The organism is Leptospira soteropolitanensis (genome assembly GCF_026151655.1).
Taxonomy (GTDB): domain Bacteria; phylum Spirochaetota; class Leptospiria; order Leptospirales; family Leptospiraceae; genus Leptospira_A; species Leptospira_A soteropolitanensis.
The window spans coordinates 748782-864124 of the sequence record NZ_JAMQPN010000001.1 but is presented as its reverse complement, the minus strand read 5'-3'; the positions used below and the strand labels follow the sequence as shown (position 1 = coordinate 864124).

The window sequence follows — 115343 nt, the reverse complement described above, 5'->3', positions numbered from 1 at the left end:
AACCAATTCCAACTAACACTGCAACAAGTGGTGCTGGCAATTTTTTAAATAACTGGTTTTTGACCTTAGAAAGGATAGCAATGATCAATATGGCAGAGATTCCTATAATAGCTACCTCTGGATTCACAAAAGAAAAACTAAATGGTATTTCTAAAAGCAATCCTCCGATTGTTTTTGCTTTAGGGGTAATTCCAAGAGCTACATAAAACTGTTTAGAAATAATAATGATTCCAATGGCCGCCATCATCCCATGAACGACGGAGATCGGAAAATATACGGTTAAATTACCCGCCTTCACAAGTCCTAAAACTACCTGGATAGCACCTGCAATCACAATGGCCGCAAGTGTCAGTTCAAATCCAAGTTTTGGATCCCCACCTCCAAGAACCATAATCGAATTCAAAACCACTGCTATGAGTCCAGCAGCAGGACCATTGATTGTTAAATGGGATCCACTTAGTAAGGACGCAATGATCCCACCTACAATACCGGAAAAGATTCCTGCCATCGGAGGAGCACCAGATGCTAGCGAAATTCCCAAACAAAGTGGCAAAGCAATCAAAAACACGATAAAACCGGACACAATGTCCGATTTCCAATTTTCCTTTAATCCCGGTAACCAATCTTTTGGTTTATTTTCGTTGTTCATAGCGAACATCCTCTCAATCTAACTATCTTTATTTAAATGGCCTTTTGTTTTTCGAAATTGATTCGGGTTCACCCCGGATTGTTTTTTAAATTCCAGATAAAAAGCAGACCGAGATCCGAATCCAGAAAGTCTACCAACTTCTGCAATATTGAGTTCTGGTTTCTCATTCAGCAAAACCATAGCTTCTTTGATTCGATACTGGTTTAACAGAGAAGGAAAATTGAAGTTATATTCTGAATTGATTAGTTCGCTGAGTTGGTGGTAAGAAAGACCCATTTTAGAAGCAATTAGTTCTTCATTACAATTTGGATCTAGATATACTTTTTCATCACCTAACAATAACTCTAATTTGTTACGAAATTCTGTTTTATCTAATTTTGTTGTTAACGATCTGTATCTTGTCTTTGATTTGTCCTTTTTCTCGTAATTCCGTAAAAATAAAAAAGATCCTGCAGTTAAAAATGGAAGATAAAACACAGATGCATAAATGAAAAATGGCTGATACGGATAAAAATCAAAATGAAACAATGTCTTTAAAAAGACAGAAAAAAGAAAAAAGAACCAACCGAATACATATGCTCTATCTTCACTTTCTTGTTTTGATAACAATGTTTCATGAGTTTTATATAAATGATAAGCAGCAGTTCCAAAGATTGATAGAACTAGAAAAATTCTAAATTCATACACCCTTGGAAAAAGTGGTACAAGCAAATACAAAAATCCAGCAACCCCTGAAATCCAAAACCGAAAGTTCTTAGAAAGTCGATTGCCGATAAACTGGTCGAAGGTTGCCAAGTAAACGAAGAATACAAAATGGTTAATGGATAAAAAAAGATAATAGGAATGCCTAACTAAGTTATTCGTATTTCCAAATACCGATGCAAACTCCTTCCCATGAACCGAATACACAAGAAGGAAAAACATAAGAAAATGGATTAGGATCGAAAGATAAACCCTCTCCTTGGATTTAAAATATTCAGAGAACGCCCATCCAAAAGAAACAATCCCAACCATTGAGAAAAACAAAAATGTCAAAAACCGGAACAGGACAATAGATCGGTAACCTGATTGAGACACCGTACGGATCGGGAAGTTTAAATCTTCGTTAGAAATTAAATATACAAAAAAGTAACGACTTTCTTTTGGTAGAAGTGTCACATTAAAATGCGGAAATGGGGATAAGATTCCCAACCAATCTTCCCAAACATACCCGCTATAGGAATCGATCACATTTCCTTCGGGTCCCTCAGAACAAAGTTCCACAAAAGGTATGTTAATCCATTGGATTAACACACTGAATTGACTGTCCATTTCAAGATCATTGGTCAACTGAAATCTGACCCACTGGCCTCCCTCTTCTCGTTTGCCCCGCATCGCATCCGCGCTGCGGTTGTCGATCCAGACCCTATTTCGCAAAGATTGAATCGATTCGTGGCTACAGTTCTTCGGAATTTCTGTCTTTTGGGGTACCAAAAATTGGACATCACGGCTGATGTTTCGCCCATAGAAACTTTCAGGTTTCCACAAACACCCATCCAATCCGGCAAAGATCGCCAATAGGAGAGTGATTCGGACCATTTGTTTCATCTGAATCACCAGTTTTCGCGAAATCTATGCCTAAGAAAGCGATTTCGAAGTTTGGATAAATTTGAAATGGATTATTTTTTGTCCAATTTTATGATTTTGGACAAAATGCATGTCTAAAATGATGACAAACTGAGGGATGAAATTATGGATTTCCACGCAGCACTGAACAACATCTTAAACCCACCGGTACTCTTTTTCTTTTTAGGAATGGGTGTCGTTTTCTTCAAATCGGATCTAAGGATTACCGAAGGAGTATCTAAATTCCTTTCTTTATATCTTTTATTCTCCATCGGTTTCAAAGGAGGCCATGAATTATTCAAATCTCCTTTCGCAGAAGAACATCTACTAACACTCATTGCCTGTATGTTTATGGCATGTTTTGTTCCGATTTATTCTTACTTCATTTTTAAAGCGAAGTTGGATCATGCAAATTCAGCAGCACTAGCAGGTAGTTTTGGATCCATCAGCGCCGTGACCTTTGTTACCGCAGGTGCTTTTTTACATAGTTATGGTTATGAATACCAAGGCTTTATCGTAGCAGGAATGGCTCTTATGGAATCACCTGCGATTGTGCTTGCTGTGATTCTAGACCGATTAGGTAAAAAGAAAAACCACGAAAACATAAACGAAAAAATCCATTGGAAACAATTACTCCATGAAGCTTTCTTTAGTTCTTCCGTTTATATTTTGATTGGGGCATTAATTGTTGGATATTTGTCTGGTGAATCCGGTTGGAACACAACAAAACCATTCACAGAAGATATTTTCAAAGGACTACTCGCCTTCTTCTTGTTGGATAAAGGAATCGATGCTGCCAAACAAATGCGTGAATTAAAAAAAGTGGGATTTTTCCTCGTGGGTTCGGCTCTCCTCATTATGGTTATCAACGTAGTGATCGCCATTCTGCTAACTAAAATCATACAGATGCCTATCGGTGATGCATTAATGTTTGTTGTACTATGTGCATCTGCATCTTATATAGCAGTACCTGCGGCGATGAAAGAATCCATACCAGAAGCAAATCCAAGTATCTACTTAACCGTTGCCTTATCGATTGTATTCCCAATCAATATCATTATTGGAATTCCTCTCTACTTTTATATCCTAAAAGTAATCACTGGAGTAAATTAATCAGAGGAAATTTCACAAAAAGAAAAGGAGAAATATCATGAATATTTCTAAAGGTTATTTCTATTTTCTATTGTTAGCGGTTTTATTACCGCTAACAATACCAAAAGCAGAGCCGACAGAACCACAAAATTCCGAAGGAACTGTTAAAACACCCAAACCTTATGTTTCTACAATGAAAGAAAAAGGGATCGATCCTGAATACAATCGACATATGTTTGTTGAACCAGAATTGTCCAAACATTCTGCAAACTCTCAACAATTTTGGTTAAACGACGTATTACGTTTTGGATTGTATCTTAGGCCAAGACAAGAATCCAGATACAACTTAGATTTTAATGCATCTGACAAAGGTTATATTGACAGGACCCTACAAACGTCTTCGATTTATTTTATTTTTGATCCGAGCCCTTATGTCCAAGCAAAGGTGACACTTCAAGACGCTCGAGTTTGGGGAGGGGAATCCCCTGCTTCCTCTGGCGATATACGAGCCAATTTCTTTAGTAATACAGCCGATCTCTATTCAAAAAATCAAACAAACGCAGTGTCGTTAAATCAAACTGGTATCAGAGAAGCATTCGTAACCATCAACCAACTGCCCTTACAATCTAAATTACAGTTAGGAAGACAAATTTGGGCATACGGTGACCAACGAATCATTGGTGGAGGGAACTGGACAGTCAACGGCCTATCCTTTGACGGAGCAAGGCTTATGTTCAATTACGACCAATTAAAAATTCACTTTTTGATGGCCAGACCTTACTGGACACAAAGTGGAACGAATGGTGTCGTTTCTGCAAACGACCCTAAACTCAATTCGGCAGCTACTGGTACAGACACTACTTTAGTCGGAACCTATAATAGTTTTACGATCCCTGACTGGGTGACTTTGGACCTTTATAGTTTAGGAGTGGTTCGGAAATGGAAAAAAAATCCAACCAATCCGATCACAGGTTTACCAGCATCATCCAACGATGATCCTCTTGCCGCCAATAGAAGTAGGCAAAACCAAAATTTAATTACTTCTGGATTCCGTCTGACCAATCGAACCAAAGGAAATTTTCTCCCTGAAGAAAAGTCTTGGGATTTTACTTGGGAATCTGCCTTCCAAATGGGAACAAGTGGAAGGAGAATCCAAGATCCATATCTAAAAGAATATCTTCCCAATGAATATGACAATGTAAGAACCGAAAGGGAAAAGTATACAGGGCAAATGCACGTCTTCCAAACTGGATATACTTTCTTCAAGAAACTTCGATTAGGTGGGCAAGTGTTATATGCTTCTGGTGATAAAAATAGAGCAGATGCATCTATATCTACCTTCCAGACTTTAGCCAATCCAAGATTCGGGGTGATTCCTTATTTTAATAGTGTCGCTGGGATCTCCGAAAATATCAACGCACAGAATCTCTACTCAAAATCTGTTAGTATCAGTTATAAAACCGACTCCTTTGGAGAATTCCAAGTCACCTATTTTCAAAATGATAAGGCAGAAAAACAAGATGCTTGGTATGCGATCAGTGGTGCCGCCAATTCCACAAGTTCCTTAGGAGAAAAAAATCCATACCCTGTATCCTCTGACAAAGGTAGTACAGAAAATTATTCTAATAATTCTTACTCCTCGCCTTATGCTCTGGGAAAACGAATTTATACAGAGGTAGATTTGACTTGGCACGGACAAATTAATGATTTTGTTTCTTTGTGGATGGGTTTTGGGTATTTAAATGCCGGAGATTCAGTTCGTAATTATCGAAACAGTAAACTCCAATACAATGCCACTACACAGTCTTTCGAGTGGAACCAAAACTACTTACAAGGTAAAAACCAATTGGCTCGTGACGCCTACATTGCCTATGCCCAAATCAACGCTGCTTTTTAAGAAAAACGTTCGATTTTTAGCTGGATTTGAATATTATGGAGGTCAGACCGATTCAAATCCATGTTGGAAGCTTCAAACAAACAAAGACGGATTCGCAATAGCCTCTCTCGTGAGGAAATTAGGAACGTATCCCTTCTGATTTTAAAAGAAGAAGGACTGGATGGTCTCTCTATGCGAAAGATTGCCAACCGACTTGGTTGCAGTGTCGCCAGTCCATATTCCTACTATGAAAGCCAAATTGACCTTGTACAAGACTTAATTAGGTCGGGTGAGGACGAACTCCTCTCCATGTTAAAAAAAGCAAGTGCGGAAGTAGATTCTAATTCTGCATTCCAACAACTGGCTGCCATTGCCCGCGCTTATTTCAACTTCGCAAGTAACAACCGAGAATTACACAAAGTTATGTTTGTAACTGACTACGGTGGTGTACATCGAAAGGCTTTTCCGCAATTACCGAAAAGTTATCGTTTCTTTTTAGAAACAGTTCGTATTGGATTTGAATCTGGAGAAATTCCTTACCCAAAAAACGAATACCCAGCCATTGCCAGAATGATGTGGAGTTGGATGTACGGAGTGATTGTTTTGGACATGACAGGAATGCTTAGAAAAAGGAAAGGCTCAGGAAATCCCATTGAGGAAGGGATTTCCTATTTTCAAAAACTTTTGAGCAAAAAAGCAAGCTAACTTACGCTTGGTGAGATTTCCAATCCATCATTTTCATCGTCTAAAATTTTTTCTGCTTCGTTCGTAACTAGTATAGAAGTCCCTTTGTCTTTTAATCGAATCAGTTCACTTCGAATGTAATTGATTGTTTCAGGTGCATCGGTCACTTCCCAAATTGGATTCCCAACTGACATTCGAATGGGTTTATTCATATTGTATGCATCCAAATACAAAGGAACAATTGGTAAATTATAACGTTTGCTAAGAACAACCATACCGGGATAAAGTTTACGACTTTTTCTAAATCCACGATACCAAGAACCTTCAGGAAAAATTCCAATTCCTAAATTCCCACGACCAATTCTACGTTTAAAATCTTTAATGGTAACAGGATCCGATTCACTTCGATTGAGTGGAATTAAATCAATAGATTTAACAATTCCTTTTACCATTTGTTCTTTTCTATACAACCATTTCCTTTTTTTTCCTTTATTGGGAATTCCAGAATCATAACTTGTAAGTGCTGTTGTATAAATTCCATATCGTTTGAGAACACCACGAATTACAAAAGCATCGTAAGGCATTGTAATTACTTTCAAAAATTTGTTTCTTGGTTTAATATGATTAGAAATAAAGATTATGGATTTTCCGTTTAACTTACGCAAGACATGGTCATTTTGAATTTCAACTTTTTTATTTCCATACTTCAATCGCATTGGTTTGACCACTATCCACATAAGCATAAATCCGATGGATCTTCCCACATAATAGAACATAACTTTTCCTCTTAATTGGTATGTGCCCCAAATCCAGATTTGGTTGCAAAAGTTTACCGAGGATTTTCGCTACAATTTCAAGTCATTTCTGTTTCAATTTCCTATCCATGTTTCTAAAAATAATGGCTTTAAAAATTTGACATTTCCTCGGTAAACGAAACTCTGGAAATTACCTTCTGGGAGGAAACAGGTGTAATTCCTGTGCTGACCCGCAACTGTAATCCAAATCAAAGTTTGGTGAGCCAGATCTTCCCCGTAAAGTCTACCTCGTGGTTATGGAACTTTACACACTGATTTCAAATGTCCTCCATTTGGATACAGGGGCCCCGAAGGCATCGGGGCACCCGAAACAATCAAAACAATATTTATGTTTTAGGATTCCACCGCACAGGACCTAACAGCTATTTGTTGATTATTGAATCGGAGTTCCCCTAAATTTTTACCCATTAGGAGACTTCTATGAATCGTACACTTAAAACCACTGCCCTTTCCCTGATTTTACTCGCACAAATCATTGCATGCCAAACAGAAAAACAAGTATCAGAATCAGATGCTAATAACAAATTATTACTTGGTCTTGCTGTTGGAAGTGCCCTCTCTACCTCTTTTTTATTGGATTATAACGGACAGTGGAACGCAGGTTATACTTATAATTCCAGTGGACAATTAACGGGAACACCAACTGGCCGACTCATCATTGCAACAAACGCTGATGGGTCTGGAAGTATCATTTCCGGATTTGACACGACCCCAACCTACGGTGCTGGTGGAGGAGATACAACTTATCGAATTCTTTCTTTTGACAAAGCCACTCGCAGACTTTATTACCAAAATACTCCAGGCAATAATAACTGGACCAAATCTTCTTTTGGAAGAATTGATTATACCCCGGTCACTACTTCTGGATGTGAACTTGGTGCCGCAAAATGTTTTTATTTTTGCGAATTGATTTCAGGAAAAGCAACACTGGCAGAAGTGCAAGCAAGTACGGTTACTAGTAATCCAACAAATTATGCCACCAATGGTTGTGGTGGGTATACTTTCAGTAGAGCACTTTCAAGAACTGAAAACTCAACTTGGACTGGACTTTAAGAATTAGTTTCGAATATTGGGGGATGTGATGCAATTACTTACAAGATTTAAAATTTCTGGTTATTTATTTCTTTGGGTTCTTGCGTATTTCTCCCATTGCAAAAATTCTTCCTCTTCGGGCGAGAACCTAGCCGCTTTATTACCTTTACTGAATTTAACATCCGATTTGAATTTCTGTCCAAAATCCCCACTTCCTTCTGAAATCCAAATTGCAACAACAGTCGTTAGTGCGAGTGCCAATGTCTCTGGTTTTTCGGACAAAAACAAAGCAATCAATGGAATTTGTGGCTCCGGAGATCTTGTAGGCTCTTTGGATGTTTATGCATTAGACATCACAGGACCAGGCGCCTCCATCGTTCTTAGTTGGGGAGGAAAAACGGTAAAAAATGTTACGGGTGACGACTTCATCGTTTATGACAATAGTTTTCGAATTTCGGACGAGTCCAATACCTATGCAATGGATCCTTCTGTGATCCAAGTGTCGATTGATAATACAAATTTTTGTGGATTTAATCCAAGTTATACGGGCGGTGGAGTCAATATAATGAATAGTTGGAACCGGTTTGGAGGATTACGACCTGTTTATTATAATATGAGTACAAAACCATTCACGAATTTAGAACTATTTACCAAAACCAATGGTTCCTTTTTGTTAGGTGGCGGTGATGGATTCGATTTGGAAGATTTAGATCCAAATGATCCGAATGATACAGGTTGTGACTCAAACTTAGTAGACACGATCAGGGCCAGTGGTTTCAAATTTCTGAAAATTACTTCAGCAGCAGAAGTGAATAACCCAAACACAGGGAGTAAATTCCCTTGGCCTCCAGGCAGTTACAATGGAAGTGATATCGACGGAGTTGTCGCTCGCGAACTCCAATGACGAATAAACGCATGGTCATTATGTCGGATCCATTCTAGTTTCGAAGGTCTACTGAAAAAAACATCAAAAAGAGACCCGTATTTCAGTTGACCGATCTAAAAAAAAGGTATCTTTATTTAGAACCACTTCTGGCGCGTATTCACTTTGAGCGAAAACCTATACACACAAAAAATATCCATCCAGGATGAGATGCCAAGATTGTCTGCCCAGGCAAACCTCCTAAAACTCCTCCTTGATCCTTTTTTGGATTCCATTTCCTTTGAAAAGGAATCTGGCCTAGCTTTGGATGCGGGAGCAGGCCCTGGTGTACTCACTAGTTTCCTGATGAAAAAAAATCCAAACCTCCGGTGGTCTGCCTGCGATATTTCGGAAGAGATGGTGCAATATTGTAAATTGGGTTATCCAAAAGTAGACTGGAAGGTCTCCGATGTAAGAGCTTTGGATTATCCAGACAATCATTTTGATTTTATTTTTAATTCTATGGTTCTCATCCATATCAAAGAACCAGAAAAGGCTTTAAAGGAATTCTACCGAGTTTTAAAACCGGGAGGAAAGGTCCTCATCCACTGCCCAAACGATAAATCCTTTACAGGCCCCCAAGTGCTTTTGGATATGGTAGCCAAACATGCGACCATCCACCCTGCGGACAGGTATGTTATGGAAAAGGTTCCCAACATTATGGAAAAAATGGGCTTTCGATTGGTCACAAGAACCGATTTTGTGGCTTCGAATGATGGTAACGATGACAAACCACTTGTGGATTACCCAAAAATTCATTTAGGGATGATGACAGGTTGGTCTATGATGTCCTTTATGGGACATCCAGAGGGAATGCAGGAATTATATTCCAGGCTCCAATCGGAGTATATGTCCAATCGAGTGAAATTCACTATCAATTTAGAAACGCATTTATACCAAAAATAAACGGAGGCAAAATTGAATCAAAAGTCACCCATCATTATCGGGGAATATCACATCATTCCAGAAAATTTGCCTGCTGATGGCCAACTTCGATTGATCTTTCAACCAATCGATATGACTACGTATTGGAGACGATGCGGACTCACAGCAAACTTTGTTGCAGGATTTTATTCCTACTGCTACGAAGCAAGTGAAACCAAAGCCAACTCCCTCTCTACGATCATTAACGAACTTCTTGAAAATGCTTCTAAATTTTCGAAAGCTAGAGAAGGAAGAATCAACGTAGAATTAAAACAATACGGAAATCTTTTAAGAATTGATGTTTTAAATGTGGCGTCAAAAACCTTACGAGATAGTTTTGAGCTTTTTGTAAATAAACTCTTGTCGGAGAACGTGGAGGAGATGTATTTTTCTACACTCGAAACCAAAGAAGACGGCGATACCAAATCTGGTTTAGGATTACTCATGATGCTAAAAGACTATCCAGTACGTTTTGGTTATAGTTTCAATGAGATCGATGCCGATACTCATGAAATCACGGTAAGAGCAATTATCAACGTAGAAGAGATATAATAGGCGAAGCTTCATGGAAATCAAAGACTTAGATTACAATATACAATACGACGAAGCCACCAAAACTGTCAAATTTGCAGGCTCCATCCGATTGCAGAACTTACCCGCTTATGAACCTATTAAATTATTTTTAAGAGATGTTGCGAAACTTTGCCAAGGTTCTTCCTTAACGATGGACTTCAGAGATTTACAGTTTGTAAACAGTTCGGGAATCACTACCCTCTCTATGTTCATTATTGATTCAAGGAAAAGTGCAGCGTACCAAATCAAAATCCAAGGATCTTTAAATATTTCTTGGCAATCAAAATCCCTTTCTAATTTCAAAAAGCTTTGGGATCAGGTAGTTTTGGATATAAACTAATAATTGATTTTTACTAGGAAACATTTCCGCCCATCTCGTACAACCTCCTAAATTCGAGCATGCGGCGGGACATTTCATTAAATCTCTCTGCTAAAATTACAAACAAATTGGTGAGAAGTTTCATAGCTAGTGTTGGACTCTGGATTTCTAATTTTTGAAATTCATTCGGAGTCAAAATTAGTAATTTAGCATGATCTCGAACAATAATATCCGCATTCCTGTTTGACTTAGCCACAAAACCCAATTCTCCAAATATCTCTCCTTGGTTTAGAATTGATATTGTGGAGCGAACTCCATCGTCTCGATTGACAACCACTTCCACACTCCCTTCTAAAACACAAAAGAGACCTTGGCTTTCTTGGTTCTGTTGGAACACAATGTCTCCATCTTCATAGTCAATCAAATCCAACATGGATAATAATTTCTTTGATTCCTCTTCCGTGAATCCTCTTAAAAAAGAGAGAAACTGACTTGGAGGAAGCATCATATCATGAACAATATTTTGCCAAACCTCATCCCCATCCATAGAGAAGAGAGGACGGATGTCCTTGTAATCGGTGAAATTTGTTTCAAATAAATGGGCAAGTTCAGTCCCTGTAGGAAAACGCTTCGCTAAACGTAGGAAAGGTGAATGAATTTGTTTTAAATATTCATTATCATCCAGTAAAAAAACCATAGGAATCACAATTCCGTATTCAGGATGATGAATGTTTTTTTTGTACATCCGATAACCCACCTGGTTGTACAAGCGAACCAAATGAGGGTTAGTATCAATAAAATCGATTAGGATTCCATTTTCTCTGGCATGTTCATAAATTTTCATACAAAGCATACTGGCTGCGGCCGTATGCCTATATTCACTTTTCACCATGAGTTTGGTAGACATGGAAACTTTGTCAGGATAATAGGGACGGAAAAGTTCCATTTCATATAATTCTTCGCATTCTAAACTCCCATCCTTTCGGAAGTTAATACGAACCGTACCAATGCACTCTCCCTCTTCCGTTTCCGCGAGAAAAAGGTGGCCTGTTTCGTCGAAGGGCTCCTTAATCATTTTCGCCTCATGATCGGCGTAAACTTGGACTCTGTTCATTTCTTGAACGTATATATCATATCGCAAGCGGAAGATTTTGTTACGATCCTCCTCTGTTGTGGCCAAATGGACTTTGATCTGACTCATCCTAGTCGTCTCCCTCAAAAAAATGAAAAATCATTTGCAATTTATGCAAAATGTATGACGTTATAAGCTAATTTTCCGCATTCTCCTGAACGAAATATAAAGAAAGAAACCTTTACTCTATGCCGCAATCTCCTTCCAACGAAAATCGATTCGTCCTTTCGGACTATTACAAGAAACAACTAAAAGAGATTGCTTACCAGGGAGAATTCCGGGCCGAAACCTTTGCGACCAAGTTTCGATTCTTCTTCCTGGGATTTTTGGTTATCTTCGCTACTCTCGGTCTTCTATCAGGCCGGCCACCTATTGAGTTCTATTACCAAATTTCTGCGATCTTAGTACTTCTCTGTTACAATTTTGTTGTTCTATACTCTTTAAAGAAGTCGGGAAAGTATCTCAACATCTTTAAATTTCTGTCTTCCTTTTTAGAAATCACTCTACTGACATTTGTTACAGGGTATACGGCATACTCCCAAAAAAACCCGAGCCTTGTGTATGCGGCTCCAATGATTTATGTTTTCTTCATTCTCATTGCCCTCGCTTCGATCCGTAACAATACTAAGACCATCATTTTTGCCGTCATTGTCCTCTTAGTAGAGTATGCATCTTTAACGATCTATTTTTATCCAGAGATGAATGATTTGAACGCAAAGCTCATGAATTTGTCTCAGTATCTCAAACCAGACTTCTTAGAGATGAACAGCTCTTTCTTTTTAGTTAGTGCTGTTCCTATGGGAATTTTTCTCATCCTGCTCTATATGGTTGTTACGGGTGGTTTGATATTATATGCGATTCTTAATACTTCACGAACTACTCAAGAACAAGCTGACTTAATTTTTAATACTGAAAAACAAGCCATCTTAGAAGAGAATATGCGACTAGGAATGGAACTGGATGTTGCAAGGCAAATCCAAGCGATGGTATTACCTCGTAATGAAGAATTAAAAGAAATCCAAGAACTAGAAATATCTGCACGTATGGATTCTGCCAATGAAGTGGGTGGAGATTATTATGATGTAGTACACCATGAAGATGGAACCGTTTATATTGGCATTGGTGACGTAACAGACCACGGTTTAGCTTCGGGCGTTGTGATGCTTATGACTCAGTCTGCATTTATCACAACTTTACGTTCAAAAGTAATTTCTCTACGAGAATCTCTTCGTTCGATTAACTCGATTTTGTTTTCGAATATACATGTTAGAATGAACGATATTCGTAACCTTACTTTATCATTATTTTCTTACAAAAATGGCGTGTTTACCACTGCAGGACAACACGAAACCATTATGGTGTATCGCCACGCATTGAAAAAAACAGAAATCATTGATACTGTCGATAATGGTATGTTAGTTGGACTTACTGAATCGATCGATGAATTTATTCATGAAAAGCCAATCCCACTCCAAGCAAAAGATATCATTCTTTTGTATACGGATGGCGCCACAGAAGCAGAAAATCCGAAAAGAGAACAATTTGGTTCCCATAGATTGATAGAGTCTTTAGAACGTCATGCTGAGCTTGGATCCACTGATGCAATTTTAGATGCCATCTTTAAAGATATTTATGTTTTTATCGACGGTATGGATGTTTATGACGATATCACAATCATGATCATGAGAAAAAGAGGATAAAAGGTATAATATGGACAATGAATCAATTTTGGAGGAAGAACGAGCCAAATATGCAGAGTTGGAAGTCCTTTACCAAAACATCATTGATCATTCGACAGAGATCGAAAACGAACTTTTAGAAAATAATAAAAAGATCCAGTTGTATTTGGATCGAATGCGACGTTATCTCTCGCCACAACTCTATGAAATGATTGCTGGTTCTGAGGTGGAAACTTCCATTTCTCATCAGAGACGAAAACTTACTATTTTCTTTTCTGACATTGTTGGGTTCACAACCATTACAGACTCAATAGAACCAGAAATTCTTTCGGATTGTTTAAATAAATATTTAGATGTCATGTCGAGTATTGCGATCAAATACGGTGGAACCATCGACAAATTCATCGGAGATGCCATCATGATTTTTTTTGGTGCTCCCACTTTCGACAATGACAAAGTCCATGCATTGAATTGTGTGAAGATGGCCATTGAAATGCGGGACAGCTTACCGGCACTGGCTGAGTATTGGAGAAAATCTGGAATCAACCACAACCTCACTTGTCGTATCGGCATTAATACTGGCTACGTGACCGTTGGAAATTTTGGAACCAATGAAAGGATGGATTATACCATCATTGGTGGACCTGTCAATGTAGCTTCGCGATTAGAAAATGCCTCTGATGCTGGGGAAATCCTTATATCCAACGCCACCAAATCTCTCATAGACGAGTTCATCGATACAAAACCAAAGGGTGAAATCGTAGTAAAAGGGGTGCACACGCCAATTGAAACATTTCAAGTGATCGGTTTAAAAAACGAACAAGAGAAAAAAGAAAATCCGTTCCTCAAATTCGATGCTGATGGATTCCTCCTCAAACCACTGCATTTTGATAAACTGAGCACAAATCCCGAAGAACGCAGATTAATGCAATATGCATTAGAAAAAGCGCTTGCGGCATTGAAATAAATAGTCTAAATTCCTTAGTTGAACTACGACTATGCGAAAGTACGGCAATTTCAAATCCGCAAATCAAATTAACGAAGAACCAGATTCTAAAATTCAAATCCATTTAAAACCATTGGATTTAATGCGTTATTGGCGCCGCATAGGTATCCTTTCTGATTTTATTGGATATTTTTATGGTTTTTCTTTTTTACCCAATGTTCCAACCGAATCAATGGATATGAAGAATTCAGAAATCGTAAATTCCATCTCCACTGTGTTTAACGAACTATTGGAAAATGCAGCTAAATATTCTTATGACAAAAAAGCAGATATAGATATCTCATTAATCCATCGAGGGACTACATTTGAAATGTTAGTTCGTAATAAAACAAACGATTCAAATGTTGTGGCTTATGAAGCAAGTTTAAAAGAAATTTTTTCTGCGAAAGACCTAGATAGTTTGTATATTGAAAAATTAGAGACCAACGAAAATGATCCTCATCATTCTGGCATTGGACTGATTATGGTCTTAAAAGATTATCCTGTGGAAATGGAAGTGACTCTTGAAACAGAAGGAGAATATACTATGATTACCAGTCGGGTTATCTATTTCACAAACGGGTTCCCTCGATCATAATATCCAAAATTTGGTCTACCTCTTTTCGGAATTTAACCTCTTCTTCTTGCGATTTGATTTGTTTCCATTTTCGTTCATTGAGTACAGCAAAACCATGAACACCACTCCAAAAACTCATCATCAGAGTATCAGTAGGTATAGTATTTTTTAACTTCTGTAGTTTTTGACCATATTCCACAATCCGAAACATTCCCATATATGCCGCCTTACCAAATTCACTTAACTCATCTGAAATAGGATCTCCAGAAACATAAATCTCTCCACCAAACATTAGTTCAGTTCTTCTTGGGTTTTTCAGTAAAAGAAAAATATATTCTACACCAGCCTTCTTTATTTTTTCCAACGGATCTTCTGAAGCCTCCCAAGCTCTTTTCATACCTTCACTTAATTCCAAAAAACCTTCGGCGACGAGGGCTTGGAGAAGGTCCATTTTTTTCGGAAAATGTCTGTAGGGGGCAGTATGGCTCACACCTAAATCGGTTGCAATGTCTCGAAGGCTCAATGAAGAGACACCCTTCGATTCCAATACCTTCCTCGAATGCTCAAGCACCTCTTCTCGAAGATTTCCGTGGTGGTAGGCATTCGATTTTGGCGAACTGAAAGAATTTGACTTTGGCTGAGATTGTTTTTTTTTGGCTGGTTTCATTTTACAAAAATGTTTACAATGTATACTTCCATGTTGACAGAGTATACATATATATTTACACTGTCTACATTATGGAATTTGATGACTACAGAAAACAACCACTTTTTTGGAACGGGATCGCTATGGCAGTACTCACAGTTGCCATCCTTCCTCTCTTATTTCTAGACACAAGAACCCTTTTGGGGGCCAATGTCTGGATCAAACCTCTAAAATTTTCCCTGTCCCTGGGATTGTACTCAATGACCACAGTTTGGGTCATGGTAAAATTTCTGAAAGATTGGAAATTCAACCGGCGGATCCAAATCGCGTTAACCATCACTGCTCTTATCGAAATTGTTCTCATCACCTTTCAAGCAAGCCGCGCAGAGTTGAGTCATTTTAATGTAACGAATATATGGAACCAAATTGTTTATTCTGTTATGGGAACCAGTATCTCTATCTTTTGGGCCTTTCATCTTTGGATGGGTTATTCTATCTTTCGAAAAGAATCTATAACAAAATCTGTGAAAGAAAGTCTGGTTTGGGGAATGTTTATTGCCGGGTTCGGAATGATCATTGGTTTTTTTATGACGACACCTCGTCCAGACCAGCTCGAAGCCATGAAACAAGGAATCTTTGCTACAAGTGGTTCTCATCAATTTGGTAGCGGAGATCCTGGAGAGGGAATTTTATTTTTCGGTTGGAGTACAAAACTAGGAGATATGAGAGTTCCTCACTTTTTCGGAATGCACGTGATGCAGCTTTTTGTTTTTTTGGCAGCTTATTTAATAAATAAAAAGGATTCTATTTTGAACCAAACAATGGTTCGAATAATGGGAGTCTTATTCTTAACTATCAATATATTTATGGTAATTCAAACATTAAATGGAGAATCAATTTTTCATTTCAATGCCTTCTATTCAAGTGTTTATGGAATCTTTTTCCTACTCATTGCAGTATGTTTCTGTAAATTAATATTAAAATCGAATGTAATAAGAAATGAGGTAACTGTATGAATCCATCTCTAATATTTAAAATTGCCAATGGTATTACTGTATTATCGTGGTTAGTATTGATTTTTTCACCAAATCAAAGTAAGGTGATTCGTCCATTAAGAGTTTTTGTTTCAGGGCTTTTACTCGGAGGGGTGTATGTTTTTTCTATTTTCATTGGAAACGGCCAGGCAGAAGGAAACTTTTCTAGCCTGGATTCAGTCCGATTACTTTTTGCCAATGATTACTTTTTACTCGCAGGTTGGATCCATTATTTAGCGTTTGATTTGTTTTTAGGAACTTGGGAAACAGAAGATGGAATCAAAGAAGGAATCAATCGATGGATCTTAGTCCCCATTTTGGCACTAACATTTTACTTCGGCCCAGCAGGATGGCTTTTGTATTTGGTTTTAAGATTTATACATCAAAAAATAACAAAAAGGTAAAAGCCACCTAACCACCGTAGACATCAAGAAGGGAAAGAACTCGCTTATAACGGTTCTTTTTCTCTTCATCACCTTCTAATTCAGCAATTTCTAAATTTTCAAAAGCAAGATCTCTGCCGGTTTTCTCATCTAAAGTTTTACTATTTGATTTAGCTCCCGATTCCAAAAGTAACGCAAGAACGGCAGAATTTCCAAACTTACATGCTTCATGCAGTGCTGTACTACCATGATTATCAGCAATATGAATATCGATTCCAGCCTGAATCAATCTTTTGGCCATACTAGGTTCTCCAAAAACGGAGCACCAATGCAATGGAGTCATTCCATTTATTGATTGAAGGTTTACTTTAGCACCTCTTCGGATGAGTTCATCCATAAGTGTTGTTTTTTGTTGTAACCGAAGCGTACTATCTTGGCAAAGTTTAAATATGGCAGTTTCTCCATTAACATCGAATTGGTTTGGATCTGCTCCTCGTTCCAAAAGCCTCATACAGGATTTATATTTTGCGCGAACGAAACATTCTTGTAAAAGGGAAAAGCCAAGAGGATTTCGAATTGGATCTTGTACTACATAGTCAAGAGATCCCACTGTTCGAACAAAAGAATCCAAAAGATAGATATCATCCGCTTCCAACCAATCTAAAGTTTTGTCTTCGTTGGTAGATTCCAAATTTTCGCCTAAATGAGTTTGGTAACTATCAGGGAATTTATGTTTTAGAATTGGAATAAATAAAGGCTCAGATTCGGAATGACAAACGACATCATGAAAAAGTGCCCAGTGTTTTTGAGTGGGGACCACTTGGTTCGAAAAAAGAAAAATCAAAGTCTCATTCAATTTTCTTTGAGTCAGCTGGAATGCAACCAACAGATTCCCTTCTTTGAAATGTACCTCTGAAATCGTAGATTGATTTTCGGGCCAATGATACATAACAAGAGTTAATAGCTCATCTTTTGATTGTTGGTCTAAGAGTAAAAAAACTTCCTGCAGTGCTAATATATTGCCTGACAATGCAAAAATTTTTGCTGATAATTCGTTTGGTATAAATTCGGGAAGTTTTTTATCCGAATCGCCATGTTCATCAAATTTGATTTTATATATACGTGTAGCAGTAAAACTTCCATGTAAAAAAGTGTTCCAATCATCTGCGATAGCTAAATACAATTTTCCAGATACAAAACGTTCATCTAACATATCAACAGTGACCGAAAGCCTGAATGGTGAATCATTTACATTTTGATTGATGATGATTTTTAAATTTTTTGAAGGTGTCTCAGTAGTGATATCAAAAAGTAAATTTTTCAATTTAACGATTTCTGGTAAACCCGAGATAGAAATTCGTAAATCGTTCTCAGTACCCTCTTCATCTTTTAAAAATACTAATTCCTCGTTAGACCAATCTGATATAAAATCGGTCGTATACCTGCCTAAAATTTGTCCTTGGAGTCTGTGTTCAGGAATTTGGTCTTTAAAATTTAGATCAAATAACACAAGTGAGTCGGAAGAAGCCTTTTCAGGTTCTTTGCGATAATCAAAATGGTTCCAAGAACCACATTTTTTACAGCGATACTTCCCTTTTTTTCCTTCTACTTTAAAAGTGGAAATGGAGTGACCGCTAAAACAATTAGAGCAGGATAAAATCGTTTTCATATTTCGCTTGTTCCGATAAATAAAACAGGAGAGTTTTGACGGATCAATCGAAAATTAAAATCTTCTAACGATTCAGGTAGGATTTCATGAAGCAAAGTCAATATTTGGTCATCGGTGGATCCGGGGAAGCTGGGCAAAGTGCCATTACCTGCTTAAAAGCGAAGGATCCTTCTGCCTTTATCATAACAACGACTACAACAAACGAACCAGTGTCGAATGCAGATCTTACACTTTTCGGTAAAACAGCTACAACGGGCCTTTCCGAAAAAATTCAAGAAGACCTTCAAAATCATAATATTTCGCCCAATTTCAGAGCCATTATTTATACGCCAGCACTCGGGGAAGTAGGATTTCCTATCATTGAAAGTTCTCCCAATCAAATCGAAGAAACGTTAGGAATCTGTTTGTATCCCCTTCTCGATTTAGAAGAGTCAATAAAACCTGAGCTTACAATCGCCTATTCAGCGTTTTATTGGCTAAGTCATACTTTGTCATTTTATGGGTCTATGGGAGTTGCTAAATACAAAGCTGATAAATGGGCCTTGGAAAATCCCCAAAAAAGAAAGATCATAAGAGCAGGAACTTTTTATTCCAAAAGTGTTCGCGGAATATCGATTGTCCTCCAACGTACAATGAAAAAAACCAATAATCCAGATCTCCTAACATTAAAAAGGCGTTATGAAGAGTCCGATCAAAAGTTTATGGATTTTTTCCTTTCTTATGCATGGGAACATGAAAAGGAAGCTTTCCAATCACAATGGGAAACTCCCTATCGTCCTACGGAGCGAAGAGATTTAAGCCGTGGATTAGAATATGCTTTGGATGCTAACGAACCCATAGTTACCGTGCTTGGCGATTGGACCTGGAAAGAAACAAAACTTCCCGTTCTCCCCGATTGGTTTAAACAATTCTAGTTGTAACTTTTAATGGGGTTCAACTTAATAGACCAATCGGTATACATGAGGTATTTATGCGTCGATTGGTGTTTCGTAAAAAAGGGATCTTAGAGTGGGAGGAAACAATTCCACTTACGATCACAGGAGAAAACCAAGCCATAGTGGAACCCATCTCCATCGCAAGATGTGATTTGGATTTACCCATTCTCAAAGGGGATACTTTATTCCGTTCACCATTCCCAGTAGGTCACGAGTTTGTTGGTAAAATCAAATCCCTCTCCGAAGACTTGGCAAATATATACTCCGTCGGAATGACAGTCGCTGTACCTTTCCAAATTTCCTGCGGATCTTGCCCGTCTTGTTTAAACCATCATACTAATTCTTGCGAATCCGTTCCTTATACATCAGGTTATGGAATGCCACCAGGAGCTCATTCTTTTGGTGGAGCCATTGCAGATGAAATCAAAATACCATTCGCCAAACAAATGCTATTTGAAATAGATAAAAAAATAGATCCAGTAGGAATCGCTAGTTTCAGTGATAATATTGCAGAAGTCTGGAAATTGGCTGGAAGATTTTTAAATCACAAAAAAGATTTAAAGGTTTTGGTAGTAGGAGGTCATGCAGGAAGTATCGGATTATATACCGCTCTTTTTCTCCACCAAACAAAAAAAGCCGAAGTTTTGTATGTAGATACAGATATTAAAAAAATCGAATTAGCTTCGTCTTTAGGAATCCCTGTGGAACATTTTTCACAGTTTCCCAAACCTACCAAAAAATACGATTTAGTTTGTGATGCCTCGGCCAACAAACAAGGTTGGGATTTTGCCGTTCGTTCCCTTGGCCGAAATGCTATTTTTAGTTCCGCTTCTATTTTTTGGACCAATCAATGGGAAATTCCCTATTTAGAAATGTACAACCAAGGTGTAGAAATTCATTTGGGACGTGTGGGGTCCAAAGAAGCGATGGAAGCACTTTATCCATATATTCTATCTGGGACATTTACGCCGGAAAAGATAGTTACAAAAACAGCTTCCTTTATTGATGCGAAAGAAGCTTGGTTAGAAGAATCCATTAAACTAGTGATTACAAAATGAAAAAACAGGAAGGCAAATCCAAAGACTCTAAAATTTATTTTATCATAAAACTTTTGGCGATTACGGTTCACTTTCCCTCACTTTTTTTGCAAAGTTTATATGCAGAATCGATTCAAGATCGTTTTCCACCTCCCAACGGATTCAAAAGAGTGGATTACCAAAACAATAGTTTTGCGACCTACTTACAAAACTTTCCCTTAAAACCCAAAGGAAGTTCTGTTTCTCTCTATAACGGAAAACTTAAAACGAACCAAGTCCATGTTGCCGTTTTAGATTTTCCCCTGCTAAAAGATGATTTAATCCAATGCGCTGATGCTATTATAAAACTAAGAGCCGAATACTTATATTCACAAAAAAAATACGAACAGATTCATTTTAAAATCAGCAATGGTATGAATGTAGAATTCTCTAGATTTATAAAAGGCGAAAGGGTGCAAGTGAATGGAAACAAAACCCATTGGAAAAAAGGAAAGTTCAAACAAGGAACCGGCCGTGATGTATTCGAAGAATATTTACGATTTATTTACATATATGCCGGAACCATCTCCTTAAAATCCGAATTAAAGAAAAAAACAATTGGTGATTTAAAACCAGGTAATATTTGGATTGAAGCGGGTTCGCCAGGTCACGCAGTTTTAGTCGTAGACAAATTAACAGGAAAAGACGGGCAAACTCTTTTTCTTTTGGCACAAAGTTATATGCCTTCCCAAGAAATGCATATCTTAAAATCCCAAAGTATCGATTCTCCTTGGTTTAAAATTCCTCAAAGTGATTTCTTTCAAACTCCAGAATGGGAATTCCCAACAAAAGAAATTTATGAATTTACAGATTGAAGAATGGATTTCTTTTGTTAACCTGATTAAGAAATGAAAGCACTTAAAAATTTCGCCGTTTATTGTGGTTCTTCCCCTGGCCTAGACCCTTATTACACGACCGCCGCATACGAATTAGGCGAATATCTAGGGACCCAACAAATAGGATTGGTTTACGGTGGAGCTAGTGTCGGTCTGATGGGAGCTGTAGCCAACGGTTGTTTATCAAAAAACGGATCAGTTACAGGTGTACTACCTAAATTTTTAAAGAAAAAAGAAATCGAACATAGTGGACTCCGAAAACTAATCCTTGTTGATACCATGCATGAGAGAAAACGAGTTATGTTCGACCTATCTGATGCATTCATTGTTTTACCGGGTGGATTGGGAACGATGGAAGAATTTTTTGAAATAATCACCTGGTCTCAGTTAGGTTTACACAATAAACCAATTATTATCCTTAATTGGCTTGGATTTTACAATCCTCTCCTCGCACTCATACAAAATATGGTAAGTTCTGGTTTTTTAAAAAAAGAAAATGCAGCCTTAGTGCAATTCCTTGAAAATTCCAAAGATCTCCTCGTAACCCTTCAAAACTATTCACCGTCTAAGACGGAGAAATGGTTGTCCGAAGGCACAGTCTAAGATTCCATTACCAATAGGAAATTCAACATGAGTCATCTGTTAAGTGGTTGTCTACGTTTCGTCCTCGCTGCATTTGTTTTTATCAACTTAGGTATCCTAGCAAATCCAAAAAATGATCGACAAGGATACCAAGAAACACGTCTCACTCCGCTACGCCAACTGACTCCCGAGGCCAACCAAATTCTGAATGCTCCACCAGAAGTCCAACACCAAGTCACTACTTTCGAAAGCCGAGTGATTGACCGCACCGCCTATCCATACATTCAAACTACAATTAACTTTGTCAAAGGCCATCATTCCTATAAGGCATTTTTATCCGATGGACAAGAAATTTCCTACTCCACTCGCGGAGAACATATTTGGCATTCTCAATGTTATGGCGACCTATGCATTTTGGTGACACAGAAAAATTTGTTAGGTGTTAGTAATTCAAGTTCCGAATGGGAAAAGGGACATCATTTTGGTGAAGAACGTTACCAAGTCGCGATGGGATACAAAGCCGCCTTGGTCATGAGCGATAGAAAGTTATATTTATATAATAGTTATACCAACCATTGGGAAACCATCAGTCTTGAGCAGGAAATCATTCGTTCCTTTGCCAATCTTTATGACAAAGTTGCGATTACAACAACACGCCGAATGATTGTCATTGATTTACCATCGGAAACTAAATTTGAAGAAAATTTACTACTCCGAGGTATCTATCAATTCGAAATGCGAGATGGCTTTATCAATTTTTATTCTGGGGATAAACTCTGGATGTTTCGCCACCAAACGGAAAACTTTGAAGAGGTAGATTTAACTGATTAAAATAACTTTTCAAATAATTTAAAAATATTTGAGCGCTTAGAATCTGTTAGTGGATTATCATTCCATCCCATCACGACCGCGTTTTACGCTACATTCTTTTCTGCGGAAAGGATCCATAATTAGTTAGATCTGTAAGTGTTGTTAGCGACAGTTTGTTTTTTAGAAACTGGAAAGTCTTTTCCGTTTCATTAGAATAGAGAAGGAAATGGTCAAAATTTGAAATCATTGTATGTCTTTTTTTTATTATATCTCAAAGGCTTTCGCTAATCTAATTTTGATTCCATGCAACCACTTTTACCCCTGGTGAATAATGCAATAAGGTAGGTTGGTTGAAGTCTATATATTGATCAAACTTGTTATAGCTGATCTCTATTTTTTTTAAATCAATCTCAAATAATTCCCAAGGTTTATGATGAATCTCTAAAGGCCTTTGATTTTTTGGATCATCTTTATACAGGCAATACCTTTCTGTTAACCATAAGTCTATATTTTTAGGACTTTCATTTTTCTTTGTTATTTGAAAATCGATCTCTAACTTGCTTCTATCTCCGGACAATAAATATAAATGAGGATACCTTTTTATATTTGAATGTTCATAAGGCAACCCAGAAAACAATTTTGCCATAACTGTTGGAATCCATTTTTCTGCTTCAATACTTAAGAAATAAACACCCGGTTTATCCTTTTTCCTTACATAGGTTCTTAAGTTCACTTCATGAAAATTGGAAAAGTATTGTATTGGAAATGAGTTTCTCGTTTGAATTTGATTCATTGTAAAAGCTACTACTGATACCCAATAAGATCCATCTATAGAATCCAATTCTAAAAAATCGGGAACGAAATTCCTAAGTATTTCCTCTTTTACTTGATAATGTAAAAAAATAACGTCATTCCATTCCTGGTACCAAAACCATTTTTTGTTAGGCATTTCCCAAGGCCTATGGTCGGTAGATTTTAAGATGTCATGAAATTCTTTTTCCATTTTGTGTTCTTACATTCATCCTTCATTCAAGAAGGAATATTTTTTTTACCTGTTGCGGTAAAAAAATAAGGAATTTTTCTTCAGCGCAATCTTCTTTATTTTTATACATCAAGGCGACCCTATAAAAATAAGTGCCTGAATTGTTTATTGCACTTTTAACTTTTTTTTCATTTCCGTTAGAATGAAATTCCGATTCAATTGGAGAAAACAATTCGTTATTTGCAATTTGCACTACATAATTTTGGAATTTCCCTGTAACATACCTTCTTAATTCACTTAAATCTTGAGTAATGCCGCAATCGATTTCATTATCATAAACTGATGGCTCAGTGACTCCAAAATAATTTTTATATGTCCATTGAAAGTCTATCATTTCGGATTTATGAAAGGAATCTCCGTCTTTCGGAGTTATAGAAATTATTTGGTCATTCATATCACCAAGTAACAAAAAAAACGCAATTCTACTAAAATCTGTTTCTAAATTTCCGACAGCAGAAGTATTGATCAAAGCAAAACTTACTAAAATTGGAGTTAAATATTTTAATATGTAAATACTTTTTCCAGACTGCCTCTTTTTAAATTTATAGAACAACAGAAGCAATGGAATATAAACGATTAGACAGTACATATCCGTTTGGTCAGCAGTACCTTTCGAAGGAATAAAAAACCATAATTTATTCGTCAATAGATCGTTAGTTTTTTGATTCAAGTTTAATAGAATAAACATAAGAGCTACAAAAAACATACTAACAAATAGAATTTTTGATTCACTAACGTTATATTTTTTAAAATTACAAAAATATAAGGCCAAAGCCGTTAGCATTAACGGCGTAAAAAACAAACCAATAATATCACTTATTTTTCCAGTAACAAAGTTATGAAATTGGGATTTAAAAATGGCGTCGTTCAAAATCCAAATAACAATTGCTAACAAAGAATACTTGGTTGAAAGAATTTTTAGTGAAATACAATTCGAAATTTTCATTATATTTCTCCCTTGAATGGTTCAAAAATTTTCCAGTTTTCTAACGGACGAAAAGTACATGATTGGTATCGCGTAAAGATGAGTGTGGCCAAATATTCCTGATCACCTTCATATGTTTTTATATCTTTGGTAGGGCAGGGCATTGCAGACAATGATCTCAAACAATGGCTTAATGCCTTTATATCGTAAAAAATTCTGCTGCTATTGGAACCACCACCAATCTGTACCCAAGGATAAGGTTCTTCTTCTTCATTTCCTAATTCTGAAATTGCATATGCGCGTCCTGCGCTATAACCACAACTAATTGTTTTTAATAAAATTATCTTTGAGATTTCTCTTTCTGCTTCACTTTTTCTGATCGTATCCTGACCCTTTAGAATCACGAGACAATTTATAAAATTTAAGAAAATCAACACATAGATTCTAGTCATATACTCCGAAAAAATGATTTAACATTACCATCTAACACCAAGTTACCTTATCGCATTCCAAAAGATAAAGCACAAAAACCGATTCCTAACCGTCTAACCTCCAATGTTTCCAGAAAAACCTGTTTGGATTTGGAAGGGAGATCCAGAATATGCCTTACTAGAATTAATCCTACTCGTACTATTTTTTTACCTTAGCTTTCGGATCAGCGCCTACTTCACACATAGGTTCGAACTTGTCTGGATGCATAGCAAACGATTGGACAGGTTGGCCTTTCGGGCTGGCTGCAACCGTGAAGAGCGAGACCTCCTCCAATCATTCTACTCCCAACTAGACCGCCGCCATCGAGTCTTACTGGCACACAACCATGCTAAAGAATACCTCCGCCAACATTTGCTCCATTATATAGCAACCTTGGATTCAAAGGATTTTCCAGGATTCCTTTCCTTGGTCTCGAAATTTTTGGGAACAGCCAATGATCCGAGACCCATTTTTTCCCTTCGTGAATTTGCCATTGTGCAAGCGGGGACAAAAACTTATTTCGCACAAGTTGTTGATCCAGGATTCGGGGAAGTCCGACTGAAATTGGGATGGAATGGAAGTCGCCCTCCCACGCCGGGAAATGTCCGGGTCACCGTTTTCCGAAACCCGAAAGGACTCCAGACCATTCGAGGCGAAGCCCGGTGGGACGGACCGGCATCTCTCTACTTCCTACCTGAGTCCCTGTAGTGAAAAATTGGCCAAAATTGATTCTCGCTTGAAAGATTCTTTCCGATAAAATTAATGTGACATAAGTCCATGAAGTGGAATCGTATCAATCAAAATGACGAATTGTTTTCCCTACTCTTCGTATTCCTGTTTTCTTTTACTTCCCTAATTTGGAACGGCAACTTCATGGTAAGAGGGATTGCCAGCTTTCAGGGTGTAGGCGACTTTTTTTCTGGGTCCTTTGATTCCTTTGGATCCCTAATCAAAAGTAGTTATAATAAACTCGAATCTTTCGAACGAGTCAGAGAAGAGCGTGATTCTTGTTTGAACGTCATGGAAGAATACCGCCAACTTTCCAAAGATGTAGAAAGATTGAAGGCAGAAAATGCCATCCTTAGACAAGAGCTAAACTTTCCCCTGCATTTAGATTATCCTTCTGTTAGAGCAGAAGTTTTGAGTGTTCGTTTGAATGCAATTTATAGAACCATCATCATCAACAAAGGCTCAGAAGAAGGAATCAAACCTTATATGCCGGTTGTGGCTCGCGCTTTGGATGAAAAAGGAAAATTTACAGAAGCATTAGTTGGTAAAATTATTGCTGTTTCCAAAGGATCTTCGGTCATCCAACCCATCATTAATTCCAACTTTTCTATGGGAGTTTCTATACCCGGTACAAATCTTTGGGCATCACTCAATGGAAACAGTGGCCGCGGTACGGATGTTTTGTTAGATTACATTGATGCAGGAATTGTGATAGATCCAAAAGCTATCGGTAATTTTCCTATGGGTCCGAATCCCCCGCCGACTTCTTCGAACACTATGTTTACAGAGGGGTTTAGTAAAATTGGAAAAGCAGTATTTAGTTCTGGTGGATCAGGAGTATTCCCCCAGGGAATCCCTGTAGGAACGATTATCGAAGAAGGACCAAGGAATGGATCATTTAAAACTGCCATCTTACGTCCGTTTGTTGAATTTGATAAACTCTTACATGTAATTGTTTTGAAAAAACAACCTGAAAAATGGAGAGAAGAGTGGCCGGCTGAAAAAACAATCCAAATTGACGGTCCTTATTTTGGTGAAATTGATTTTCCAAAAGAAAAAGATTATAACAAAAAAGGAAAAGAACCTGAAAAAAGACAAGGTAACTTTCCTTCTACTTTCGGAACTCCTCAATATACAAAACCTTCTGTGAATACTAATACACCTGAATCGACGCCCATAACTCCATCCGCTCCTTCTGCCCAAGAAGGACCAAAGGAGGTGACACCATGATTTTAGATAAACTTTTTATCGTCATAGGATTGTTACTCTCCCATTTCTTAAATGGTTCCAACCTATTTGAATTAGGAAATGCGATTCGACCAGACTTTATGGTCATCTTTGTTGTCTTTTTTGCTTTAAGGAAAGGTCCTTTGTATGGACTCTGGCTTGGCTTTTTTGGTGGATTACTTACTGATACAGCACTCGGTGGTGAAATAGGTGGAGATGATATTGTTTATTATAAAATAGGTCTTCATTCTTTTTCCTATGCAATCATCGGTTACTTTGTTGGGAAAATAATGCGAAGCTCATACACTGAGAACTATATTTCGATTACAATTTATATTCTTGGAATTACCTTTTTATCCAGACTTATCACTTATCTTTTATTTTTGATGTTCTTCCATTCAAACCAAAGTTATTCCTTTTTATACGTATCAATGTACAATGCATTTATTGGACCTGCCTTGTTCTTTTTATTCTCTTGGGCATTTCGATTGGATGCTGACGAGGTTAGACAATGAGCCAGTCGGCATCTGAGTTTCGATTAGAAGCAAGTTTCCGTAAACGATTGTATTTCTTTACGGGAATGATTGTATTTACACTCACTGCCTACATTCTCCAGTTGTTTAATTTACAAATTGTTCAAGGAAGTGAAAATTCATTAAAGGCAGAACGTTTTGTTCGCAGAAGTGAATCCATTCCCGCAGATCGAGGCAATATTTTCGATCGAAACTTTCTCACTCCAGAAACTAGCCAACCTTTAGTTTCAAACTCTGCGTCGCTTGATGTGATTCTCAATACAAGTTTGTTAAAGAACGATCCGAGAAAGGTAAAAGATTTCATTTATAAATTTTGTGAAGCCCTTTCAATCCCCATCGTTTATTATGAAAAAGAACTTCAAGACTCTAGATTAATCAAAAAAATTCGTTCGCGTGAACCTTTTGTGCTTTTAGAGGGAATTTCACGTGAACAACAAGAAAGAATTCTTGTTTTAGATAATATCAACAGATATGTGTATTTAGTTTCTTCGCCAGCGCGAGTTTACCACATGGGCCCCGCACTTTCACATGTCACAGGTTATGTGGGAAAACCAACAACTAGTGATTTACAAGAAAAAGAAATCAAAACCTATCAACTGGTCGGGAAAGGTGGAATCGAATCTTTATATGACACAACCCTTCGTGGTCAAGACGGATTTCGCATCCAAAAAAGAAATACAGAAGGCAATATTGAAGAAGAACGTGTCATCGAACATTCTGTTCCTGGTAATAATTTAGTTTTAACGATTGATCGCGACATGCAAATTGCCGCCTATCGTGCGCTAAAAGGTGTAAGAGGAACGGTACTTGCAATCAAAGCTACTACTGGCGAAGTTTTGGCAATGGCATCAAACCCGGCATACGATCCAAACATCCTCTCTGGAAAAAACAAGTTAGATCGTTCCAACCACTTTACACGTGTTACCAATAATGGTGGTTTTTTGAATCTAGCAATCCAATCCAGGTTTCCTCCTGCATCGACCTTTAAAACACTTGTTGGGCTTGCGGCAATGGAAAGTGAACATAAAATCAATTTTGATCCGAAACAAACTTTTTCTTGTCCGGCAAGTTTTACCCTTAAATCAACCTTTAAAGGTGTACCCGACCAAGTCTTTTATAACTGGGACAAAAAAAATCATGGAGAATTGAATTTAGCGCAAGCCCTAGAAAAATCTAACTCTGTGTATTTTTATCAATTAGGTTATAAGCTTGGTGCTGAACCAATCCTCGCCTACTCCAGGTTATTTGGTTTAGACAAAAAAACAGGAATAGACTTACCGGGGGAAGCCACTGGTTTTATACCAAGTTCGGATTGGAAAAAAAGAACTTATGGCAATAAGTGGTTTGATGGAGATACAGTTAACCTGTCTATCGGACAAGGTTTTATTTCTGTGACTCCTATTGAAATGGCCTTGTTCTATATGGCAGTTGTTAACAATGGAAAAATTTACAAACCATACATCGTATCTGAAATTAGAAGCCCACTCGATAACTCACTTATACAAAAAACAGAACCTACTATTTTAAGAGATATTCCACTTAAACGTTCCACAGTGGAAGCCCTCAAAGAAGGTTTATATTTAGTAGGATATTCTGGAACAGCTTCTGGTGTTCTTAACTCACCAACACTACCAGAAATTGCAGGAAAAACAGGAACAGCGCAAACTAGAAGGAGAGGAGCTTCTTCATCCAACCACGCATGGTTCATTGGGTATGCACCTGTAAACGCACCTCCCGAAAAACAAATATTAGTTGCTGCTTTCGTTGAATACGGAGTAGGTGGTGCGGCCTCTGCAGCTCCTGCAGCTCGTGAAGTCTTCAAAGCTGCTTTCCCTCCAGGTTCTTTCCCAAGAACAGATAGGTCACGTGCTAAAACAATGGAAGAAGAAGCACCAGTAGAACAAGAGGCATTTTAATGGCTGATCGCAATACAGAAAAACTAGATTTTTTTCTCATTTTCTCCGTTGTCCTTGTGGCAATGGCCGGAGTCCTAACTTTATACACACAAGAAGCAAACACCGCCGATGGACTCGGACGATGGTATAAACAGTTCACTTTTGTTTTTGTAGGACTGATTTCCATGTGGTTTATGTCGAGGATCAATTACCAGTTAATTGGTTCTTATGCGCTCTTCATCTATATCTTCTCGATTGTTTTACTTGTTCTAACGCTAATTCCTGGAATTGGGTATCTTCCTTCTGGCCGTGGAGCACGTTCCTGGTTAAAACTAGGTCCTATCACTCTACAAGCATCCGAGTTTTCTAAATTAGCAACAGTGATTCTACTAGGCCAATATTTGGTTTTAAAAGAAAAAGAAATGCATAAGATAACAGTGCTAATTGTACCATTTATTATCTGTTTGGTACCAATGTTATTTATCATTTTACAACCTGACTTTGGAACTGCAGTTTCATTTTTACCAATGCTTTTCACCATGTTATACTTAGGTGGTGCTGACATCCTACATATTGGGTCACTACTTACCTTTGGTGGAATTTCACTAATGGTTCCTATGTATCTTGCATACTCACAATTAACACTCATCCAACCACTCATTGACTTACTCCGAAAAGATAACAAAGTAGAACTTGTATCTATCGTAAACCAACTCCAAGGTAAAATTTGGTTAATTTTAGATGGTAAAAAAGTATCTGGTCTGACTCTACCTGGAATTGAAAATCCTAAGAACCTACAAATGATTAGGGAAGCATCAGAAATTGTTAAAGATGAATACGCGAGTTTAGGATATAAGATTCTATCAAACGAAGCATTTATGTTTAGTTTAGGAGGAACCCTTGCCCTCATTAGTTTGGTAATGATTTTTATTCGAATTGCTCGTGGTTCCAAAAATTTACGAAACTACTACATTACAATTGGAATTTTAGGACTATCTATCTTATCTGCCATTGCGGTTCATAAATCCATTCCCTTCCGCGAAAACCAAGTCATTCGTCTTACAGCTTTTTTAAATCCTGACCAATTCAAACAAGGTGCAGGTTACCAACTCCGTGCTTCCAAACCAGCTGTTGGTTCTGGGAAAGTTTTTGGTAAGGGACTGTTTCATGGAGAAATGACAGAAGGACGTGTTCCTCATGTTCCCGAATCGGGAACAGATTTTATCTTTGCTTCCTGGGCAGAACAAACTGGATTTTTCGGTAGTGTCCTTCTATTATTTTTCTTAATGTCAATCCCACTCAGAGGACTCCAAATTAGTTTTGAAAGTAAGGACAGGTTTGGATCCCTTCTTGCCGCAGGAATTGTAGCCATGATTTTTTTCCATATAGCCATCAACGTGGGAATTGTAATTGGACTACTTCCTGTAACAGGCGTTCCACTCACTTTTATGAGTTATGGTGGATCGCATTTGGTGATGGCAATGACAGCCGTGGGAATTATCTTATCGATTAAAAAACGTAAGTTTGCAAACTAAGATTCATCATGAAACCAACCAAAAAAATATTGGGAGCAGAAGGATTCTTTCAGACCAAAATCAAATTAGAAAATGAATTGATTAGGCTGGAAGAACTGGAAAGGGATGCAAAAGTTCGCATCAACTCAATGATTGATTTGTCGGAAGAAATGATCCAACTTTCAAAGAACAATGAATCCCCTTACTTTTTACAAAGAAGCAAACGTTTAAACGCAGAAATTATAAAATTTAAAATCAAAAACGAATACAAACAAAAAGAATTTGATTCACTTTTCCATATATTGGAGAAAATAAAATCAGAAGACAAAATTGAATTTTTAGATTCGGCTTTAAAGAATCGAATTAATCGCATTGCCAATCATCTCATCGAAAAAAAAATTTCCTCACCACAAAAACTCAATGGTAAACTTGTTTTTATTTGTTACATGTTAGAAGGTGTGCATTTTCTAATCCCAAAAAAGAGTTATCGTATACTCCGCGACATTCCTGCTTTTAAAAAACAATTACGTATTAAAGATAAATTAGTTCCACTATTCCCTGGGCCAGGTTTTGTTTTAATGGAAGAAGGGGAAAAAAAACAAAAGAATGTAATTCTACTGAAGGACTCTTCCAAGAAGGAACATGGATTTTATTTTGACGAACTAAAAGAAGATTGGGCCGTATCAAAAACTTCTCTCGAAGAAATGTTAGAAAAGGATTCTACAAATGGCCAAATTCTGGGAAAGATCAAACGAAAAGGAAAATTATACCACTTAGTCAAAATCTAAGATATGAATGCTCTCTTCTTTATCTTTTGTTAGTTGGTTTTTTAATTCTTCTAGACCACTAAACTTTTTTTCATCTCTAATTTTATGAACAATTTCTAATTCCACTTCTTTTCCGTACAAATCACCATCAAAATTAAAAACGTTCACTTCCACATGAAGGCCTATTCCATCAAAGGTGGGATTGTGGCCAATGTTAACCATTCCCTTGTGGTCTCGGCCATCAAACTTTGCAAAACAAGCATAAACGCCTATAGAAGGTAAAAGTTTGTCTTCGGGAATTTTTATATTTGCCGTTGGAAAGCCAATGGTTCTCCCTCTTTTAGCACCTTCAAACACAACGCCAGTTATATGGTAATTTCTTCCTAGAAGGATTTTTGCTTCTTCCATTTCCCCTTTTTCCAAAAATCCGCGAATGAGTGAGGATGAGATTTTGCTATCCTTTTTTAGAACGGCTTCTTTTAATTCAACCGCATAACCATATTTAGTTTTATTGGAATCAAGTAATGTAAAATCACCGCGACGTTCTGCACCAAAAAAATGATTATATCCTATGACGATATGTTTTGCATTCAAAGTTTGGATCATTATCTTTTCTAAAAAATCTTCGGCAGACATTTTGGAAAGTTCTAAGGTAAAATCCAAAACAACTAAATAGTCGATCCCAAACCCACGGATGAGTTCTTCTTTTTCTGTTTCCGAAGATAAATATTTGAAATTTGGTTTTTTTCCAAGAACTACGGATGGATTGGGAAAGTAGGTAACAACAACGGAAGGAAGGCCTAAATCCTTAGCTTTCTCCACAGTTCGCAATAATAAGGTCTGATGTCCCACATGGATTCCATCAAAGTTGCCGAGTGTCAAAGAAGAGCCATTTTGAAACTCGTTTTGGATCGATTCTAAAGAGCGAATAATTTTCAAAGGGGGACTTGTCTCGTTTTCCGATACTTGTTACTAGGTGCTTCCATTGAAACTACGAATCCTTCTCCTTACGGCAATCTTTTTATCAAACTTTGCTTCGATGTTCGCATCAGACTCTCTCATACCCAAAAAAGATTTTGGAATCGAAGAAGGTCAATTACCTGAAGACATTGCCACCTTTCCAGAACTAAAAACATGGGCCATCTACCAATCCTATGAGTTAGAACCAGATGCACCTCACATAGGTCTCCAGGATTACATTTGTCGAATGGTTCCAGAAACAGGATTCCAATTCTTATTGGAAAAACAGGTTGTCTCGAAATCTACAGTCTTTCTTTACCTGGATCTCACTCGGTATCGTACACTGAAAGGTTCCAAGTTCAAACCAAGGAAACTCAATATTCTTGTGAATGGTAGGCCCAAAATTTCTGTGTATGTAGACAAAAACCAAAGTTTTACGAATCCTGTGGAAATCCCCTTAGAACCATCAGAATACCCAAATGGGAAGATTTACGTTGATTTAGTGCCTAGTCACAACTCACTGGGGCGGTTTTGGGGAATTTGGGATGCTTTTGTCTTAGAAAATCGTCTGGAAGCGCGAGACTAAAAGAAAAAACTAAACAGCGTATTTCTCGCGGTATTCGTCTTCGCCAATGGTTTGGAAGTAACTGGTGAGCCCTGCCACTTTAAACACCTTTTCAATGGCCGGTTTCATATTGGCAATGGAAAACTTCCCCTTCAACTCTTGGACATAATTCAACTGCTTGATGAGCATACCAATCCCGGAGGAATCAATATAATTGAGTTTCTCTAAATTGATGATGACATGAAGGTTTTCTGTTGGCTGAGATGGGACATTGGTTTCCAGGAAGTTTTTAAAATCCAGGGAAGTGTAAATGTCCAAACTTCCGGAAATGCTGATCACATAGGCATCGGCATTTTTTTTTAGATTTATTTCCATAGAAGACCTTCCGCTAGAGTCGGGTTTTTGCGTTTTTTATCAACCTTATTTTTAACAAATTAATGATTTCATTTCAAAAGTCGAAAATATATATAGAGTCTACTACTTGGGAGTTCGTATGCGTATCTCGTTTGTCCTAATTTTATCCTTCCTACTCACCGTTGGCCTTTTTGCCGCGGATGAAAAAAATGAACCTGTAAGCCAAGCAGATTCTAAAAAGTTAAATCCAGATGGAAGTATCGCTCTCATCCCGTACAATGCCAAACAACAACAAAAGATCGAGAGAATTGCTAAAGAAGTGGATGATTACCACGCTGTGATCAATGAGAAGGTAAAGTTCCTTAGTTTCGAAAAGAAAATTAAAGATAGTCGCTATGGTCAAGTGACGAATGCTAGGGAAATTCACCTTCCTTTTGAACCACGTTATGTATTACACAGCCGTTTTGTGATGAAGTTGAAAGGTGGCGGTGGAGCCGAAGGCGGTGGATTCTCGTTAGATGAGATTTCTTTTTGGTCAAGGAAATCACTTAGTGAAAAAGGAAAAGATCCTGTCACTACTTACCGTGAATTAAAAAATAATACAAGCGGTGGAGTCAAAGGACTGACCCTCTCCGTTCGTACAGTTACTAATGCAGACGATAATACTTTAAATTTTGAGTTAGAAAAAATCCAAAGTCCTTGGGAACGTTTACGATTGGCAACCGCATACCGCGATAGACTCCGTGAAGTAGCAAGAACCATTGACAGATACATCCAAGCAAAAGGAAGTTTAGAAACAAGAATGGTTTCTGAGTCTGTTATGGAAGTTTCGGTCAGCGGGGATTTTCAAGAACCATAATCCAATGAGGGTGGAATGAGTTTATCCATACCACCAGAACCTTCCAACCTTTACGAAGTCCTAGAGATTCCTTTTGGAGCCACGACGGAAGAGATTAAATCCTCTTTCCGTCATTTGGTAAAACAATTCCATCCAGACAATCCAATCACAGGGTCTTATTCTAAATTCCAAAACCTCTATTTTGCTTACCAAACCTTAACCGGCGAAGGACGGAAACGTTACGATGAAGAATTTAGGAAAAACTATGCTAGAGAATTCGTAAAACGCAAATTAGAAGAACATCCCATTGTTCTTCCAGTTTCTCGTGTTCGATTCACCACGGGAATTTTAGAGCTCGCCAAACGTGGATTAATGAGGAAAGGCTTCCGCAACAAAGATAGACGTAAAGTCACAGGAATCGATTACGATTTGATCATTGATTTAAAAGAATCGGAAATCATTCGTCCAGTGATTGCAGTCATCCCCTTAACGGTAAGAATTGTTTGTAGGGATTGTATGGGTAGCGACCCACATTGTCCTGCTTGCAATGGCAGAGGTAGCTATAAAGGTTCGAGAAATCTCAAAGTAGAATTTCCCAAATCGGCACTAGTCCAAGGAAAGGTTTTTGAGTTTGACTTATCAAAATTCCGTCCCGATTCCTTTACCCATTTTAAGAAAAAATTCCTACGTGTGAAACTCTTAATACATAAAAATATCCCTTTACGAGCAAAGAGTACTGTTTAAAAAGGAAATCGATGGAAAAGATTCCTAAAGTTCTATTTGTAACCCCCTTATATAAGGAAAAAATCTGGGGAGGACGAAAACTCAAAACATCTCTCGGCCGTAAAATTCCAGAAGGATCCATTGGGGAATCTTGGGAAGTTTCGGTTTACGGATCAGACATTTCTCCCATTAAAAACAAAGAACTTGAAAACATTCCACTGACAGAACTGATTCGAAAAGCACCAGAATCTGTCCTTGGAAAACCATTTGAAAAATCTGGATTGCCATTACTTGTAAAACTCATAGACGCCAAAGAAAAACTTTCGGTCCAAGTACATCCCGATGACAATTATGCACTCAAATATGATCCAAAATCCAATGGCAAAAAAGAATGTTGGTATGTATTAAGTGCCGATCCCGGTGCGGAACTCGTTGTTGGTTTTGATGCCCATACAAATAGAGAAGAATATGAAACATTAGTAAAACAAAATTTAGGAGAGACAGTTCTACGCAAATGGAAAGTAAAACCAGGAGATGTCTTTCTTTTAAACCCTGGAACAATCCATGCAATTGGTGGCGGAGTTTTACTGTTAGAAGTGCAACAATCTTCTGATTCAACGTACAGAGTGTACGATTATGGACGATTGGGTGATGATGGAAATCCGAGAGAGCTGCATTTAGAAAAAGCACTCGCTGTTCTAAATTTTCAAAAATCAGATGGTTCCGAAAAACAAACAAAACAACTCATCACATACCATCCTTTTCCAAGATATCTTTTTACTTCAAATGACAAATTTAGATTGGAATCTTGGGATTTTAATCAAGCGCAAAATTTCACCTTTTCGAAATTAGGGGACCCTGTTACCTTCGGAATTTTTTATACTGTCTCTGGATCTATTTACTTTCCTGAATTCCAAAAACTAGTTGGACCGAATGAAACGTTCATTGTCACGGCCTCTGGGTTTTCTGAAACCATCTCTGCTTTTGCTGAAACTGGTACCAAGTTAGCTTTTATGTCTGCTGGTTCTGATTCCGTAAAATATCAATAGTCTGCACTATTGACATTTTAATAGAATCGGTATAATAGTCACGAGAGAGGTATCTATGAAAAAAATAATTTCCCTATTACTTGTGTTAGCATCTACATCTGTGTTTGCTTTGTCTGACTTGGAAAACTTGATGATTAAAGAGGCAAATTCTCCAGAAAGTAAACAAGCTGCGCGTTCTTATCTCAATGCAATGGCAAAAGAGAAAGAAGCAAGTGCCAAAAGACACGAAAAAATGGCGGGCAACAAAGGTGGAAAGGCAATCAGCGAAGCAAAGTTTAAAGAACATTGCTTAAACCTTGCAAAAGAATTTCGTACAGAAGCAGAAGAATACAAAAAAGCTGCGGATGATTTGAAATAAATTTCTAACTTTAACTTTTAATTGGGCAAAGGAATTCTATCTATTTCTTTTGGAACTTTCGGAAATTCATCTTTTGCCCATCTTTCCTTTGCTCTTTCAATGGTTTCTTGTTTGGTAGAAACAAAATTCCAAAATAGATGTCTTTTTTCCGTAAGCGGTTCCCCACCAAGTAAAATTAAACGACTATTTTGTTTGGCCTTGAATGAAACAGAAGTTCCCTTTTCAAATAAAACCATAGATCCTACTGCATAAGATTCGCCATTGGATTCGATCGCACCACGTGACACATATAGTCCCGCCTCTTCCTTATCAGAAAGGTCCCAATGAACTGCATCGGCACTTTGTTTGATTTCAATATCTGCATAAATTAAAGGCGAATGGACAGTGGCAGGTGACTTTAATCCTAAAAAACTACCACCTAACAATCTGAAAACCAATCCTTCTTTGGTAAGAACAGGGATTTCTTTTTCGGAAAAATGTTCAAAACTCGGATCGATTTCTTCTTTATCTTTCGGTAAAGCAATCCATGTTTGGATGCCTTCTAAAATTTCATATTTAGGATCAAATTTGGAGCGTTCACTGTGAACGATTCCAGACCCTGCCACCATCCAATTGGTTTCATGTGGACGAATGTCCATTTCAACTTTCAAACTATCACGATGGGTGATGACCCCATCATATAAAAAAGTAATGGTAGCAAGGCCAATGTGTGGATGTGCTCGAACCACAAGCTCTTCTCCAGTAACCACCGGTACAGGACCAAAGTGATCAAAAAAAACAAAGGGACCAACAGAACGTTTTTCCATCGCAGGAAGAACGCGACGAATCACGAAGTTGTCTCCTAAATCTTTTGAGTGTCCAACTAGAGATTTTGTCATTTGCGTTTAGACTTCTTAACCTTCGGTTTTGGTTGGGATATTTTCTTTTTTACAGTTTGTTTTGGTTTTTTGATTTGTTTGGTGGATTTAGTTCCAGATGTTTTTGATTCTTCGACCTTACCTACAAAAAGGCCAATGGCTTCCTTACCTTGGGTCCAATGAGCTTTGTTTCTAGCATTAAAATAGAGGATAAAGATTTTTTCTTTTTCCGAATATTTCACATCACAAGCATATACATGGCTTGCTTTCCAACCTCTTCCCGTGGGGCCAAGGATGGGAGTATGGTTAATGCGTTCAAAATTAATTCCATCTTCACTTTGTAAAAAGAGAATGGCCGAACAAGATTCCTTCCTAACAGGATTCCAAAAAATCCCATTTTGAAATCCTAAGTAACGACCTTTCCATTCAATTACTTTGATGGAACCTGCACCCAAGTTACAAAACGGATCCATTTCATTTGGGGAAAGAATAGGATCAGAAAAATAGGAAAACGGCCCCAGTGGGGAACTTGCTTCGGCAACGGTAATATGTTTTGGTTCGCAAAATCCGCAGTCAGGGATAAAAACGAGAGAAGAAGAAAAGTACATTCTGTATTTCTCCCCAAACTTCACCAAACAGGGATTACTCACCGAATCTCCATATTTAGAATCTTTATGAAATGGGAATTTAGGTGTAATGACAGTTTTAGGGGAAGACCATGATTTTAAATCTTTGCTGGTTCTAACTTCGATCTGCGATTTCCACTTACGATAAGGAAACCAAGAAATAAGGACATGAAGGAATTTGTACTTTTCGTAATATAAATAATAAGTTCCTTCTTCCAAAAAGATAAAAGGGCGCATGGCATTCCAAACCACAGTTTTTCTTTTTTTCCAATGGATTCCGTCTTCAGAAAGGAACTCTTGCACTCCAAATATATTGTGAGCAAAGAGATGCCAAAGGCCATCTGGACAATTTTCGGGGAATAAAAAACTCGGATCCGCCAAAATAGGGGATGGGAATCCGGGTTTTAGAATCGGATCATCTTGGTAAAGTTGCCAATAGATATTTTGTTTGTTCAATCGAAATGAATTTCCTTACTTTTCTAAAACAACTTTCAGGTTAGATAGTCCCTCTTCAAAGTCTTTTCCGATCATTTCTTCAAAATTCATAAAAAGTAACATCAAATTGGATGGATAAGGAATCGATCCATCAAACCCCCAAATGACTTTGGATTTTTTTTGATCCAAAGAAGAAACTTTCATATAACTACGTTCCGTACCTTCAAATGGTTCAAAAAATCTCAGCTCTGTTTCCATCTCTAATGCATCCGCATTAACCATTTTGATTTCTTGTTCCCCAGTTCCGACTTCTTTGTCTAAACTTTCCCAACGAGAAACAAAACCTACCGTTCCATCTTGGCCTTTATAAATCTTTTTCATATTGGGATCTTTTTTGGCCCATACACTATATTGATCTTGATTTTTTAACATTCGAATGTATGAAAATACATCTGAAGCCGATTTGTTAATGTCGATGGAACGTTCTACCTGATATTCAGTAGGTAGGAAGATTGCCACAACTAACGGGATCGCTATGATACCGATGATTCCTATAGAAATTTTTCTGCCGAGTGTCATAAGTTAATGATTCTTCCTTTCGCTTTAAATTTAGTCAATTTATTTACCCACGTGGCCGCAAATTCCAACTGAAAACAAGAAGGAAGATAGCAATCAAAGTGGAAACAAGAATTGCATATAGTGCCACGTCCCAAGAGTAGTTTGTGGCAAGGATGGCAAGACCTTTGCCTTGCGCTGTCCTTCCCAAAGAACCAAAAAGCCCGATAAAACCAGCGGCAGTTCCCACGGCCTTTTTCGATGTAAAATCCATACCTGCTACACCTAACAACATAACAGGTGGATAAATAAAGAGTCCAATCAATCCAAAAAGTGCATAATCAATCCAAATAGATCCAGGAGGGTTCCATAAAATTCCAAGAAAGGCAAAGAAAATAGGAATGATACAAAGTAAACTCACCATTCCCCTTCTACCATCAAACCGATCCGATACCCAACCCATGAGAATGGTCGATCCAATCCCTCCAAATTCCAAAATAAGTGTAGAATATCCTCCTCCCAAAAGGTCTGCTCCCTTAGTTTCTTTTAAATAGGTAGGGCCCCAGTCAATCAAACTGTAACGAATGATATAGACAAAAAAATTAATGATAGCAAACAACCAAATGTATTTGTTCATTAAAACTTGTTCAACAATCAATTGTTTGGTGGTAAGTTCTTTTTCGTGGTCTTCTTTTTCTTCCGGCGGATAGTCATTTCGATAGACTTCAATGGGAGGAAGCCCTTCGGACTGAGGAGTGTCTACAAGTCGTAGATATAAATATATAGATCCAACAATTGCGATGACTCCTGGTACAAAGAAGGCATATTGCCAACCAAACTGGGCCGCAGAATGAGAAGCGACCACTCCAACGATGCCGCCTCCAATATTATGTGCAATATTCCAAAATGCAAACGTAGTACCTCGTTCTCCTACAGAATACCAATGTCCCAAGGAACGGCCGCATGGTGGCCAACCCATGCCCTGCACAAGACCATTAGCACCCCATAAAAAAAGATGAATCCAATAATGATTCGCAAATCCAAATGAAAAATTCAAAATGGCAGTAAGAAACAAACCAACAGCCATAAACTTTCTTGGATTGGAACGATCGGAGAGTGCTCCCATTAAAAATTTTCCAATCCCATAAGTGATGGCAGTGACTGCGAGGATGTCACCTATATCAGCTTTCGAATAAGACAAAGCTTCCCCAATTTCTTTGGAAACTGGTGAGAAGTTATTTCGAGTTAAGTAATAGGTCGTATAACCAAGAAAAGTCGATTCCAAAACGCGAAACCGAAATTTCGGATAAAGGGTTTGGATTTCTTTTTCAGATTTTTTTGGTATGGACGGAGCGGGAGCGAACCATAGGCGAATGGTTTGTAACATAGACTAGGAAGATGAAAGCCTAAAGAGAAGGAGTCAAGTCGATTCTCATGAAAACAAATATACGAAACGGTTTTATTGATACTGTGGGAAACACCCCGCTCATCCGCATTCATTCTTTAAGCGAAGAAACAGGATGTGAAATTTTAGGTAAGGCAGAGTTTTTAAATCCTGGTGGCTCTGTCAAAGATAGAGCCGCCTTATACATCATCGAAGATGCTGAAAAAAAAGGACTCTTAAAACCCGGCGGCACTGTCGTGGAAGGGACCGCAGGCAATACCGGAATTGGCCTCACCCATATTTGTAATGCAAAAGGTTACAAATCAGTGATTGTCATTCCAGAAACACAATCCAAAGAAAAAATCGAAATGCTACGCACATTAGGTGCTGATGTGACCCTCGTCCCTGCGGTTCCTTATTCTGATCCAGGAAATTATGTACGAGTTTCAGAACGGATGGCTCATGAGACTCCCAATTCTGTATGGGCCAACCAATTTGATAATTTAGCCAACAGAAATGCCCATTTCGAAACCACTGGCCCCGAAATTTGGGAACAGACAAACGGGAAAATAGATGTTTGGACCACTTCCCTTGGAACTGGAGGGACCTACGCAGGAACAGGGCTATTTTTTAAATCCAAAAATCCGAATATCAAATGCATTGTGGCTGATCCTTATGGATCTGGAATTTATTCTTTTGTCAAAACAGGACAGATCACCATCGAAGGATCTTCTATTACCGAAGGGATTGGCCAAGGTCGGATTACCAAAAATATGGAAGGAATGCCTGCCGATGACGCCATTCGTATCCATGACAAAGAAGCACTCCGCATTTTGAATTTAGTTTTGAAAAAAGATGGTTTGTTTATGGGGGGAAGTGTAGGGATCAATTTGGCAGCTGCTTATCAAATTGCCAAAGACCTAGGTCCTGGACACACCATAGTCACTGTGTTATGTGACAGCGGAGCCAAATACCAATCAAAAATTTATAACGACGATTTTTTGATTTCAAAAGGACTGAAATAAACCAAACAAACCTGGGTGGTCATAGGTAAAGTTAGATAAAATCGCAACTATTTTAAAATAATTTGTAATAAAATCCTCTATGATTTGTATAACTTAACTTTTAAATTGGAAAGAAATTATCTGGACTTTATGGATTCCTGAATTTTACTTTTCGATAATAGAAAGAGTCTTTAAGAAAATGCGGAACCTATTTCAGATCGGTGTTATTTTATGAATTTTCTCCAAAAAATCTTGGTCTACACAGTCGCATTGCCTCTGTTTGCATGTCAATTTCCAAACATCAATAGATCATTTTTGGAAACCTTTTCTACGATTCGTTTTTTACAAACAAACACTCTTTCTTACACTGTCTCTTTTCGAGTTTCGGGTCTTTTGGGATCAGGACTTCAAATCGAAAATAATGGGGATGTTGTCAATGTATCTGCCAACCAAACTTATACATTTTCAAAAAAAATTCCTTCCGGTTCCGCTTACAACGTCATAGTTAAAACCCAACCCACTTCTCCCATACAAAAATGTATTGTATCTTCTGGATCAGGAACCGTACTCAATGGAAACATTGAAGGCATTCAAATTGTTTGTGGCGATGCACTCTATCTCATTTACGGATCGGTAACTGGTCTATTGGGGAATGGACTCCAGATTCAAAACACTACTGGGTCGGGAACAGAAGTGACCAATGTAAACTCTAGTAGTTTTTCGTTACCACCCATTCCTTCAGGAGAAACGTATAATTTCAGTATCATTAGCCAGCCGACAAATCCAAGCCAAACTTGCTCGATTACTTCACCGGGAGTTACATCGGGAACGATGGCCGCAGCCCATTTGCCAGTAGCGATTAATTGTGTCACCAATTCATTCGCTGTAAATGCACAAGTGACAGGGATCCTTGGAACACTCGGTGCCGGAAATGAACTCAAACTAACGTTAGATGGTTCGAATACAATTAATGTTACTGCTGATGGGACATTTGTTTTTCCTGGAACTTATTTAAGTGGTGGAACATTTTCTATTACTGTTGATAATCCTGGTGGAATCATTCCTACAGGTGTATGTACATTAAGCTCTGGGACGATCACTGTTGCCAATGGTACCTATACCATTCCTGTCAATTGTAGTAATGCATTTCTCATAAGTGGAACCGTTTCTAGTCCAGGGGGAACCACAACGAGTGTCCTTAGTGGTACTGTTACTTTAGATTTGGTCAATACTGGCGGGACACCATTTGTAACACAACAAGTCGTTGTTTATGCAGGCATTTCTAACTTTTCTTTCCCTGCTACCATTCCTGGTGGTTCCGATTATGAAATTGTAGTTTCGAGTTCCGCACCTGATCAGGTTTGTACGATGACAGCAGGAGCCACTCACACAGGAACAACGTCTGACCAAGGTAATGCGATCTTAAATTGTAGTTTACCAACACCTAACTTTACTCCAGCCACGGGGACTGTTTTTAATGATGATGCGACGGTCACACTATCTGCTTTGATCCCTGGCTCGGAATATCGTTATACATTAGGAAATGGTGGCCAAGCTTCTCCTACCTGTTCCACAGGATCAATGACAACTAACACAGTGTCATTAGCTGATACTAACCAAGCAGTGATAAAAGCCATCCATTGTAAAACAGGATGGGTTGAATCTGCAGTTGTAACTTCAACTTATACATTGAAAGTAGCTACTCCAACACCTAGTTTAGCGACAGGCTCTTTGCTGAATTCAGGGGATACGATTAGTTTTTCTACAACAACAACGGGAACTACTTGGGTTTGTAAAGAGAGTGCCGCAGGAACACCTACTGATCCAGTTTGCGGATCAACAGCAAATACTTGTTCTTCGGGGACAGCTGGCAATTTCGTATTCCCAACTCCTGGTTCTTCGCAAAATGTAAAAGCGCGAATGTGTAAGGAGAACTATGTTGGGAGCGACATTTTAAGTTTAAATTACCAACCCAATGTTTATACAGTTGGTGGAACGATTAGTACGTTAACACTTCCTTTTGGGGTCAATACCTTTGTTTTACAAAACAATGCGGGCGATGATTTAATCATTGCTGGAAACGGGACTTTTACCTTCAACACTGCCATACCCACCGGAAGTAATTATGCGGTGACAGTTCTGTCTGGCCCACAAAACCCTTGGCAAACTTGCAATATAACCAATGGAACAGGTACTATTGCTGCGGCTGCTATCACCAATATTGCGATAACCTGTTCGGTAAACAACTATTCGATGAGTGGAAACATCACAAGCACAGTTCCACTACCGGCAGGACTCACAGTCACAAACGGAATCGATTCCATCAATGTGCCTGGTGGAGCGACAACCACACCAATATCTTTTGCCACACCGATTGCCAGTGGAACGAATTATGATATCTCCATCACCGCAGAACCACCAGGATATGTCTGTGCCATCCAATCCAATTATTCAGGAACAGTACTCGGAACTAACATTACGAATGTGGCTGTCAACTGCGTGGTTGGATATAGATATGCCAATACGATTACTGCCAAAAAACCAGCACCATTGCAAATACATTATTATCGAGGTTTAGTAGGTACTGCCGCTGGGCAAGTAGGATCTGGATCGGCAGATGCTACAGGGACTTCTGCCTCCTTCTCTAACATTCGTGGTATTACTTATGATGGTACGAAAGGTTACATTGTTGATTACGGAAATCATAAAATTCGAGTTTTTAATCCTACCACAAGTGCCGTTACAACTCTTGTTGGAAATGGTATCATTGGAAATACACCAGGTTCTGGTTCTGTAAGCGCACTCAATGGTCCAAGAGGAATCACAACAGATGGAACCTATCTCTATGTCACAGAAATAGACGGAAACCGGATCAAAAGAATCCTTATTAGCACCGGTTATGCGGAAACTTTTGCGGGAGATAACACAACAGTAACTCCATCAAATGGAAATGTGGATTCAACAGATCCACTTCTTGCAAGATTTGCAAATCCTGCCGGGATTGTAATCGATGATGATAAGTTATATATTGCAGAACGAGGAAATTCGTCCATTCGAGTCATGAAATTGAGAACGAAGGAAGTTTCCACACTTAGCATTGGTGGTAATCTAGACCAACCAGAAGGTCTCACTGTTGTAGGTGATTACATTTATGCAGTGAACATTGGCACTCATAATATTACAAAAACGCATAAAGTCACAGGGGCCACCACAATTTTTGCCGGAAGTTCATCCGTTGGTTTTGTCGATGGTCTGGGTACAAGTGCTAGTTTTAATATGCCTCATGGCATTACTCATGACGGTACTTTTTTATATGTTGCCGATTATGGTAATCTTCGCATAAGACGTGTTCACATAACAACGGGCGAAGTCATCACAATTGCAGGTTCTGGTGGATCTAGTCTTACAGATGGAGAAGGAGTGAATGCATCACTCAATGCTCCTATGTATATTTCCAATATTGGTAACATACTAGTTGTCGGAACCACTCATGCACTCAGAACCATAAATTCTTCTGGTCTTACCGCATACTTTCCGCTAAATGGTTCTACCTCTAATTTACTAAATAACCAAACCCTTACAGCAGTAGGAAGTCCTGGATTTGGATTGGGTCGTTATGGGGAAACCAATGGTGCTGCCAATCTTTCAATAGGCAATGCGGCAACTGCCCCTTCTCCTTCTGCATCCACAACCGACATCACCATGTCTGCTTGGATACATTGGGATGGAACCAGTACAAGCCTTGCTAAAATGATAGCCTATAATGGATCACCCGGTACGGATGGATACGGAATCTTTATCTCATCGGAAAGCCAACTAGGAATCTTACGGGGAGGGTATACCCCAGATCCGATTCATATCAACATCATTCCAAGCAAATGGACCCATGTTGCCATGACAGTCGATAGTAATAATGTATATCGTATTTATATGAACGGAAACCTCGCGTTTCAGAAACAAATGTTAACAAACTCACCTACCGGTGATTTATCTATTGGAGTGGCCTCTCTTGCAAATTATTTCCCAGGAAGGATTGCCGACTTTCGTTTTTACTCAAGAGTCCTAAATGAAGCAGAAATTAATGATTTAGCTCGTTCTGCGGATAGTACCCTTGTTGGCAATTCTTATGCTTCCCGTCCCATCGAACTCCTGATGCAATATGAATTTAATGGGAATTTAAACCCTTCAGGACCCTTGGGAAATACTTTAGTCTTATATGGCGGACTCTCTGGTCTCGCTCCAGGACGAGACCGAAGTGCAAACACAAGCATACGTTTAGTTGCAGATAATTTAGGTTATGCGAATGGTATAGAAACAGGTTTACCAATGGGACAAAGCCCGAGAAGCGTTTGCGTCTGGATACATCCAGAAAGGTATCCGGTCAATGCAAACCAAAACTCTCCCATTTTTTCCTATGGGGCTGCAGGAGGAAATACTGAATTGATTCTTTCCTTATTTAAAAATTCCGGTGGCTCCAACCTCGTTCGTTTTGGAGGTTTAGGAAGTGGAGAAGTATTTAGTTCCTATTCAGTTCCACTCAACCAGTGGTCCCATATTTGCGGAACCTTTGATGGATCTGTTGGAACCATTTACATCAATGGAACGGTGATCGCAGGCCCATCCGTGATAGGAGGTGGAGTCAATACTACTCCTGGTAGTGGAATTTATGCTGGGAAAATGGTTTCTGATGGTTCTTATTTTGCCGGCAAAATGGCGGATTTACGTATTTATTCCAAAGCCTTAGATCCGAAAGAAGTTAGGTTAATGTCTGCCCAAATCCCTGTAGGTCTTGTTGCCCGTTTTGATTTTAATGGTAGCCTCCAAGACGCCAGTGGAATGGGAAACCAAGTTAGCAACATGGGCGTTGGTTTCTCAACTGATCGTTTCGGGAATGCAGCCAGTGCCATTAGTACCAACGGAACGAATTACTTGTCCGTATCCACCACCGATACTCAGTTACCAAATTCGAATAAACCAAGGACTATTTGCGTACACTACAAATCACAGCTGACCAATCCAGGAACCATTGTTAGTTACGGAATGGCAAGTGTAGATCGATTAACGTCACTCGGATCAGGAAGTGCCGGCAGTAAATATTTATTTGGCGGATTTGGAAATGATGTTGAAGGCCTTTATTATAATCATGAAAACACCTGGCACCAACTTTGTGGGGTTTTTCATGGACCAGCTAACGGAAATCTCGCGATGTTATATGACAACGGTGTTTTACTCCAAACAAATGTCAAAAGTGCTTGGGACACACTTCCGCTTGCATTCACCATTGGAACAAGAACTGATTTCGCCACAAGTTTCACCGGATCCATTGATGAGCTTTTAATTTACAATAGAGCCTTGAGTACAAATGAAATACAGGCACTATCCGGATATGATCCGAGACAAGTACCATCATGGTCACCAACTTTAGGACTTAGTAGCTTAGTTCTCCACCTAAGTGCCGATAGTTTGTCTAACCAAGGGAACGGGACAGATGTAACGACTTGGCACGATCGAAGTGGATATGATGCTTCGTTTTTTAATGGGACTGTACCACCGACGTTCAACAATGTTGGATACAATGGAAAACCTTCTGTTAATTTTAATGCCGCAAGCTCGCAGTATCTTATTAGAAGCCCTGCTACAGACATCCCGTCAAACGACTCTAGCTTCTTTTTGGCCTTTAGTCGAACCAATAACGTAGATGCCCCAATTTTGGAATCTGCCTCAGTAGGAGTATCTTATCATTTACAAAGCAATCGAATTCATATGTCCAAACCTGGCTTTGGAGATGTAGGATATTCTAATCCTGTTTTTACAGGAACACTCGTTCCTTACCTGGTTTATTTCAACCAAAGCAATGGTGTTTCTTTTCAATTTAGTTCCAACATGTACAATAGTGGAATTACAGTTAATCCTGCACAAACATATTCACAAAACAATCTCTATTTGGGAACCAATGAATCTGCCTCGAATTTTTTCTCAGGACATATTAGTGAAGTAATTTATTATAAAACTAGTTTAAACGCTACGGGAAAGGCGATTGTATTTTGTTATTTATCGCAAAAGTATAATGTTGATTTAGTAATTCCCGCAATCACTTGTGATTGATTCTAATGAATCTGCATTTTAAATATGAAATTTCAGATTGTTATCAATATAAAATGAAGAACCTTTTACCACTTATATTTTTAATCGTTCTTTCATTCAGCCCCAGTTGTACTTCGGAAGACGAAACACCGAAAAAAGAACCGCCACCACCACCAGCAGTCACTGTTCCCTTTCCAGAAGCAATGTACGTACAAAATGGTTGTGCTTCCTGTCATGGCATCGCAGGGAATGGAAGAGGAACAAGGACTCAAGTTTTATCTACTTCGCGGATCCCAAATTTCCAAGATAAATCTACCTACATCTATGGATCTTCTAAAGAAGCCATTGCCAAAAGCATCAAAAATGGAATTCCAGGAACCTATATGAAAGCATATTCGCATATGCGAAAGTCAGAGATTGATGCTGTGGCTGAATACATCCAAAAAATGCAAAAATAAGCAATTGAGAATACCGTTAGAATCCTTATACGGCAAGTTCTGCTAAATTCTTAAAATATTCGAGCGAATGAGGATTCGCTAAAGCATTTTTATTTTTAACTTCTAGTCCAGCTACAGTTTGTTTTACGGCAATTTCCACTTTTTTTCCATTTACCGTATAAGGTATTTCGGGAACAGAAAGGATTAAAGACGGTACATGCCTCGGCGATGTTTCTTGTTTGATCCGTTCTTTAATTTTTTTAATCAGACTTTCATCAAGAATTATCCCGTCTGCTGTAACAACAAACAAAACCACTCTAACATCGTCCTTATATTCTTGACCAATGATCACACTGTCTTTCACTTCTGGGATCGTAGAGACTACGGAATAAATATCCGCAGTACCAATCCTAACCCCTCCTGGGTTTAAAGTGGCGTCGGACCGACCATAAATCACCAAACCATTTTCAGGTGTGATCGATGCAAAATCTCCGTGACACCAAATATTATCATAAGTTTCAAAATATGCAGATTTGTATTTTACACCTGTCTCATCATTCCAAAAGAAAAGAGGCATGGACGGGAATGGTGTGGGGCAAACCAACTCCCCTTTTTGGTTCAAGACAGACTTTCCCATATCATCAAACACCTGTACATCCATTCCAAGGCCTTTACATTGGATTTGACCTTCATACACCGGTAAGTTGGGATTTCCTAAAGCAAAACATCCGTTTAAGTCTGTTCCGCCAGAGATGGAAGACAACTGTACATCTTTCTTTATATTCTCATAAACATAACGAAATCCTGAGTTTGGTAATGGAGAACCTGTTGAAAGGATAACTTCCAGAGAAGGCAAAGGGTATTTGGATTCTATAGAAACCTTATCTTCCTCTAAAACGGAAAGATATTTAGCGCTTGTTCCAAAAACTTTAATGGATTCTTTCTCAGCCATAGACCAAAGAATCTCCCAATTTGGATGAAAAGGATTACCATCAAATTGATAAAGTGTTGCGCCCAATGCCAAAGCAGACTGTGACCAATTCCACATCATCCATCCACAAGTTGTATAATAAAAAAATCTATCTAACTTGGATAAGTTACAATGTAACGAAAGTTCTTTGGTATGATTTAGTAACACTCCCCCACCTTGAACAATACATTTTGGAAGACCAGTTGTCCCGGAAGAAAACATAATATATACTGGATCGGAAAATGATATGGAAGTATAAGTCATTTGATCAGAAGAATTCGGAGGATTAATCTCGGAATATCTGTGAGGTAACTGTATTTTTCCAAAGTCTTTTACTCGTTCAACAAAATCATAAATCAATGTCTGTTTAAACTCTGAGTTTTTGGTATTTTTTAATTGAATAGAAACTTCTTCCAGTTTATCGGTGATCGAAATCTTTTTACCCTTAAACAAATAAGATTCTACAGAAATGAGAACCTTCGGATTTATCTGTTCGAACCGGTCCAAAATTCCCCGAACACCAAAGTCAGGGGAAGCACTTGACCATATAGCACCTAACGAAGTTGTTGCCAACATTCCAATCGTGGATATTGGTGCATTCGGAACAAGACCAACAACTCGATCTCCCTTTTTTATTCCAAGCGAAATCAAATGTTTTTGCAATTTCAAAACTTCATTTTTCATTTCCAGATAAGTTAACTTCTGAATATTACCATCCTCGGAATAAAACACCAAAGCCATATCTTGTGGTTTTCCAACTTCTAATAAATTCTCTGCAAAATTAAATAAAGCACCGGGAAACCAATTTGACTTTGAAAAATGATGGCCGAGCTCTATCGTTTTTTCTGGTTCTTTATGTAATTTGAATCCAGAGTATGACAACCACTCTTTCCAAAATAATTGATATTCATCCACAGAAAATTTATGAAAAGAAACATAATCTAAAAACGTCTTCCCTAACTTAGTTTCTAGATGGCCAAAAAAACGAGAAAGGTTGGTTTCTTTTGAATGAGGTGTCCAAAGTATATTTTGAGTCGCCATGAAGACTGATCTTCCTGAGTTTGATTTTTGAGGCAAGTATGATTGTGTAAAATGACTGGTAGAAAAAAATATCGCAGAAATTCTAGGGAAAATGCTGTTCAACTCCATTGACTATTTTCTATTTTTTGTAGGTTGTTATACTATCTATTGGATGGCTCCCGGAAGGTTCAGAAAGTACATTCTGATTTTTTTCTCCTTAGTATTTTATGGATATTGGAGCCTTTCTTTTTTATCTCACTTTTTACTTTTCATCCTCATCACTCATTTTTTCGTTTTAGGAATCTTAAAAACTAGAAAGAAAATCTTTTTAGTTTTAGGTGTAGTAATCAACTTACTGAACCTTTGTTTCTTCAAATATATACTGACTTATTTACAATTTTTAAGTAAAGAAGGCGAAATATCAATACCCTTTATCCAATCATTAAGTCAATTTGCTCTTCCCCTGGCGATCAGCTTCTATACTTTTCAAATGATTGCCTATCTCGTTGATGCTTGGAGAGGCAAATTCACCGAATCTCCATTTACCAATTTTCTACTTTTTATTTTATTTTTCCCACAACTCATCGCAGGTCCCATCATGCGTCATGATGATTTTTATGAACAAATCGATCATGCTAAACTCAATTGGGATTTCGTACACCGAGGCATTCTACATATACTCTCAGGTATTATTAAAAAAGTTTTAATTGCAGATCAAATTGCAAAGTCCATCAATCCAGTTTTTGCTGATCCGGCCGGATACGATGGGCTAAGTATCTTTATTTCTACTATGGCTTTCTCATTACAGGTTTATGGAGATTTTTCTGGTTATACAGATCTTGCGCGAGGCTCTGCATTTTTACTTGGGTATGAAATTCCAGAAAACTTTCGTTCTCCATTTTTATCGGTTAGTTTTTCTGAATTTTGGTCCAGGTGGCACATTACTTTATCAACATGGATCAGAGACTATCTTTATATCCCGTTAGGTGGGAATAGAGTATCCGAGTCGCGTTTTATGTTCAATACTGTCACCGTTATGGCTTTGGCAGGATTATGGCATGGAAATACATATACATTTTTTATTTGGGGGTTTTTACACGGCATCTTCCTTGCTATTGAACGATTTACTTTCGGCAAAATGAACAGAAAGGACATGAATACCAAACAAAAAGTAATTGGATTTATCTATGTATTTATCGGATTCAATTTAGTCAGCCCTTTCTTTCGGATAGATTCCTTACAAGGAATTTATAAATTTTGGTCAGCATCCACTTCCACGGCGAAAAATTTTATTTATAAACCAGATTTTTGGTTATTAATATTTGCTTGTTACGTCTTTCAGTTTGTTGAATACAAAAACTATTTTAAAGAAAAACTGCAACCATACGTGCATTGGTTGGTTCCAATATTTTCCTTACTCGTTTTCTTCGCATTAGTCAAAATTGAAAACCCAGTGGAAACATTTATCTATTTCCAATTCTGAGAGAACTTATGAACCAAAAACGAATTTATTTATATCCTTTTTTCATCATCTTCATTGTCTTTCTGGTTGATAAAATGGTTTGTATACCGGAGTTAAGAGAAGCTGGTCGAAGAGCTTACAAATCTGGACAAAACGTACTAGTTGGTTTACCAAAAGTTTGGGAGGAAGATAAAAAACTCCAATCAGAAAATACTAAAGTAGTTGTTGTTACTGGCACTTCTCGTTCTGATATTTTTCACGAATGGGATAAAATTCCTGTAAACCAATCTACTTATGATGGACCAATTTATTTCGAAACTAGATCTTCCATAAAAGCATCCGAATATTTTTTATTTTATTTAATGATCCAATCGATGACCAAGTCAGGTTTTAAACCTGATTTGTTGTTTTTGGAATTTTCTGAAGAAATGTTAAATGAAAACAATGTGTTTTCTTACAAATCCAAATGGCAAGAGTTAATGTTGCATGAGGATGAGTTAATCGACATTTACCCAACTTTCAATTTTAAATACCAACGGGAAATCTTATCAAAATTGTTTTTCCTTTCTTATAACTACCATTTTAGCCCAACACAAGGAGTATCTAATTGGATCAAAGGTAAAACCGCTAATGATGATACTTACTTCATTGCACTTGCCTCTTACTTAAATAAAAAAAGACCTTTTGATCCTAATAAAATTGGGATCAACTTAGATAATTTCACACCACAAGAATTCAAAGATCGGATCGTAGATTATAGTGAATCTCAACGTGAACTGTTACTTACAAATTATACCTTTTCTGAAACGGAATATGGCTTTCTAAAGAAAATCATCCAACATGCTGAGGAACATAATATTCCGACCGTGCTCTGGGAACCACAAGTCCACCCATACTACAGCCAACTCCGAAAATCGATCACGGGTGGAAATTTAATGGAAACTTTTGGTAGACCTTTGGTGGATCCAAATTCAAAAAATATTCGTCTGATATCTTTGAACAAAGGGAATACAAATTGTAAAACTTTTGTCGATAGTAGCCATGTTTCCCCTATTTGTGTGCCAGAAATTGCAGATAAGTTATTGCAAATTGCAAAGGGGATACCAAACTTTAAGTAGGGTGATGAAGCTAAATCTGAAAAAACTAAGATTCTGGAAGAAAGTTTTTTTGTTTAGCTTTATATTTTTATTTTCCACTCATTTTATTTACCAACGCATTGTTGACAATGAAGTCAATTGCGGACTTATCGGTATCCCAGAAAGTGGATGTCCTTACGCTTTTTTGGATCATGCTTTCGGATTAAATCCTGGTCATGATTTACAAGAAGACGGTGAACATACAGACCATGTCTGTTTTTCTTGTCCTTGCAATTTGATTATGTCCTGCTCTTGGGACTTACATCTTTCTCATGTACTCATACAACTTCATAAAATTTATATCAAACAACCTGACATTCTTATCCCAAAACTGGTTACTTTAAATAATTTTTTCCGTCCACCTAAACAGAACCTCTCTTAGTTGATTTGCAATTTCATTGCATGAACACTTTTAGGAGGTTTTATGTACTTTAATCTTTTACCCAAACAACTTAAAGTAATGGCTTATTGTTTGGTTTACATATACTTTACAGCAAATCCGGTTCATCCGGATTCAAATGAATCTTATGACGTAAGCTGTAAAAAAAATAATACCATAGCGGAACTGAGTCATTGCATCGTCATTAAACATCCCGACTTCCGGGTTGAAGAAATCAAACTCAAGGAGATCTCTGGTAGAAAAAAAATTGCTTCTTACTACTTTCCATCGAATCCAATTTTTAGCAGTTATGTGGCAACTAGAAGAGAAGAATCTTCGGGTACCACATTTCTATCGGGACCTAACGCAGCGAATAACTTTCAAGTAATGGTAAACCAAGAAATTTTTACCAATGGAAAACGAGAAATCGGAGTTCAAATTGCTGATGAAGAATTTAAAGCACAAGTCTTCCGTTTAGAAACAGTAAGAAGATCTCTAGAGTTTGATGCTTTAAAAAAGATGACAAGGTATCGTTATCTACTTCTAGAAGAAGAAAATAGTTTCAATAGCTTAAACCTTGTCAAAGAACTAAGGAAAGTTTCGAAAGCAAGAGTTAACGAAGGTTTATCTCCAGGTGTAGACGAATCTCTCTCAGAATCAGAAGAAATTCGAATCTTTAAAATTTGGAACCAAACACATCGTTTGTCTGAAAATGCAAAATCGGAACTCGAAATATTACTTGGTTTACCTCTTGAAATTGACACAATCCCGAATCATAACTGGACTTTGCCTAAAGAGTTACCAAATGAAAAAGTGGATTTAATTCAAATGGCAATGAGAATGCGCCCTGAACTATCATTGTCAGAAAAGGAAATTGAATTATCAATTTTACGACAAAATGAAGTTAGGCGACAGAAAATCCCAAACGTCACTTTGGGAGCATTTGCACAAAATGATGGATTTAACGAGAAGGTAGTTGGAGGAATGTTAAGTTTACCCTTGACAGTCTGGCGAGATTACGAAGGTGAAACCATTATTGCAACGTCAAAAGTCGACAGTAACAAAGAACTTAAAGAATCGGTGTCTAGGAATATCAAACAGGAAGTTCTTTTTGCACTTACTAATTTTATAAACCTTTCCGAAGAAATCAAACTCTATGATAAAAACAAAATGGAACGTGCTGAATCGGATTTAAAAAATCTACAGGAAGCAATTCAATTCGGTAAAATGAAAATTATCGATGCCATCAACCTACAAAGAATTCTTTTACAAACGAAATTAAATTACCTGAACACAAAATCTGAATTTGAATTATCCCAAATTGAACTTGTCCGTGTTCTCGGTCTACCTAGCGACTCATTTGAGGTCAAACCATGAAAAAACAAACTATAATACTTCTTAGCTCAATCCTTTTCGTTGCCATTTCTATTTACTTCTGGAAATTTAGAGAACCGAATACGATTTCAGAAAGTACTGAAGAATCCAAAGATGTTGTAAAAATCTTGGAGGAGAACAGAAAAAACTTATCCTTAGAAATTGAAATTGCTAAAACAGAACCTATTGGAACAAAAATTGAACTCATTGGTGAAACAGAAGCAGTCCCAGATGCGATCATTGACGTACCAGCAAGGATCTCTGGACGAATTACCTCGGTTTCATTTGTGGAAGGTGATTCCATAAAAAAAGGACAAAAACTAGCAACCATCGACTCCCCAGAGTTAGCGAAACTAAGATCGGCTTATTTGGTAGCAAAATCAAAATACACGGCGGCCGAACAAAACTTAAATAGGATTAGTTCATTAGTAAAAATGAATTTAGCCGCCAAACAAGAGCTTATTGATGCAGAATCAAATCTTAAAGTGATTGAATCCGAAAAAATTTCCGCAGAAGAAAACTTACGTGCGAACGGACTTGCCATTGATAATTCTGCATCAGGTGTCTACACCGTTTTTTCTCCGAGATCTGGACTTGCCTTGTCAAGAAATGCCATCCCGGGATCGATCGTTTTGGGTAATCAAATCCTAACGACAATTGCCGAATTGTCAAAACTTTGGTTCCAAGCAAAGATTTTTGAAAACGATTTAAAATATCTCTCTGAAGGGATTCCCGGAAAAATTATCCTAAATGCTTATCCTGATTTTGAATTTGAAGGAATTTTAGAACATATCGGAGAAAAAGTAGATCCAGAATCTAGAACTGTTCATGCGAGACTTGTTTTTAAAAATAAAGGTCGAAAAGCAAAGATAGGATTGTTTGGCAAAGCAATTTTGAATGTCAACGGTAGAAAAGGAATTCAAATCTCTGAAGAAGCTATCCAATCTTATCAAAATAAAAAATTTATATTTATAGAATCTAAAAGTAACGAATTTAAATGGAATGAAATTACAACAGGAATCACAACTGATGGGAAAACAGAAGTCATTTCTGGAATTACCGAAGGTGATCGAGTCGTAACTAAAGGAGCCTTTGAACTCAAGGCAATTCTCTTCAAATCAACATTTGGCGGAGAATAACATGGAATTCTTAACAAAAATTGTTCAAGTATCATTACATAATCGGTTATTGGTTTTAATCCTTACCGCATTACTTATATTTGGTGGATTTTATTCTCTAAAACATTTAAAAGTAGATGCTGTCCCTGATATTACAAATGTTCAAGTTCAGGTCATCACTACTTCACCGGCGTTATCTACTTTAGAAATTGAGCAATATATTACTCTACCAGTAGAAAGAGCCATCACAGGAATTCCTAATTTAATTGAAGTCCGATCTGTTTCTCGTTACGGTTTTTCTCTTGTTACTGCAGTATTTGCGGATGGTACAGATTTGTGGAAGAGCAGACAGTTGGTTAGCGAAAAACTAACCGAAGCCTCAGAAAATATTCCCACAATTTTTGGAAAACCAGTGATTGGTCCCATCACCACAGGTCTTGGTGAGGTTTTTCAATTTACCTTAGAGAGCGAATTTCATAGTCAAATGGAACTCACTACCTATTTAAATTGGTATATCAATCCAACACTCAAAACAGTTCCAGGAATTGTAGAAGTTAATAGTTTTGGAGGAAAAACAAAACAATACCAAGTTATTGTAGATCCTTTTAAAGCAGCTTCTCTTGGTGTTTCTTTAAATCAAATTGTAAACGCCGTACAAAGTAACAATCTTTCTACCGGTAGTGGATATATAGAAAAATCAGGTGAACAACTGATCGTTGGTAGCGATGGATTATTAAAAACAACAACTGATTTTGAAAAGATCCAAGTTGGAAAAATGGGAGATGGTTTTCCCATTTATTTAAGTAGTCTTGCTACCATTGTGGAAGGTCCTAGGTTAAGAAAAGGAGCCGCCACCGCCTCTGGAAAATCTGAGGTTGTAGGTGCCGTAACACTAATGTTACTCGGAGAAAACTCTTTAGAAGTAACAACCGCGGTAAAAGATAAAATTTCGCAAATCGAAAAAACTCTACCAACTGGTATGAAAATTAAACCTTACTATGATCGTTCGATTATGGTAAAAAATACCTTAAAAACAATTGTTTGGAATCTCTCTGAAGGAGCCATTCTCGTAATCATAATTTTGTTTTTGATGATTGGAGATTTTCGGTCAGGTCTTGTGATTGCTTCGGTCATTCCTCTTGCTATGTTATTTGCAATTACACTTATGTTTTTGCGCGACCTTCCGGCAAATTTAATGTCTATGGGAGCAATCGATTTTGGACTCATTGTAGATGGCGCGGTCATTTTGATTGAAAACTCTCATAGGCGCTTAGGATTAAAAAGAAAAGAATTAAAACGAGATCTTACTGATGAGGAACAAAAAGAAACTATTTTAACAGCCACCATTGAAGTCCGGAAAGCTACTATTTATGGAGAAATTATTATAGGAATTGTTTACATCCCAATCCTTACCTTAAGTGGAACAGAAGGAAAAATGTTTATTCCAATGGCGACAACCGTACTTTTTGCACTACTCGGTGCTTTCTTTTTAACACTGACATTAATACCAGTACTAGCATCTTACTTTTTAAAAGGAGGTCATATCGCTGAAGGAGAAACAAAGTTTTTTCAAAAAATTCACAACTGGTATACTCCAAAACTAGAATATTGTTTGAGAGAATCTAAAAAGGTCACCTATTCTTCAATCGGAATCCTCATCCTATCTATTGTTTTATTTTTTCGATTAGGAGGAGAATTCCTTCCCAAACTAGATGAAGGAAATTTATTAATCGAAATTAGTCGATACCCATCAACAACTTTAACCGAATCTTTACAATCTTCCATGAAAATAGAGAAAGCTATTCTTAAAGAAATTCCTGAAATCACAGAAGTAGTTTCCAGAACTGGATCTCCCGAATTGGCAATAGAACCAATGGGGGTCGAAAAAACAGATATGTATTTAGATATGAAACCTAGATCTGAATGGAATCTCACCAAACAAGAAATTGAAGCCAAGTTACAAGAAATCATCGAAAGAGTAACACCTCAAGTTGCCTACGGACTATCGCAACCAATTGAAATGCGAAATAATGAAATCATGGCAGGCATTCGAGCCGATGTGGGAATCAAAATATTTGGCGACGATCTAATCCAATTAAAATCAATAGCAGAAGAAATCTCCACGAAGATCAAACACGTTCCTGGTGTCGTCGATTTACGAATCGAACAATTGTACGGGTTAGAATACCTTCGCATCAAACCGAACAGAGAAAAGTTGGCACGATATGACCAATCCATACTTGATGTCAACCGAGTCACGGAATCTATTTCCTCTGGAGTACCAGCAGGTATCGTTTATGAAGGCATGAAACGATTCGATATAGCAGTTAAAACCGATGTTGGCCCAAACCCAGAACAAATCAAAAATATACCGGTAAAGGTCGGGAATAAAACCTTTGCGCCTTTACACGAACTATCTGAAATTCAAATCGAAGATGGACCAGTGCAGATTTATCATCAAAATCAAAACCGGTATGCTTTGGTTCAATTCAATATTCGCGGAAGTGATATGGTGAGCACAGTGAATGCTGTACAAAGAGTCTTACAAAAAGAAATCAAATTTCCTCCAGGTTATCATTATACAACTGGCGGAGAATTTGAAAAATTTGAATCTGCAACAAAAACACTATATGTTGTTGTACCGATTACTCTTATTATCATTTTTTTAATACTCTATTTTGCATTTAACGAGGTTTCTGCGGCAATTATCATTTTCCTAAACGTTCCATTTGCAATCACTGGTGGAATTTTTGCTTTGTATCTCCGTAGTTTACCGTTTAGTATTTCTGCGGGAGTGGGTTTTATTGCTCTCTTTGGAATTGCGGTTCTCAACGGACTTGTATTGATTAGCTTTATCCGCAGCTTAGAACAATCTGGAATGAAAAAAGAAGATGCAGTAAAAGAAGCTGCGGTTTCAAGACTACGTCCAGTCCTGACAACAGCTTTTCTTGCATCAATTGGATTCATACCGATGGCGATCAGCACATCACCCGGGGCCGAAGTTCAAAGACCCCTTGCCACCGTAGTGATTGGAGGGTTAGTCTCTGCAAGTGCACTAACCCTTTTTGTTCTTCCTCTCGTTTATTTGAAGTTTGCGGCAAAGAAAGTTTTCATGCTATCAAAAGATGCATAATCAGCTTTTTCATTATACGCTAGACCAGGTAAGCCCTGTTTTTCGGAACCAGGTCTAGTGAATCCATGCACTGCCCCCGGATGTGAAATAAAAGTCACCGGAGCTTTAGCATCTGTCACTGTTTTAATAAAAGTTTCCACGGAAGATTTAGGAACAAAAGGATCATCGGCCCCATGATGTACTAAGACCTTACTTTTGATTTTTTTAGCTCCTGTTGTCAAATTTTTGCTACCAAAAAAACCATGAAAGGAAACTACACCACCCTTCAAATCAGCGCCATCTAATGCTAGTTCGATGACACCACCTCCACCAAAACAATATCCAATGGCTCCAATTTTACTAACATCAACATTTGAATTTGATTTTAGGATATCGATTGCTTTGTAGATTTTTTTGAGTATGACTTTGGGATCTCCGTTGGCACCAGATAGTTTCCCTGCTTCCACGTGGTCTTTGGCAATAATTCCTTTTCCGTAAACATCCATTACAAAGGCAACATAACCTAAATCCGCTAACTGTCTTGCCCTTTGCTTAGGATATTCATTTAATCCCCACCATTCATGAATCACAAGAACACCAGGACGTTTTCCAGTCATTGAGGAATCAGTGGCAAGATACCCTTCATACAATTTCCCATCCAATTTGTATTCTACCGGCGTTCCAGTGATCGTTGATTTTACGGGCAGTTGCGCCGTTGGCACGCTTGCACATTGAATGGCCAAAACGAGTGTAAATATAGAAATGAGTTGTTTCATACCTCTCCTTTTCCGCCAGATCAAAGGGAAATCCAATCATTTGGCGACGATAGATTTAGAATCTTAATAAGGAAAACTAAAAAAGAAAACTAAATTTCTCCGCAAATTCTCAAGATTTATGGAGGATTGGGAAATTTTGTTACTATGTTCGCTTTTGTTTCTGACCATTACGTCAAAAAGGAGACCGAACGGTTCACCATTTTTCCGTAACTTCAATTTTTTTTGTTATACGATTTTTTTTAATCGCCTCACAATTATAAAATTTATCTTCTAATCCAAAAGGAAATTATATGATCCAAAGCAATTACTTTCAAACAAACGAAGATTTAAAAGAACACTTTTACGAATTAATCGATTGGAATGAGATCGTTCCCCTTTACGAAAATAATTTTTCAGACTCCAAACTATATACAGAAAATAATAATCCAAGATTGGAATATGCGCCAACTAATGTTGGTGAGGCGAAATCATTTTACGAAGAAATTCTAAAATCATGTGGAGAAATTAGTGGCATGTATGTTTCTCAAGTCGCCGGAGTGGTGGATTCCAAAGGATTAAAATTCGAAAATGGAAATGTGATCCATCCACAAGAAATGGTTGATGTAGTCAAAATGTATCATGATGCCGGACTTGGACCCGCTGCTTTCAAAAGAAAATACGGTGGACTCGGTACACCTAGCATCATCAAGGCGATTATAGCCGAGCTAATGTATAGGTCGGATAGTTCTATCACAATTGCTGTAGGAAGTATGGGGCTTGCTGCAATTTTAGAAGTTTGTGCCTCGGAAGAAATGAAAGAAGAATGGATTCCAAAATTAATCTCAGGAAATTATACAGTCACAATGGGTCTTTCTGAACCTGACTTTGGATCTGATCTACCCAATATTACGACAAAAGCCATTAAAAAAGATGATAAATGGTTTCTAAATGGAACGAAACGATTTCAAACTGTTGCTTGTGGAATTAATGGTAGTCCAGGAATTACACTCACACTTGCAAGAACAGGAACACAGGAAAGTGGAGCCAGAGGACTGTCTTTCTTCATAGTAGAAAATAAAAATTACACAGTCCAAGGAATTGAAAAAAAACTCGGAATTAAAGCATCGGCAACTTGCGAGACTGTTTTTGAAAATAGTGAGGGTCATTTAGTTGGCAAAGAAGGATTCGGACTGGTAAAATATGTGATGGGAATGCTAAACGGAGCCCGTCTTAGTGTCTCTTCACAAGGAACAGGAATTGTTACTGCAGCTTATGAAGAAGCTCTCAAATACGCAAAAGAGAGAATTCAATTTGGAAAACCCATTTATGAAATTCCTGCCGTACGTCGGATCTTGGATCGAATGGAAAGGGAACTAGCTGGAATGCGTTGCCTTATGGTAGAAGCCGCTTACTCTGTTGATAAATACTACTGGTATGAAGACGGAAGGACAACCACTTCAGAAGAATCTAAAATTGGAAAATTTTGGGAAAAAGTTGCAAACACACTTACACCTATTTCCAAATACTATAACTCCGAAATGTGTAATGATTTAGTTTATGACGGATTACAAGTATTAGGTGGTGCAGGATATACTGAAGATTACGATCTCTCTAGACTTTATAGAGATGCAAGAATCACAAATATCTACGATGGTACCACACAAATCCAGGTCAATGCTGCCATTGGTGGAATTACTTCGGGTATGAGTGCGACAGGTACGTTCCGAGCTTATTTAGATCATTTGGCAAATGGTTCAGAAGCAAACTCCAAACTTGGGGAAATTCGAAATCTTTTTGAATCCATTGTGGAAATATATAAATCAATAGAAGACCAACAAAGAAAAGAAGCACATAGTTTTGAAGTAGTAGAGTCAGCTGCAAGAGTTGTTGTTGGATACCTAATGGAAAGAGCAAAAAATAAATCAGTTAAAAGAAAGGAATTACGCAGCCAGTGGTGTAAAGATTTTCATACTGATAGTTTAGCAATTCTATCCGCTAACAAAATCAGACTAAGTTAAAAAAAAGGGTCCTCGTTTTGAGGACCCAAAAGAAAGGAAAGGGATGGATTTTCCACAATGCGCCAGTGGAAAATCCAAAATTGTTCAGGTTAAGTAAGAGTTACTGATTTCTCTTCCATTGGAAGGGAAACTTGAAAACTAGGTTGTGAAAGTAAACCAGTTGGTTCTAAGTATTTCTTTTTATTTCCCATTATTTTCCCAGCAACGGAATCAGGAAATGAATAAGCAATGATTCGTTTCCAAACAGAAGCAAACTGTTTCACAAAACTTCCTGTATTATAGTGTTGGCCGTATTTTGCACAAATTTCTTTCAAACGAGGTGCCACTTCACGGTAACGTTTTGCAGGCATACCAGGGAACATATGGTGTTCGATCTGGTGACTTAAATGTCCGGTCATCGTATAAAAGAATTTACTGCCATCCAAGTTAGAAGAACCTTTAAGTTGTCTTAGATACCACTGACCTTTAGTTTCACCAACAATTTCTTCTGCAGAAAACGATTCCGCATTTTCGGTAAAGTGACCACAGAAAATTACAGCATAAGTCCAAAGGTTTCTGACTAAGTTTGCAATCATGTTCCCTAATAGAACTTTTGGAAAATTAAGACCTGCAAGGAGTGGAAACAGTAAGTAATCCTTTACAACCTGTAGTTCAATTTTCTTAAAGAACACTTTCTTAAAATCTTTTAAGGATCTTTTATTTCTTTGTTTTTTAGGAATTTCTAAGTGTTCAACACGAAATCCATGTGCACCAATTCCCCATTGAAAGGTCATAGCAAGGAACAAATTGGTAAAAGGTTGTGTTAGGTTTATGGGTTTCCATTTTTGTCCTTCGGTCAAACGTGTAAAATTATAACCATAGTCATGGTCTTTGTTTAACACATTTGTGTATGTATGATGCATATAATTATGATAAAATTTCCATTGGTGGGCATCGCAAACAATGTCCCATTCAAAAGTACGAGAATTAAATCTAGGATCGTTCATCCAATCATACTGCCCATGTAGGACATTATGACCAAGTTCCATATTATTGATAATTTTTGAAATGGAAAGTAACGTTGTACCTGCGATAAATGAGATTGGTTCGAAACTAAAGTGAATTAAGCCACGACCTAAAACTTCTGTATACCGATAGGCTTTATAGATGAATCGAATATGATCTGCATCTTCTTTCCCTACTTTGGACATAACTTCTTCGCGAAGGGCATCTATTTCTTTTCCAAAGGATTCAATTTCTTCTTTATTTAATTTTTTACTAATCGTTCTCATTATTTTTTCCTATGATTATTCCTTTTACTTCAATCTCTTTAGTATCGATAGTTCCAATTCTAAAGTTCCAATTCTAAATTTGATTCGGCACGAGAAATACAAATCTGGATGTTTTGTTCACCTAAACCCGATACTTCGCCCTTTGCTAAATCCGTGACAGAGCCAGCAGATTTTTTGCAAACACAAGTATGGCAAATTCCCATCCTGCATCCACTTTGCGGATAAATTCCTTGGTCTTCTAATTCTTCTAGTAAAGATCTTTCCCCTTTCACTTGAATGGTTTTGTGACTTAACGAAAGGAATACATCCACTGTACCTGTTTTTTTCACTTTTAATGAAGATTGACCAGGTAACATAAATAACTCTGACTTTACTTCATTTCCTTCTAAAAGAGAAAGTGCTTTGGTTTGCATCGGTGCAGGACCACATACATAAACAAAATAGGATTTTAAATCATCTGTATACTTCTGTAAAATTTCCTTAGTTAAAAAACCCGAGTCATAACCCTCTTTAGGAACATCAGAAAAAATATAACGAATCTCCAACCAACCTGCTTCTTTTTCGATTTCCTCTAGAGAAGAACGTAAAATGATATCGTCAATAGATCTTACAAAGTAAAGGAGTGTAGCTTTTCCATTGTATTTCATTGATTGAAGTTGTTTAAGAATAGAATGGATTGGAGTAATTCCACTTCCACCGGCTAAAAATAAAAATTTAGAAGGTAATGTTTTCGGCAAAACAAACTCACCTTGCGGTTCACCGAGCTCCAACAAATCACCTTTTTTTATATTTTGATTGATAAAATTGGAAACAAGTCCACCTGACTGACGTTTTACGGTGATTGAGACATACTTGCTTCCTTTTGCAGAGGATAATGAATAAAACCGTGTAACTCTTCTGCCGGCAATTTCCAGAGTGACGGGAACATGTTGGCCCGAAACAAATCCTTTCCAAAGCCAGTTTGGTTTTAATACAAACGTTTTGGAATCTGCAGTTTCTTCACGGACAGAGATTACTTTTGCTTTAATGGTAGTGACTGAATATCTCGGATTGATTTCTCCCAGAAGGAAATCGGCCCAGTCCTTCCATTGGAGTGATCCCAGAAATTCTTTGGGTTCGTTGTAGATAAAAGGAAATGTTTTCATTTTCGCCTCGTATTTCGCATTTAAGTGAACATATGTTCACAGAGATAACTAATAGTGTTAATTTACATCGTTAAGTAAGTCAATCCCAAAATGGAGTTTTAATCCTTGCTTTTTGAAAAAAAGTGAACAATCGTTTACTGAATTCAACCTATGAAACTCAACAAACGATACGCCCAAAAGCTACGCACTCACAGCAACCTGCTAGAAGGCGCTTTGCGGCTTATGGGTGAAGAAAAAGGTTTGGGTGACCTAAGTCTTCGTGAAGTGGCGGGAGAAGCAGGGATTGTTCCGGCGGCTTTTTACCGTCATTTTAAAAATATGGAGGAACTTGGATTGTCTCTCGTAGACGATTGCGGAGAAAAAATCCAGGCAATTGTCGGGGATGCCAGGAACAAAGGGGCCTATAAATCCGCCTTAAGACTCACCATTGGGTTTTTCTTTGACTACGTTGCCAATAACCGCTCTCTTTTTCGTTTTATCGCTAGGGAAAGAACCGGTGGTAACCTAAAGATTCGAGAAAAAATCAGGGAATCCATGAAGTCCATTGCAACTGAATTAGCAAAGGATATGAGAATGCCAAAGATGATTCCGGTGGACGATATCCAATTTGCTTCTGAATTGATAGTGAGCCTCTGCTTTCAAATGGCTTCCGATTTTTTGGATCTTTCCACTGATGCACATTCTGAGATGAGAAAATTAAAACTCCAAACGATCAAACAAGTGCGACTGGTTTTTATTGGAACGATACGAGGGAGAAAACGAAGATAAAGAGTATACACTCAAACGACTTAGATATTTTAATCTTTGCTCTTCTGAGGAAAAGAGATCATGATATTCAATCCTTCTCCTTTTTTAGAAACAGAAGAAAATACCCCTTTGAGTTGGGAAGTCAAACTTCGAATCAACTCATAACCGAAATGGTTTCCTTTTTCAATATTCACAGAATCCGGTAGTCCTACACCATCATCGCCTACGGATAAAATAATACTCTCATTGGAACTAGACAAATGAACACGAATGTCACCGCCATTTTCATTCGGATATGCATACTTCAATGCATTGGTCAATAATTCGTTTAAAATCAATCCGAGAGGTAAAGTTCGTTTTAAATCCAATCGAATATCTTCCAACTTTACATCGAAGCGTATCTTCGTGGGATTAAGTACAAAAATATCATGAAGACTAAATACCAAGTCTTCAATATATTTTCGTAAATCAACGGACTCTAAATCCTCTGATTGATACAGGTTTTCATAAACCTTCGACATAGACATGATACGAGATTGGGCATTTAAAAATGATTGTTTGGCGACTTCATTCTCAACTTTAAAAGATTCTAAATTCAAAAGTCCGGAAATAATGGCTAGGGTATTTTTAACACGATGTTGTAATTCTTTTAGGAGGACATCTTTTTCTTCTAAAGATTTTGCTAATCTGTTTTCCATATCCAAAATCTTAGTGACATCTAAGTTAATCCACAATACGAAACGTTCACCTGCAATTTCAAATGCCTGGCTAAACACAAGTACTTCAAACTTGGTTCCGTCAGAATGTTCCACTGACATCCTTTCGCCGGACATTCTACCTTTTTCTTTAAAGATATTACTGAGCCTTTCGTTTTGTTCTGCATTGCTCCAGGCTTTAAATTCGTTGGTTTTTTTGCCTACCACCTTTGATTTATCAAATTGAAAGATAGTCTCCATTGCGGAATTCAAATCCAAATATGTTCCATCTTTTACTGTAGAAATTGCCATTGCGATGGGACTCAGTTGAAAAACTTTTGCATAAAGACTTTCACCATCTTTCGGGGGAACCAAAACCGGAGCATTTGGTGTTTCTCTAAATACAATCACGATACCATTTAGTTTTTTTTCGGCATCTAAAATAGGAGATATAGTTTCAGTAACATGTGTTTCACGACCAGTGCGAGAAACAATTATCAAATCATTGCGACGTTCTGTCTGAATAAATTCTACATTTGAGTTTAAAAAAGGATAGGAAACCCTTGTTCTTGCATCTGCTTGTACCAAAAATAAAAATGAGTTAAGATCTTTTTCAATTACGTCTGATTTGCTATAACCTAACATATCCAAAGCCTTATGGTTGATCTCTCGAATCAATCCTTCCGGTGAAAGAACAATGACTCCATCACCCATAGCTTCAAAAGTAATACGAAGTTCATTTTCTCTAAATGCTAATGTCTGCTCTGCCCTATAAAGTTGCAGTGCTGATCGAATCATACATTCAACTATATCGGGACTTGATACTTTAGGAACATAACCGTAGTGTTTTATTTTACAAACTCTATCCAATATTTTATTATCAGAATAACCACTTACAAAAAGGATAGGAATCTCACGATAGGATAAAATCTTTTCAGCTAGTTGGATCCCATCCATACCATCAGAAAGGTTAATGTCCATTAGGATTAAATCGACTTTTTCACCTGCAGTAATGTAATCGTAAGCATCAGCGGAATTGGAAACATAGTGAACGGAATACCCTTTGTTTTTCAAAAATTCCGACTGGGAGATAGCAAGTATCGCTTCATCTTCCACCAGAAGGATATGACCTAAACTTTGTTTGAGTTCCGTAAGTGGCATAGAGGGTTCTATCGATTTTCATAAGTACCCGATAGAAATGCAATCGATAATGAAGCCAAAATTCGATGAAAAAAAACAAAAAGATCTGCAATAAAAATGAAAGGTAAATGTTGAACGAATGTCAGCTCTCAATTTCTAAAAACCGGAGAAACTTTAGATTATGTCGATTTTGAGGCACAAACTACTGTTCGTTGACATAAAAAATCCGTAAGGTTACAAACTACGAATCTTTTTATACCAAACGTTCTTTTTTAAAATGGTGTAAATACAACCTAAATTCATTTCAACGCAATCGACAGAAGCCAATGCAGGTTAGAATGGTAAGTCAAAAATTAAAAAATCATAAGCTGCTGAAGTGTAGGAAAATAAATAAGGGATAGTACCTAACTTATGTTATTAGGCAAGCAGAATTAAGGTACAATCAAGGTTCAAAGAACGCAAGATTTTCTGGACCCTCGTGAATCACAATCCTTCTGATTCGGCCATCAGAAGATTTTACATCTTCTTTCAATCCAGAATAAAACCAACGAGCTACATTTTCAGAGGTAGGGTTAATTCCTTTGAAGTCTGGGTGGTCGTTGATGAGAATGTGGTCAATAGAGTGAACTAGTTCCAACAGTTTGGTGCGTGCGCTTAAAAAATCGTATGAGATCCCATCGGGGCGGATGTTCGTATTTCCCTCTAAAAACACCTCTACCTTCCAGGAATGGCCGTGGATCGGCTCATCGGAGCCATCGGCAAAGTACTGGTAGAGGAAATGGGCCGATTCAAACCGCCCCTCAATCCGGACATAAAATTTCCCGTTTTCTTGGGTAAACATTCCATTGACGAATAGAGCACAGTCCAATATTTGTATAGTAATTTCCTTCCTCGGGGTTCTTAAGATGACTGAAACAACAAAACCGCGCTTTTTTAAAGAAATGACTGTGGGTGAAGCAATTGCGATCCATCCAGAAGCAGGACTTGTTTTCTCCAGCTACCATTTAGGTGGATGTTCACACTGCTCTATTAATGAAGTAGAAACAATAGAACAAGTTTGTATGGGTTATGGTGTGGAAGTAGATACCCTCATCGATTCACTCAACAACCTTTTCTCTGAAGAATAAGTTCCAAGTACTTCACTTCATACTACAAGGGCCGCCAAACCGGCCCCTGAGTCTTCTTCCCCACCTCAATCTTAAATTCGTAGGTCTACGATGGCAAAAAATTTTGTACGCTTTCAATATAAAAACCAAATTGATTGGGGAATGATCGCAAATGAAGAAATCCTTCCTTTACATATCGGTGATTTAACAACCAAGGACTTGTTAGTTGGTCTTCAAAAAAAAAGAATCAAAACTCCAACAAACAATACAACGCAGAAAACAATTTCCAAAAACAAAATTACTATTTTGTCACCCATCACGGCCCCTTGCCAAGTGATTTGCCAAGGTGCTAACTACAAAAAACATTCGTTAGAAGCAGGATTAAATCCTAAATCAAAAACATATAATTTATTTTTTACAAAATCTGATGTAGCCATTACCACTGCCATTGGCGATGTGATCCGACCGAAACATGTTGAACTATTAGATTATGAAATTGAACTAGGAATTATATTTGGGAAAGAAATCAACGAAGATCTTGATCTCCATTCTTACAACCCTAAAGATTATATAACCGCTCTTTTTATTGCTAATGATATTTCTGCAAGAGATATTCAACTTCCCCAATTGCAATGGTATAAAGGAAAATCTTACAGAACTTTTTTTCCTGCAGGTCCTATTCTTGCTGTATTAGAACCAAATGATTTTGATCAAATGGATTTATTGGAACTAAACCTCACCGTCAATGGACAGGTGAGACAATCGGCAAAAGCAAACCAAATGGTATATCCACCGAAAGAAACCATTGCTGAACTTTCCAGGTTCGCTCGTATTCAAGTAGGAGATGTTTTATTAACAGGAACACCTTCTGGTTGTGCGCTACAAGCTCCAGGAAAACTAAAACAAATATTCGCAAGTTTTCTACCGGAACATAAAAAATGGGAAGTTTTTATTAAAGGGCAGAAAAAGAGAAAAGAATATTTACAACCAGGTGACAAAATCAAAGCAACAATCCGCACTTCCGATGGAATGTTGGATTTAGGGGAACAAATTCTTTTGGTCAAACAGGGTTAATTTCATTGGACAACCTAACATATAGTATACCAGGACTTTTATTTCCTGCGATTTCCTTACTAATGCTCGCTTATACCAATCGTTTTTTTGGACTGGCAAAACTTTCGAGACAACTCCTCAGTGAATATGAAACGTCCAAATCTGAGTTTTTGGAAAAACAAATCCACAACCTACGTTTTCGCATTTCTCTTATTTTATATTCTCAAAGTGCAGGTATCTTTAGTTTGATTCTTTGCACTTGTTCTATGGGTATGATTCCATTTTATAATATAGTGGCTTGGGTTTTGTTTGTTTCTTCGCTTTTGTTTATGGTGATCTCACTTGTCTTGGCACTAATTGAAATACACTTATCGGTGATTGCCTTAGACATTGAAAGAAATTCAATAATGGATTCTATATCTAAATAGAAAAGTCGCCCCCTCTATACATAGATATCATTCAAAAATATAAAACGAAATTCTTATCTTTTAAATACGAATCACTATTTTCCCAAAATGAGATCCAGATCGTAAATATCGAATGGCATCAGCAGATTCTTCTAGTGTAAAAACTCTATCCACTATAGGTCTTAATCCGGAGGCCTCAATGGCCTGGTTCATTTCAATGAATGCTTTTCTACCACCTACAACTAACCCTTGGATTTTTAAATTGTTCATCACTGCCGGAAGTAAATTGAGTTCACCAGATTTACCCGCAAGAATCCCAATTAAATGAATTACACCAAATGGACGACAGGCGGCAATCGACTGTTCTAAAGTCCCAGCTCCACCCACTTCGATGATATGATCGGCACCTACTTTTTCGGTAATTCTGCGTACTTCCTTTCCCCACTCTGGTGTTTCTTTATAATTGATTAAGTAATCAGCACCTAATTCCTTTCCTCGTTCTAATTTTTCACTGCTAGAGGAAGTAAGAATGACTTTAGCACCGACCAATTTTGCAAACTGTAGAGCAAAAATTGATACTCCACCTGTTCCTTGTACGACGACAAATTCACCTGGTTTTAATTGACTAAACTGAAATAAACCAGACCAAGCGGTTAGAGCCGCACAAGGTAATGTGGCCGCCTCTTCAAATGATAAATGAGAAGGAATTCGAACAAGTCCCGTTTCAGGAACCAAAGCAAACTCGCGTAAGGTGCCAGGAAGTGGACCTCCAATGGTATGCCGCATTTCGGCATGGGTTGCTTCTTTTGAAATCCATTTGGGAGCAAAGGTGAGAAGCACCCGGTCTCCGACTTTCCATTCGCTAACCTCAGAACCAATAGCAACTACCTCACCTGCACCATCGCTACAAGGAACCAATGGAAGTGGAAACTTAGGATTGTATTTTCCTTCGACAACCAAAGAATCACGATAGTTTAATGAAGCCGCGCGCAAACGAACCAGAACTTCCGTTGGATTTGGATTTTTTGGCTCCGAAACCTCTACAATTTTTAAATGATCTAATCCAAAATGACTGATCTGTGTTTGTTTCATAGTTGTCCTTAAAAACCTTTTCGAAATAAAAAATATGGAGGATAGAATTTATTTGCTAAGTATGATCTCGCCTTTTTCGTTCAAAGGAAAAAAAGGATTATACGCTACTTCGAAAATATGACCATCAAAATCCTTAAAATAAGCACTATAACCTCCCCAAAATACTTTTTGAGGTTCTTTAAGAATTTTTGCGCCTAACGAGCGCACCTTGTTTATCACTGCATCAACTTCTGCTTCGCTAGTTTGATTTTGTGCCAAAGTAATTCCAGAAAACTCTTGACGTTTTTGAAAAGGAATTCCGATATCTTCTGCCAATGCTTCCTCACCAAACAAAGCAAATACGACAGCTCCTAATTGGAAAAAAGCTACGCTGTCATTACTTTCCTCGGAGCGTTTCCAACCCAAACCTTTTTCATAGAAGTCAACGGAACGTTGCAAATTAGAAACTCCAAGGGTGATTAAATTGATCCGAGGATGCATAAGCGAACTCCTTTTGTTAAAACATGAACTTTGTAGAAATAAAAATTGCGATTGAGGAAATTAGATTCACAAAACGGAAGTTTCATGGTAAATGGAGCCATTGGGTGGCGGGTGGATAACCCCACCCAGTCTCGATTGGGCGGGGACATGTACCTAAATACTCACCACTCAGAAAGAATTACTTCTTTCCAAGTCCTGTAGTTTTTGCGCCAACAAGGATTGACATGTTTCCTGCTGGGTGTTTGTTTTCACGCATCAATTGGTGGCATTCACCAGTCTGATCAAAAGTAAAAGTTTGTGCCAAAACTGGATCCACTTTTTTATCGATCACTAATTGGTTGAGGTCACGACAGTTGTCGTCGTTTGCGAAGTGAGAACCTTGCAGACGTTTTTGTCTCATCCACAGATAACGAAGGTCCGCTGTTGCATTGAAACCAGTCGTTCCAGCACAGATGACAACCATACCGCCTGTTTCACAAACAAATACAGAAGTAGGAAGTGTAGTTTCACCAGGATGTTCAAATACGATTTGTGGGTTTTTGCCTTTACCAGCAATGTCCCAAATCGCTTTTCCAAATTCACGTGCTTGTTTAGTCCACTCCACAAAAGCTTCTGGTTTGTTGATATCAGAAGTGAGCCCACCCCAGTGTTTGAACTTGTTACGGTTGATCACACCAGCAGCGCCTAAGTTTTTACAAAAATCAATTTTATCATCTGAAGATACAACAGCAATTGGAATTCCACCAGCTGCTTTTACGATTTGGATCGCCATAGCACCAAGTCCACCGGCTCCACCCCAGATAAGAACCACGTCACCAGGTTTTACATCATTAGGTTTCCAATGGTGTAACATTCTATAGGCGGTTGCAGCAACTAACATATAAGCTGCGGATGCTTCCCAGGTTAAGTGTTGCGGACGAGGAAGGCATTGGTGGTCTTGTACTTTGCAAAATTGTGCAAAGGAACCCCAGTTGGATTCGTATCCCCAAATGATTTGCGAAGGCGCATACATTGGATCTTTTCCGGAAAGAACCCACGGATCTTTTGGATCCCACATGGCACAATGAACAACAACTTCATCACCCACTTTTACGTTTTTAACTTCAGACCCAACTTTATAGACAATTCCAGAAGCATCTGATCCACCAATGTGGAATTTTTCAGGTTCGCCTTTTTTGTTCCGAGCTGCAATTACATCAACTGGATAGCCAAGTGCCGCCCAAACGTTGTTATAGTTTACGCCGGCTGCCATGGTCGCAACGAGAACTTCGTTCGGACCGATCTCCGGAACATCAATGACTTCTGATTGGAAAGAAGTTTTCGGCTCGCCGTAACGTTCCGGGCGAATGACCTGCGCGTGCATTTTTTTGGGCACAACTCCAATAGGAGGAAGTTCCCCTATTGGTACGATTTCTACGTTGCTCATAGATTACCTTTTACGAATCAAATTTATAGAGTTTCTTAGAACGTTTTAAAAAAGGCGTCAGTTGTCAATCGCTTCCCCACTCCATTGAGAAGGCAAATGTCCAAGCAGATTGATAGAGCCGATACTCACGATCTCTCTGCAAAGGGTATCGATATGCTAAACTCATATTGTATTTCTCTGAAAAATTCCAAGAAAATCCCGCACTCGCTTCAGTAAAATAGGATGGATTTGCTTTATCTTTTGCTTTCGAATAATCCACTCCATTGTATGGATTCCGATACAAAAGACCGGTAAAGATTGAAATTTCTGGCATCAAATAATACGTCACATAACCTGAAATGAGGGTCGTTTTTTTGAACTCATACTCTGGCTCTGGAGGAGAAGCAGAAAGTTTTCTAAAATAATAGGGGATACCGTCATTGTCTTGTAAGTTATTTGGCTGTGGTCGAGAGAGAGGATTTAAACCACCGATCTTAGTTACAAAGGACCACTTTTCATACAAGTAACCAAGTTTAATAAATCCAGATCCCGTATAATAATTTCCTCCAGTAAACCGATCTGTATCAGGACCACTAGGAAAACCAACTGATCCTTCAATCACAAAAAAATACGGTTTATCCAAATCAAAGAAAGGTTGGTATTTAAAACCAAGATAGGTTTTACCAATCCTTGCTGCATCCTCTCTTCCTCTCTGTTGGTAATAATTCCAAGGAACCGAAGCATTCAGGGCAAACCGTCCATCAAAAAAATTCATCTCAGCAAATGCTGTCGTTGTAAAAAGATGACTATTTTCGCGAGTGGATTGGTAATAATCTTGGGTCATTACCAAATAGTTAGTTGGTTTTTCTCGTTTTCCAGTAAAGGGATCCACAAATCTTGCAGTTGCATTGGGACTGTCCGACGAACCAGTGTGATGCGAATCAATCGAATGAAAGGAAATTAAAAAAAGAATGAAGACTAAAAAATTTTGTTTCATCGTTCCACTCCAGGGAAACAACCAGGAAAGCTAAAAACAATATCTTCTGCTTGGAGATTCTGAAGAAGGATATTATAAAGATCAACATTGGATACTTTAGAAATGACAACTGGATCTGCCTTCCCACTCAAAGTATCTAAAAATCGAATTGGTGTTCCTGAAACTGACCTATCTTGAAAAAAACCAGACAAGGAAACTAAAATCTCAATATTACCACTTCGACCATTTTTAACGGGAATCTTACATTTCGGCGTGATTTGTTTATTCCCTTGAGACAGTAAAATGGTTACTGATTTTGTAGTTCCACCAGTAACATCCATACGAATGTAAATTTCTTCCCAACTTACATTTGCAACCGCCACCACTCCCATCGGTATATTTGAAAGTCTAGTGTTTGGAAAAAGAAAACTAGCTCCCGTTTCCATTGTGCTATTGTACTGAGTGATGTTGGATACTGTGGAGGCAGATAAAAATGAATAAGACTTTCCGTACAAATCATCCGCAGGTAAATCCAATGGTACAGTATATGGGGTATGTGTTTTTGCTATTGCATTAGAACTTTTTTCGGAACCAGAAGTAGACACACCCAATGTTTGGTTTGGTGGATTGATGCGATAAGTCCCCGTTTCCCAATTGATAAAACTACCACTTTGGACTGTGATATTGTAAACAACAGCATTACTCGTCAAACTAAACTGATTTAGATTATCATCGGCTTGGTCATCATAACTTCGAAGATTGGTTCCAATAGGAATGGTTTGGTTGTTGTTAAAAAAAATTAAATTCTGCAAGATTGCGAGTTTGTCTTTGTTGCTATCACCCACAGAACCAAAGGTACAGTGAGTGAAGAAAGCTAAAAAACCGAAAATAAAAGTGTAACGAAGTACCAGATGTTTCATTAGAAAGGGCTCGCAAATTTAGGATTCTTTAAAAACTCTTCATCGGTAAGTGCGAGTAGAAAATTCACCATATTAGCTCTTTCTGCAGATGTGAGAGTGAAAACACGAATAAGATTTGAATCTTTTCCGCTATGGTTCTGACCACCTGACTCATAATGTTGAATGACTTTTGTCAAAGCATCTCTGGCACAATCTGTCCTTGTTTTTCCCGCACCAGCAGGTTTATCTGGATTGTTTGCATCATCACACATAAAAGATCCATCATGCATATAAGGATAGGTAACACCAATATTACGTAAAGATGGGGCACGGAATTTTCCCTTATCAGAAGTAACACCTGTCAAATCATATAAACCTTGTTTGTTGCTCGGTAAACCTGCATAATAGGCATCATCATGAATCCCATTGCTATGATAAAAAAATTCCTCTTTTGCCCCTCCATGAAAAGAAGTATCTGTAAAATTAAATCCTCCATGACAGTGAAAGCATTCGGCTTTTTCTCCATTAAATAAATTAAGTCCGCTAATTTCTGAAGCATTTAAAGCTGATTTGTTATTTCTAAAAGTATATTGGTCGTACCGAGAGTTTCCTGAAATCATAGTTCTCTGAAAACTTGCAAGCGCATACCGTACATTTTGTTCGTTAATTCCTGAACCGCCAAAAGCGCGTTCAAACATCGGCTGATAAATCGAATTAGAGGACAATGCACCTAAAAAATTATTATTCTGTAATCCAAGTTCCACAGGAGATTCACCAAACATAGGCGCGCGGGCTTGGATCTCCAAACTTGTCATCTTAGGATTACTCCAAGTAAGTCTAGGCATATAGGCTACATTGGAGAGGTGTTGGGCATTTCTCGGATGGGCTTGGTTTGTAATCCCACTGGGAAAATCTTTGCCATCCGCAAATGCCAAAGATTGAAAATGGCAACTGCTACAGGCCATCGTCCCATCACCCGACAATTTCTTTTCATAAAACAAATGTCTACCGAGTTCCACTTTAGCCTTGGACATTGGATTGTCCGCAGGAACATTTGGTACAGGAAAACCGGGAGGTAAATCCCAAACCCAATCGGAAGCATTGGCTAAAATTCCGAGAGCAAATAACAGCATATCATCGTTTTTTTCTTTTTTCTGAAATGGGAGGATGTTACAGCTCAAGAAAAAACTAAATAAACCAAACAATGAAAAATGAAATAACTTCATAAACGTATCCTATAGCAAACGACAAGGTTGGCATTCATAATGGCGGCCAACCTTGCAGTAATATATTTTTATTTGAGACTAAATACTCGTTGTGTAATGGATTTATCTACTGCCCCACCATTCGATAAACCGAATGCTTGTATCAAAGGATAACAAGGTGCTGGATCATCACCATTCATAGGAACAGGCATACATGATGCATTCGCCGCACCTGGAGTGTGACCTTGAATCAGTTTATCCACATCAAAGGATATCTTTTGTCCCACTGGATTGTATTGCCCCGTTAGTTGAATGGAAGCCCTGTATTTTGCTGTGCAATTACCGTAGTTAGGAGCACCAGTACAACCTGTCGATCCTAAATGTAGTTTGGTAAAATTAGTTCCTGCGTTAACACTGAACTCAATATTTGCATGTTTATATCCACCAGTCCAAGACCAATACATAGAACCGATATTAAGCGGTGCCAATTGGACATTTTTATCCAAATGGTTTAATGCTTCAGGAACTCCGACAGAAAATTGGACTCCTGTATAAGTCCCAGGTGCTACACCACCTGAGACCTTTGTATTTGTTTCTTGCGTTTGCGTAGTTTCCAAATCTACAAGAGCCACTCCATTAGATTGCCAAACATTGTCAGCAGACAAAGATACGTCTGCTGTTGAACCATCCGCCCTTATCAATTTTACTTCCGAAATGTAGAGACGAAAATCGCGAAACTGGACGGTTCGAGCATCTGCAGAAGTAAAATTTGAACCAGTAACTAACTTCTGCCCATTTGCCAATGCTTCGAATTCTAAATTCACTGGTTGTGGCCATGCCAAAGCTAAAAGAGTTAAAGTTTCTGTGTCATCAGACTTGGATTTCGGAGTGCAGGAGGCTAATCCTATCACCGAAATGGAAAATATAATTTTTATAAATATATTCATAAATACCTAATATTCTAAAATACTGTTGTTATTTTTATTTAGCAGATATAAAAAATCTGCCACGGAATTGGTTTTCAGTATAGAACTTAGATACGAGGGGGTCTTAGCAAAGTAGGGATTTTTCCATCTAAAAGAGTGGAAGGAGATTCAGTCATTGTATAGATGATTACAGAAGGTGGAACCAATCTTATTGCAAGGCTTGGCCTGTCCATAGTTTGGTGGTGTGTTCGCAAAGAGACGGCATCTTTCTTTTGTTTTTTACAAGAACAGAGGTGAGCTTCCCCAGATTTTGCGTCATGACAACTTGGTTTGATTGATTCTTCCGATTTGTTTTGGTGGTCATGAGAAGAGGTGACTACAATGGTCTCCTCTCGATCTTCCGAAAAAAGCTGGTCCTCAGTGTTCCCATGTTTTTCTTTTTTGGATCCATGATTGCACTGACAAATTTTTGATGCAGACTCCACACAATAGCCAAGCAGCCCACTACCCAAAAAAAGGAATTGGGTACAGAGGAATATAGCCAAACTACCGGCGATCCACCGTCTAAAGTACATCTACCCCATCTTTGGTCACCCAACCCAAAAATCGAGCCATTTTTGGACAAATTTAGTGTCCCCCCTCCCGGCCTTTGAAAACATGGTATTGGAACCAATGCAAACGAGCTAGAGGTCATCAGATGAAACGCACGGAACTAGAACGCAGGGAAAGAGAACTGCGAAAGGCAGAAAAGAAAAAAATCCTACCTGGCCAAAAAGAAGCTATGAGTGTAGGTGATTATATTGATGCCCTATTTGGAATGTTTCGTTATGATTCGGATGAGATTTTTAATGCATCCGATGACGAAAACATTTTAGAACTTCTGGAAAACATGAAAATGGAACACCCGGAAAAACAGTGGGACGTAATCATACGCAAGGCTGTGAACAAAACTAAAGTAGAACAAAAAGAAAAGGCTTACGACTCACTTCGTATCCTTGCAGGAATTCCTGCAGTCACTGCATAATTCCTTTTTTTTGCTACAAACAGATTTACAAAGGAAGGTCTTGGTCTTATACTTGTGACCTTCCTGTATGAAACAGACAATCACCTTCATTCTGTTATGTCTCTTTCACACAAACGTATTTGCTGACTCTAAGACCTGCCCAAAAACAACTCCTATTGCACTTTCCTCTTTCGACAGCAAAACCTTTGACCTTTCCCCTCATTTAACTTATTTTTCCACAACCCCTTCCATTCATTCTCTTTCTGAAGTTAATTACCACTTCCAAACTTTTCCTACGGAAAGTTCAGAAGGTATCATCCCGAATTTTGGAAATACTGATAAACAATATTGGTTTTGTTTTGTGATTCATAATGATGAAAATGATTATAAACGTATCATTACCTATATAAAATACCCGCTACTAGATGAAGTAAGATTTATCGCCTTACGAGAATCAGGTGAAATTTCAGAAAACATTCAAGGAAGACTATATCCTTTTAGAAATAGAGAGAGGGATTACAGAGGGTTTAGTTATGGGACTGACCTTTTACCAAGTGAAACCGTCACCTACTTTGTAGGAGTCAAAACAGATAGTTCGATGTCTGTTCCGCTTATGGTAGCAGAAGAAAAGGATTTTGATAGCTTTGTTTCCTTAGATACGTTATTACAAGGTTTTTATTTCGGAATTGTTGGCGTTATGACTCTATACAATCTTTTTGTATATTTCATGGTTCGAGACAAAGCTTATATTTATTATGTTTTGTATTTATTTTTATCTGCAATTTTATTTCAATTTTCCATGCAAGGTTTATTTCCGACACTTTTTTTTCCATCATCTCCAGAAATCGTTTATCAAATACATAATCCACTTTACTTTCTTTTTTTAATCTCTTGTTTTCCTTTGAGTATTACCTTTATGAATTTAAAGGAAAACGCTCCAATCATTTATAAATGGTTTTTAGCACTTAGTATTATTCCTATTATCTGCCTCATTCTACTTCCTTTTTTACCTTACCGATTGATGAACATGGCAGGAGATATATTTTCTTTTTTATTGGCTTTTTTTGCCTTACTTGTATCTTTTTACATTGCATACATTAAAAAATTTCCGCCAGCTAGGTTTTATTTCTTTGGATTTTTCTTTGTGATAGTTGGTGGACTTGCAACTGTACTTAGATATATGGGTTTTGTTCCAGTTAATGTTTTCACAGAAAACGCATTTCAAATTGGAACTGCCATCGAAGTTTTACTCATGGCATTTGGACTTGGTGATAGAATCTCTGTAGTTCGAAAAGAAAAAGACAAAATCCAACTCAAAGCAGAAATCAACAAACAAAAGTTAATTGCCTATGGGAAAGAACTAAAGTTAGCTCAAAAACTACAGGAGTCTACACTACCTCAAATTCTTCCTAAATTCCCTGGCCTTATCATCAAAACAGGTTATTTTCCGGCTTCACTAGTGGGAGGAGATTTTTATGACCTCACTGTTTATGGCAAACACCAAATTTGTGGGCTCATTGCCGATGTGACGGGACATGGAGTACCTGCGGCCATTGAAGCTGCCATGTTAAAAATTGCTTATATGCAAACTTTGGCCTTTGCCAATAAACCGGGGAAGGTATTAGAAAGTATCAATGTTTCTCTTGTAGGTAACTATAAAAACCAATTACTAACTGCTAGTGCCATCTTTATCGATTTAGAGTCAAAACAATTAAAAGTGGCGAATGCAGGACACCCCGCCTTATACAAGTTTAATGAAGAATCTTCTTCAATTGAAGTGATCCGTCCTAAAGGCAAACTTATTGGATATTCAAAAGAAGTCCAGTATCCAGAAGAAACTTACAATCTCAACACTGGAGATAAAATTTTCCTTTTTACTGATGGGATTTGGGATTTATGGGAAAATGGAGATTCAGGAGAAGAGGAACTACTCCAATGGTTACTATCAAGAAAAGCAGAATCTGCGGAATCTTTGTACGGTGGGATTGATGAACACATACGCCTACGGAACAAAGAAGGTTCCGCAGACGATGATATAACATTTATACTATTTGAAATTACCTGAACAATTTATGCGAACTAAACGTCCGCATAAATCGCCGCATTAAGTAGTCTGGAAATATTGTCCAAGTTACGAGACACATCACGATAAAGTAGAGCCGGCATCAAATTGTCTTTTTTCTGATACTTTTTCTTCTTCACTTTGGAATCGTTCTTTTTAATGGAACGTATCATTTGGAAACGATACTCACGACTTTGGTTACGAATTTGCGGGTTCCCAAGGATATCAAAAGTTTCACTTTGGTCCAAGTTCACAAGCAAAATGTCATAATGGTGTTTGAGTAAATCCATTTGTTCTTTTACGGAATTTCCGAACGTTTTGTCCAAAGATACTTTTTGACGGTGAGATTTTCTCATTTTTCTTGCAATGGAGGCAAAGTTGTCACCCATTTCTTCGACCGCTTTTACCCTTTCCATAATTCCCAAAACATCTTTTGCATAGTTTCCGGTAATACCTGTTTCTTGGATTTGATTCAGGTAAGTGAGCACTTCCGTACGAACTTGGTCTAACTCTTCTTCCTTTTTTAATACCTGAAGAACACGAGTGGCATCGTAAGGTTGTAGTAAAATCTGTTCTGTCAAACGAAGGAAATCATATGTATCACGAATGATTTTTTTCGTGAACTCCACAAGTTCCACCATAGCAAGTTCTGTTGTTTTTACTGCACCAGCTTGCAATAACCGAATAGAATCTTTGTCTTTTCCTGTTTTAGATGCAAGTCCATCCACAATGGCACTTACCACTTTGGAAATTGTATTCACAAACCAAATGAGGACAAGTGTGTTTGTCACATTAAACATTGTATGGAACAAAGAAATATGAAACCTTGTTGATTCTTTATCTGTGAGCGGATCTCCAGGAATCAAATCATCCACAATACCAGTAAACAGTTTAAAAAAGAGAAGTGCCCAAACCACACCGAACACATTGAACATGGTATGTGCTAGAGCTGCTTTTTTCGCGTTTCGATTTCCTGGAATGGCTGCAAGGTTAGCAGTGATTGTGGTTCCAATATTTTCCCCAAGGATCATTCCATAAGCCGCATCGATCGGGATGTAACCTGAGAATGCAAGAGTGATGGTGATGGTTGTGGAAGCGGAAGAAGACTGGATCACAATTGTGAGTAAAGCCCCAATGAGAACAAACAACAAGATGGTGTTGAATCCCATACTAGTGTATTGTTGTAAAAAAAGAAAACTTTCAGGATCTTTTGCACTATCAGGAACGGATGTTTTTAAATAATCCAATCCTAAAAACAAAAATCCAAACCCAATGAGGAAACTTCCCCAGCCAGATCTGCTTTCTTTTCTTGAAAAATTTAAGATCACCCCTGCGGCTACTGCTGGCAATGCGAATGATGCAATATTAAACTTAAATCCTAAAAAGGAGACAATCCATGCAGTGATGGTGGTCCCGATATTGGCCCCCATGATCACACCGATGGCCTGGGCGAGAGAAATGAGTCCAGCATTCACAAAACCAACCACAAGAACGGTGGTTGCCGAACTAGATTGTATTGTAGATGTAATAAATAGTCCACTAAACACAGCGGAGACTCTATTTCTCGTCATTGACGAAAGAAAGGAACGAAGCCGATCTCCCGCCACACGTTGTAAGGACTCACTTAGTAATTTCATTCCGTAGATGAAAATCCCGAGTCCACCTAAAACTTGAATAAGTAGTGACCAATTCATAGATGTAATATTTCCAAGGTTTAATTTCTTTGATTACAATTTGGTACCAACCTTTTATTCGGTTGCAGTATTTTTTTCCGTTGGTACTTTGTAACCAATATGTCAAAAACCATCAGCAAAGGAATGGTTGTAGGATTTTCCTATCACCTAAAGAACGACCAGGGAGAAACTCTGGACCAATCAGACGAACCGTTATTATACCTCCACGGCTGGCAAAATATCATTCCCGGTTTGGAAAAAGAACTAGAAGGATTAGTGAACGGAGATTCTAAGAATGTAACTGTACCACCTGAAGATGGTTATGGGACATATAACGAAGCCCTCATTTTTCAAGTCCCCAAAACAGAACTCCCTCCCGAAGCAGAGTTAGAAGTGGGAATGGAATTCCAAACAGACACTCCTGAAGGTAGAATGGTTCTATATTTACAAGAGGTTCGTGATGCCGATGTCATTCTGAACGGCAATCATCCGTTAGCTGGAGAAACCCTTCACTTCGCAGTCACAATCAAATCCATTCGTGAAGCAACAGAAGAAGAATTGCAACATGGTCATGTGCACGGTCCAGGCGGACACCACCACCACTAGAAATCCTTCTTTCGTTATTTTCACTCTGGGTCTTCTTTCAGATTGCTTTTTTTAGAAAGGGTAATTACACTGACAGAAGATTCAGAGTATTGTTGATTTTCACCGCCGAAGTAGTCCTTTCAAGCTTGCACGCTGGTAGCTTTCCCAAGTTTTTCCCTGCATTTTTCTGGAGTTCTTACCCAAAATCCCGCATAGGGTCCCGACGATTGTAAATCTAGAATTCCCGAGTCAACTTTAACAAACAGGACAAAAACTATGTCAGTAAACATTTACGTTGGCAACCTCTCTTACGATATGACTGAAGGTAAACTCAGTGAGCTTTTCGGAGCACACGGAGCAGTAACTTCTGCAAAAATCATCACTGACCAGTATTCTGGTCGTTCTAAAGGTTTCGGATTCATCGAAATGAAAGATGGAAAAGAAGCTGATAACGCGATCAAAGATCTGAACGGAAAAAACGTTCTTAACCGTGAGATGAAAGTAAACATCGCAAAACCTAAAACTAACAACTGGAGATAATCTAGTTTGTTAAAAGGCCGTCGCTTAACTTTGTTTAAGTGGCGGTTTTTTTTGCCCTTTTCGTTTTTTGAATTTAACTTCCTACCAAACTCACGTCCAAAACTCAGACAATCCGAATAGACTCCAAATAAAATCATTCACCTTTCTTTACCTTATCTCGTTGACAATTGATCGATCTTCATCTAGTATTACGAAAGAGGTATCGATATGGGAAAAGTGACAGTCTCACCAAAATTTCAAGTGGTCATTCCAAAAGAAATTCGTGAACAAATCGGTGTTAAAGCTGGTATGAAACTCGAAATGATAACTTTTGGAAATCGAATGGAGTTAATCCCTATTGAACCAATTAAAAAATTGAAAGGTTCTTTAGCCGGTATGGACAGTAAATTAAATCGTGATGGAGATCGAATTTGAATGTAGTTGATTCTTCCGGATGGTTAGAGTATTTCGGTGGCACGAATCGAGCGAATTTATTTTCTGAAGCCATTGAAAAAACGGAAACCTTAATTGTTCCAAGTTTGTCTTTATTTGAAATTTTCAATAAAGTTTATAAAGAAAAGGGTGAAGACCTTGCTCTTAAAATTGTAGCCCATATGCAACTTGGCACAGTGGTCAATTTAGATTCGAGAATTTCCATCTATGCCGCAAAGATCAGCGTGGAAAAATCAATCCCGATGGCAGATAGTATTATTTATGCAACGGCACAGCTAAATAAAGCAATCCTTTGGACTCAAGACAATGATTTCCGAGGATTACAAGGCGTGAAGTTTTTCGAAAAATAAACCGTAACAATATGTTTTTAATTAGGTTGATCTTTCCCTACAAAACCACCTGATATTTCGATTTCATTTTCTCTATCTGTTCCCCAGGTATTTGATGTACATTCTTTCCACCGTGTCTGTTCTCCACAGTCACAACATGAAGTTTATATCCAAATTCATTCGCTAAACGAATGTAAGGCTCCAATTCCCAATCTAAGGTAAAGGTATTATCCACGATAACAAAAGGAATTTTATCTTCGAGGGCCTTTTTGGTTTTGGCTTCACAGTCTTTATAAGCTAAATGGTTTTTTTGATAATCAAAATGATATTCACCCAATTCATTTTCAAAATAGGAATCAATAGAAAAGATAGGTGCCCCATTGGTTAGGGAAATGGCTTTTGCTAAACTCGTTTTTCCTGAACCGGGAATTCCTCGTAATACAAGTAGGGTTTTGTTAGTCTCGCTTGAAGTGAGATTTGTTTCAGAGTTTGACAGATTTTTCGGCTCCATTCTCCAAAACCTGGTCCTTTTTCCTCACTTGGAAAGAGAAAAATCTCGCAAGGAATGGTTCTGTCTGAAAGAATAGAGCAGAAACAAGGAGACTTTTGTGTCATACGAAGCATATAAACTCATTCATATTTTCGGAATGTATCTTTTATTTTTTTCCCTAGGCGGAATCACTCTCTACACTATCAATGGGGGAAAAAAATCGGAAAACAAATTTAAAGCTGCGGCCGCCATCTTTCACGGTGTAGGTCTATTACTCCTTCTCGTTGCTGGATTTGGACTTATGAAGTTTCGCGGAATTTCTCATTCGGCACTTCCAGTTTGGGTGATTTTAAAGATTGTCATCTGGCTTGCGTTTGGTGGTCTTTTAGCAATGGCTTCTAAAAAAGAGAAATTTGCCAAAATCCTTTGGTTTGTATTTCCAGTTTTAGGTCTGTTTGCTGCTTACCTTGCATTCTACCAACCATTTTAATTTTTGATGATAGAACCCTCCCGTAATCTCTAACACGGGAGGATTTGATTTTTCATTCCCACCTTTTTCTTTTTCGATTCCCAAACCAAACTCCGTCTACATAAAGAACACAACTATTCAAAGTGGATTTGTGAGGGACTATGAAAACAAGAATCGAAACCGACTCTATGGGTGAAATTAAAGTAGAAAACACTCGTTACTGGGGTGCACAAACCGAACGTTCCCTCCATCACTTTCACATCGGCAATGACAGGTTCCCCAGAGAAATGATACGAGCTCTTGGGATTTTAAAAAAATCCGCAGCGCTGACAAATAAAGATTTGGGAATCTTATCCGCAGAAAAAGCAGATCTTATTGTGAAGGCGGCTGAAGAAGTCATCAATGGAACTTTGGATGCACACTTCCCTCTTGTGATTTGGCAAACGGGATCGGGGACACAAACCAATATGAATGTAAATGAAGTTATCTCCAATCGTGCCATCGAAATGGCAGGAGGAGTGATAGGTTCCAAAAATCCCATCCATCCCAATGATGATGTCAACAAAGCCCAAAGTTCCAACGATACCTTTCCGACAGCTATGCACATTGCTTGCGCTGAACAACTCACACATAAACTGATTCCCGCCTTACAAACGCTTCATGATACCTTGGATCATAAAACAAAAGAGTTTACGGATATCATTAAAATTGGTCGGACTCATTTGCAAGATGCTACTCCACTCACTCTTGGTCAGGAATTTTCAGGTTATGTACAGCAGTTATCCTATTCCATTGAAAGAATCCAACGGGTGTTACCATCGGTTTACCGTCTGGCCTTTGGAGGAACTGCGGTAGGAACTGGACTCAATACCCATCCCAATTTTGCAGTGAAAGTCGCCGCTGCGATTGCTAAAGAAACAGGTCTCCCCTTTGTTACTGCGGAAAATAAATTCGAAGCCCTTGCCGCCCATGATTCGCTTGTAGAAGTAAGCGGAGTTTTGAAAACGATTGCCTGTTCTCTGATGAAGATCGCAAATGATATCCGCTGGTTAGCATCTGGTCCGCGCTCTGGCATAGGTGAAATCTCCCTCCCGGAAAACGAACCTGGCTCTTCCATTATGCCAGGCAAAGTCAATCCAACACAGTCCGAAGCTATGACGATGGTGGCAGCTCAGGTCATCGGAAATGATGTGGCAGTAAATTTCGGAGGTGCTTCGGGAAATTTTGAATTGAATGTATTCAAACCACTCATTATTTTCAATGTTCTTAATTCCATACGGCTGTTAGCTGATGTATCCGTTTCTTTTGAAGAACATTGTGTACGAGGGATTGTAGCTAATAAAGAGACAATCAATCAAAACTTAAACCGATCTCTAATGCTTGTGACGGCACTCAATCCATACATAGGTTATGACAAAGCAGCAAAAATAGCGAAAACCGCTTACAAAGAAAATTTAACCTTAAAAGAGGCAGGTATCAAATTAGGCATCCTAACAGCAGAAGAATTTGATCTTTGGGTGAAACCAGAGGAAATGATTTCACCTAAAGAATAAAAATCTAACCTAAAGTTTTAATGGCATTTCGAATCTTTTCCCAATAGTTTTGGCGCCAACTTTCTTCAATACCAGGGATAAGTTCTTTTGGTACACCACGATGAGTTAACACAACTTCAGTTCCACCTTCAGAAGTTTGTTTGAAAGTGAAGGAAGCCATCGAAAAAATACCTTCGGGGAAATCGTTTCTTCTCCAAGCTTGTACAATTCGCACTGAAGGTTTAAGGTCTACGATGATTCCAGAAACCTTTCCCGACATGGTATAAAAAGAACCACCAATCTCTTTGCTGATTAATGCAGTTTCGCCAGTCAGTGCAGTCACTTTCTTAGAATCTGCGATGAACTGATAGATCGTTATTGGTGGAGCCTTGAATTTAACTTTCTGTTGAATCGTTTTACACATCTGGAAAAAATTTCAATTCAACTTCTGGAAAAAATCATTTCCTTTATCATCTACCACGATAAATGCAGGAAAGTTTTCCACATCAATCGACCAAACGGCTTCCATACCTAACTCAGGAAAATCAAGGACTTCCACTTTTTTGATATTTTCTTTTGCAAGTAGGGCTGCTGGACCACCGATCGATCCGAGATAAAACCCACCATTTTTTTTGCAGCTATCTGTGACCACCTTGGAACGATTTCCTTTAGCAAGAGAAATCATAGAATAACCTTTCTCTTGAAAAAGAGGAACGTAACTATCCATACGACCTGCCGTTGTCGGGCCAAATGATCCCGATGGCATCCCTTCTGGAGTTTTGGCAGGACCTGCATAATACACCGGATGGTTTTTGAAATAATCAGGAAGAGGTTCCCCCTTATCTAATTTTTCCTTTAACTTCGCATGAGCAATGTCACGAGCCACAACGAGACGACCAGACAACATAACACGTGTTTTTACAGGATATTGAGTGAGGACTTTGAGAATTTCAGGCATTGGTTGATTGAGATTGATATGAACCGACTCTGTATTGGAATCCACTTCATCAATGGTTGGTAAAAACTTAGATGGGTCATATTCTAGTTTTTCTAAATAGATTCCGTCTTTTGTAATTTTTGCTTTGATGTTACGATCCGCACTGCAACTCACACCAAGTCCCACAGGACAAGAAGCACCGTGGCGAGGGAGACGAATGACTTTAAAATCATGAGCCAAATACTTCCCACCAAACTGAGCTCCTATCCCTGATTTTTGAGCCGCAACCAACATCTTTTCTTCAAGTTCCACATCTCGGAACGCAGAACCAAATTTATCTCCCTTGGTTGGCAAATGATCCAAATACCCAGCTGACGCTAGTTTTACGGTTTTTAGATTGGCTTCTGCAGAGGTTCCCCCAATCACAACGGCTATATGGTAAGGAGGACAAGCCGCCGTACCCAAGTTGGATACTTTTTCAGTGATGAATTTTTCAAGAGAAGCCGGATTGAGTAACGCTTTAGTTTCTTGGAATAAATAAGTTTTGTTCGCAGACCCACCGCCTTTTGCCAAAAATAGGAAACTGTATTTGTCACCAGGTGTGGAGTAAATATCAATCTGCGCAGGTAAATTGGAACCGGAATTGACCTCATCATACATTGTGAGGGGAACCACTTGTGAATATCGTAAGTTTCGGTTTACATAGGTATTATATATTCCACGGGAAATGGCTTCTGCATCATCGCCACCGGTGATCACATACTCCCCTTTTTTTGCCATAACAATCCCTGTTCCTGTATCTTGGCAGGAAGGAAGTTGTTTGTCTGCCGCAATCACAGCATTTTTTAGGAGAGCCATTGCCACAAAACGATCGTTTGGTGTTGATTCAGGATCGTCTAAGATTTTACGAACTTTTTTTAGGTGTGCCGTTCTTAGATAAAAAGAGACATCTTCCATTGCCTTTTCTGCAAGAAAGGTAAGTCCTTCCGGTTCCACTTTTAGAATTTCCTTATCACCAAAGGGGACAGTACTTACAAAATCCTTTGTTAATAATTTGTATTCAGTGGTGTCCTCTTTTAAAGGGAAAGGATCGGCGTAAAAAAACTCTGGCATGGTAACCTCTATTTATAACTTCTAATTTCGGGAGATTCCTTGTTTCGTAAATGAATTTTTGCCGGGACTGTTGGAAAGACCTAGAAGATAACTAAAATCCAAAAGGTAAAAAATCGTTTCTATTTTTTTTAAATCAGTCTATAACAAGGAAAAATGAAACAGAACCTAATTTGTATATTCCTCGTTTCTGTCTCTTCGATGATTTTTGCGGAAGGCCGGGAGTTGGAAACCCCTACCCCCGAAGGAAAAAACAAAAAATCAGAATGGAGTTTGCTCTTAAAAAGACAAACCTACCACTACCTTCCTTACGAATACAGTTCCCTCACTGATAAAAACGAATCCATTCTCCCCACTCGTTCCAGTTCTGCTTTGAAAGAAAATGGGAAGGTTCTCATTCCCTTTGTGTTCAGTTACGAAAACTTAGAGAAAGGATTCAAAGTAGATCTTTCCTATTTTGAAATTGAAATTGTAAACGCAAATACTCTACTTTACCAGCAGTCGACCCAAGGAGGAAACGTATCACGATTTTATCTTTCTCCGATGGCTCGGTCTGAGTTTGAACTCAATCTTTATAAAACCTTTGTTCCCACAAAGGATTGGAAACTGAATCTGGGAGGTGGGATTCGTAATATCAATCGTTATCTCTACGGAAATTACTTAGGCCAAGGAACCTTCAAAGAATACTTTTTTACTTACGGCCCACAAGCCTCTATCCAATCCACCTACCAACTGAACCAAGATTTTGCATTTCACCTAACAATGGATTTATTTTATACACAAGGCACTCGGTTTTTCAAACAACCAAATTTGATGGAAGATAGAATCCAATATTCATTGTCCACAGCTGGCACTGAAGGAATTTTTCGCGGTTATGAATTGGATGGTTCTCTTTCCTATTCCTTCCATCCCAATCTGAAATTCTTTGTAGGATACAATATGATTGTTTCTAAGTTCTCGTATTTAAACTACAATGAAATCCAAATCAGCCGAAGTACGGAAAATTTAGGATCACAAAATCCTTCCATAACTGGAAGTTGGGAAATGAATCTTCCAAAAAAATCAGAAAACTTTGATCGATTGCGAGGGATCTATTTGGGTATGATGGTAAGTTTTTAGGCCAATCTTTCGCGATCCAAGCTAGAAGCAGATCGTTCTTTACTGTCTAATATGAGATGGAACCAAATGTTTTTGACCAACTGGCAAACCAGTATGATACAACAGAAAGAAAAGAATTAGCAGAGGATATAGCAAGTGCGGTCCAAGCAGAATGTAAAGAAAGCCAATCCAAAACGGTATTTGATTATGGATGCGGAACTGGACTTGTAGGCCTCACCTTAACTTCCTTAGTGGAACGTGTCGTGTTCATTGATTCGTCGGAACCAATGCTTGACATTGTCAGAGAAAAAATCAAAAGATTGAATGTACACAATGCAGAAGTGATCCACTCGAATTTTCTTCAAAATTCCAATACCAAAAAAGCGGATCTATTACTTGTTTCTTTAGTTCTATTGCATATTCCTGATACAAAGAAAATTCTTCATTTTTTTTATGAAATTCTAAATCCCAATGGAAAGGTTCTCATTGTTGATTTTGATAAAAATGAAAAAGTTTCCCATCCTAAAGTACATAGTGGATTTGATCAAAAGGATTTGATGGGTTTATTTAAAAAAACTGGGTTTCAAACAGTATCATCTTCTATCATTTTAGAAAAGAAAAATGTATTTATGAATCAAGATGCTTCCATTTTTCTAATGGTTGCGCAAAAATAAAACTTATGTTATGCGTGTGAATCATCATTTTGTGCTAAACTATCTTTATATTTTTGTAACTCAATTTTAAAATCAACTTTGCAATCATTTGGCATTTTTAAATTAATTCTCATAAAATGGTCCTTACCCGATAAAGAGTTTTAAAATTCGAATTATAGACCTATCTTTCGACAATAGAAAAGAAGTCTTATCAAAATTAAATGAATTCAAAAACTACCATATTAATCGAATAAATGAATTCCAAATCGACTTAAGATGAGTTGGAAAAAATAAAACATAAAAAATGTTAAAATCATACTAAGAAGAAGAGCCATCCAAAATCCAAACATTTGGTAAAGTTTTGGAAATACTAAAAACATCGGCAAGGTGGGCAAAACAAACCAAAACGTATAATATGCATGATTCGATATTTTTTCTGTGGATACTTTTTCTATTTTTAACCAAATGAGTGTTAGGATCGTGACCAAAGGAAGAGAGGCAATGAAACTACCAAGCCTGTCATTTCGTTTTGCCACTTCGGAAATAAGGACCACAAGGGCCGCTGTCAGTAAGTATTTGAGAAATATATAGAACACGTATCAGTACTCCTTATTGGTGATCATACTCTTTCATTCTTTTTTTCAAACTTCCTTTTTTTAAGAGCTTGCCTTTCTTTCTTTCTTCTTTGGTTTGGATTCCATATTTTTTTGGATCTTTCTAGACCTGGTCAAGTTGATTTCATTAAGATTGATCCAATCCTTAGGCCCTATCTTAAAAACCAGTCCTCCAATGACTATTCAAGGAATATCATCTAAGTTTTTTTAGGTACTACGTAACCTATCATTTTGTATTGAATGGTTTCTTCAAAACCTTTGGGGAGATTTTTTTAACGATGACTCTTAGTTTGTCAGCATGAAGAATTTGTTTCAATCAAAATATCCGAGCTATCTTAATCACCACAAAAATATAAAGAAAATTTCGGATGGATATGAATAAGAGTATTTAGAACTAAAAATGCCATCTCATTCAATTCATAACCTAACATAAATGATGCAATAGATCTTATAAGAAATTATTTAATATCTATATTTGAACTGAGTTCAAAAAAAAAATTTCAAAAAACCGTCAAAAACGTTTTAGAATCATTCAATCGAAAGCAAATATTCTTTACTTGCGAGTTACTTTTTAAGTTCACTAGAAAACATGTGTTACAGCACAAAAATCCTTTGAAGTTAAGTTACACTTTGAAATTATCAAATTTAAAGAATATTCTACTATTATTTTTTACGTTCTTTTCATTTTCAAGTTTTACCTTGATGGATTTTTGGAACGAACGAATTCCAACTGGACTTTAGACGACAAACTCCTTATATAGGAACCTTAGTTGTTTATTTATTGAGTGCAGGTATGAAGGAGAGAGACCGGTGGTTGCTGGTTTCAGCTGCGTTTGCGGAATTTAGGGGGAATGAGAGGGGAAATCAAACATATATAGAAAAAACAATAGGACAAAATGCGTCACACTTAGGGAAACCGCATATTTCAAAAGCACTCCAATATGCTCTGGCAGCTTATTATTTGATGCCAGCAGATTATGATTTTGATCGCGTGAGAAATCTATTTATAGGTTTTACTATGGGAAAAAGGGCAGGCGGTTCTTATAACTCGATAGAAGGAAAGACAGATGATAGAGTGCATATTGGGAAATCATGGAAAATGGCCTTCGCTGCATACATGCTCACGAAAGAAAAAGACCATGATTTTATTTTAAAGTTTATGTATGCAGGTTACATGGAGGGAAGAAAGAAGGACTTAGCTGTTAATTCTTTTATGCAAGGACTAGAGCTTTGGCTCAAAGCATGGACATTGCCAAGGTTTTTTCAACTTGTTGTCGGGATTATCATGATGATCGTTGGTTTTAAGACTTTGAATCCTTATCTTGCCTTGGCTGGTTTTTCGACTACTATCGATAGTATAAATTATGGTGGTGAGAATCCGAGAGACAATGAGTATTCTCATCCTGAAGAAATGAATCATGGCCAAGGCTATGCATATGTTGTAACTCAATAAAGGTGAGATTGAAAATGAAAAAACTATTAATGATTCTAACTGTAATTTTTGCAAACTGTAGTACTTTTGAATATTTTACTGTAGCATATTCCTCGGAGAACTTTCAAGATATTTATAGTTTATGGCCAGAACCATTGTTTCAATCGAAATGCAAGAAAATTATTGTTAGTTTTGATCCTGAAAGTACTTATTATGTTAATGTAACTGAATCTAATAAATACTTTGAAACATCTGTTTTTGTTGGTATAAAAAATGGATTAGAAAAAGCTTTTAATGATTTAAATAAAAGATGTCCTAATAAATCGGAAAATATTTTGAAAATTAAAGTTGAATTTGATAAAACATTAGAGCCTCGTTACTCGCTTCAAAACATTATAAACGAGACATTATTTGGACTTTCGCTTACACTTATTCCACTTTCAACTGATTACCGTTATACAGTTATTTTTGAAAATAATGGCCGGAAAAGGGTGTATCATTTAGGCACTTTTTATTCAATTTCTATTTTGAATTTATTTAAATTCAAAAGGCATACGCCAATGTTTGAGTCTACTTTTAGTGATCTTGGTTACTCATATTATGAAAATGAGTATTTATATGAAAGCCAAATTAGATAAAATCTTGGAAAATGGCATTTGCTGCTTATTTGATTACCAAAGACATTCAAAACAAAGAATTATATATAATCTCGGCATATTTAAATGGTAGAAATAAAGATAAGCGAAAGGAAGATAACGCGGAAAATAGGATAGATAGAATTCAAAGGGTATTGGATCAAACTGGAAGATTATTTACCATTAGTGAAAAGTTTAAATTTGGCATTACGTTTTCTGATTTAGGAATATCTAAATTTTTGAATTATTTCTTTTATTCATGGGGAGATGTCTATTTAGATATACTTGCATCGGCTGGTGGGGCTATATCTATAGGTTTTGTAATAGTTGGGCCTCTTTATCTTCTAAGCTATTATTTAGATAATGAACATTGGGGGTTTACGCCATGAAGTTTATGTCATTTTGTTTAACGATTCTTCTTTCACTTTGTGGGTGTCAGTCGAATATTCCGATAATTATGCTTGAACGTAAAGAGAAAAAAATTGAACCGAGAACAAGAATTCCTTTTAAAATTCAATTTAGCTTAGATGAAAAAGTCGAACTGGAATCAAAGGATATATTGCAAATTTTGGGAAGAGAATTACTTAGCAATTCTAGAGTTGATATTCAAGGTGTAATTTTTCCAGTAGAAAGTGTGTTTGACTATGATGAAATAGAAGACCTAACTATTCATAAAAATGCCGCATTTAAGAATGAAACACAAATTTATATTGTTCCAACACCTGGTTTGATTTATGTGCAGACCAATTCAGATCAGTATATTATAACGGGCTACCTGATAAAATATGAGAATAATAAATAAAGTCGAATTTGTCTTAATAATAATTTTGATGTCATCTTGTAATTCTTTTAAGACTAGCAGTGAAACGAGTGATAGTAAAAAATATAAGTATTCATTAGAGGAAAAAGTTACATATGACAAAGAGAAAAATATGTTCATAAAAAATCCTGATTTCTATGGAAAGGTTTTCTATTTTGGTAATTTTTTCATTCGTAAAAATTTTGGGATTTCCGAATTAAACACAAAAGTGAAATGTATGGAGTTTGATTCTGAAGATGTCTATATCGAAAAAAAATATAAGATCATTTATTCTTTATATCGAAGAGGAAATTCTTTGTGTTTGAAATACTCGGAATAATTGATCATATAATTAAATTGCATTCTTTTATACGATTATGATGAGAATAAAGTTACTTCGCGCATTATTTGGTTGTATGATTCTCATATTTCCTTTTTCTCTATTTTCTGCTGAAATAGAATTAGTCTCTGGCGATAAATTTTTGGGAAAGTTAGTTTCTGAGGATGAAAGGTCTTACCTTTTTCGTTTCCAAGACAAAGATTATAGAATACCGAAATCAGAATTAGAAAGATTTGATAAAGATAAAAATGGTTCTGATTTTAGCATTGGCTTGTCAAAAGTTAGATTGCGTAATCAGAGTATAATTGTTGGTTATCTAATAGAAGAAGATCAAGATCGTTTGATTTTACAAAGCCAATTAGGTTTCATAAACGTAGAAAAAAGTAAGATAGAAAAATCGGAACTAAATAGAGAAAAGAATTTCCCGCCGCCAAAAAAATATCTTGTCTCGTCCTTGGAATCTTTAAATACCTTTCTTGGGTTAGGGTATGGTATATATAGATCCCCCAACTTAGATATTACCCTGAACCAACTATATTTAAATTTGGAACCGCATATTTAAATTTGCAAGGCTATGGAAGAATTGGATTACAATTTGATGGTATATGGGGAGTGAATACCGATTACAAAATCAATATGATCAACGGAATTATTTACTATTATTCTCACTATCAATTTCAGCAATCTCCTCTTCTTGATTTCTATGGAAAAGTTGGGCTAGGTAGAAATTATGTAAATACCATAGCAGAAGATCGGAATCGATCGGGTTTAAATCCGCTCGTTATGTTTGAACTTGGTTGGCAAGGGTATAAATTAAATGATTTTCAATTACGCTTTGGTATAAATACTTTTTGTTCTTTCGAGCCTTCCTCAACTGTTTGTTTTTCCGGTCCTACGATTCAAGGAATGTTGAAGTTTTGAAATTTATATTTATCATCAATATATCTCTTTTATTTTTCATTAACTGCTACAACTCACCGCTGTCGGATACAGAGGCTGCCGTTAGCTTCGCTAAAAAAGATGCGCGTTTAGATAGGAATAAGGAGTCTTAAAGCCTAAATACTGTTCCACATATAGGCGAGGCTAGCTTGATATTCTGGCCAGGGTATTCATAGATCATAAAAGTAAAAAATCTGGTTTCTACTGCAGTTGCCGTTTGTGTATACCTTTCTCAAATATCAAAAGTATAAGTATTTCCCTCTTCCATATAACGGCTGTATATTCCTGATTCTAGAGTGAGAATTTTTCAGTGGCGGAACAATACTGGTTGAAATCTAAATTGTGAACCACAAAGAAAATCAGAAACGGGGCCATTTGATCATCGAAAATGCCTGCGATGCGAGGATCTGAGTTACGCAAATAGCCAAACAGACAGAAAGTGGAGGATAAAATAACAACTAACAATTACATTAGGTGATAACTCCTCGTTTGATCAACTCTTTGTTTACCTTTTGGCGAATGGCCAAAAGCCTTTTCATTTATTTATAATCTTAATGAATGGTACTTACGATTTTATTCATGCACGAATCTTTTGGGTGCATACCATCAAAAAACTCCTCAATATTGCAACCTGCAACAAATGGATCATAGGATCCTGTAATTTGAATATTGCGTTCCTTTGCAACTTTTCTAAAGATTTTCTCAATTTCTATAATAACTGATAATTCTTTTTTCATTCGTTCAAATAGTTTAGGATGATAGGGTGATAAAACAAGCACCACATTTCTTTTTAGGCTCTGTGCTTCAATAAACTTTATAAACTCATATTCTAGTGATTTAACTTTCTTAAAATGACTTTTTTTAGAGTAATTTTGTACATCATTGTATTTCAATAAACCCTCAAAACCTGCTTCAATTTCATCTTGTGACTTAGAAATATATAAAGTGTCATATACATGACTTCCATCGCTTCTTTTTTTAGGTTTAATTTCGGGGAGATCATTTGAAGGGATTTGCATCGAGAATGTAGTGATATCGTAAAACTTCTGAATTAAATTTTTAAATTCAGAAGCATTTGAATTTTTATCGGCTTGAACTTGTCCAAGAGAGCTAAAGTATGCTTTTTCTAAACTTTTATACCTGGCATCTATATTATCTAGCGCGCTAAACAACCACGGATCCACGCCAATAAAGATAATGCTAGGTTTTAATTTTTTATCTACAAGATAGGTCATTCCAATAATATCCCTGAAAGAACTCCCGCTAATCCCTAGATTCAATAATTTCCTTTGATCGGGACTTCTTATCTGCATAATCCGCGAAGAACCAATCACAACAATGTCGGGAGATGTTATTTGTGCATTAATTAGATGCTCCATAAAAACAGCCTCATTACGAATACTCGTAAAATAAACAGATGAATGCTTGGTTAATAAACTTGCCGTTTTCTCTTCCGCTTCATAATCTTTGAATACTTTCGAAAAACTATATCCGAAAAGAAGAAAAAATAAACTTAGAATGATACTGAACTTAAAAATGAATGACCTATTGAAGCGATTTCTATTTTTAAAGGGCATTTCAATAAATTTCCACGTGAGCCAGGCCAAGAGCAAAGTAAAAAATATTAAAACATATGTTAATTTTGTTCCAAGATCGTTCTGACCTATGTAATACCGGTTAAATGCAAATAAAGGTTGATGCCACAAATAGGCACTATAGCTAATTAGCCCTACGAAAACAATAGGCTTCCAACTCAATAACTTTCCAATATTCGTATCTGGACTAGCATACATAATGATCAACACTGTACCGAAGGTTGGGGCAAGTGCGACAAAACTTGGAACGGGGATTTCTTTCGAAAAAAGAAAAATTGATAATAAGATCAGTAAAAGGCCAAGAGCTTCAAGACATTGTTTATAAAATTTTTTGATATTAAAAACATAAGGAGGGAGAAAGGCGATAAATCCTCCCAGAGAAATCTCCCAGAATCGTGATGGCAGTAGGAAGAAGTTTTTTGATGGGTTTTTTACAGATAAAACCTGTGCATAAAAAAAACTTAATACCGAAAGACAAGCAAGCAGAATAAGAATTATACTTCGTTCGTTCGTTCGTTCGTTTCCTTACCTTTCTTATTATTAAGAACAAAATTGGAAAAACAACATAATACTGCTCTTCAACAGCTAGGCTCCAAGTATGAATTAATGGCTTTAACTCAGAGGCAGTTTCGAAATAATCTACATCTTTCCAGAAAAAAACATTGGAAGTAAATGTGGGAATTGCTTTCAAACTTTTAAAGAAACTGTCTAGATCTTTTGGTTCTAGAATTAACCAAGCAAAGGGGATACAGGTTAACATTATAAAAAATAATGAAGGTAAAATTCTTCGTATCCTTCGCTCATAAAAGTTAAAAATCGAAAAACTATTATTTTCTACTTCATTCAATATAATACTGGTTATTAAATATCCACTAATAACAAAAAAAACATCAACTCCTACAAAACCTCCCTTAAATAAACTAAAGCCTGCGTGAAAAAAAATTACTGATAAGACGGCAATAGCCCGAAGGCCATCAATTTCTGCACGATATTTTAACATAATCAGATACCTTAAATAGTTGAATTAAATTGATATCAAAAACAGAGAACTCTCAATTTAGATTTCAGAGAATATCTCCAACTAACAATATTCAAGATACAAATATCCTCATGGGAGATAAATCGTGCAACAGAAAGAATCCTGTTCAAAAAATTTTATTTTTAAATAGGATTGGAACGAAAAGCGCGGTCGGTATAGAAAAAATTGTGGATTCGCATAACAAGTCCGAGGCGTCCAAACTTTTAAACCAACCAATCTATATTGCTTGCAAAACCTCATCGGGTATAAAAAAACCCACCATAGGGTGGGTTTGATTTAGAGAGAAGTCTCTAGGTAAGAAAATTAAATTTCCTATTTAGAAACAACTTGGAAAGTCACACGGCGGTTGATTCCGTCTTTTTCATCAAAACCAGAAATTGGTTTAGAAGAACCAGCAGCTTTTGTAACGATTCTGTCAGCAGGAATTCCTTGTTTTACAAGAGCGTCTTTCACAGCATCAGAACGAATTTGTGAATAGTATCCGTTTCCTTTTTTAGCACCTTCTGCTTCTTCTGGACCGGAAGCGTCTGCGTGACCAGTCACTTCAAGAGCGTATCCTTCAGGAAGTTTTGCAAGAGCATCTTTGATGTAAGAAACATTGTCTTTTGCCCAAGTTTTGAAATCTTCAGCTTGGATGTCCGCTTGTTTGTAGCTAAAACCTCTGCGACGAACACCATCTGGATAACGGTAGTCTTTGAGTGCTACGTTGATTTCGTCCAAAAGAGCTGCATTGAGATCTCTGGAAGATACAGTGGATGTAGTTCCCGTAGTGGAAGAAGTTGTGTCTTTGGGAGTTTCTTTTTCTTCAGAAGACGAACAGTTCGTTAATGAAAGCGAAAGACCTGCGAGGAGGATGAGGCTTAAAAAAAATCCTTTTTTCATCAGTTGACCTACCTTAATGTTTCCATAGTTTAGTTCTTTTCATTAGATAACAACCGAAAATGCAAATATTTGTAACTGTTTCCGAAGATTATGACCAAAGTCGCCTAGATGTCTTTCTAAAAGACAATGCCGGAGACGATCTCAGCCGTTCTACTGTTCAAAAGTGGATTGATTCTGGATTTGTGACAAACAAAACCAAAGAGCAATTGGCCACTAAAAATGGATCTAAAGTGACGGTAGGTGAAGAATATGTCGTGGATGTGATCGCAAGACCTCCATCGCGACTAGAACCCATCCCGATGGACATTCCTGTTCTCTATGATGAGGATGAATTTATGGTTATCCATAAAAAACCAGGAATCGCTTGCCATAGCGGCCCAGGAGATGACCAACCTTCCTTAGTGAATGGACTGTTACACCAGTTCAAAAACCTATCGGCCACAGGTGGTGAACGTCGTCCAGGAATTGTGCACCGTTTGGACAAACCCACAGAAGGTGTCCTTATCATTGCCAAAACCGATCGTGCCCATGCAGCCCTTTCCAAAATGTTCCAAGATAGGCTTGTGGATAAAACTTACTACGCTTGGGTTTTGCAAGCACCCGTGGAATCCGAAGGAACTGTCAACTTACCCATTGGTCGCCATCCAGTAGAACGAGTAAAGATGTGTGTGCGTGAAGATGGACGAATGGCCATCACCCATTACAAAACGGAAAAAATTGTCCAAACACAAACCGGACGTAAATTTAGTTTGATGAAACTGGGATTAGAAACGGGTCGTACCCACCAAATTCGTGTTCATATGGCAAAAATCGGATGCCCTGTGGTAGGTGATACTTTGTATTCTCGCTCCGCAAAGGATTATACTCAGTATGGGCTCTTACTTTTTGCCAAACGATTGGAGTTTCCACATCCGTTCATTGCCGACAAACGAATCTTAGTGGAACTTGATTTTCCGGAGCGATTCAAAACTTTTGAAAGAAAATGTCCTAGTTACTAGTGTTGGTTGTATGGTCGAAGGTTGAATTTTTTAATCAAGTTTGACAGATGAAAAGAAATATGATTTCCGATTGCCAGTGATTTTTTGATGAAATTGCGAAATTTAAAACCAATCCTAATCTTACTTATTTTATTTAGCACCTTTCATCTGTTTTATGATGCCATTTACGAAAACCATTTAGGGGAAGGGACAGATAGCGATATTTTATACCCTTATCTCTTTGCTAGGGATTTTTGGACCAGTGGATGGGCAGGGGTTCGTGGATGGAACCTTCCTCCTTGTTCCTATTTATTTCCTGAGATTGTTCTTGCGATCGTCTTTTACCCTGTCTTAAAGTCCGTGTACTGGTTTCACTTTGCCTTTGGATTTTTATCCTTTGTGATGCCATTTTACCTAGCCAAGGCACTTGGAATTCCTAAGAAAAAATCCTATTTGTTTTCCTTGGGTTTTTTAGCTCTGGCAGGGACTTATCCAAACGATCTTGGACAATTTTATTTTCCAGCATTTCATGCGATGATCTTTTTTTTCGCAAGTTATACACTTTGGGAAATCAATCATTGGGAACAAACAAACCGAGTGCAGACGGTCCGTTTTTTGTTTGTGATTTCTCTCATTTGGATCTCCGAGTATTGGTTTTTTGTCCACATAACACCTTTCCTATTGGTGTATGCGGTGGTGAACTTACAAAAAAAATCAATCTTTCCCGTTGGGCTCGTGATTTTGGGATTTGGATTGGGAAAAGTTTGGCAATGGGGTTTACGCCATTTTGGGATCGGAATCGTCACTTCCAAAGACCTGCCCACGATGGATCGAATCCAATCGGCTGGAATTTGGATGTTTAAAGATATTGGGTCTTGGTTTTCTGGGCTAACAGAATCCGTCACCAAACACCCAGTATTTGCCGATTGGTTTTATTGGTATTTTGTTTTATTGGGAATTTATATTTTCACTTTATTTTTTCGTTTTGAAGGGAAAAAAAGTTTTTTAGAAATCGTATTTCTTTTATCTCCTTTCCTCTCTATTGTTGCTCTTTTTGTTTTTCAAATAGAACCTAACTTTCGTTATTTATTTTTTTTACCGTTTTGTCTTTTATTGATTCTCTTACGATGGTTCGATTTTTTTCATCTCCTTCGATCTATCTCCACCTTTGTTTTGTTTTTGGGAATTGTATTTTTTTACTATGAAAAATACCCAAATTTGATAAAGGACATTCAAACAGGTGAATTAAAACGAACCGAGAAGTTGGAATGTCTTTCCAAGTTTCACGAAGAAATTCCCGGAGCTGCCACCTATTGGCCGATCAAATACATTTACGCCTTCTCTAACAAATCATGGACCTTAGTTCCTTTTACAAAAGACGGAATCTACTATCCTTGGATCTCAAACAAATCTTGGGACAAAGGATTCGGGGAAAAACCGTTTGAAACATTTATTTGGGGTGTGACGGAATCGAAAGAAAATTTAATCCATTGGAAGGGGGTTCGTTTGGTGGGTGAATGTGCTGGTTGGTTTTTTTATGAACGTTAACACCAAGTTTGTGAATCTAATGATTTGGAATTAGATTGATTCCTTTTATATTTTTTAGACTTTAGGATGTTATGATAGAAATTCTTTCCGATCCCACGATTTGGCTTGCTCTTTTTACTTTAACCGCTTTGGAAATTGTCCTAGGCATTGATAACATTATCTTTATTTCCATCTTATCGTCGCGATTACCAAAAACCAAACAAAAGTCAGCAAGGCAAGTTGGTCTTATGTTGGCCATGTTAACTCGGATTCTTCTTTTGTTTTCCCTTTCCTTTATAATGAAACTCACATCACCCATTTTTACCATCCTAAACCATTCTATCAGTGGCCGTGATATCATTTTGATTTTAGGAGGACTCTTTCTCATTGCCAAGTCTACCACGGAAATCCACCACAAATTAGAAGGCGAACAAGGATTAGGCGGCGATACAGGTAAAAAAATCTCTTTTACTAAAGTCATCATTCAAATTATGATTTTAGATATTGTTTTCTCTTTAGATTCTGTTATCACAGCTGTCGGGATGACGGACCAATTAGGTGTGATGATTGCCGCAGTCATCTTATCTGTAGGATTTATGTTATTATCCAGCGGAAGTATTTCTGATTTCGTAGACAGCCATCCCACAATCAAAATTCTTGCACTTAGTTTTTTAATTTTAATAGGTGTTGCCTTACTTGGCGAAGGTTTGGAACTACACATTCCGAAAGGTTATATTTACTTTGCGATGTGTTTTTCTGTGATTGTGGAGTTCCTAAATATGAAACTCAGATCGAAACCAGAAAAAAAATAAATTTAAAGGAAGATTCTAATGAAACGAAAAGAGTTTATCAAACGCTCCGCTTTACTGTATACAGTTCTCCAACTTCCACTCCAAAGTGAATCCAAACCCGAAGAAGAAAAAGTTTCCTCGAAGAACACAAAAGAATCTCCTTGGTTAGATGCAGAAGATCTTTCCGATTTCCGTACATTACTTGTTAGTTTACAATCGGATCCAAAAGGAATTCAGTTAGCAGGCAATTGGAGCCCAGGAAAAGTCTTTGCCCACTGCGCCCAAAGTATTGAGTATTCTATGAATGGTTATCCAGAAATGAAATCAGCACTTTTCCGAGGTTCCGTAGGGAAAATTGCTTTTTCTGTTTTTGCATTTAAAAATAAAATGAATCACGGATTAGAGGAACCCATTCCTGGTGCAGAGGATATTTCTAATGCAACTGAACTGAAGATGGGAATCAAAAGACTCATCCAAGCCATTGATGATTTTTCCAAAACCAAAGAATCTTCCCTTAGACCTCATTTTGCCTATGGTGAACTCACAAAAGAAGAATATGACGTGGCACATAGCCTTCATATCAAAAATCACATGGAACGAGTGTTACTCTAAAATCGACTCTATTTGTTGGCAGAGATCTTCTGCCTTATACATTTTTGAAAAATAAGCAGATACGATGGTTTCTAATCCTTCCTCTTCCAAAAATTTATCACCACCAGAAAGAGGGGCATCGGAACTAATTAGAATGATCGGAATTTTTTGGTCTACATTACGACGTCCTTCCCACTCATGGATTAATGAAATTCCATTCATACCAGGCATGCGTAAATCAGTAATAATCAGCGATGGTGTAATCCTAGATAAATGTGACAAAGCCTCCTCTCCGTTTCCGGCTTCAATTACAATCCATTGATTTCTTCGCATAACCTCCGCTAGATCCGATCTAAAATTTCCCGAATCATCAACAAGAAGCACTGACTTAGTACTTTTTGATAATGAAATTTCAAAAGAAGAACCAACACCTAATACAGATTTGATTCTCAATTTTCCGAAATGGGCTTCTAAAATATTGTTACACAATTGCAAGCCAAGGCCCGTTCCCCGTTCCCCCGCAGTTCCTGGCAAACTTTTGATTGTTTCTTCACTGGTGAGTCTGTGAATTTGTTCTTCACTCATACCCAAACCCCTGTCCCGAATTTCAACGGAAAGCCATTTTCCCTTATAAGCAAGCCCTACCCATACTTCTGAATTCAAATAAGAATATTTGATAGAATTGGTAAGAATATTTTTAAATACCTCTCCAATCAATGTACGATCGGCAATGATTTCTGCTTGGATAGGAGTTTCTTTTTGGATGCGAATGCCTTTGAGTGTGGCAAGTGGTTCTACAGATTCAATAATTTCGTTCAGTAACTCATTTACACAAAATCGAGATTGAATGAGTTTAGTTCCGAAAGCATCAAATCGACTTACATCGAGTAGCTGCTCTAACATTCGTAAGGACTGTGTTACCCCAGTTTTACAAATTTCTAAAAATTTCTTTTTTTCTTCCGCAGTGGTTTCACTAAAACTAAAATCAATGACATCCAAAATTTGATTCACACTATTTAGCGGCGAACGTAAGTCATGTGAAATAAGAGAGACAAAATTAGCTTTCCAGCGGTTTGCCTTCTCCAACTCCATTGTACGAGCTTTTACTTTTTTTTCTAGGGCTTCCTTTCTTTTGTATAATTCTTTTGATAAGGATTCGGACCGTTTATACACACGAACTAAACCAAATGTAACACCTAATGTTTGCGGAAAAATAAATAAATATAAAGAAACTAGACCCAAAGGTCTATATCCAAAAGTGGGATTGGCAATCAAAAGTATATCGATAAAACCGCCAATGGTTGCCAATAACAAACTGAAAAAATACAATCTGCTTTCCTTTCGATGAAAGTATAAGGCAAGTGACACAGATAGAAGTCCTAAAAATACAAAAGCACCGGAAAGGATTTCAAAACGGAAAGATATTTCTGCAAGATGAGAAATTGGTGTGAAAATAGCTACAATCAGAAAAATCAGTGCATAAATTTTTAAGAAAACTAACATACGTTTGAAAAAACGCATTTGAGGCATATTCAGAACAATATAACCTCCAAAGTATAAAACCAAAACAAATCCGATGCGAGAAAATCGAAACAAAGGAATACAATAATCATCAGAAAGAAGGTTAAATAAAATTCGAGTCTCCATTAAAGTGGAAGAAAGAATTAATATTCCTAAATATACAAAAGACATTCGAAGTGCATTTCTTTCAGAGCGATTGATAAAGTACACTAACGCATGATAAATGGCCAAAAAAACCATAAAGATCATAATGATCCAAGAAACTGTAAAATTAACATTCCATATTCGGATGATATTTTGCAGTTTTCCTAAACGAATAAGACCATGAATGCCCGCATACTTATGCGAAAAATTTGAGATATGGATAACCAAATCTACTTTCTTTGAAACTCCAATCAGAGGAATGATTTTGGAATGAAACGAGGGACGGTGGAAATCTGCGGTGCTCGCAATGGTTCCATTTTCTGCAACCAACTCGCCGTTGACAAAAATTTTATAAGCACTATGTAAAGCAGGAATAGACAGTGCAAACGGTTCGGTATTAGAAGTAAATTCCGGCAGAATAACCGTTAGGCGGTAAGTTCCAAATCCAAAACTTGGATAAACCTCTCCATCCTCATTTTCCTGAGAAAACCAAGGAACCCCCACTTTTAAGTAGGATTTTTGTTCTGGAGCAGTCCCTTTTGGATCTAAAAATTCATTCCAATAAAATTCCCATTTTCCAGCAAGATTTATCGTTTCCCCTGAAAAATCAACAGTTTGGACATCCATCACACCATCTTTTGCAAGTAAGGTTGGGTAAGCATCAAACCGGCAAGAGGCGGTCCCAAAGAACAAAAGACCCAAAATTAAGGGATATCTACAAAAAATAAGTAAGTCTGAAAAATATTTTTGGATGGATGAGAAGAATGCGCTGAGAATCATAAGGCTGTGGAATCTGTTAAAATTGCTATCTTAGAAGATCATTCCGTTGTCACTGAAGGAATCATATCTATCCTGAAATCCAATCCTTTCTTTTCTCTTTCCGGAGAATTTCGAACCGCTGCTGATTTGTTTCATTTTTTAGAATCGAATCCCATTGATCTTTTAGTTTTGGACATCGATTTGCCAGATCGTAATGGGATCGATGTATTACGTGAGATTAAAGAAAAACACCAACCTACAAAAGTCATTATCTTTTCTTTGCATGGTAGCCGGGTTTATGTAGAGGACGCTTTGAAAGCAAAAGCAGATGGATATATGCTTAAGTCTGACCCAATTTCCAAACTGCCTGAAGTCATCGAACTTGTGATGAAAGGTGGGTCCTTTGTTTCAGATGGTGTGAGCAAAGTGCAACTTCCTTTCTCTGCTTTCCAAATGGAAATTCTGAATTTATTAGTCCAAGGGTTGTCACAAAACGAAGTGGCAAATCGCATCCAAAAGTCTAGAAAAACTGTAGAATACCATCTCAATCAAATGAGAACCAAATTCTCCTGTAAAAACAACAACGAACTGATTTCCAAATACGAAAAAGAAATACAAAAATAGTCAATTCGTGATTTTCTGAACTTTGATTTCGACTAATCTATTAGTATGAAACAAATCTATTTACTCCGTCATGCCAAATCGGAATGGGACGAACCATATGATTCTGATTTGGAACGGACACTTTCTCGTCGTGGAAAGGAACAATCGAAAGCCTTAAGAGAATATTTAAAAGAAAGTCGTTTTGAATTCGACCAATCTTTGGTTTCCCCTGCAGAACGAACCCAAAAAACTTATGCGAACCTCCGTAAAGAAATCTTACGGTTCCCAAAACCAGAATTACGAGATGCCATTTATGATGCAGACAAAGAAGACCTCCTTTTTTTATTACATGGTTTGTCCGCTTCCGTACGTTCCGTCTGCTTAGTTGGACACAATCCTGGGTTAGAAGAGTTAGGAAGTTCCCTCCTGTTTGGGGATTCAGAGGTTTCTCACTTTCAGAAATTTCCGACAGCCGCATTTCTCGGCTTGAGTTTTTCCAAAGATTCATGGAAAGATCTTAGTTGGGGCAGTTGCCAATTGTCGGTATTCTGGATCCCTGGGCAAATAGGTAAAGAATGAAACCTTTATATTCTGAAGAAAGAATCCACCACCGTGTTGAGGAATTGGCACGAGAGATTTCGCGAGATTTCTTAAGTAAGGACTTAGTCGTTGTTGGAATCTTAAATGGTGGTTTTATCTTCACTGCAGATCTTTGCCGGAGTATTGCCATTCCACACGAGGTAGACTTTATGGCTGCCTCTTCTTATGGAGATGGAACCACATCTGGAAATCTAAAAATCACCAAAGAGTTAAAAAAGTCAGTTCAAAATAAATCGGTCCTTCTTGTGGAAGATATTGTAGATACAGGCCAAACCTTAGAGTACCTTTTGGAAGAAGTGGGAAAACAAAAACCCAAAGACTTAAAAGTAGCGGCCCTCTTTTGGAAAAAATCAAAAGCCAATCCACACATTCCTGTTCATTATCCTGGTTTTATCATCGAAGACGAATTTCTAGTAGGTTATGGTTTGGACTACAAAGGCAGATACCGCAATCTTCCTTATGTGGCGAAGTTGGAAGGTACGGATTCTACAGTTTAGAAAAATGGATTTCCTTACCTAAAACGACCGGGCTCCTCCGGGGTGCGCTTACGCTCCCGTCGCCTACCATCTAACGCTGGTAAGCGACCAAGCCCTTCAGATCCCTAGCGCGGGATTGGTTACCAGATAAAGAGGGAAGGTTTGCCTGAGTTGGCTACATTTTGAGTAACAACGAGCAATTTTCCGTTAGCTGGGTTTAGCACGGTACTAGGTAAATATCCAGAATTTTGACCTTGTCCCGAAGATATGTCAGTGTGGCTGCAAGCGGTTCCATCTAGATTACATCGAAAAAGACTCGGCTTGTTAGAGTTCGCACCATTCATAGTAACTACGAGTAACTTTCCATTGGCAATATCCAAAGCAACACTGGGATTCTGCCCAGAACCATTTCCTTGCCCAGTAACCGCGGATAGATCCGTATGTGCGCAGCTAGTTCCGTCAAGATTGCACCGAAAAAGACTGAGTTTGGAGCCATTACCATAATTCCAAGTTACAACGAGTAGCTTTCCATTAACAGTGTCTAAGACAACACGGGGATTAGAACCAGAATCAGTCCCTTGTCCCGCAGATATATCTGTGTGAGTACAAACTGTTCCATCCAAATTACATCGAAAAAGACTCGGCTTGTTAGAGTTCGCACCATTCATAGTAACTACGAGTAACTTTCCATTGAAAGGGTCTACAACAACACTGGAAAAATATCCAGAACCATAGCCTTGTCCAACGGACAGGTCTGTATGGGTGCAGGCTGTTCCATCTAGATTACAACGAAAAAGACTCGGTTTTTGAATGTTCGTTCCGTTCCGAGTAACAACGAGCAATTTTTTATTGGCAAAATCCAAAGCAACACTGGGATACTGCCCAGAACTATACCCTTGCCCAGTAACCGCGGATAAATCCGTATGCGTGCAACTAGTTCCGTCAAGATTGCATCGAAAAAGACTGAGTTTGGAGCCATTACCGTAATTCCAAGTTACAACGAGTAACTTTCCATTGACAGAGTCTAAAACAACACCGGGATTCTGTCCAGAACTAGTCCCTTGTCCCGCAGATATATCTGTGTGAGTACAAACTGTTCCATCCAAATTACATCGAAAAAGACTCGGCTTGTTACTATTCGCTCCGTTGCGTGTGACAACCAACAGCTTTCCATTGACTGGATCAATGACTATACTGGAGTCAAGACCGGAACCAGTCCCTTGTCCCGCAGATATGTCCACATGCATTCCCGTTTCACTTGTCCCCGGAGGTGTTGCCGTTGTCAACGCACCAGCTTCTAATAGCGATATTGCACTTGCTCCCGCAGGGCTATTCGCCAGCACTCGAAAGTAATACAATGTCCCACCAGTAAGTCCTGCAATCGTTGCATACGGATCCGTCACCGGACCAAAACTAGTCGATGCCGTAGTCACACCTGGACTTGTGCTATAGTACACTGTGTACGATGTGGCACCACTGACTGGCCACCACTGAACTACGGCACTCGTTCCACCCGCTTGTGCTTCCACAAAAGCAGGAGCATTGGGTGGCCCCACGTGAAAACTTTGGTTTCCTGCACTGCTTAGGTTTCCCGCCAAATCACGAGCCAAGTATTTGACTTGATTGCTTCCATTGGCAAGTGCAACGGGAGAAGTATACACAGTTCCATTGGTGACAGAACCACTTCCGTCAAATGTCGGTTCAGTGCCATTCGAAGAATAAATGATTTTATCGCAACCAGATCCACCGGTGTCAGAACAACTAAGTTGGAGTTGGGTTCCTGAAGCAAAGGGTCCCGATCCAGAAGGAGAGGCCATTGTTACCACCGGTGCTGTTGTGTCTTTGTTGGTTGCGCGAGTCGTCGATCCAAAGTTACCGACAAGGTTTGCGACACAGATTCGGATCGTATTACCCTCTTCGGCAAAGTGGGAGTTTGCAATGGTTGTGGTGATATCTGTTGTGGCAATTGCATTGCCTACAACATTGGCATTAGAACCTGTATTGGTAAGAGCTGTTCCATTCGCACAACTACTTCCACCAATTCGGATTTGGTAAGAACCAGCCTTTGAACTCTGCCAACTGAGAGAAACATTCGACGACCCATTGATGGCCGCTGTATGCGAATTCACTGTGATGGTGGCCACTTGTGTGTCCACTGTATAGTTTTGCGAGCTCACACCGGAAACATTCCCCGCTTTGTCACGAGCCACAAACTTAGTATAAGTGACAGCACCATCGGTCATGGCTATGGCACTTGCGTATAAAGTCCCACTACTAATGGTTCCTGTAGTTCCTTGGATGGCAGGGTTTGTAGGTACAGAACCAGCTTGCACTGCATAGGCGATCTGATCACAACCAGCACCACCGGTATCAGAACAAGAAAGGGAAACAGAAGTTGCCGTTCCGTAATTTCCTGCTCCTGGATCAGCTGTGACAACTGGTGCTGTATCATCTCTTTGCAAGCTAACAGAAACAAATCCTGTCAATCCATTGGAAGCTGTGACACAGATGCGGTAAGTCTTTGTACCTTCCCCAGTAAAATGAGTATGGGAAAGAACAAAACCTTGGTCAACGCCTGCTGTGACAGATCCAGTAGTGGCAATGGTTCCTGAATCACAAGAGCTTCCTTCGCGTATGGTAAAAGTCCCAGAGCGATCCGATTTCCAAGTAGCTGTGGAATTATTAATGGCTCCCGCGGATGCACTGATGGCTGTTGTCGATTGGCTCACAAGTGTCAATGCCGGAATTTTGGTATCGATCGTATAAACGATGCTAATTGGCGTGGATAGATTTCCAGCTAAGTCCCGACAGATGGCTTGGAGTGTATGGGTTCCTTCTGTGGATAAGGAAACTGCTTTGGAAGAAGAAGCAATGACCGTTCCTTGTTTTGGGGAAAAACTGGGAGTCGATGCATCTAAGGTATAAACGATAGATCCTGGTGCTTTGTTATCCGAACAAGTCAGAGTTGTTGTTTGTGATGTGGAGAAAGTTCCGGTTAACAAGGAACTGGTGATGATAGGGGGAGTGGTATCACCGAGGATGGTAACGATTGCAGTATCATTGGGTGTTCCATCTCCATCGGTATCAAAGCCGAGGACATTGCCATTTCCATCCACAATGATAACCACGGGATTTCCTGATCCCCCAGGACCTGTGGTAAGAAATCCAGGAGGGTAGGGACTAATGTAATAATCTGGCAACCCGTCCCCATTGGAATCGACGGCATCGGGAGTTCCATCTCCATTGGTATCGATTAAGATTAAATTGGGAGTCGTGCCCCCGGTGAGGTTGATTCCATCGGAAACTCCATCCCCATCAGAATCCACTAAGGTTCCGTCTGGTTTTCCATCACCTGACAGATCTACGGTGGCACCTGGGGTTAAGTTTTGAGTAGAGGATGGGGATCCACCCAAAAGGCCGAGTAAAAAAGCAAAAGGACTTAAGTCTTGTTGGTTATTTCCATTTGGGAGAAGTAAAAGACAACGATTGGTGAATAAAACAAGAAAGAAATATAGAAAGATTGATTTTGGAATTCGCATATATTTTCAACCTAGAAAGTAACCAGAATATTCAATAATGCTGATACCATTCGGGGAATCCTAATGAACAACTAATTTCTATTAGCTTGTGAAAAAAGTGAACTTTTGCCGCTAAAAATGTTCCAGAAACAGGTTTGAACCATTTTTAGCGGTTTTGTGATGAATCTAATTTTAAAATGATTTCTAATGGTTTTAAAACTTTGTTTCAAATTTCCATTCATTGTATTAATTTTTCTATATCCAAATATTTGTTAGTTTCGAAGGGTGAATCAAAAAAAGACCAATTAGTCTAATTTTTGAAAATAAAAGATAAATTCATATATTTCGCTAGAGGAGTAGGAAACTGCACCACCACCTTTGATTTTAAGGATTTCCCCAAGCAATCCCCTTCAGAAAGATATTTGGATTTTTTTCTGTACGATCTATCTTTACATTCCGTCGCAAAAAACATTCACTTTGTCACACCTGTATTAAAATTTTAGTTGATAAGTTATTTTTTATTTTGCCAATATTTGATTATCGAATTATAAAATTTAAATATAATTAATTTCACTAGATTCATACAATTTTTTATAATGCAAACCCCTTACAAATTCCGAAGTTTATTTTTATTATTCCCCATTTTAGTAGCGAGTTTTTGTAAACCAGAGGCTCTTAATAATAACTGTGATCCAAAATCTGCATCCTACATTTCCTCTTTATTTTTCCAATCAGTAACTACCGCTGAGTCCCAATACTGTGGTTATCATTTAGTAAATGTTCCTCCGTTTGAATATAAGTTTTCGAGTTACCGATTGTATTTAAACTTTCCTGTTTCTATCATACCCAAAAATAAGTCTAACTCTAGTTATTCGGTACAGGGTACGTTGCCTTTAGGACTCACTTTTGATTCATTTTCGGGTGAAATTAAAGGTACCACTGCTGCCATCACAGAACCTACGCCAATTACCATTACTAGAAGTAACCCAGGTTATGGTGTTTTTACGATCACTCTTCAAGTTGTAGATACAAGTGCAACAATGGTCTATGGACAATACGGGTCATTTACTTGTAATTCCGCACATAATGTTGGATCCTGCGCATCAGGATCACCGACTAATCAAAGTTTAAGTTCTCCTTATGGGGTGGTTGGCGATTCTTCGGGAGGAGTCTATATTTCGGGTGTCAACCGAGTGTTATTCTATCCATCAAATACAACCGCTTCGACAAGGGTTTATGGACAGTTCGGATTCTACAATTGTGACTTGGCGAATGTTGATTCTAGTGGAACTTGTTTCGGAAATGTTGTTAGTGCCAATTCCTTAAGTAATGTTCGTGGATTGGGAATGAATCAAGACGATGGTTTGTATGCAGTGGATATGGCAAACAATCGAGTGTTACATTTTCCGAAAAATACTTCGATTCCTACAGTTGTTATGGGCAACCAGGGTTTTCGACTTCTACGGCAGGTGCTGCCAGTGCCACAACGCTAAGTACGCCCATTGCTGTCACCCAAGCGTCCGACGGTGGAGTCTATATTTCAGAATCTGCTTACCATCGTATCCTTTACTTTCCACCAGGGTCCACTACTGCCAGCCGTGTTTATGGACAACCTGATTTTACCACTAGTTCTTCTGGATGTTCCAATATTAAAATGAGCAGTCCCAATGGAATGATTTCAGATTCGGAAGGTGGATTGTACGTCTCAGACAATGGCAATAGTCGAGTGCTCTATTTTGCCCCAGGTTCCACAACTGCCACTAGGGTATATGGGCAATCAGATTTTATCACAAGCGGTGGTGGAGGTGGTTCAACCAGTCTTTCTGGTCCCACTGGTTTAGCCTTAGACCAAAGTGATAGTCTATTTGTTTCGGATACAGGTAACAACCGTGTGGTGATGTATCCGAGAACTACCCAAACAGAAGGGATCGCCGCAGTGGCAGTCTTTGGTCAGTTCAATGATCTAAACTGTTCTGTGAACAACAATGGTGGAAGTTGTAACGCAGGAATCATTGGACCGAAAAGTCTATATTCCCCTACTGGAATTTTTTTCAACAAATTCGGTCAGCTTTATATTGCAGACCGAATGAACAATAGAGTGTTAGTTTACTAGACTTGTCTTTACTTTACTGGTTCTGCCGAAACTTCTACTTCTGGAAGTGATGCTCTTAAATACCCTGATTGTAAAACAGCCACTTGGCCTTGTTCACTAGTTAGGAAAGTAACAAAGGCATCAATTTTATCACCTTGGTCTGTTTTATAAATAATAAAAAGCTCACGTGCCAATTTATATTTTCTATCATAAACATTACGTACTGATGGTGCTACATAAGGATCTTTGATAGTTTTGGCATAATCCAAAGCTTTTAACTTATCTTTGTTTTCAACAAGTGCGGATCCCATACCCATATAACCAATGCTATTTGGATTTTCTTGGATAAATTTAGACATTTCTGCATTATCTTTTGCAATTTTAGCATCTTTAGAAAAATCATTGGTTTTGTATTCGTTAAACTCATTTAAACCCAAATCTTTTCTTTTGAGAATATGGTTTTGAAAGTAATCTTGGGTTCCCGATTTATCATTACGAATGACAATCGAAATAGGAGCATCTATACCTCCAACTTCCTTCCAGTTTTTAATTTTGCCAGAAAAAATATCGGAAGTTTGACTTAAGTTCAATTTAGAAATTGTATTTTTTGGATTTACCACAAGAGCTACACCATCGTAAGCCAATCTTACTTTTTCTAAGTTTCCGGTTTTACGAAGATCATCAAATTCAGCTTGGTTTAAATCGCGAGAAGAAACAGCCATATCAATTTCACCTTTTCGCAGTCTGTCAATTCCGGATTCGGATCCTCCACCTTCGACTATTACACGAACATTAGAATTTACTTTTTCGTATTCAGCACTTAAATAACGCATCATACTGTTCATGGTTTCAGAACCCGCCACTTTTAAGGTTTGTTTTTCCTTACAAGCGACAAAGTTAATTGTAATCAAAATGTAAAAAAGCAGAGAAAGGTTTTTCATGGTAATTCAGGTAAAGCCAAAAATCAATCCTTCGTCAATCGCAAAAACCGCGAGTTTTTTCCATTTACCCTATCAGTTTTTCAAAAAATACCCCGATCTTTGTTTTGTGAAAACTCCCTACCGACTCATCATACTTTGTTTTGTAATATTTCTAACCTTTCAAGGATCGACCCCTGTTCCTGCTGGAAAAACCTCTTTTCAGTGGAAATGGAAAGAAAACCAAGTATTAGAGCTGAATGAATACCACGACGTTTTTTTTCGGGTCGGTACAAAAACTGTAGAAAGGGAAGATAAAAACCGTGTTGTGATGAAACCCAAAAAATGTTCATCTGACTCTTGTTTGGTGAATTCTTGGTTTGATACCTATATTCGTTATGGGAAAACTTCCGGCCCTTTTTGGAAGGACAAAGAATTTACTTCAGACTTTACCCTTTTTCGAAATGGTCGGTATGAAGTTCCTAATGAATTTACAATGCCTAACCTCCGTAGTTTTCCTAGTTTCCCTGAAACGCCAGTTTCTGTTTCCGATGTTTGGAAACTACCTGCAGAAGAATCTTTCGACTTTAGCACCGAACGCATTCGAGTCAAAGTGATTCCCGAATATACTTTCCAAGGAATTTTTCCTTGGTCAGAAGGAAATTATAAAGGGAATTGTGAAAAGATCACTTATACCTATCCCATCTTTTATGCAAAACCAGAAGGTGAAAAGATGCTACCAAACGTACCATACAAGATTTTTGGTTTTGCTTCCGGTACCGTTTTTTTTAATGCAGCGCGAGGTGTTCCTGAATTCAAAGAAGTAAAATTATCATATACTTTTATTTATCCCAACGGAACCGTACAGGAAGCAAACTTTCATATCAAAGGAATTTATTTCTTTCGTAACCAAGTAAATGCCAAAGATAAAGAATCCATTCGTGAAGACATCCTCGAAGATTTAATTGTAGGATATACGGGAGGTCCGAATCGTCAGAAGTTAGGCGACGCAATTACAGATCCTCTCAAAGGAAAAGTAGCGAATGGAGAAAACTTAGGTAGAATTACGGATACAGGTGAAATTCCTTCGCCTGAAAAAGATTCAAATCCAGAGAAACTTCCGATATCTGTTCGTACTTCCGAAGATGGAATTGTATTCTCCTTAGATTCTATTCTTTTTGATTTTAATAACAGCAAATTAAAACCCGATGCAGAAACTGCGGTTGCTAAAATTGCAGAAATTCTCAAAAAATATCCTGACAGAGAAATTAGAGTATCGGGCCATACAGACAATATAGGAAAAAAAGAATACAATACAAAACTCTCAGAAGAAAGAGCTAAGTCCGTCCTCCATTCGTTAGTTGATAATCACAAATTAGATGAAAAACATATTTCCTTTAAAGGTTATGGAGACGAACTACCGGTCGCCCCCAATGATAGTGAAGAGAATCGTCATAAAAACCGTCGTGTGGAAATTACATTAGTATTGGATTAACGACTAACCGATTTGTAAATCCAGTCCCACGGAATAAGGCGGAACAATTGGTTCACTAATCTTTTTTCCGCGTTCTAACAAAGTTTCCTTTTCTTTACGTATTTCTATAAGCAAACTTTGAATGGCTTCTTTTTTGTTCGATTGGTATAACTTATAATAAGGAGTAACAGAAAATGCCGGTGCAACCACCACATGTGCTTTCCTTGCCCTTGCCTCAGTTTTCCCAAAAATATGTTTTTCAAAACTACAAATCCATTCCATCAATCGTTCCGCAGATGGCCATTGAATTAAGTTTTTTGGTTTGGTAATGATAAAAGCATAAGCTGTATCTACCAACTGTTTGGCTCTACGAATATTTTGGTCTGTTAGATTCTTAGGTGTAGAAGAAAGAGGAGAACCTGCTTCTAAACTTTCTATGGCCATAAAAAGGAGCCTAAGCTTCTGAATGGCGTTGTCGGACTCATGAAATTTAACACCTAAAATGGATGCCGCTAAATTGAGAGCCGTATGTCTTGCTCTTCCTAAGCGATAGTCAAAATCTTTTCCATCCGTTTCCGCACGAGGAATGCCTAATTCAAATTCCGTTTCTTCCAGAATCACTCGACCAACAGTAAGAAATCTTCTTAACAATGTCCGTCCACCTGGATAAAGTTTGAGTTTACGTTCAATGCGAGAAAGCGAATTCTCAATTTCAGCAAGGATGGAATCTCTTGTACCGGAAATTTTATATTTCACAAAGGTAGGTTGGATCCATAATTCGGCTTTTGGATCTTTTTTTAAGGCTTCTTCCAATCCCCAAAAAGATACCTGGGCAACACCAGGCATAAAAGAAACTAAATTATCATTTTCTCCAGATACCATTCCTTCTGGATACATAACAAGTTTACCGTCACTTTCAGCTAATATTTGCTTTGTGGTCTTAATCGCATTACGATTTAATCTTCCCGTGATCACTGAAAAAGCTCCTACTCGTTTGATCACTTCACCGACCAAACCAAATCCCCAATTAAAAATACTCCGGGATGCCATAAAATGAAACCTTGTTCCTATTTTGTTTGCGACGTAATAAGCAATGATAGGTTCTAAATCCGTTGGTTGGTTGGATAAATATAATACTCTTTTATTTTTAATCTCATTTAATCGAAGTTCATCTTCCTTTGAAATCTCTACGCCATCGATATTGAAAAGGAGTTTGGAAAGAATTGGAAAACTTATATCCAAGCCCAATGCAATGGGGAATTCAAAACGTGGCGGAATAAAAAGGTCTTTCATACAATTGTCTTGATAAGTAAGCCAAACCCCTTTGTCAATACGAGCAATTATTCGTGAATGTATCCCCAAGTTTCTAATATTTTTTTAACTTCTTTTCCCATCTCGCGTTGCACATCGGATTCCCTTGTTCCACTAAAGGCTCCATCATTGTAAACCCAAGGTAGAGGAGAGGAAAAAAATCCGTCTGGTTGTCTTTCGGCGACAATTAAGTCTTCTAAATTGGTAATAGATCTTTGGTACTCCAATCCATACCTCCCAAAACGAACAGGAATCGTTTTTCCATTCCGTGAAAAACTAAAAAAAGCACCAAGTTCTGGATTTACAGTTTTGAATACGAGCTCCTCACCTTGCGCAACCGAAGAAGGTTTCGATTCCTTTTGTAGTGAGATTGTTTTTGCCGAACCAGAATTCAAATGGATCGTATCAGAAACCTCCCAATCATAAATGGATCCTTGGACATTTAAGGAAAGGAAGTCGCGGCAAATAGACTCGGAACAGGGTGGGATTAAAATTCTTAAATTGTTTCGTTTTAAAAAATTTTCCCGACGAAAATCGGTCCTTGCCATCTGTAATAGGTCTGCACCTTCTGGAATCGGACTTAAGTTATTTCTTTCCTCTGGATCTTTTTTTAAATCATACAATTCTTCTGCCATAGTATGGGGTTCTCCAGCAGAAGTTCGCCTAACTGTCGTAAACCCCGGATATCTACGAATGTATTTATAATTTTCCGTCCGAACTGACTCTGACATTCTTCCTTCTGTATATATAAACTTCTCCTTTGGACAAATATTTGTTATGCGAATGCATGAAGAAT

111 protein-coding genes (2 of these 111 cut by a window edge) are annotated in these 115343 nt (G+C 37.9%); 69 read left to right on the top strand and 42 right to left on the bottom strand.

The genetic code is table 11. The annotated features are described in order from the left end of the window. Window positions 1-649: the beginning of a SulP family inorganic anion transporter gene (locus tag ND811_RS04200; RefSeq protein ID WP_265350219.1), read on the bottom strand. It extends 962 nt beyond the left edge of the window; the window shows 649 of its 1611 coding nt (coding positions 1-649); it begins with the start codon at window positions 647-649; the stop codon falls past the left edge of the window. Window positions 650-667: 18 nt separating this feature from the next. Further along, window positions 668-2236, bottom strand: coding sequence for a helix-turn-helix domain-containing protein (locus tag ND811_RS04195; protein WP_265350220.1), 1569 nt, complete (start codon window positions 2234-2236; stop codon window positions 668-670). 144 nt (window positions 2237-2380) lie between these two features. Between ND811_RS04195 and ND811_RS04190 the strand changes: the two genes are divergently transcribed. From ND811_RS04190 to ND811_RS04180, 3 genes are read left to right on the top strand one after another with little or no spacing between them, the layout of a single operon-like run. After that, window positions 2381-3367, top strand: coding sequence for a sodium-dependent bicarbonate transport family permease (locus tag ND811_RS04190; RefSeq protein WP_265350221.1), 987 nt, complete (start codon window positions 2381-2383; stop codon window positions 3365-3367). Window positions 3368-3404: 37 nt separating this feature from the next. Beyond that, window positions 3405-5243: an alginate export family protein gene (locus tag ND811_RS04185; RefSeq protein WP_265350222.1), complete on the top strand. Its 1839-nt coding sequence runs from the start codon at window positions 3405-3407 to the stop codon at window positions 5241-5243. Window positions 5244-5303: 60 nt separating this feature from the next. Next, window positions 5304-5927 carry a TetR/AcrR family transcriptional regulator gene (locus ND811_RS04180; RefSeq protein ID WP_265350223.1) on the top strand — a complete coding sequence of 208 codons (624 nt, stop codon included), beginning with the start codon at window positions 5304-5306 and terminating at the stop codon, window positions 5925-5927. Here the strand turns inward: ND811_RS04180 and ND811_RS04175 are convergent. After that, on the bottom strand, window positions 5924-6682 hold the full coding sequence (locus ND811_RS04175) for a lysophospholipid acyltransferase family protein (RefSeq protein ID WP_265350224.1): 759 nt from the start codon (window positions 6680-6682) through the stop codon (window positions 5924-5926). The genes ND811_RS04180 and ND811_RS04175 overlap by 4 nt on opposite strands. A 459-nt stretch (window positions 6683-7141) precedes the next feature. On the opposite strand from ND811_RS04175, the gene ND811_RS04170 reads away from it, so the two are divergent. From ND811_RS04170 to ND811_RS04150, 5 genes are all read left to right on the top strand, one after another. Then, window positions 7142-7774, top strand: coding sequence for a hypothetical protein (locus ND811_RS04170; RefSeq protein ID WP_265350225.1), 633 nt, complete (start codon window positions 7142-7144; stop codon window positions 7772-7774). 28 nt (window positions 7775-7802) lie between these two features. Next, on the top strand, window positions 7803-8657 hold the full coding sequence (locus ND811_RS04165) for an LIC_13355 family lipoprotein (RefSeq protein ID WP_265350226.1): 855 nt from the start codon (window positions 7803-7805) through the stop codon (window positions 8655-8657). A gap of 144 nt (window positions 8658-8801) precedes the next feature. Then, window positions 8802-9581 carry a class I SAM-dependent methyltransferase gene (locus tag ND811_RS04160; protein ID WP_265350227.1) on the top strand — a complete coding sequence of 260 codons (780 nt, stop codon included), beginning with the start codon at window positions 8802-8804 and terminating at the stop codon, window positions 9579-9581. A 12-nt stretch (window positions 9582-9593) separates the two neighbouring features. Beyond that, window positions 9594-10151, top strand: a complete 558-nt coding sequence (locus ND811_RS04155; protein WP_135745541.1) for a slr1658 superfamily regulator — start codon at window positions 9594-9596, stop codon at window positions 10149-10151. A 13-nt stretch (window positions 10152-10164) separates the two neighbouring features. Next, a complete protein-coding gene (locus ND811_RS04150) occupies window positions 10165-10512 on the top strand; it encodes a slr1659 superfamily regulator (protein WP_265350228.1) in 348 nt (115 codons plus the stop codon). A gap of 13 nt (window positions 10513-10525) precedes the next feature. Here ND811_RS04150 and ND811_RS04145 read toward each other — a convergent pair whose 3' ends face one another. Beyond that, the gene (locus tag ND811_RS04145) at window positions 10526-11692 is read right to left on the bottom strand and encodes a GNAT family N-acetyltransferase (protein ID WP_265350229.1); all 1167 of its coding nucleotides are present in this window, start codon (window positions 11690-11692) and stop codon (window positions 10526-10528) included. Between the two features lie 119 nt (window positions 11693-11811). Between ND811_RS04145 and ND811_RS04140 the strand changes: the two genes are divergently transcribed. Genes ND811_RS04140 through ND811_RS04130 form a run of 3 tightly spaced genes read left to right on the top strand, consistent with a single transcriptional unit; the run spans window position 11812 to window position 14885 of the window. Next, window positions 11812-13323, top strand: a complete 1512-nt coding sequence (locus ND811_RS04140; protein WP_265350230.1) for a PP2C family protein-serine/threonine phosphatase — start codon at window positions 11812-11814, stop codon at window positions 13321-13323. A 10-nt stretch (window positions 13324-13333) separates the two neighbouring features. Then, on the top strand, window positions 13334-14269 hold the full coding sequence (locus ND811_RS04135) for an adenylate/guanylate cyclase domain-containing protein (protein WP_265350231.1): 936 nt from the start codon (window positions 13334-13336) through the stop codon (window positions 14267-14269). A 31-nt stretch (window positions 14270-14300) separates the two neighbouring features. Then, entirely contained in the window at window positions 14301-14885 is a 585-nt protein-coding gene (locus ND811_RS04130; RefSeq protein ID WP_265350232.1) for a slr1658 superfamily regulator, read from the top strand. Here the strand turns inward: ND811_RS04130 and ND811_RS04125 are convergent. After that, on the bottom strand, window positions 14860-15531 hold the full coding sequence (locus ND811_RS04125; RefSeq protein ID WP_265350233.1) for a TetR/AcrR family transcriptional regulator: 672 nt from the start codon (window positions 15529-15531) through the stop codon (window positions 14860-14862). The genes ND811_RS04130 and ND811_RS04125 overlap by 26 nt on opposite strands. A 122-nt stretch (window positions 15532-15653) precedes the next feature. Between ND811_RS04125 and ND811_RS04120 the strand changes: the two genes are divergently transcribed. Continuing rightward, the gene (locus ND811_RS04120) at window positions 15654-16526 is read left to right on the top strand and encodes a hypothetical protein (RefSeq protein ID WP_322113424.1); all 873 of its coding nucleotides are present in this window, start codon (window positions 15654-15656) and stop codon (window positions 16524-16526) included. After that, the gene (locus ND811_RS04115) at window positions 16523-16948 is read left to right on the top strand and encodes an ABA4-like family protein (protein WP_265350235.1); all 426 of its coding nucleotides are present in this window, start codon (window positions 16523-16525) and stop codon (window positions 16946-16948) included. The genes ND811_RS04120 and ND811_RS04115 overlap by 4 nt, the downstream gene beginning before the upstream one ends. Window positions 16949-16955: 7 nt before the next feature. Here the strand turns inward: ND811_RS04115 and ND811_RS04110 are convergent, their stop codons facing one another. Next, window positions 16956-18596, bottom strand: coding sequence for an ankyrin repeat domain-containing protein (locus tag ND811_RS04110; RefSeq protein ID WP_265350236.1), 1641 nt, complete (start codon window positions 18594-18596; stop codon window positions 16956-16958). A gap of 86 nt (window positions 18597-18682) precedes the next feature. Between ND811_RS04110 and ND811_RS04105 the strand changes: the two genes are divergently transcribed. The 5 genes from ND811_RS04105 to ND811_RS04085 are packed head-to-tail and all read left to right on the top strand — an operon-like array spanning window position 18683 to window position 22856. After that, window positions 18683-19510 carry a hypothetical protein gene (locus tag ND811_RS04105; protein ID WP_265350237.1) on the top strand — a complete coding sequence of 276 codons (828 nt, stop codon included), beginning with the start codon at window positions 18683-18685 and terminating at the stop codon, window positions 19508-19510. A 56-nt stretch (window positions 19511-19566) separates the two neighbouring features. Next, window positions 19567-20589: a zinc-dependent alcohol dehydrogenase gene (locus ND811_RS04100; RefSeq protein ID WP_265350238.1), complete on the top strand. Its 1023-nt coding sequence runs from the start codon at window positions 19567-19569 to the stop codon at window positions 20587-20589. Then, complete coding sequence (locus ND811_RS04095; RefSeq protein ID WP_265350239.1) at window positions 20586-21422, top strand: DUF4846 domain-containing protein; 837 nt, start codon at window positions 20586-20588, stop codon at window positions 21420-21422. The genes ND811_RS04100 and ND811_RS04095 overlap by 4 nt, the downstream gene beginning before the upstream one ends. A 33-nt stretch (window positions 21423-21455) precedes the next feature. After that, the gene (locus ND811_RS04090) at window positions 21456-22046 is read left to right on the top strand and encodes an LOG family protein (RefSeq protein ID WP_265350240.1); all 591 of its coding nucleotides are present in this window, start codon (window positions 21456-21458) and stop codon (window positions 22044-22046) included. A gap of 27 nt (window positions 22047-22073) precedes the next feature. Continuing rightward, complete coding sequence (locus tag ND811_RS04085; protein WP_265350241.1) at window positions 22074-22856, top strand: hypothetical protein; 783 nt, start codon at window positions 22074-22076, stop codon at window positions 22854-22856. Window positions 22857-23124: 268 nt separating this feature from the next. Here the strand turns inward: ND811_RS04085 and ND811_RS04080 are convergent, their stop codons facing one another. From ND811_RS04080 to ND811_RS04070, 3 genes are read right to left on the bottom strand one after another with little or no spacing between them, the layout of a single operon-like run. Continuing rightward, window positions 23125-23838, bottom strand: coding sequence for a YqjF family protein (locus ND811_RS04080; protein WP_265350242.1), 714 nt, complete (start codon window positions 23836-23838; stop codon window positions 23125-23127). A gap of 22 nt (window positions 23839-23860) precedes the next feature. Then, window positions 23861-24823 (bottom strand): hypothetical protein, encoded by a 963-nt coding sequence (locus tag ND811_RS04075; RefSeq protein WP_265350243.1) that lies wholly within the window; start codon window positions 24821-24823, stop codon window positions 23861-23863. Then, entirely contained in the window at window positions 24823-25254 is a 432-nt protein-coding gene (locus tag ND811_RS04070; RefSeq protein ID WP_265350244.1) for a hypothetical protein, read from the bottom strand. The genes ND811_RS04075 and ND811_RS04070 overlap by 1 nt, the downstream gene beginning before the upstream one ends. Window positions 25255-25357: 103 nt before the next feature. Here ND811_RS04070 and ND811_RS04065 point away from each other — a divergent pair, with 103 nt between their 5' ends. The 6 genes from ND811_RS04065 (at window position 25358) to ND811_RS04040 (ending at window position 31959) form a co-directional block, all read left to right on the top strand. Beyond that, window positions 25358-25981 (top strand): hypothetical protein, encoded by a 624-nt coding sequence (locus tag ND811_RS04065; protein WP_265350245.1) that lies wholly within the window; start codon window positions 25358-25360, stop codon window positions 25979-25981. 69 nt (window positions 25982-26050) lie between these two features. Then, window positions 26051-27232, top strand: coding sequence for a rod shape-determining protein MreC (mreC, locus tag ND811_RS04060; protein ID WP_265350246.1), 1182 nt, complete (start codon window positions 26051-26053; stop codon window positions 27230-27232). After that, the gene (gene mreD / locus ND811_RS04055; RefSeq protein ID WP_265350247.1) at window positions 27229-27744 is read left to right on the top strand and encodes a rod shape-determining protein MreD; all 516 of its coding nucleotides are present in this window, start codon (window positions 27229-27231) and stop codon (window positions 27742-27744) included. Before mreC ends, mreD begins: the two co-directional genes overlap by 4 nt. Beyond that, the gene (mrdA, locus tag ND811_RS04050) at window positions 27741-29678 is read left to right on the top strand and encodes a penicillin-binding protein 2 (RefSeq protein ID WP_265350248.1); all 1938 of its coding nucleotides are present in this window, start codon (window positions 27741-27743) and stop codon (window positions 29676-29678) included. The genes mreD and mrdA overlap by 4 nt, the downstream gene beginning before the upstream one ends. Further along, the gene (rodA, locus tag ND811_RS04045; protein WP_265350249.1) at window positions 29678-31192 is read left to right on the top strand and encodes a rod shape-determining protein RodA; all 1515 of its coding nucleotides are present in this window, start codon (window positions 29678-29680) and stop codon (window positions 31190-31192) included. Before mrdA ends, rodA begins: the two co-directional genes overlap by 1 nt. Before the next feature lie 8 nt (window positions 31193-31200). Then, complete coding sequence (locus ND811_RS04040) at window positions 31201-31959, top strand: hypothetical protein (protein ID WP_265350250.1); 759 nt, start codon at window positions 31201-31203, stop codon at window positions 31957-31959. Here ND811_RS04040 and ND811_RS04035 read toward each other — a convergent pair. Continuing rightward, entirely contained in the window at window positions 31945-32877 is a 933-nt protein-coding gene (locus ND811_RS04035; protein ID WP_265350251.1) for a bifunctional riboflavin kinase/FAD synthetase, read from the bottom strand. The two genes, ND811_RS04040 and ND811_RS04035, sit on opposite strands and share 15 nt — an antisense overlap. A gap of 37 nt (window positions 32878-32914) precedes the next feature. On the opposite strand from ND811_RS04035, the gene ND811_RS04030 reads away from it, so the two are divergent. Continuing rightward, window positions 32915-33484, top strand: a complete 570-nt coding sequence (locus tag ND811_RS04030) for an LIC10729 family protein (protein ID WP_265350252.1) — start codon at window positions 32915-32917, stop codon at window positions 33482-33484. 9 nt (window positions 33485-33493) lie between these two features. Here the strand turns inward: ND811_RS04030 and ND811_RS04025 are convergent, their stop codons facing one another. Then, window positions 33494-33838, bottom strand: a complete 345-nt coding sequence (locus ND811_RS04025) for an STAS domain-containing protein (RefSeq protein ID WP_002973307.1) — start codon at window positions 33836-33838, stop codon at window positions 33494-33496. A 118-nt stretch (window positions 33839-33956) separates the two neighbouring features. On the opposite strand from ND811_RS04025, the gene ND811_RS04020 reads away from it, so the two are divergent. Genes ND811_RS04020 through ND811_RS04005 form a run of 4 tightly spaced genes read left to right on the top strand, consistent with a single transcriptional unit; the run spans window position 33957 to window position 36785 of the window. Then, the gene (locus ND811_RS04020; protein WP_265350253.1) at window positions 33957-34676 is read left to right on the top strand and encodes an LIC_12936 family protein; all 720 of its coding nucleotides are present in this window, start codon (window positions 33957-33959) and stop codon (window positions 34674-34676) included. A gap of 15 nt (window positions 34677-34691) precedes the next feature. Then, the gene (locus ND811_RS04015) at window positions 34692-35399 is read left to right on the top strand and encodes a DnaJ domain-containing protein (RefSeq protein ID WP_265350254.1); all 708 of its coding nucleotides are present in this window, start codon (window positions 34692-34694) and stop codon (window positions 35397-35399) included. Between the two features lie 11 nt (window positions 35400-35410). After that, window positions 35411-36427, top strand: coding sequence for a type I phosphomannose isomerase catalytic subunit (locus tag ND811_RS04010; RefSeq protein WP_265350255.1), 1017 nt, complete (start codon window positions 35411-35413; stop codon window positions 36425-36427). Between the two features lie 55 nt (window positions 36428-36482). After that, window positions 36483-36785 (top strand): LIC_10421 family protein, encoded by a 303-nt coding sequence (locus ND811_RS04005; protein ID WP_265350256.1) that lies wholly within the window; start codon window positions 36483-36485, stop codon window positions 36783-36785. 17 nt (window positions 36786-36802) lie between these two features. Here the strand turns inward: ND811_RS04005 and ND811_RS04000 are convergent, their stop codons facing one another. From ND811_RS04000 to ND811_RS03985, 4 genes are read right to left on the bottom strand one after another with little or no spacing between them, the layout of a single operon-like run. Then, window positions 36803-37663 carry a pirin family protein gene (locus tag ND811_RS04000; RefSeq protein ID WP_265350257.1) on the bottom strand — a complete coding sequence of 287 codons (861 nt, stop codon included), beginning with the start codon at window positions 37661-37663 and terminating at the stop codon, window positions 36803-36805. Continuing rightward, complete coding sequence (locus ND811_RS03995) at window positions 37660-38724, bottom strand: glycoside hydrolase family protein (RefSeq protein ID WP_265350258.1); 1065 nt, start codon at window positions 38722-38724, stop codon at window positions 37660-37662. The genes ND811_RS04000 and ND811_RS03995 overlap by 4 nt, the downstream gene beginning before the upstream one ends. A gap of 15 nt (window positions 38725-38739) precedes the next feature. Next, on the bottom strand, window positions 38740-39282 hold the full coding sequence (locus ND811_RS03990; protein ID WP_265350259.1) for an SRPBCC family protein: 543 nt from the start codon (window positions 39280-39282) through the stop codon (window positions 38740-38742). Window positions 39283-39325: 43 nt separating this feature from the next. Beyond that, complete coding sequence (locus ND811_RS03985; protein ID WP_265350260.1) at window positions 39326-40645, bottom strand: MFS transporter; 1320 nt, start codon at window positions 40643-40645, stop codon at window positions 39326-39328. Window positions 40646-40692: 47 nt separating this feature from the next. Between ND811_RS03985 and ND811_RS03980 the strand changes: the two genes are divergently transcribed. The 3 genes from ND811_RS03980 (at window position 40693) to ND811_RS03970 (ending at window position 48188) form a co-directional block, all read left to right on the top strand. Continuing rightward, a complete protein-coding gene (locus ND811_RS03980) occupies window positions 40693-41667 on the top strand; it encodes a cysteine synthase A (protein ID WP_265350261.1) in 975 nt (324 codons plus the stop codon). Window positions 41668-41877: 210 nt separating this feature from the next. After that, complete coding sequence (locus ND811_RS03975) at window positions 41878-47751, top strand: LamG-like jellyroll fold domain-containing protein (protein ID WP_265350262.1); 5874 nt, start codon at window positions 41878-41880, stop codon at window positions 47749-47751. A gap of 53 nt (window positions 47752-47804) precedes the next feature. Next, entirely contained in the window at window positions 47805-48188 is a 384-nt protein-coding gene (locus tag ND811_RS03970; RefSeq protein WP_265350263.1) for a c-type cytochrome, read from the top strand. Window positions 48189-48213: 25 nt separating this feature from the next. Here the strand turns inward: ND811_RS03970 and ND811_RS03965 are convergent, their stop codons facing one another. After that, window positions 48214-50178, bottom strand: a complete 1965-nt coding sequence (locus ND811_RS03965) for an acetoacetate--CoA ligase (RefSeq protein ID WP_265350264.1) — start codon at window positions 50176-50178, stop codon at window positions 48214-48216. A 91-nt stretch (window positions 50179-50269) separates the two neighbouring features. On the opposite strand from ND811_RS03965, the gene ND811_RS03960 reads away from it, so the two are divergent. Genes ND811_RS03960 through ND811_RS03935 form a run of 6 tightly spaced genes read left to right on the top strand, consistent with a single transcriptional unit; the run spans window position 50270 to window position 58759 of the window. After that, a complete protein-coding gene (locus tag ND811_RS03960; RefSeq protein ID WP_265350265.1) occupies window positions 50270-51640 on the top strand; it encodes an MBOAT family O-acyltransferase in 1371 nt (456 codons plus the stop codon). An 8-nt stretch (window positions 51641-51648) separates the two neighbouring features. After that, entirely contained in the window at window positions 51649-52737 is a 1089-nt protein-coding gene (locus ND811_RS03955) for a DUF1574 family protein (RefSeq protein WP_265350266.1), read from the top strand. Between the two features lie 4 nt (window positions 52738-52741). Then, window positions 52742-53137 carry a hypothetical protein gene (locus tag ND811_RS03950; protein WP_265350267.1) on the top strand — a complete coding sequence of 132 codons (396 nt, stop codon included), beginning with the start codon at window positions 52742-52744 and terminating at the stop codon, window positions 53135-53137. A gap of 42 nt (window positions 53138-53179) precedes the next feature. After that, the gene (locus tag ND811_RS03945; protein ID WP_265350268.1) at window positions 53180-54511 is read left to right on the top strand and encodes a TolC family protein; all 1332 of its coding nucleotides are present in this window, start codon (window positions 53180-53182) and stop codon (window positions 54509-54511) included. Continuing rightward, window positions 54508-55647 carry an efflux RND transporter periplasmic adaptor subunit gene (locus ND811_RS03940; protein WP_265350269.1) on the top strand — a complete coding sequence of 380 codons (1140 nt, stop codon included), beginning with the start codon at window positions 54508-54510 and terminating at the stop codon, window positions 55645-55647. Before ND811_RS03945 ends, ND811_RS03940 begins: the two co-directional genes overlap by 4 nt. A gap of 1 nt (window position 55648) precedes the next feature. After that, window positions 55649-58759, top strand: coding sequence for an efflux RND transporter permease subunit (locus tag ND811_RS03935; RefSeq protein WP_265350270.1), 3111 nt, complete (start codon window positions 55649-55651; stop codon window positions 58757-58759). Here the strand turns inward: ND811_RS03935 and ND811_RS03930 are convergent. After that, entirely contained in the window at window positions 58708-59514 is an 807-nt protein-coding gene (locus tag ND811_RS03930) for a dienelactone hydrolase family protein (protein WP_265350271.1), read from the bottom strand. The genes ND811_RS03935 and ND811_RS03930 overlap by 52 nt on opposite strands. 290 nt (window positions 59515-59804) lie before the next feature. Between ND811_RS03930 and ND811_RS03925 the strand changes: the two genes are divergently transcribed. After that, the gene (locus tag ND811_RS03925; protein WP_265350272.1) at window positions 59805-61511 is read left to right on the top strand and encodes an acyl-CoA dehydrogenase family protein; all 1707 of its coding nucleotides are present in this window, start codon (window positions 59805-59807) and stop codon (window positions 61509-61511) included. An 89-nt stretch (window positions 61512-61600) separates the two neighbouring features. On the opposite strand, the gene ND811_RS03920 is transcribed toward ND811_RS03925, so the two are convergent. Both ND811_RS03920 and ND811_RS03915 read right to left on the bottom strand, forming a co-directional pair. Then, a complete protein-coding gene (locus ND811_RS03920; RefSeq protein ID WP_265350273.1) occupies window positions 61601-62782 on the bottom strand; it encodes a fatty acid desaturase family protein in 1182 nt (393 codons plus the stop codon). Between the two features lie 59 nt (window positions 62783-62841). Then, window positions 62842-63927, bottom strand: a complete 1086-nt coding sequence (locus ND811_RS03915; protein WP_265350274.1) for a flavin reductase family protein — start codon at window positions 63925-63927, stop codon at window positions 62842-62844. 150 nt (window positions 63928-64077) lie between these two features. Between ND811_RS03915 and ND811_RS03910 the strand changes: the two genes are divergently transcribed. After that, window positions 64078-64695 carry a TetR family transcriptional regulator gene (locus ND811_RS03910; protein ID WP_265350275.1) on the top strand — a complete coding sequence of 206 codons (618 nt, stop codon included), beginning with the start codon at window positions 64078-64080 and terminating at the stop codon, window positions 64693-64695. 29 nt (window positions 64696-64724) lie between these two features. Here the strand turns inward: ND811_RS03910 and ND811_RS03905 are convergent, their stop codons facing one another. Continuing rightward, window positions 64725-66530, bottom strand: coding sequence for a PAS domain S-box protein (locus ND811_RS03905; protein ID WP_265350276.1), 1806 nt, complete (start codon window positions 66528-66530; stop codon window positions 64725-64727). Window positions 66531-66951: 421 nt separating this feature from the next. Beyond that, on the bottom strand, window positions 66952-67350 hold the full coding sequence (locus ND811_RS03900) for a 6-carboxytetrahydropterin synthase (RefSeq protein ID WP_265350958.1): 399 nt from the start codon (window positions 67348-67350) through the stop codon (window positions 66952-66954). Between the two features lie 64 nt (window positions 67351-67414). Here ND811_RS03900 and ND811_RS03895 point away from each other — a divergent pair, with 64 nt between their 5' ends. The 3 genes from ND811_RS03895 (at window position 67415) to ND811_RS03885 (ending at window position 69096) form a co-directional block, all read left to right on the top strand. Continuing rightward, window positions 67415-67636: a DUF1858 domain-containing protein gene (locus ND811_RS03895; protein ID WP_002973441.1), complete on the top strand. Its 222-nt coding sequence runs from the start codon at window positions 67415-67417 to the stop codon at window positions 67634-67636. Window positions 67637-67726: 90 nt separating this feature from the next. Continuing rightward, window positions 67727-68689, top strand: a complete 963-nt coding sequence (locus ND811_RS03890; RefSeq protein ID WP_265350277.1) for a fumarylacetoacetate hydrolase family protein — start codon at window positions 67727-67729, stop codon at window positions 68687-68689. A 5-nt stretch (window positions 68690-68694) separates the two neighbouring features. Then, on the top strand, window positions 68695-69096 hold the full coding sequence (locus ND811_RS03885) for a DUF2721 domain-containing protein (protein WP_265350278.1): 402 nt from the start codon (window positions 68695-68697) through the stop codon (window positions 69094-69096). A gap of 60 nt (window positions 69097-69156) precedes the next feature. On the opposite strand, the gene ND811_RS03880 is transcribed toward ND811_RS03885, so the two are convergent. The 8 genes from ND811_RS03880 to ND811_RS03845 all read right to left on the bottom strand — a co-directional run bounded on the left by ND811_RS03880 (window position 69157) and on the right by ND811_RS03845 (window position 76543). Then, complete coding sequence (locus ND811_RS03880) at window positions 69157-70167, bottom strand: zinc-dependent alcohol dehydrogenase family protein (RefSeq protein WP_265350279.1); 1011 nt, start codon at window positions 70165-70167, stop codon at window positions 69157-69159. A 48-nt stretch (window positions 70168-70215) separates the two neighbouring features. Beyond that, complete coding sequence (locus ND811_RS03875) at window positions 70216-70647, bottom strand: VOC family protein (RefSeq protein ID WP_265350280.1); 432 nt, start codon at window positions 70645-70647, stop codon at window positions 70216-70218. A 178-nt stretch (window positions 70648-70825) separates the two neighbouring features. Beyond that, on the bottom strand, window positions 70826-72073 hold the full coding sequence (ccrA, locus tag ND811_RS03870; protein WP_265350281.1) for a crotonyl-CoA carboxylase/reductase: 1248 nt from the start codon (window positions 72071-72073) through the stop codon (window positions 70826-70828). A gap of 64 nt (window positions 72074-72137) precedes the next feature. Next, complete coding sequence (locus tag ND811_RS03865; RefSeq protein WP_265350282.1) at window positions 72138-73049, bottom strand: LIC11086 family outer membrane transporter; 912 nt, start codon at window positions 73047-73049, stop codon at window positions 72138-72140. Next, on the bottom strand, window positions 73046-73948 hold the full coding sequence (locus tag ND811_RS03860) for a hypothetical protein (protein ID WP_265350283.1): 903 nt from the start codon (window positions 73946-73948) through the stop codon (window positions 73046-73048). The genes ND811_RS03865 and ND811_RS03860 overlap by 4 nt, the downstream gene beginning before the upstream one ends. Then, window positions 73948-75153, bottom strand: coding sequence for an MbnH family di-heme enzyme (locus tag ND811_RS03855; protein ID WP_265350284.1), 1206 nt, complete (start codon window positions 75151-75153; stop codon window positions 73948-73950). Before ND811_RS03855 ends, ND811_RS03860 begins: the two co-directional genes overlap by 1 nt. 68 nt (window positions 75154-75221) lie before the next feature. Next, on the bottom strand, window positions 75222-76079 hold the full coding sequence (locus tag ND811_RS03850; RefSeq protein WP_265350285.1) for an MbnP family copper-binding protein: 858 nt from the start codon (window positions 76077-76079) through the stop codon (window positions 75222-75224). Window positions 76080-76165: 86 nt separating this feature from the next. Beyond that, window positions 76166-76543: an LIC_11090 family protein gene (locus ND811_RS03845; RefSeq protein WP_265350286.1), complete on the bottom strand. Its 378-nt coding sequence runs from the start codon at window positions 76541-76543 to the stop codon at window positions 76166-76168. Between the two features lie 212 nt (window positions 76544-76755). On the opposite strand from ND811_RS03845, the gene ND811_RS03840 reads away from it, so the two are divergent. Next, complete coding sequence (locus ND811_RS03840) at window positions 76756-77082, top strand: LB_289 family protein (protein WP_004784080.1); 327 nt, start codon at window positions 76756-76758, stop codon at window positions 77080-77082. A gap of 67 nt (window positions 77083-77149) precedes the next feature. Then, the gene (locus tag ND811_RS03835; protein ID WP_265350287.1) at window positions 77150-79126 is read left to right on the top strand and encodes a 7TM diverse intracellular signaling domain-containing protein; all 1977 of its coding nucleotides are present in this window, start codon (window positions 77150-77152) and stop codon (window positions 79124-79126) included. A 14-nt stretch (window positions 79127-79140) separates the two neighbouring features. On the opposite strand, the gene ND811_RS03830 is transcribed toward ND811_RS03835, so the two are convergent. Continuing rightward, a complete protein-coding gene (locus ND811_RS03830) occupies window positions 79141-80817 on the bottom strand; it encodes a Na/Pi cotransporter family protein (protein ID WP_265350288.1) in 1677 nt (558 codons plus the stop codon). A 99-nt stretch (window positions 80818-80916) separates the two neighbouring features. Between ND811_RS03830 and ND811_RS03825 the strand changes: the two genes are divergently transcribed. The 4 genes from ND811_RS03825 to ND811_RS03810 all read left to right on the top strand — a co-directional run bounded on the left by ND811_RS03825 (window position 80917) and on the right by ND811_RS03810 (window position 82703). After that, window positions 80917-81402 carry an FKBP-type peptidyl-prolyl cis-trans isomerase gene (locus tag ND811_RS03825; protein WP_265350289.1) on the top strand — a complete coding sequence of 162 codons (486 nt, stop codon included), beginning with the start codon at window positions 80917-80919 and terminating at the stop codon, window positions 81400-81402. 255 nt (window positions 81403-81657) lie between these two features. Then, window positions 81658-81921 (top strand): RNA recognition motif domain-containing protein, encoded by a 264-nt coding sequence (locus ND811_RS03820; protein WP_039928132.1) that lies wholly within the window; start codon window positions 81658-81660, stop codon window positions 81919-81921. Between the two features lie 207 nt (window positions 81922-82128). Beyond that, the gene (locus ND811_RS03815) at window positions 82129-82335 is read left to right on the top strand and encodes an AbrB/MazE/SpoVT family DNA-binding domain-containing protein (RefSeq protein WP_135745481.1); all 207 of its coding nucleotides are present in this window, start codon (window positions 82129-82131) and stop codon (window positions 82333-82335) included. Then, window positions 82332-82703, top strand: coding sequence for a type II toxin-antitoxin system VapC family toxin (locus ND811_RS03810; protein ID WP_265350290.1), 372 nt, complete (start codon window positions 82332-82334; stop codon window positions 82701-82703). The genes ND811_RS03815 and ND811_RS03810 overlap by 4 nt, the downstream gene beginning before the upstream one ends. Window positions 82704-82740: 37 nt before the next feature. On the opposite strand, the gene ND811_RS03805 is transcribed toward ND811_RS03810, so the two are convergent. Next, window positions 82741-83193 (bottom strand): AAA family ATPase, encoded by a 453-nt coding sequence (locus ND811_RS03805; RefSeq protein WP_265350291.1) that lies wholly within the window; start codon window positions 83191-83193, stop codon window positions 82741-82743. Between the two features lie 136 nt (window positions 83194-83329). Here ND811_RS03805 and ND811_RS03800 point away from each other — a divergent pair, with 136 nt between their 5' ends. After that, window positions 83330-83662, top strand: a complete 333-nt coding sequence (locus tag ND811_RS03800; protein WP_265350959.1) for a hypothetical protein — start codon at window positions 83330-83332, stop codon at window positions 83660-83662. Between the two features lie 140 nt (window positions 83663-83802). After that, window positions 83803-85194, top strand: a complete 1392-nt coding sequence (gene fumC, locus ND811_RS03795) for a class II fumarate hydratase (protein WP_265350292.1) — start codon at window positions 83803-83805, stop codon at window positions 85192-85194. A gap of 4 nt (window positions 85195-85198) precedes the next feature. Here fumC and ND811_RS03790 read toward each other — a convergent pair whose 3' ends face one another. Then, on the bottom strand, window positions 85199-85597 hold the full coding sequence (locus ND811_RS03790) for an SRPBCC domain-containing protein (protein ID WP_265350293.1): 399 nt from the start codon (window positions 85595-85597) through the stop codon (window positions 85199-85201). A gap of 12 nt (window positions 85598-85609) precedes the next feature. Further along, on the bottom strand, window positions 85610-87223 hold the full coding sequence (locus ND811_RS03785) for a fumarate hydratase (protein ID WP_265350294.1): 1614 nt from the start codon (window positions 87221-87223) through the stop codon (window positions 85610-85612). A 153-nt stretch (window positions 87224-87376) separates the two neighbouring features. Between ND811_RS03785 and ND811_RS03780 the strand changes: the two genes are divergently transcribed. Continuing rightward, window positions 87377-88339, top strand: coding sequence for an LA_2444/LA_4059 family outer membrane protein (locus ND811_RS03780; protein ID WP_265350295.1), 963 nt, complete (start codon window positions 87377-87379; stop codon window positions 88337-88339). Window positions 88340-88395: 56 nt separating this feature from the next. Beyond that, a complete protein-coding gene (locus ND811_RS03775) occupies window positions 88396-88992 on the top strand; it encodes a class I SAM-dependent DNA methyltransferase (protein WP_265350296.1) in 597 nt (198 codons plus the stop codon). A 221-nt stretch (window positions 88993-89213) separates the two neighbouring features. On the opposite strand, the gene ND811_RS03770 is transcribed toward ND811_RS03775, so the two are convergent. Then, on the bottom strand, window positions 89214-89567 hold the full coding sequence (locus tag ND811_RS03770) for a DUF3147 family protein (RefSeq protein WP_265350297.1): 354 nt from the start codon (window positions 89565-89567) through the stop codon (window positions 89214-89216). A gap of 832 nt (window positions 89568-90399) precedes the next feature. On the opposite strand from ND811_RS03770, the gene ND811_RS03765 reads away from it, so the two are divergent. The 6 genes from ND811_RS03765 to ND811_RS03740 all read left to right on the top strand — a co-directional run bounded on the left by ND811_RS03765 (window position 90400) and on the right by ND811_RS03740 (window position 93712). Continuing rightward, a complete protein-coding gene (locus ND811_RS03765) occupies window positions 90400-91038 on the top strand; it encodes a hypothetical protein (RefSeq protein WP_265365514.1) in 639 nt (212 codons plus the stop codon). Window positions 91039-91052: 14 nt separating this feature from the next. After that, window positions 91053-91655, top strand: a complete 603-nt coding sequence (locus tag ND811_RS03760) for a hypothetical protein (protein WP_265350299.1) — start codon at window positions 91053-91055, stop codon at window positions 91653-91655. Between the two features lie 11 nt (window positions 91656-91666). Further along, window positions 91667-92041 carry a hypothetical protein gene (locus ND811_RS03755; protein WP_265350300.1) on the top strand — a complete coding sequence of 125 codons (375 nt, stop codon included), beginning with the start codon at window positions 91667-91669 and terminating at the stop codon, window positions 92039-92041. A gap of 68 nt (window positions 92042-92109) precedes the next feature. Then, complete coding sequence (locus ND811_RS03750) at window positions 92110-92454, top strand: hypothetical protein (protein ID WP_265350301.1); 345 nt, start codon at window positions 92110-92112, stop codon at window positions 92452-92454. A 413-nt stretch (window positions 92455-92867) separates the two neighbouring features. Further along, complete coding sequence (locus tag ND811_RS03745; RefSeq protein ID WP_265365513.1) at window positions 92868-93353, top strand: hypothetical protein; 486 nt, start codon at window positions 92868-92870, stop codon at window positions 93351-93353. 2 nt (window positions 93354-93355) lie between these two features. Continuing rightward, window positions 93356-93712, top strand: a complete 357-nt coding sequence (locus ND811_RS03740; RefSeq protein WP_265350304.1) for a hypothetical protein — start codon at window positions 93356-93358, stop codon at window positions 93710-93712. 569 nt (window positions 93713-94281) lie between these two features. Here the strand turns inward: ND811_RS03740 and ND811_RS03735 are convergent. The 3 genes from ND811_RS03735 to loa22 form a co-directional block, all read right to left on the bottom strand. Next, entirely contained in the window at window positions 94282-95487 is a 1206-nt protein-coding gene (locus tag ND811_RS03735) for an acyltransferase family protein (RefSeq protein ID WP_265350305.1), read from the bottom strand. A 175-nt stretch (window positions 95488-95662) separates the two neighbouring features. Beyond that, entirely contained in the window at window positions 95663-96325 is a 663-nt protein-coding gene (locus tag ND811_RS03730; protein WP_265350306.1) for an acyltransferase family protein, read from the bottom strand. Window positions 96326-96676: 351 nt separating this feature from the next. After that, window positions 96677-97249 carry an OmpA family outer membrane lipoprotein Loa22 gene (gene loa22, locus ND811_RS03725; protein ID WP_265350960.1) on the bottom strand — a complete coding sequence of 191 codons (573 nt, stop codon included), beginning with the start codon at window positions 97247-97249 and terminating at the stop codon, window positions 96677-96679. A gap of 56 nt (window positions 97250-97305) precedes the next feature. Here loa22 and ND811_RS03720 point away from each other — a divergent pair, with 56 nt between their 5' ends. The 4 genes from ND811_RS03720 (at window position 97306) to ND811_RS03705 (ending at window position 101153) form a co-directional block, all read left to right on the top strand. Continuing rightward, window positions 97306-98244 carry an RluA family pseudouridine synthase gene (locus ND811_RS03720; protein ID WP_265350307.1) on the top strand — a complete coding sequence of 313 codons (939 nt, stop codon included), beginning with the start codon at window positions 97306-97308 and terminating at the stop codon, window positions 98242-98244. An 87-nt stretch (window positions 98245-98331) separates the two neighbouring features. Beyond that, window positions 98332-99771 (top strand): hypothetical protein, encoded by a 1440-nt coding sequence (locus ND811_RS03715; protein WP_265350308.1) that lies wholly within the window; start codon window positions 98332-98334, stop codon window positions 99769-99771. A gap of 74 nt (window positions 99772-99845) precedes the next feature. Then, the gene (locus ND811_RS03710) at window positions 99846-100562 is read left to right on the top strand and encodes a TerC family protein (protein ID WP_265350961.1); all 717 of its coding nucleotides are present in this window, start codon (window positions 99846-99848) and stop codon (window positions 100560-100562) included. A gap of 18 nt (window positions 100563-100580) precedes the next feature. After that, window positions 100581-101153 (top strand): DUF1569 domain-containing protein, encoded by a 573-nt coding sequence (locus ND811_RS03705; RefSeq protein WP_265350309.1) that lies wholly within the window; start codon window positions 100581-100583, stop codon window positions 101151-101153. Here ND811_RS03705 and ND811_RS03700 read toward each other — a convergent pair. Next, a complete protein-coding gene (locus tag ND811_RS03700) occupies window positions 101145-103577 on the bottom strand; it encodes a hybrid sensor histidine kinase/response regulator (RefSeq protein WP_265350310.1) in 2433 nt (810 codons plus the stop codon). The two genes, ND811_RS03705 and ND811_RS03700, sit on opposite strands and share 9 nt — an antisense overlap. A 6-nt stretch (window positions 103578-103583) precedes the next feature. Here ND811_RS03700 and ND811_RS03695 point away from each other — a divergent pair, with 6 nt between their 5' ends. Genes ND811_RS03695 through hpt form a run of 3 tightly spaced genes read left to right on the top strand, consistent with a single transcriptional unit; the run spans window position 103584 to window position 105256 of the window. Further along, window positions 103584-104180 (top strand): response regulator transcription factor, encoded by a 597-nt coding sequence (locus ND811_RS03695; RefSeq protein WP_265350311.1) that lies wholly within the window; start codon window positions 103584-103586, stop codon window positions 104178-104180. 45 nt (window positions 104181-104225) lie between these two features. Continuing rightward, a complete protein-coding gene (locus ND811_RS03690) occupies window positions 104226-104738 on the top strand; it encodes a SixA phosphatase family protein (RefSeq protein WP_265350312.1) in 513 nt (170 codons plus the stop codon). Continuing rightward, the gene (gene hpt / locus ND811_RS03685) at window positions 104735-105256 is read left to right on the top strand and encodes a hypoxanthine phosphoribosyltransferase (protein ID WP_265350313.1); all 522 of its coding nucleotides are present in this window, start codon (window positions 104735-104737) and stop codon (window positions 105254-105256) included. Before ND811_RS03690 ends, hpt begins: the two co-directional genes overlap by 4 nt. Before the next feature lie 119 nt (window positions 105257-105375). Here the strand turns inward: hpt and ND811_RS03680 are convergent, their stop codons facing one another. Next, window positions 105376-108774 carry a chitobiase/beta-hexosaminidase C-terminal domain-containing protein gene (locus ND811_RS03680; RefSeq protein WP_265350314.1) on the bottom strand — a complete coding sequence of 1133 codons (3399 nt, stop codon included), beginning with the start codon at window positions 108772-108774 and terminating at the stop codon, window positions 105376-105378. A 575-nt stretch (window positions 108775-109349) separates the two neighbouring features. Here ND811_RS03680 and ND811_RS03675 point away from each other — a divergent pair. Both ND811_RS03675 and ND811_RS03670 read left to right on the top strand, forming a co-directional pair. Then, window positions 109350-110246: an NHL repeat-containing protein gene (locus ND811_RS03675; protein ID WP_265350315.1), complete on the top strand. Its 897-nt coding sequence runs from the start codon at window positions 109350-109352 to the stop codon at window positions 110244-110246. A gap of 161 nt (window positions 110247-110407) precedes the next feature. Beyond that, window positions 110408-110866 carry an NHL repeat-containing protein gene (locus tag ND811_RS03670; RefSeq protein ID WP_265350316.1) on the top strand — a complete coding sequence of 153 codons (459 nt, stop codon included), beginning with the start codon at window positions 110408-110410 and terminating at the stop codon, window positions 110864-110866. 8 nt (window positions 110867-110874) lie between these two features. On the opposite strand, the gene ND811_RS03665 is transcribed toward ND811_RS03670, so the two are convergent. After that, on the bottom strand, window positions 110875-111786 hold the full coding sequence (locus tag ND811_RS03665) for a phosphate ABC transporter substrate-binding protein (RefSeq protein WP_265350317.1): 912 nt from the start codon (window positions 111784-111786) through the stop codon (window positions 110875-110877). Between ND811_RS03665 and ND811_RS03660 the strand changes: the two genes are divergently transcribed. After that, window positions 111785-113257 carry an OmpA family protein gene (locus ND811_RS03660; protein ID WP_265350318.1) on the top strand — a complete coding sequence of 491 codons (1473 nt, stop codon included), beginning with the start codon at window positions 111785-111787 and terminating at the stop codon, window positions 113255-113257. The genes ND811_RS03665 and ND811_RS03660 overlap by 2 nt on opposite strands. Window positions 113258-113260: 3 nt before the next feature. On the opposite strand, the gene ND811_RS03655 is transcribed toward ND811_RS03660, so the two are convergent. Together ND811_RS03655 and ND811_RS03650 are read right to left on the bottom strand one after the other, a co-directional pair. Then, entirely contained in the window at window positions 113261-114529 is a 1269-nt protein-coding gene (locus tag ND811_RS03655; protein ID WP_265350319.1) for a 1-acyl-sn-glycerol-3-phosphate acyltransferase, read from the bottom strand. A 47-nt stretch (window positions 114530-114576) separates the two neighbouring features. Next, window positions 114577-115343, bottom strand: the 3' end of a protein-coding gene (locus ND811_RS03650) for a sulfatase family protein (RefSeq protein WP_265350962.1). It continues 1642 nt past the right edge of the window; only the last 767 of its 2409 coding nucleotides appear in the window; its start codon lies beyond the right edge, outside the window — the gene reads right to left on this strand; the stop codon is at window positions 114577-114579.

Excerpts from the sequence above, each read along its gene's own strand:
- ND811_RS03775 (WP_265350296.1), top strand. The coding sequence starts at position 88,396 with ATGGAACCAAATGTTTTTGACCAACTGGCAAACCAGTATGATACAACA.
- fumC (WP_265350292.1), top strand. The coding sequence starts at position 83,803 with ATGAAAACAAGAATCGAAACCGACTCTATGGGTGAAATTAAAGTAGAA.
- ND811_RS03955 (WP_265350266.1), top strand. The coding sequence starts at position 51,649 with ATGAACCAAAAACGAATTTATTTATATCCTTTTTTCATCATCTTCATT.
- ND811_RS04180 (WP_265350223.1), top strand. The coding sequence starts at position 5,304 with ATGTTGGAAGCTTCAAACAAACAAAGACGGATTCGCAATAGCCTCTCT.
- ND811_RS04190 (WP_265350221.1), top strand. The coding sequence starts at position 2,381 with ATGGATTTCCACGCAGCACTGAACAACATCTTAAACCCACCGGTACTC.
- mrdA (WP_265350248.1), top strand. The coding sequence starts at position 27,741 with ATGAGCCAGTCGGCATCTGAGTTTCGATTAGAAGCAAGTTTCCGTAAA.
- ND811_RS03985 (WP_265350260.1), bottom strand. The coding sequence starts at position 40,645 with ATGTTACAAACCATTCGCCTATGGTTCGCTCCCGCTCCGTCCATACCA.
- ND811_RS03760 (WP_265350299.1), top strand. The coding sequence starts at position 91,053 with ATGAAAAAACTATTAATGATTCTAACTGTAATTTTTGCAAACTGTAGT.
- hpt (WP_265350313.1), top strand. The coding sequence starts at position 104,735 with ATGAAACCTTTATATTCTGAAGAAAGAATCCACCACCGTGTTGAGGAA.
- ND811_RS03815 (WP_135745481.1), top strand. The coding sequence starts at position 82,129 with ATGGGAAAAGTGACAGTCTCACCAAAATTTCAAGTGGTCATTCCAAAA.
- ND811_RS03670 (WP_265350316.1), top strand. The coding sequence starts at position 110,408 with ATGAGCAGTCCCAATGGAATGATTTCAGATTCGGAAGGTGGATTGTAC.
- mreC (WP_265350246.1), top strand. The coding sequence starts at position 26,051 with ATGAAGTGGAATCGTATCAATCAAAATGACGAATTGTTTTCCCTACTC.
- ND811_RS03785 (WP_265350294.1), bottom strand. The coding sequence starts at position 87,223 with ATGCCAGAGTTTTTTTACGCCGATCCTTTCCCTTTAAAAGAGGACACC.
- ND811_RS03905 (WP_265350276.1), bottom strand. The coding sequence starts at position 66,530 with ATGCCACTTACGGAACTCAAACAAAGTTTAGGTCATATCCTTCTGGTG.
- ND811_RS04005 (WP_265350256.1), top strand. The coding sequence starts at position 36,483 with ATGAAAAAAATAATTTCCCTATTACTTGTGTTAGCATCTACATCTGTG.
- ND811_RS03855 (WP_265350284.1), bottom strand. The coding sequence starts at position 75,153 with ATGAAGTTATTTCATTTTTCATTGTTTGGTTTATTTAGTTTTTTCTTG.
- ND811_RS04090 (WP_265350240.1), top strand. The coding sequence starts at position 21,456 with ATGAAAGCACTTAAAAATTTCGCCGTTTATTGTGGTTCTTCCCCTGGC.
- ND811_RS03980 (WP_265350261.1), top strand. The coding sequence starts at position 40,693 with ATGAAAACAAATATACGAAACGGTTTTATTGATACTGTGGGAAACACC.
- ND811_RS04150 (WP_265350228.1), top strand. The coding sequence starts at position 10,165 with ATGGAAATCAAAGACTTAGATTACAATATACAATACGACGAAGCCACC.
- ND811_RS03865 (WP_265350282.1), bottom strand. The coding sequence starts at position 73,049 with ATGAAACAAAATTTTTTAGTCTTCATTCTTTTTTTAATTTCCTTTCAT.
- ND811_RS04065 (WP_265350245.1), top strand. The coding sequence starts at position 25,358 with ATGTTTCCAGAAAAACCTGTTTGGATTTGGAAGGGAGATCCAGAATAT.
- ND811_RS03965 (WP_265350264.1), bottom strand. The coding sequence starts at position 50,178 with ATGGCGACTCAAAATATACTTTGGACACCTCATTCAAAAGAAACCAAC.
- ND811_RS03915 (WP_265350274.1), bottom strand. The coding sequence starts at position 63,927 with ATGAAAACATTTCCTTTTATCTACAACGAACCCAAAGAATTTCTGGGA.
- ND811_RS03780 (WP_265350295.1), top strand. The coding sequence starts at position 87,377 with ATGAAACAGAACCTAATTTGTATATTCCTCGTTTCTGTCTCTTCGATG.
- ND811_RS03925 (WP_265350272.1), top strand. The coding sequence starts at position 59,805 with ATGATCCAAAGCAATTACTTTCAAACAAACGAAGATTTAAAAGAACAC.
- ND811_RS04040 (WP_265350250.1), top strand. The coding sequence starts at position 31,201 with ATGAAACCAACCAAAAAAATATTGGGAGCAGAAGGATTCTTTCAGACC.
- ND811_RS04175 (WP_265350224.1), bottom strand. The coding sequence starts at position 6,682 with ATGTTCTATTATGTGGGAAGATCCATCGGATTTATGCTTATGTGGATA.
- ND811_RS04135 (WP_265350231.1), top strand. The coding sequence starts at position 13,334 with ATGGACAATGAATCAATTTTGGAGGAAGAACGAGCCAAATATGCAGAG.
- ND811_RS04165 (WP_265350226.1), top strand. The coding sequence starts at position 7,803 with ATGCAATTACTTACAAGATTTAAAATTTCTGGTTATTTATTTCTTTGG.
- ND811_RS03750 (WP_265350301.1), top strand. The coding sequence starts at position 92,110 with ATGCTTGAACGTAAAGAGAAAAAAATTGAACCGAGAACAAGAATTCCT.
- ND811_RS03850 (WP_265350285.1), bottom strand. The coding sequence starts at position 76,079 with ATGAATATATTTATAAAAATTATATTTTCCATTTCGGTGATAGGATTA.
- ND811_RS03825 (WP_265350289.1), top strand. The coding sequence starts at position 80,917 with ATGTCAAAAACCATCAGCAAAGGAATGGTTGTAGGATTTTCCTATCAC.
- ND811_RS03840 (WP_004784080.1), top strand. The coding sequence starts at position 76,756 with ATGAAACGCACGGAACTAGAACGCAGGGAAAGAGAACTGCGAAAGGCA.
- ND811_RS03990 (WP_265350259.1), bottom strand. The coding sequence starts at position 39,282 with ATGACACTCGGCAGAAAAATTTCTATAGGAATCATCGGTATCATAGCG.
- ND811_RS04075 (WP_265350243.1), bottom strand. The coding sequence starts at position 24,823 with ATGAAAATTTCGAATTGTATTTCACTAAAAATTCTTTCAACCAAGTAT.
- ND811_RS04095 (WP_265350239.1), top strand. The coding sequence starts at position 20,586 with ATGAAAAAACAGGAAGGCAAATCCAAAGACTCTAAAATTTATTTTATC.
- ND811_RS03875 (WP_265350280.1), bottom strand. The coding sequence starts at position 70,647 with ATGCATCCTCGGATCAATTTAATCACCCTTGGAGTTTCTAATTTGCAA.
- ND811_RS04115 (WP_265350235.1), top strand. The coding sequence starts at position 16,523 with ATGAATCCATCTCTAATATTTAAAATTGCCAATGGTATTACTGTATTA.
- ccrA (WP_265350281.1), bottom strand. The coding sequence starts at position 72,073 with ATGAGCAACGTAGAAATCGTACCAATAGGGGAACTTCCTCCTATTGGA.
- ND811_RS03935 (WP_265350270.1), top strand. The coding sequence starts at position 55,649 with ATGGAATTCTTAACAAAAATTGTTCAAGTATCATTACATAATCGGTTA.
- ND811_RS04125 (WP_265350233.1), bottom strand. The coding sequence starts at position 15,531 with ATGAAACCAGCCAAAAAAAAACAATCTCAGCCAAAGTCAAATTCTTTC.
- ND811_RS04100 (WP_265350238.1), top strand. The coding sequence starts at position 19,567 with ATGCGTCGATTGGTGTTTCGTAAAAAAGGGATCTTAGAGTGGGAGGAA.
- ND811_RS04145 (WP_265350229.1), bottom strand. The coding sequence starts at position 11,692 with ATGAGTCAGATCAAAGTCCATTTGGCCACAACAGAGGAGGATCGTAAC.
- ND811_RS03940 (WP_265350269.1), top strand. The coding sequence starts at position 54,508 with ATGAAAAAACAAACTATAATACTTCTTAGCTCAATCCTTTTCGTTGCC.
- ND811_RS04080 (WP_265350242.1), bottom strand. The coding sequence starts at position 23,838 with ATGGAAAAAGAATTTCATGACATCTTAAAATCTACCGACCATAGGCCT.
- ND811_RS03930 (WP_265350271.1), bottom strand. The coding sequence starts at position 59,514 with ATGAAACAACTCATTTCTATATTTACACTCGTTTTGGCCATTCAATGT.
- ND811_RS03975 (WP_265350262.1), top strand. The coding sequence starts at position 41,878 with ATGAATTTTCTCCAAAAAATCTTGGTCTACACAGTCGCATTGCCTCTG.
- rodA (WP_265350249.1), top strand. The coding sequence starts at position 29,678 with ATGGCTGATCGCAATACAGAAAAACTAGATTTTTTTCTCATTTTCTCC.
- ND811_RS03960 (WP_265350265.1), top strand. The coding sequence starts at position 50,270 with ATGCTGTTCAACTCCATTGACTATTTTCTATTTTTTGTAGGTTGTTAT.
- ND811_RS04130 (WP_265350232.1), top strand. The coding sequence starts at position 14,301 with ATGCGAAAGTACGGCAATTTCAAATCCGCAAATCAAATTAACGAAGAA.
- ND811_RS04015 (WP_265350254.1), top strand. The coding sequence starts at position 34,692 with ATGAGTTTATCCATACCACCAGAACCTTCCAACCTTTACGAAGTCCTA.
- ND811_RS03920 (WP_265350273.1), bottom strand. The coding sequence starts at position 62,782 with ATGAGAACGATTAGTAAAAAATTAAATAAAGAAGAAATTGAATCCTTT.
- ND811_RS03715 (WP_265350308.1), top strand. The coding sequence starts at position 98,332 with ATGAAATTGCGAAATTTAAAACCAATCCTAATCTTACTTATTTTATTT.
- ND811_RS04110 (WP_265350236.1), bottom strand. The coding sequence starts at position 18,596 with ATGAAAACGATTTTATCCTGCTCTAATTGTTTTAGCGGTCACTCCATT.
- ND811_RS03755 (WP_265350300.1), top strand. The coding sequence starts at position 91,667 with ATGGCATTTGCTGCTTATTTGATTACCAAAGACATTCAAAACAAAGAA.
- ND811_RS03860 (WP_265350283.1), bottom strand. The coding sequence starts at position 73,948 with ATGAAACATCTGGTACTTCGTTACACTTTTATTTTCGGTTTTTTAGCT.
- ND811_RS03820 (WP_039928132.1), top strand. The coding sequence starts at position 81,658 with ATGTCAGTAAACATTTACGTTGGCAACCTCTCTTACGATATGACTGAA.
- ND811_RS03680 (WP_265350314.1), bottom strand. The coding sequence starts at position 108,774 with ATGCGAATTCCAAAATCAATCTTTCTATATTTCTTTCTTGTTTTATTC.
- ND811_RS04120 (WP_322113424.1), top strand. The coding sequence starts at position 15,654 with ATGGCAGTACTCACAGTTGCCATCCTTCCTCTCTTATTTCTAGACACA.
- ND811_RS03665 (WP_265350317.1), bottom strand. The coding sequence starts at position 111,786 with ATGAAAAACCTTTCTCTGCTTTTTTACATTTTGATTACAATTAACTTT.
- ND811_RS04085 (WP_265350241.1), top strand. The coding sequence starts at position 22,074 with ATGAGTCATCTGTTAAGTGGTTGTCTACGTTTCGTCCTCGCTGCATTT.
- ND811_RS03950 (WP_265350267.1), top strand. The coding sequence starts at position 52,742 with ATGAAGCTAAATCTGAAAAAACTAAGATTCTGGAAGAAAGTTTTTTTG.
- ND811_RS03790 (WP_265350293.1), bottom strand. The coding sequence starts at position 85,597 with ATGTGTAAAACGATTCAACAGAAAGTTAAATTCAAGGCTCCACCAATA.
- ND811_RS04195 (WP_265350220.1), bottom strand. The coding sequence starts at position 2,236 with ATGAAACAAATGGTCCGAATCACTCTCCTATTGGCGATCTTTGCCGGA.
- ND811_RS03705 (WP_265350309.1), top strand. The coding sequence starts at position 100,581 with ATGAAACGAAAAGAGTTTATCAAACGCTCCGCTTTACTGTATACAGTT.
- ND811_RS03720 (WP_265350307.1), top strand. The coding sequence starts at position 97,306 with ATGCAAATATTTGTAACTGTTTCCGAAGATTATGACCAAAGTCGCCTA.
- ND811_RS04020 (WP_265350253.1), top strand. The coding sequence starts at position 33,957 with ATGCGTATCTCGTTTGTCCTAATTTTATCCTTCCTACTCACCGTTGGC.
- ND811_RS04025 (WP_002973307.1), bottom strand. The coding sequence starts at position 33,838 with ATGGAAATAAATCTAAAAAAAAATGCCGATGCCTATGTGATCAGCATT.
- ND811_RS03895 (WP_002973441.1), top strand. The coding sequence starts at position 67,415 with ATGACTGAAACAACAAAACCGCGCTTTTTTAAAGAAATGACTGTGGGT.
- ND811_RS03730 (WP_265350306.1), bottom strand. The coding sequence starts at position 96,325 with ATGTTAAAATATCGTGCAGAAATTGATGGCCTTCGGGCTATTGCCGTC.
- ND811_RS03900 (WP_265350958.1), bottom strand. The coding sequence starts at position 67,350 with ATGTTTACCCAAGAAAACGGGAAATTTTATGTCCGGATTGAGGGGCGG.
- ND811_RS03660 (WP_265350318.1), top strand. The coding sequence starts at position 111,785 with ATGGTAATTCAGGTAAAGCCAAAAATCAATCCTTCGTCAATCGCAAAA.
- ND811_RS04105 (WP_265350237.1), top strand. The coding sequence starts at position 18,683 with ATGAAGCAAAGTCAATATTTGGTCATCGGTGGATCCGGGGAAGCTGGG.
- ND811_RS03830 (WP_265350288.1), bottom strand. The coding sequence starts at position 80,817 with ATGAATTGGTCACTACTTATTCAAGTTTTAGGTGGACTCGGGATTTTC.
- ND811_RS04170 (WP_265350225.1), top strand. The coding sequence starts at position 7,142 with ATGAATCGTACACTTAAAACCACTGCCCTTTCCCTGATTTTACTCGCA.
- ND811_RS03800 (WP_265350959.1), top strand. The coding sequence starts at position 83,330 with ATGTATCTTTTATTTTTTTCCCTAGGCGGAATCACTCTCTACACTATC.
- ND811_RS03805 (WP_265350291.1), bottom strand. The coding sequence starts at position 83,193 with ATGGAGCCGAAAAATCTGTCAAACTCTGAAACAAATCTCACTTCAAGC.
- ND811_RS04070 (WP_265350244.1), bottom strand. The coding sequence starts at position 25,254 with ATGACTAGAATCTATGTGTTGATTTTCTTAAATTTTATAAATTGTCTC.
- ND811_RS03745 (WP_265365513.1), top strand. The coding sequence starts at position 92,868 with ATGATTCTCATATTTCCTTTTTCTCTATTTTCTGCTGAAATAGAATTA.
- ND811_RS03655 (WP_265350319.1), bottom strand. The coding sequence starts at position 114,529 with ATGAAAGACCTTTTTATTCCGCCACGTTTTGAATTCCCCATTGCATTG.
- ND811_RS03945 (WP_265350268.1), top strand. The coding sequence starts at position 53,180 with ATGTACTTTAATCTTTTACCCAAACAACTTAAAGTAATGGCTTATTGT.
- ND811_RS03880 (WP_265350279.1), bottom strand. The coding sequence starts at position 70,167 with ATGAAACAAACACAGATCAGTCATTTTGGATTAGATCATTTAAAAATT.
- mreD (WP_265350247.1), top strand. The coding sequence starts at position 27,229 with ATGATTTTAGATAAACTTTTTATCGTCATAGGATTGTTACTCTCCCAT.
- ND811_RS04140 (WP_265350230.1), top strand. The coding sequence starts at position 11,812 with ATGCCGCAATCTCCTTCCAACGAAAATCGATTCGTCCTTTCGGACTAT.
- ND811_RS03890 (WP_265350277.1), top strand. The coding sequence starts at position 67,727 with ATGGCAAAAAATTTTGTACGCTTTCAATATAAAAACCAAATTGATTGG.
- ND811_RS03700 (WP_265350310.1), bottom strand. The coding sequence starts at position 103,577 with ATGATTCTCAGCGCATTCTTCTCATCCATCCAAAAATATTTTTCAGAC.
- ND811_RS04000 (WP_265350257.1), bottom strand. The coding sequence starts at position 37,663 with ATGACAAAATCTCTAGTTGGACACTCAAAAGATTTAGGAGACAACTTC.
- ND811_RS03690 (WP_265350312.1), top strand. The coding sequence starts at position 104,226 with ATGAAACAAATCTATTTACTCCGTCATGCCAAATCGGAATGGGACGAA.
- ND811_RS04185 (WP_265350222.1), top strand. The coding sequence starts at position 3,405 with ATGAATATTTCTAAAGGTTATTTCTATTTTCTATTGTTAGCGGTTTTA.
- ND811_RS03835 (WP_265350287.1), top strand. The coding sequence starts at position 77,150 with ATGAAACAGACAATCACCTTCATTCTGTTATGTCTCTTTCACACAAAC.
- ND811_RS03910 (WP_265350275.1), top strand. The coding sequence starts at position 64,078 with ATGAAACTCAACAAACGATACGCCCAAAAGCTACGCACTCACAGCAAC.
- ND811_RS03675 (WP_265350315.1), top strand. The coding sequence starts at position 109,350 with ATGCAAACCCCTTACAAATTCCGAAGTTTATTTTTATTATTCCCCATT.
- ND811_RS04010 (WP_265350255.1), top strand. The coding sequence starts at position 35,411 with ATGGAAAAGATTCCTAAAGTTCTATTTGTAACCCCCTTATATAAGGAA.
- ND811_RS03970 (WP_265350263.1), top strand. The coding sequence starts at position 47,805 with ATGAAGAACCTTTTACCACTTATATTTTTAATCGTTCTTTCATTCAGC.